This window comes from Polaromonas sp. CF318 (assembly GCF_000282655.1).
Taxonomy (GTDB): domain Bacteria; phylum Pseudomonadota; class Gammaproteobacteria; order Burkholderiales; family Burkholderiaceae_C; genus Polaromonas.
Genome location: NZ_AKIV01000071.1, coordinates 1 through 84,668 on the forward strand (window position 1 = coordinate 1; position 84,668 = coordinate 84,668).

The 84,668-nt window shown below is 64.9% G+C and carries 78 protein-coding genes and 1 other RNA gene; 29 read left to right on the forward strand and 50 right to left on the reverse strand.

What is annotated here, in order from left to right:
* Nucleotides 1-96 precede the first annotated feature (96 nt).
* The 9 genes from ntrC to PMI15_RS13065 form a co-directional block, all read right to left on the reverse strand.
* A complete protein-coding gene (ntrC, locus tag PMI15_RS13025) occupies nucleotides 97-1,608 on the reverse strand; it encodes a nitrogen regulation protein NR(I) (protein WP_007869422.1) in 1,512 nt (503 codons plus the stop codon).
* A 95-nt stretch (nucleotides 1,609-1,703) separates the two neighbouring features.
* Nucleotides 1,704-2,810, reverse strand: coding sequence for a nitrogen regulation protein NR(II) (gene glnL, locus PMI15_RS13030; protein ID WP_007869424.1), 1,107 nt, complete (start codon nucleotides 2,808-2,810; stop codon nucleotides 1,704-1,706).
* 27 nt (nucleotides 2,811-2,837) lie between these two features.
* On the reverse strand, nucleotides 2,838-3,368 hold the full coding sequence (locus PMI15_RS13035) for a hypothetical protein (protein ID WP_007869426.1): 531 nt from the start codon (nucleotides 3,366-3,368) through the stop codon (nucleotides 2,838-2,840).
* Between the two features lie 168 nt (nucleotides 3,369-3,536).
* Entirely contained in the window at nucleotides 3,537-4,952 is a 1,416-nt protein-coding gene (gene glnA, locus PMI15_RS13040) for a type I glutamate--ammonia ligase (protein WP_007869429.1), read from the reverse strand.
* A 228-nt stretch (nucleotides 4,953-5,180) separates the two neighbouring features.
* Nucleotides 5,181-6,005, reverse strand: a complete 825-nt coding sequence (locus tag PMI15_RS13045) for a molybdopterin-binding protein (RefSeq protein WP_007869432.1) — start codon at nucleotides 6,003-6,005, stop codon at nucleotides 5,181-5,183.
* A gap of 11 nt (nucleotides 6,006-6,016) precedes the next feature.
* A complete protein-coding gene (locus tag PMI15_RS13050) occupies nucleotides 6,017-6,946 on the reverse strand; it encodes an EI24 domain-containing protein (protein ID WP_036838910.1) in 930 nt (309 codons plus the stop codon).
* Between the two features lie 43 nt (nucleotides 6,947-6,989).
* Nucleotides 6,990-7,952, reverse strand: coding sequence for a sterol desaturase family protein (locus tag PMI15_RS13055; protein ID WP_007869438.1), 963 nt, complete (start codon nucleotides 7,950-7,952; stop codon nucleotides 6,990-6,992).
* Nucleotides 7,953-7,957: 5 nt separating this feature from the next.
* Entirely contained in the window at nucleotides 7,958-8,818 is an 861-nt protein-coding gene (locus PMI15_RS13060) for a polysaccharide deacetylase family protein (RefSeq protein WP_036838914.1), read from the reverse strand.
* The gene (locus tag PMI15_RS13065; protein WP_007869443.1) at nucleotides 8,784-9,797 is read right to left on the reverse strand and encodes a selenium-binding protein SBP56-related protein; all 1,014 of its coding nucleotides are present in this window, start codon (nucleotides 9,795-9,797) and stop codon (nucleotides 8,784-8,786) included. The genes PMI15_RS13060 and PMI15_RS13065 overlap by 35 nt, the downstream gene beginning before the upstream one ends.
* Nucleotides 9,798-9,927: 130 nt before the next feature.
* Between PMI15_RS13065 and PMI15_RS13070 the strand changes: the two genes are divergently transcribed.
* The gene (locus PMI15_RS13070; protein ID WP_007869445.1) at nucleotides 9,928-10,716 is read left to right on the forward strand and encodes an alpha/beta fold hydrolase; all 789 of its coding nucleotides are present in this window, start codon (nucleotides 9,928-9,930) and stop codon (nucleotides 10,714-10,716) included.
* A gap of 3 nt (nucleotides 10,717-10,719) precedes the next feature.
* Here the strand turns inward: PMI15_RS13070 and PMI15_RS13075 are convergent, their stop codons facing one another.
* A complete protein-coding gene (locus PMI15_RS13075; protein WP_007869448.1) occupies nucleotides 10,720-11,310 on the reverse strand; it encodes a hypothetical protein in 591 nt (196 codons plus the stop codon).
* Nucleotides 11,311-11,476: 166 nt separating this feature from the next.
* Between PMI15_RS13075 and PMI15_RS13080 the strand changes: the two genes are divergently transcribed.
* Complete coding sequence (locus tag PMI15_RS13080) at nucleotides 11,477-12,154, forward strand: hypothetical protein (protein WP_007869461.1); 678 nt, start codon at nucleotides 11,477-11,479, stop codon at nucleotides 12,152-12,154.
* A 27-nt stretch (nucleotides 12,155-12,181) separates the two neighbouring features.
* Here the strand turns inward: PMI15_RS13080 and PMI15_RS13085 are convergent, their stop codons facing one another.
* The 5 genes from PMI15_RS13085 to ompA all read right to left on the reverse strand — a co-directional run bounded on the left by PMI15_RS13085 (nucleotide 12,182) and on the right by ompA (nucleotide 15,524).
* Nucleotides 12,182-12,913: a pseudouridine synthase gene (locus PMI15_RS13085; protein ID WP_036838917.1), complete on the reverse strand. Its 732-nt coding sequence runs from the start codon at nucleotides 12,911-12,913 to the stop codon at nucleotides 12,182-12,184.
* Nucleotides 12,914-13,014: 101 nt separating this feature from the next.
* Nucleotides 13,015-13,401: a transfer-messenger RNA gene (gene ssrA, locus PMI15_RS24395) on the reverse strand.
* 12 nt (nucleotides 13,402-13,413) lie between these two features.
* Nucleotides 13,414-14,079: an HAD-IA family hydrolase gene (locus tag PMI15_RS13090; protein ID WP_007869467.1), complete on the reverse strand. Its 666-nt coding sequence runs from the start codon at nucleotides 14,077-14,079 to the stop codon at nucleotides 13,414-13,416.
* A gap of 32 nt (nucleotides 14,080-14,111) precedes the next feature.
* A complete protein-coding gene (gene ubiG / locus PMI15_RS13095) occupies nucleotides 14,112-14,819 on the reverse strand; it encodes a bifunctional 2-polyprenyl-6-hydroxyphenol methylase/3-demethylubiquinol 3-O-methyltransferase UbiG (protein ID WP_007869470.1) in 708 nt (235 codons plus the stop codon).
* Between the two features lie 66 nt (nucleotides 14,820-14,885).
* On the reverse strand, nucleotides 14,886-15,524 hold the full coding sequence (gene ompA, locus PMI15_RS13100) for an outer membrane protein OmpA (protein ID WP_007869473.1): 639 nt from the start codon (nucleotides 15,522-15,524) through the stop codon (nucleotides 14,886-14,888).
* A 252-nt stretch (nucleotides 15,525-15,776) separates the two neighbouring features.
* Here ompA and gyrA point away from each other — a divergent pair, with 252 nt between their 5' ends.
* The 13 genes from gyrA (at nucleotide 15,777) to PMI15_RS13165 (ending at nucleotide 30,704) form a co-directional block, all read left to right on the forward strand.
* Nucleotides 15,777-18,425: a DNA gyrase subunit A gene (gene gyrA, locus PMI15_RS13105; protein WP_007869476.1), complete on the forward strand. Its 2,649-nt coding sequence runs from the start codon at nucleotides 15,777-15,779 to the stop codon at nucleotides 18,423-18,425.
* Entirely contained in the window at nucleotides 18,425-18,994 is a 570-nt protein-coding gene (locus PMI15_RS13110) for a DUF2059 domain-containing protein (protein ID WP_007869479.1), read from the forward strand. Before gyrA ends, PMI15_RS13110 begins: the two co-directional genes overlap by 1 nt.
* Nucleotides 18,991-20,097 carry a 3-phosphoserine/phosphohydroxythreonine transaminase gene (gene serC / locus PMI15_RS13115; RefSeq protein WP_007869481.1) on the forward strand — a complete coding sequence of 369 codons (1,107 nt, stop codon included), beginning with the start codon at nucleotides 18,991-18,993 and terminating at the stop codon, nucleotides 20,095-20,097. The genes PMI15_RS13110 and serC overlap by 4 nt, the downstream gene beginning before the upstream one ends.
* Before the next feature lie 80 nt (nucleotides 20,098-20,177).
* Nucleotides 20,178-21,260, forward strand: a complete 1,083-nt coding sequence (pheA, locus tag PMI15_RS13120) for a prephenate dehydratase (protein WP_007869483.1) — start codon at nucleotides 20,178-20,180, stop codon at nucleotides 21,258-21,260.
* 33 nt (nucleotides 21,261-21,293) lie between these two features.
* Nucleotides 21,294-22,172 (forward strand): prephenate dehydrogenase/arogenate dehydrogenase family protein, encoded by an 879-nt coding sequence (locus PMI15_RS13125; RefSeq protein ID WP_007869485.1) that lies wholly within the window; start codon nucleotides 21,294-21,296, stop codon nucleotides 22,170-22,172.
* A gap of 10 nt (nucleotides 22,173-22,182) precedes the next feature.
* Complete coding sequence (locus tag PMI15_RS13130) at nucleotides 22,183-24,165, forward strand: bifunctional 3-phosphoshikimate 1-carboxyvinyltransferase/cytidylate kinase (RefSeq protein ID WP_007869487.1); 1,983 nt, start codon at nucleotides 22,183-22,185, stop codon at nucleotides 24,163-24,165.
* Nucleotides 24,166-24,317: 152 nt separating this feature from the next.
* Nucleotides 24,318-26,003: a 30S ribosomal protein S1 gene (gene rpsA / locus PMI15_RS13135; RefSeq protein ID WP_007869489.1), complete on the forward strand. Its 1,686-nt coding sequence runs from the start codon at nucleotides 24,318-24,320 to the stop codon at nucleotides 26,001-26,003.
* A gap of 66 nt (nucleotides 26,004-26,069) precedes the next feature.
* Nucleotides 26,070-26,384, forward strand: coding sequence for an integration host factor subunit beta (locus PMI15_RS13140; protein ID WP_007869491.1), 315 nt, complete (start codon nucleotides 26,070-26,072; stop codon nucleotides 26,382-26,384).
* Nucleotides 26,385-26,474: 90 nt separating this feature from the next.
* On the forward strand, nucleotides 26,475-26,756 hold the full coding sequence (locus PMI15_RS13145; RefSeq protein ID WP_036838921.1) for a lipopolysaccharide assembly LapA domain-containing protein: 282 nt from the start codon (nucleotides 26,475-26,477) through the stop codon (nucleotides 26,754-26,756).
* Nucleotides 26,746-27,891, forward strand: a complete 1,146-nt coding sequence (gene lapB, locus PMI15_RS13150) for a lipopolysaccharide assembly protein LapB (protein WP_007869496.1) — start codon at nucleotides 26,746-26,748, stop codon at nucleotides 27,889-27,891. Before PMI15_RS13145 ends, lapB begins: the two co-directional genes overlap by 11 nt.
* A 21-nt stretch (nucleotides 27,892-27,912) precedes the next feature.
* A complete protein-coding gene (gene rfaE1 / locus PMI15_RS13155) occupies nucleotides 27,913-28,848 on the forward strand; it encodes a D-glycero-beta-D-manno-heptose-7-phosphate kinase (protein ID WP_007869499.1) in 936 nt (311 codons plus the stop codon).
* 26 nt (nucleotides 28,849-28,874) lie between these two features.
* Nucleotides 28,875-29,873, forward strand: coding sequence for an ADP-glyceromanno-heptose 6-epimerase (gene rfaD / locus PMI15_RS13160; protein WP_007869502.1), 999 nt, complete (start codon nucleotides 28,875-28,877; stop codon nucleotides 29,871-29,873).
* Nucleotides 29,874-30,026: 153 nt separating this feature from the next.
* Nucleotides 30,027-30,704 (forward strand): helix-hairpin-helix domain-containing protein, encoded by a 678-nt coding sequence (locus PMI15_RS13165; RefSeq protein ID WP_007869504.1) that lies wholly within the window; start codon nucleotides 30,027-30,029, stop codon nucleotides 30,702-30,704.
* Between the two features lie 70 nt (nucleotides 30,705-30,774).
* Here PMI15_RS13165 and PMI15_RS13170 read toward each other — a convergent pair whose 3' ends face one another.
* The 13 genes from PMI15_RS13170 to PMI15_RS13230 all read right to left on the reverse strand — a co-directional run bounded on the left by PMI15_RS13170 (nucleotide 30,775) and on the right by PMI15_RS13230 (nucleotide 44,664).
* Nucleotides 30,775-31,311: a DinB family protein gene (locus PMI15_RS13170; protein ID WP_007869506.1), complete on the reverse strand. Its 537-nt coding sequence runs from the start codon at nucleotides 31,309-31,311 to the stop codon at nucleotides 30,775-30,777.
* A gap of 20 nt (nucleotides 31,312-31,331) precedes the next feature.
* Nucleotides 31,332-32,114 carry a hypothetical protein gene (locus tag PMI15_RS13175; protein ID WP_007869507.1) on the reverse strand — a complete coding sequence of 261 codons (783 nt, stop codon included), beginning with the start codon at nucleotides 32,112-32,114 and terminating at the stop codon, nucleotides 31,332-31,334.
* Nucleotides 32,115-32,723: a glutathione S-transferase family protein gene (locus PMI15_RS13180; RefSeq protein WP_007869510.1), complete on the reverse strand. Its 609-nt coding sequence runs from the start codon at nucleotides 32,721-32,723 to the stop codon at nucleotides 32,115-32,117.
* A gap of 73 nt (nucleotides 32,724-32,796) precedes the next feature.
* On the reverse strand, nucleotides 32,797-36,435 hold the full coding sequence (locus tag PMI15_RS13185; RefSeq protein ID WP_007869513.1) for a hydantoinase B/oxoprolinase family protein: 3,639 nt from the start codon (nucleotides 36,433-36,435) through the stop codon (nucleotides 32,797-32,799).
* A gap of 19 nt (nucleotides 36,436-36,454) precedes the next feature.
* Complete coding sequence (locus PMI15_RS13190) at nucleotides 36,455-37,087, reverse strand: hypothetical protein (RefSeq protein ID WP_007869515.1); 633 nt, start codon at nucleotides 37,085-37,087, stop codon at nucleotides 36,455-36,457.
* A 73-nt stretch (nucleotides 37,088-37,160) separates the two neighbouring features.
* Nucleotides 37,161-38,123, reverse strand: a complete 963-nt coding sequence (locus tag PMI15_RS13195; RefSeq protein WP_007869517.1) for a TRAP transporter substrate-binding protein — start codon at nucleotides 38,121-38,123, stop codon at nucleotides 37,161-37,163.
* Between the two features lie 50 nt (nucleotides 38,124-38,173).
* Nucleotides 38,174-38,941 (reverse strand): putative hydro-lyase, encoded by a 768-nt coding sequence (locus PMI15_RS13200; RefSeq protein ID WP_007869520.1) that lies wholly within the window; start codon nucleotides 38,939-38,941, stop codon nucleotides 38,174-38,176.
* 46 nt (nucleotides 38,942-38,987) lie between these two features.
* On the reverse strand, nucleotides 38,988-39,692 hold the full coding sequence (locus PMI15_RS13205; protein ID WP_007869522.1) for an ABC transporter ATP-binding protein: 705 nt from the start codon (nucleotides 39,690-39,692) through the stop codon (nucleotides 38,988-38,990).
* A 2-nt stretch (nucleotides 39,693-39,694) separates the two neighbouring features.
* A complete protein-coding gene (locus PMI15_RS13210; RefSeq protein ID WP_007869525.1) occupies nucleotides 39,695-40,405 on the reverse strand; it encodes an ABC transporter ATP-binding protein in 711 nt (236 codons plus the stop codon).
* Nucleotides 40,402-41,418 carry a branched-chain amino acid ABC transporter permease gene (locus tag PMI15_RS13215; protein ID WP_007869528.1) on the reverse strand — a complete coding sequence of 339 codons (1,017 nt, stop codon included), beginning with the start codon at nucleotides 41,416-41,418 and terminating at the stop codon, nucleotides 40,402-40,404. The genes PMI15_RS13210 and PMI15_RS13215 overlap by 4 nt, the downstream gene beginning before the upstream one ends.
* Nucleotides 41,419-41,423: 5 nt before the next feature.
* The gene (locus tag PMI15_RS13220) at nucleotides 41,424-42,290 is read right to left on the reverse strand and encodes a branched-chain amino acid ABC transporter permease (protein WP_007869531.1); all 867 of its coding nucleotides are present in this window, start codon (nucleotides 42,288-42,290) and stop codon (nucleotides 41,424-41,426) included.
* A gap of 36 nt (nucleotides 42,291-42,326) precedes the next feature.
* On the reverse strand, nucleotides 42,327-43,592 hold the full coding sequence (locus PMI15_RS13225; protein ID WP_007869534.1) for an ABC transporter substrate-binding protein: 1,266 nt from the start codon (nucleotides 43,590-43,592) through the stop codon (nucleotides 42,327-42,329).
* 121 nt (nucleotides 43,593-43,713) lie between these two features.
* A complete protein-coding gene (locus PMI15_RS13230; RefSeq protein ID WP_007869536.1) occupies nucleotides 43,714-44,664 on the reverse strand; it encodes a LysR family transcriptional regulator in 951 nt (316 codons plus the stop codon).
* A 121-nt stretch (nucleotides 44,665-44,785) separates the two neighbouring features.
* Here PMI15_RS13230 and PMI15_RS13235 point away from each other — a divergent pair, with 121 nt between their 5' ends.
* The 3 genes from PMI15_RS13235 to PMI15_RS13245 are packed head-to-tail and all read left to right on the forward strand — an operon-like array spanning nucleotide 44,786 to nucleotide 47,686.
* Complete coding sequence (locus PMI15_RS13235; protein ID WP_007869539.1) at nucleotides 44,786-45,769, forward strand: TRAP transporter substrate-binding protein; 984 nt, start codon at nucleotides 44,786-44,788, stop codon at nucleotides 45,767-45,769.
* A 20-nt stretch (nucleotides 45,770-45,789) separates the two neighbouring features.
* Entirely contained in the window at nucleotides 45,790-46,323 is a 534-nt protein-coding gene (locus tag PMI15_RS13240; protein ID WP_007869542.1) for a TRAP transporter small permease, read from the forward strand.
* Nucleotides 46,324-46,375: 52 nt separating this feature from the next.
* Nucleotides 46,376-47,686 (forward strand): TRAP transporter large permease, encoded by a 1,311-nt coding sequence (locus PMI15_RS13245; protein ID WP_193372150.1) that lies wholly within the window; start codon nucleotides 46,376-46,378, stop codon nucleotides 47,684-47,686.
* Nucleotides 47,687-47,844: 158 nt separating this feature from the next.
* On the opposite strand, the gene PMI15_RS13250 is transcribed toward PMI15_RS13245, so the two are convergent.
* Nucleotides 47,845-48,561, reverse strand: coding sequence for an aspartate/glutamate racemase family protein (locus tag PMI15_RS13250; protein WP_081499608.1), 717 nt, complete (start codon nucleotides 48,559-48,561; stop codon nucleotides 47,845-47,847).
* Nucleotides 48,562-48,608: 47 nt separating this feature from the next.
* On the opposite strand from PMI15_RS13250, the gene crcB reads away from it, so the two are divergent.
* Nucleotides 48,609-48,995, forward strand: a complete 387-nt coding sequence (gene crcB / locus PMI15_RS13255; protein ID WP_007869549.1) for a fluoride efflux transporter CrcB — start codon at nucleotides 48,609-48,611, stop codon at nucleotides 48,993-48,995.
* 84 nt (nucleotides 48,996-49,079) lie between these two features.
* Nucleotides 49,080-50,243 carry a helix-turn-helix domain-containing protein gene (locus PMI15_RS13260; RefSeq protein WP_007869554.1) on the forward strand — a complete coding sequence of 388 codons (1,164 nt, stop codon included), beginning with the start codon at nucleotides 49,080-49,082 and terminating at the stop codon, nucleotides 50,241-50,243.
* A gap of 18 nt (nucleotides 50,244-50,261) precedes the next feature.
* On the opposite strand, the gene PMI15_RS13265 is transcribed toward PMI15_RS13260, so the two are convergent.
* The 7 genes from PMI15_RS13265 to PMI15_RS13295 form a co-directional block, all read right to left on the reverse strand.
* Nucleotides 50,262-50,765 (reverse strand): copper chaperone PCu(A)C, encoded by a 504-nt coding sequence (locus tag PMI15_RS13265; protein ID WP_007869557.1) that lies wholly within the window; start codon nucleotides 50,763-50,765, stop codon nucleotides 50,262-50,264.
* Between the two features lie 56 nt (nucleotides 50,766-50,821).
* Complete coding sequence (locus PMI15_RS13270) at nucleotides 50,822-51,370, reverse strand: YcnI family protein (protein WP_007869561.1); 549 nt, start codon at nucleotides 51,368-51,370, stop codon at nucleotides 50,822-50,824.
* A gap of 201 nt (nucleotides 51,371-51,571) precedes the next feature.
* The gene (locus PMI15_RS13275; protein ID WP_036838928.1) at nucleotides 51,572-51,952 is read right to left on the reverse strand and encodes a DUF2946 family protein; all 381 of its coding nucleotides are present in this window, start codon (nucleotides 51,950-51,952) and stop codon (nucleotides 51,572-51,574) included.
* A 40-nt stretch (nucleotides 51,953-51,992) separates the two neighbouring features.
* Nucleotides 51,993-52,763 carry a molybdate ABC transporter substrate-binding protein gene (locus tag PMI15_RS13280; protein ID WP_007869563.1) on the reverse strand — a complete coding sequence of 257 codons (771 nt, stop codon included), beginning with the start codon at nucleotides 52,761-52,763 and terminating at the stop codon, nucleotides 51,993-51,995.
* 137 nt (nucleotides 52,764-52,900) lie between these two features.
* Nucleotides 52,901-53,728, reverse strand: a complete 828-nt coding sequence (locus PMI15_RS13285; RefSeq protein ID WP_007869566.1) for an extracellular solute-binding protein — start codon at nucleotides 53,726-53,728, stop codon at nucleotides 52,901-52,903.
* Nucleotides 53,725-54,414 (reverse strand): phosphate ABC transporter ATP-binding protein, encoded by a 690-nt coding sequence (locus tag PMI15_RS13290; protein ID WP_007869568.1) that lies wholly within the window; start codon nucleotides 54,412-54,414, stop codon nucleotides 53,725-53,727. Before PMI15_RS13290 ends, PMI15_RS13285 begins: the two co-directional genes overlap by 4 nt.
* Nucleotides 54,411-55,163: an ABC transporter permease gene (locus PMI15_RS13295; protein WP_007869583.1), complete on the reverse strand. Its 753-nt coding sequence runs from the start codon at nucleotides 55,161-55,163 to the stop codon at nucleotides 54,411-54,413. The genes PMI15_RS13290 and PMI15_RS13295 overlap by 4 nt, the downstream gene beginning before the upstream one ends.
* A 149-nt stretch (nucleotides 55,164-55,312) precedes the next feature.
* Between PMI15_RS13295 and PMI15_RS13300 the strand changes: the two genes are divergently transcribed.
* Nucleotides 55,313-56,428, forward strand: coding sequence for a substrate-binding domain-containing protein (locus tag PMI15_RS13300; RefSeq protein ID WP_007869585.1), 1,116 nt, complete (start codon nucleotides 55,313-55,315; stop codon nucleotides 56,426-56,428).
* A 30-nt stretch (nucleotides 56,429-56,458) separates the two neighbouring features.
* On the opposite strand, the gene senA is transcribed toward PMI15_RS13300, so the two are convergent.
* On the reverse strand, nucleotides 56,459-57,694 hold the full coding sequence (senA, locus tag PMI15_RS13305; protein WP_007869586.1) for a selenoneine synthase SenA: 1,236 nt from the start codon (nucleotides 57,692-57,694) through the stop codon (nucleotides 56,459-56,461).
* Between the two features lie 420 nt (nucleotides 57,695-58,114).
* Between senA and PMI15_RS13310 the strand changes: the two genes are divergently transcribed.
* The gene (locus PMI15_RS13310) at nucleotides 58,115-59,881 is read left to right on the forward strand and encodes a hypothetical protein (RefSeq protein ID WP_007869589.1); all 1,767 of its coding nucleotides are present in this window, start codon (nucleotides 58,115-58,117) and stop codon (nucleotides 59,879-59,881) included.
* Between the two features lie 26 nt (nucleotides 59,882-59,907).
* Here PMI15_RS13310 and PMI15_RS13315 read toward each other — a convergent pair whose 3' ends face one another.
* Genes PMI15_RS13315 through PMI15_RS13325 form a run of 3 tightly spaced genes read right to left on the reverse strand, consistent with a single transcriptional unit; the run spans nucleotide 59,908 to nucleotide 63,429 of the window.
* A complete protein-coding gene (locus PMI15_RS13315; protein WP_007869592.1) occupies nucleotides 59,908-62,103 on the reverse strand; it encodes a beta-1,3-glucanase family protein in 2,196 nt (731 codons plus the stop codon).
* Nucleotides 62,100-62,750 (reverse strand): glycoside hydrolase family 25 protein, encoded by a 651-nt coding sequence (locus PMI15_RS13320; RefSeq protein WP_007869595.1) that lies wholly within the window; start codon nucleotides 62,748-62,750, stop codon nucleotides 62,100-62,102. The genes PMI15_RS13315 and PMI15_RS13320 overlap by 4 nt, the downstream gene beginning before the upstream one ends.
* Before the next feature lie 10 nt (nucleotides 62,751-62,760).
* Nucleotides 62,761-63,429 (reverse strand): hypothetical protein, encoded by a 669-nt coding sequence (locus PMI15_RS13325; protein WP_007869598.1) that lies wholly within the window; start codon nucleotides 63,427-63,429, stop codon nucleotides 62,761-62,763.
* Between PMI15_RS13325 and PMI15_RS25445 the strand changes: the two genes are divergently transcribed.
* The 3 genes from PMI15_RS25445 to PMI15_RS13335 all read left to right on the forward strand — a co-directional run bounded on the left by PMI15_RS25445 (nucleotide 63,428) and on the right by PMI15_RS13335 (nucleotide 66,508).
* Nucleotides 63,428-63,559, forward strand: a complete 132-nt coding sequence (locus PMI15_RS25445; RefSeq protein ID WP_255348958.1) for a hypothetical protein — start codon at nucleotides 63,428-63,430, stop codon at nucleotides 63,557-63,559. The two genes, PMI15_RS13325 and PMI15_RS25445, sit on opposite strands and share 2 nt — an antisense overlap.
* Nucleotides 63,560-64,000: 441 nt before the next feature.
* Complete coding sequence (locus tag PMI15_RS13330) at nucleotides 64,001-64,996, forward strand: FHA domain-containing protein (RefSeq protein ID WP_007869601.1); 996 nt, start codon at nucleotides 64,001-64,003, stop codon at nucleotides 64,994-64,996.
* A gap of 12 nt (nucleotides 64,997-65,008) precedes the next feature.
* Nucleotides 65,009-66,508 carry a protein kinase gene (locus PMI15_RS13335; RefSeq protein WP_007869603.1) on the forward strand — a complete coding sequence of 500 codons (1,500 nt, stop codon included), beginning with the start codon at nucleotides 65,009-65,011 and terminating at the stop codon, nucleotides 66,506-66,508.
* Between the two features lie 22 nt (nucleotides 66,509-66,530).
* Here the strand turns inward: PMI15_RS13335 and PMI15_RS13340 are convergent, their stop codons facing one another.
* From PMI15_RS13340 to PMI15_RS13370, 7 genes are all read right to left on the reverse strand, one after another.
* Nucleotides 66,531-68,813 (reverse strand): glycosyltransferase family A protein, encoded by a 2,283-nt coding sequence (locus PMI15_RS13340; RefSeq protein WP_007869605.1) that lies wholly within the window; start codon nucleotides 68,811-68,813, stop codon nucleotides 66,531-66,533.
* On the reverse strand, nucleotides 68,814-69,686 hold the full coding sequence (locus PMI15_RS13345; RefSeq protein WP_007869607.1) for an FkbM family methyltransferase: 873 nt from the start codon (nucleotides 69,684-69,686) through the stop codon (nucleotides 68,814-68,816). It abuts the gene before it with no gap.
* A gap of 19 nt (nucleotides 69,687-69,705) precedes the next feature.
* Nucleotides 69,706-71,085 (reverse strand): hypothetical protein, encoded by a 1,380-nt coding sequence (locus PMI15_RS13350; protein WP_007869609.1) that lies wholly within the window; start codon nucleotides 71,083-71,085, stop codon nucleotides 69,706-69,708.
* Nucleotides 71,086-71,115: 30 nt separating this feature from the next.
* Nucleotides 71,116-71,736 carry a phage tail protein gene (locus tag PMI15_RS13355; RefSeq protein ID WP_238541116.1) on the reverse strand — a complete coding sequence of 207 codons (621 nt, stop codon included), beginning with the start codon at nucleotides 71,734-71,736 and terminating at the stop codon, nucleotides 71,116-71,118.
* Nucleotides 71,737-71,747: 11 nt separating this feature from the next.
* Nucleotides 71,748-74,741 (reverse strand): hypothetical protein, encoded by a 2,994-nt coding sequence (locus tag PMI15_RS13360; protein ID WP_238541119.1) that lies wholly within the window; start codon nucleotides 74,739-74,741, stop codon nucleotides 71,748-71,750.
* Nucleotides 74,742-74,828: 87 nt separating this feature from the next.
* The gene (locus PMI15_RS13365) at nucleotides 74,829-75,446 is read right to left on the reverse strand and encodes a hypothetical protein (RefSeq protein WP_007869615.1); all 618 of its coding nucleotides are present in this window, start codon (nucleotides 75,444-75,446) and stop codon (nucleotides 74,829-74,831) included.
* Nucleotides 75,447-75,559: 113 nt separating this feature from the next.
* Complete coding sequence (locus PMI15_RS13370; protein ID WP_007869617.1) at nucleotides 75,560-76,180, reverse strand: hypothetical protein; 621 nt, start codon at nucleotides 76,178-76,180, stop codon at nucleotides 75,560-75,562.
* A gap of 282 nt (nucleotides 76,181-76,462) precedes the next feature.
* Between PMI15_RS13370 and selD the strand changes: the two genes are divergently transcribed.
* The 4 genes from selD (at nucleotide 76,463) to PMI15_RS13390 (ending at nucleotide 80,443) form a co-directional block, all read left to right on the forward strand.
* Nucleotides 76,463-77,536, forward strand: a complete 1,074-nt coding sequence (gene selD / locus PMI15_RS13375) for a selenide, water dikinase SelD (protein WP_007869629.1) — start codon at nucleotides 76,463-76,465, stop codon at nucleotides 77,534-77,536.
* A 167-nt stretch (nucleotides 77,537-77,703) separates the two neighbouring features.
* Nucleotides 77,704-78,243: a TRAP transporter small permease subunit gene (locus PMI15_RS13380; RefSeq protein ID WP_007869632.1), complete on the forward strand. Its 540-nt coding sequence runs from the start codon at nucleotides 77,704-77,706 to the stop codon at nucleotides 78,241-78,243.
* Between the two features lie 47 nt (nucleotides 78,244-78,290).
* Nucleotides 78,291-79,832 (forward strand): TRAP transporter large permease subunit, encoded by a 1,542-nt coding sequence (locus PMI15_RS13385; RefSeq protein WP_007869634.1) that lies wholly within the window; start codon nucleotides 78,291-78,293, stop codon nucleotides 79,830-79,832.
* Between the two features lie 113 nt (nucleotides 79,833-79,945).
* Nucleotides 79,946-80,443, forward strand: a complete 498-nt coding sequence (locus PMI15_RS13390) for a hypothetical protein (RefSeq protein ID WP_007869636.1) — start codon at nucleotides 79,946-79,948, stop codon at nucleotides 80,441-80,443.
* Between the two features lie 268 nt (nucleotides 80,444-80,711).
* Here the strand turns inward: PMI15_RS13390 and PMI15_RS13395 are convergent, their stop codons facing one another.
* The 3 genes from PMI15_RS13395 to PMI15_RS13405 form a co-directional block, all read right to left on the reverse strand.
* On the reverse strand, nucleotides 80,712-81,791 hold the full coding sequence (locus PMI15_RS13395; protein WP_007869638.1) for a TRAP transporter substrate-binding protein: 1,080 nt from the start codon (nucleotides 81,789-81,791) through the stop codon (nucleotides 80,712-80,714).
* A 231-nt stretch (nucleotides 81,792-82,022) separates the two neighbouring features.
* Nucleotides 82,023-83,102 carry a TRAP transporter substrate-binding protein gene (locus tag PMI15_RS13400; protein ID WP_007869640.1) on the reverse strand — a complete coding sequence of 360 codons (1,080 nt, stop codon included), beginning with the start codon at nucleotides 83,100-83,102 and terminating at the stop codon, nucleotides 82,023-82,025.
* A 265-nt stretch (nucleotides 83,103-83,367) separates the two neighbouring features.
* Entirely contained in the window at nucleotides 83,368-84,447 is a 1,080-nt protein-coding gene (locus PMI15_RS13405) for a TRAP transporter substrate-binding protein (protein WP_007869643.1), read from the reverse strand.
* Nucleotides 84,448-84,668 lie beyond the last annotated feature (221 nt).

Here is an 84,668-nt window from a genome sequence, read left to right on the forward strand (position 1 = left end):
GCTTCGCCGGGCCGCAGGCGGGCGGCCCCCTCGGGGGGGCAGGGAGCTACACGAAGTGAGCGACCGTGGGGGCCACATCCACCATGGGGGCTCCACCTACTCCAGGTGCAGTTCCTGAATCTTCCGCGTGATGGTATTGCGGCCTATGCCCAGTTTCTGGGCGGCCTCGATGCGGCGCCCGCGCGTATTGGCCAGCGCAGTCTGGATCAACTTGGACTCAAAACGCCGCGTGAGCACGTCCCACACGTCGCTGCGCCCGGTGGCCAGCAGGGCCAGGGCTTCGGCTTCGAGGCCGCTTTCCCAGTTCTGCCCCACGCCGGCCACGGCCGGCAAGGCCGCCTCGGGTGCGGGCCCCGGCAAGGCCTTGTCGCTGCTTGCCGCCCATTCGGTGCGGACAGGGTCCGGTTTTTCAACCGCGGCGGGAGATTTTCCCGGCTCGGGAATCATGCCCAGCACTTCCGGCGGCAGGTCCTTGGGCTCTATCATCTGCGCCGGTGCCATGACGGTCAGCCAGTGGCAGATATTCTCGAGCTGGCGCACGTTGCCGGGAAAGCTGAAGTTGCTCAGCAGCTGCAGGGCGGTGTCGGAAATCCGTTTGGGCTCAACGCCGAGCTGTTTGGCGCTTTGCTGCAGGAAGTGGCGCGTCAACATGAAGACGTCTTCGCGTCGCTCGCGCAGCGCGGGCAGGCGCAAACGGATCACATTGAGGCGGTGGAACAGGTCCTCGCGGAAACCGCCTTCCTTGACGCGCTGCTCCAGGTCCTGGTGGGTGGCGGCGATCACGCGCACATTGGCCTTGACGGCGTTGTGCCCGCCGACACGGTAAAAATGGCCGTCGCTGAGCACGCGCAGCAGGCGCGTCTGCAGGTCAAAAGGCATGTCGCCGATTTCGTCGAGGAAGAGCGTGCCGCCCTCGGCCTGCTCGAAGCGGCCGCGCCGCATGGTCTGCGCGCCGGTGAAGGCGCCGCGCTCATGGCCGAAAAGTTCGCTTTCGAGCAGATCCTTCGGGATCGCCGCGGTGTTGATCGCGACAAAAGGCCCGCTGGCGCGCGGCGAATGTTTGTGCAGCGCGCGCGCCACCAGCTCCTTGCCGGAGCCCGACTCGCCGGTGATCATCACCGTCACCATGCTCTGGCTCAGGCGCCCAATGGCGCGGAACACGTCCTGCATGGCCGGCGCCTGGCCCAGCATTTCGGGCGCGGAAGCCATGCGCTCCTCGGCCACCTCTTCACGCTGGCTTTCTTCCACCGCGCGGCGGATCAACTCGACCGCCTTGGGCAGGTCAAACGGCTTGGGCAGGTATTCAAAAGCCCCGCCCTGGAAAGCCGAGACCGCGCTGTCCAGGTCGGAGAACGCCGTCATGATGATGACCGGCAGGCCGGGCAGTTTCTCCTTGACCTTTTCCAGCAAGTCCAGGCCCGAGCCCCCCGGCATGCGGATGTCGCTCACCAGGATTTGCGGGCCGTCTTCTTCGGTGGCGTTCTCCAGCGCGGCAAGCACTTCGCGGGGGCTGGTGAAACTGCGCGTGGGAAGGTCCTCGCGAAGCAGGGCCTTTTCCAGAACAAACCGGATGGACTGGTCATCATCAACGATCCAGATCGGTTTCATGTATGCAGTCCCTTTTGTCGTGCTTTCAGCGCGTGGCCCTTCGTCAGGCCCTGCGCGCCGATCGCGTTATGTATCAATCATGCGGCGGACAGATTTCAAGGAAGCGGTATGAGCAGCTTGAAATCTGTACGGCCCGGCACACTGTCGCACTCGATCAAACCGTGGTGTTGCTGCACAAAGGTTTGCGCCAATGTCAGCCCCAACCCCGAACCACCCTCGCGCCCCGAGACCAGGGGATAGAAGATGCGGTCTTTGATGGAGTCCGGCACGCCCGGTCCATTGTCGATAACATGCAATTCCAGTGCCAAGCGATAGCGCTGCTTGCCAAAAGTTACCTGCCTGGCGATTCTGGTCCTGAAAGTGATCTGCGCCTTGCCCGCCGCGATGAGTTCGGCGAGCGCCTGCGCGGCGTTGTGGGCGATGTTCAGCACCGCCTGGATCAGCTGCTCGCGGTCGCCACGGAAGTCGGGGATCGAGATGTCGTAATCCCGCGTGACCTTCAGGCCTTTGGGAAACTCCGCCAGGATCAGCGAGCGCACGCGCTCACACACCTCGTGGATATTCACGTCACCCACCAGGTGCGGGCGGCGGTGCGGCGCCAGCAGGCGGTCCACCAGGGTCTGCAGCCGGTCCGCCTCGTGGATGATGACCTGGGTGTATTCGGTCAAGTCCTTGCCGATTTCCATCTGCAGCAGCTGGGCCGCGCCGCGGATCCCGCCCAGCGGGTTCTTGATCTCATGGGCGAGGTTGCGTATCAGTTCCTTGTTGGCCTGCGCCTGGTCTATCAGGCGCTCCTCCCGTTCCTGCTTGGCCTGCTGCTCCAGCGGCAGCAGCTCCACGATGGCCTCGCCCGGGGTGTCGGTTTGCGCCACCACCACATGGACCGGCAGCGGTTCATGGTTCAGGCGCCGTAGCCAGGCGTCATAACGCAGGGCGGCGAATTCATTGCTGCCGGCGCCTTCCAGCGCGTTTTGCAGGATCAGCGGCTCGGTGAAACAGTCGGGAAGCTGCGAGCCCTCGATGGTTCGCCGGGAGGTGCCCAGCGCGTCTTCGAGCGCGGCATTGGCAAACACCACGGTGCCGTCGGTGCGCACGACCGCCACCAGCGTGGCCAGCAGATCGAAGGCCTGGAAACGGGGAAGCCCCGAAACCGGGACTGAGGAGGATGAGGTGCGGATGGATGGCTTGTTCAAGCCATCCATTTTCACCCAGAAGCCGGCGTTGCGCGCTTAATTAAGGGCGGGAGCGGCGCCCGAAGGAAGCCGGGATATCTCCCGCTTGAGGCCGGCGATGTCACTCTGGTTGCGGGCGATGCTGTCCTTGAGTTCGGCCACGCGGTCCAGGTAGCGCTGGTGGTTGCGGCCCTCGATGCCCTGCTTCTCGGGCTCGCCGTTGTTGTACTCTTTTTGCTGCTCGGCCAGTTTGGCTTCAGCCTTTCTCAGCTCGGCTTCCAGGATGGCGCGCGAATCGCTGTCGCGGGCACGCTGCTCGGGGCTGCCGTCGGCGCGCGGGCCGCTCACGGTTGCCACGCGGACGGCGGGCTTGGACGAAGTGCTGGGCACCGGGGTGCTGGCCACGACCGTGACATTGCCGCCCGAGACCAGCTTGCAGCTGCGCGTCTGCGCCTCTTTGGCGTTGTTGATGTATTCAGGTGTGGAGCCCCCGACGCCGGCGCAGCGGTAAACCTGCTGCGCCCACGCGAGGTTCCCCGCGCCGGCCAGCAGCAGGGACAAGGCAGAAAGCAAAAAGGTATTTTTCATGGCGAACTCCGATGCCGGTAGGGCAAGGACGGTCTATCAGTATGCGGCAAAGGGGGGAAAATACAAAGCCAGCATACCCACAAGTGCCGGGGGCAATAAAAAAGGACGGCATATGCCGTCCTTTTTTGGCCACAAACTGTGAATAAAAACAGTGGGTAGCTGCTCCGTTTACAGCGAGTAGTACATGTCGTACTCGACCGGGTGCGGTGCCATGCGGAAGCGCGTGACTTCGCCCATCTTGAGCTCGATGTAGGCATCGAGCATGGAGTCGGTGAACACGCCGCCCTTGGTCAGGAAGCCGCGGTCCTTGTCCAGGTAGTCCAGCGCCTGGTCCAGGCTGTGGCAGACGGTCGGGACCTTTGCGTCCTCTTCCGGCGGCAGGTGGTACAGGTCCTTGGTGGCGGCTTCGCCCGGATGGATCTTGTTTTCCACGCCGTCCAGGCCGGCCATCATCAGGGCCGAGAAGGCCAGGTAGGGGTTGGCCGATGGATCGGGGAAGCGCGCCTCGATGCGGCGGCCCTTCGGATTCGCCACGAACGGAATGCGGATCGAGGCCGAGCGGTTGCGCGAGCTGTAGGCCAGCTTCACCGGGGCTTCGAAGCCGGGCACCAGGCGCTTGTAGCTGTTGGTGCCGGGGTTGGTGATGGCGTTCAGGGCACGGGCGTGCTTGATGATGCCGCCGATGTAGTGCAGCGCGAAGTCGGACAGGCCTGCGTAGCCGTCGCCGGCGAACAGGTTCTTGCCGTCCTTCCAGATCGACTGGTGCACGTGCATGCCCGAGCCGTTGTCGCCGGCGTAGGGCTTGGGCATGAAGGTGGCGGTCTTGCCGTAGGCGTTGGCCACGTTCCAGACCACGTACTTCAGGACCTGCGTCCAGTCGGCGCGCTGGACCAGCGTGCTGAACTTGGTGCCGATTTCGTTCTGGCCGGCGCCCGCCACTTCGTGGTGGAACACTTCGACCGGGATGCCCAGCGATTCAAGGATCAGGGCCATCTCGGCGCGCATGTCCTGCGTGCTGTCGACCGGGGGCACGGGGAAGTAGCCGCCCTTGACGGTGGGACGGTGGCCGCGGTTGCCGCCTTCGAGCTGCTTGCCGCTGTTCCAGGGGGCTTCGTATTCGTCGATGGCGAACATGACGTTGCCGGGCTCGTTGCTCCAGCGCACGCCGTCGAAGATGAAGAATTCGGGTTCGGGACCGAAGTAGGCGGTGTCGCCCAGGCCGGAGGCCTTGAGGTAGGCTTCGGCGCGCTGCGCGATGGAGCGCGGGTCGCGGTCATAGGCCTTGCCGTCGCTGGGCTCGACCACGACGCACTGCAGGAACAGCGTGGTCTCTTCGAAGAAGGGGTCGATGTTGGCGGTGTTGGGGTCGGGCATGAGCTGCATGTCCGAAGCCTCGATGCCCTTCCAACCGGCGATGGACGATCCGTCGAAGGCGTGGCCCGACGTGAATTTGTCTTCGTCAAAGTGGGACACGGGCACGGTCACGTGCTGCTCTTTGCCCCGGGTGTCGGTGAAACGGAAGTCAACGAACTTGACTTCGTTTTCCTTGACCATTTTCATGACGTCTGCGACGGTCTTTGCCATCAAAATCTCCTGTGCTGGATGGGTGGTTGAAAAATTGTCTTCAGGCCTGTTGAATGCACTTTTTGTGCCAAAGCCATTGGCTGTTCGCTTTCCTGCCAAGCCTCGGATTGTGCCGCCATCTGGCCCCGGTTCCAGCCCCACGGAGGCCGAAAAGAGAAAAAACACCGCCTGGTAACGACGGCACCACTTAAGTGCGCCGCCATAAATGCACCGATTCAGTGCGAAAAATCAACGCACCAATTCAGGGCCGAATTTGAGGTCGAATTTGTGCAGCCCGGCCAGCATGGCCGGGTAGGCCAGGTTGACGGCTTCGGGCGCGCCTTTGACGCCCAACTCGATATGGCGGCCGTATTCGGGGTGATCCACGCTGGGCAGGCTGAAGACCTTGACACCGGCATGCGCCGCCTCAATGGCGAGCATCAGCGGCGTGAGCATGGCTTCCATGGACCCAAAAATGATCACCGATTTTTCGGTGTAAGGCGACTTTTGGTGCAACTGGGCATACAGCGTATCGAGCGCCCATTCGATCATAGGCCAGGCCATGACCGGAAACCCGGGGACGAAGTGGACCGCGCCCTGCCCCGCTCGGCAGGTAAAGCCGGGGATCTTGTTGTAGGGGTTCGGAATGATTTCCGCGCCGACCGGAAACACCCCCATGTTCAGGCGGTGGATGTTGTCGTCGCGGTCGGGTTCATAGGGCGTGCCCTGCTCTTTGGCCACGTCGGCCATGCGTTCGAGGATCAGGGTTTTGGCCGTGGGATGCAGGGCCAGTTCCACCCCCAAGGCCTTCGCCGCGCACTGCCGGGTATGGTCATCGGGCGTGGCGCCAATGCCGCCGCAGGAAAACACCACGTCGCCGTTTTCGCGGGCCGCCGCGAAAGCACGCGCCAGCGTGGCGGTAATGCGCGCCGGGTCGTCACCGACATAGTCGGCATAGGCCAGTTGCAGGCCTCGCGCGCCCAGCAGTTCTATGGTTTTGGGCAGGTGTTTGTCGGCGCGTTTGCCCGAGAGAATTTCGTCGCCGACGATGATGAGGCCGAAGTGAGGAGTCATGTTTTGGGAGTTCAAGGCAGGGGTATATCAGGCTTGCCGCCCAGCGTGCCGAAACTGGGCGCCGGCCCGGGCAGGGCTTCGGGGGCCAATTCGGCCGCCGTCGACGCGACTTCGGCCTGCGCCAGCGGGTCAGGGGCCAGGGCATTGTTTTTCTTGCGAAGCTGCTCCAGCGCGGCCAGGGTGTAGTGGGCAAACCAGAGCGAGGAAAAGGCGAACACCAGGGTATAGATCCAGATGGCCACCGGCACCAGCAGCGGCGCCATGGCCACGAACATGGCGCCTGAGGCCCAGATCAGGCTGGGCGCGGCCCCCAGGTAGCCGCTGAGCACGCCTATGGCCAGCAGCGGCATGCGATGTTCCTTGAAAATCTGCCGCCGCTCCTCGCTGCTCGCATGGTCGACCATGGCGTCATACGACATCACGCGGTAGGTCAGCCAGCCCCAGATCAGCGGCGGCAGCACCAGGATCAGGGGCGGGATCAGCCACAGCGGAATCGACACGAGCAGCGCCACGACCGCGAGCAGCGTCGAGCCCAACGACCAGAACAGGCTGGCCAGCATGGAGCCGCCCAGCTTGCGTTCCAGCTGCGGAAAGCGGCGCTCGGCCACCAGCGCCACCATAGCCGGCGTCATGAGTATGGCCACAAACAGCAGCGAGACAATCACGATCACGGGAATGGCAAGGCACAACAGCAGCGCGGGCGCCAGCACCATGCGCAAGCCGCCCAGGCCCAGTGCTTCGAGCCAGCGCACCATGCTGTTGACGAGCTCGTAGCTGCTGATCTGGGAACGGATGGCCTCGACCGCATCGCTCCAGAAAAAATACCCCAGCCCGAGCGAGATCGCCACCATGATGACCAGGGGCAGCACCGACAGGGCAATGACCCGCGGATGCAGGCAGTACATCGCAGCCCGCCAAAAAGCGTCCAGAAGTTTGCTCATAAAACCGAGGATACCCCGACTCGGCGGCGGACTGATTACAGGCTCAGGCTTTGCCGAAGAGACGCTTGAGGCCAATCCACTGCTGCGACCAGAAACCTTTTCCGTAATCACGGTTGGTTTCCACCTGGTCGCGAACACCCGTGGGGTCGTAACGCTGCTCAAAATTGGCGGTACCGAACAGCACATCCCACCACGGCAGCAGCACGCCGAAGTTATGCCCGCCCAGGACGGTGCGCTGGGCCTTCACGGTCTCATGCCCTATGCCTATGCTGTGGTGCAGCCGGTGAAAGCGCGGGCTCACCCACAGGCGCTCGCCGATGCGGCCGAACCAGATGCGCACATTGGCATGCTGGAAGCTTTCGCTGAGCTGGGTGAAGGCCACGATGGCGACGAACTGGCCGGGCGGCACGCCTATGAGCTGGGCCACCACTACCACGATGGAGTCGACGAGGATGTCGTCGAGCAGGTGGTTGCGGTTGTCGCTCCACATGGTCATCTGCCGCTGTGCATGGTGCAGCGAATGCAGGCGCCACCACCACTCGATCTGGTGCTGGCCGCGGTGCGTCCAGTAAGCCACGAAGTCGAACACCACCAGGTAAATCAGCAGGCTGACCACCGCGTGGTCGGTCACACCCGGCCAGAGCTGGTCGAGATGGAAGGTGCCGTAGCCGGCTGTGCGCAGCGCGCCGAAGGCTTCGTCGAACCACGGGTCCAGCGTGAAGAACAGCGCGATGCGGAACAGTCCCAGCCGGTGGATCAGCGTGTACAGCACGTCGGTGCGTATGGTGGCGCGGTCGGTGACCGGCTCCACCGGTCGCCAGCGCTGCAGCGGGCCGATGAGCGCCAGCAGGATCAGAACCTGGATCACGCCCACCATGAACCAGGCGGTGGCGTCGTAGCCGTCTTCCAGCAGGTTGCCCATGCCCAGCGCGAACATGGCCGGCTGCACGGCGGCTTCGAACAACCACTGCTGCGCCGCCGAAAAAAGATCGCTGAACCCGTCCATTCCGTTTATTTTGCAGGCTTGGCCGGAGCCGGGCCGGACTGCGCCTCAATCCAGTCCTTGTACTGGGGATGCTCGCGCAGGGTCTTGAAGCAGAAACCGCGCGACTGCAGGCCGGTGATCAGGGGCTCCAGCACCTTGGGCGCCCAGGGATCCTTGCGCGACCAGATGCCCAGGTGCGCCAACAGGATGTCGCCCGAGCGCACGTCGCGCAGCGCTTTCTTGAGCAAAAAGTCGTTGGGATATTTCTCGCTGGCCAGCTCGTCGCCCAGGAAGCCCGCAGGCGACCAGCCCACATGCGCGTAGCCGCAGGACTTGGCGGCGGCCAGCAGCGCGGGCGAGGTCTTGCCGCCCGGCGCCCTGAACAGCGGCAGCGTTTTTTTGCCGGTGATGGCTTCCAGGCGTTTGGCCGACTTGCCGATTTCTTCGCAGTACTGCGCGGCCGTCCAGTTCAGGTCCTTGCCTTCCGAGGGGCCCGCGGAGGGCCGCATCCTGAATCCGGGAGGCTCAGCACCCGCCACCGGCAGGTCGCCGCGCCAGTACACGTGGTCCCAGGTGTGGGAGGCGAACTCATGGCCTTCGGCGGCCCGCGCTTTCCACCAGGGAGCCCACTGCGCGCCCAGGCTGCCGTCGCCGGTTTGCGTGCGCTCGTTGGCGGCGAAAAACGTGACCTTGACCTGGTGTTTGTTCAGCACCTCGGCCATCAACGGCGCGACGGCCATGTGGCCGGTGTCCAGCGTCAGGTAGATGGGTTTGCAGGGCGCGGCCGCCTGGGCGGGGTGCATGCCGGCCGCCGCCAAGGCAGCGGCAGCCAGCGCAGCCGCCAGGGCCGGCCTACCTCGGCGAATGGTCGAGCGTCCAGACGCCATGCGGGCTCTTTCCAACATTGACCTGGCGCACCACCTTGCGGGTCGCCACATCGATCACGGTGAGCTTGCGCGCCCAGCGCGAGGTCACCAGGATCTGCTTGCCGTCACGGCTCACGTCGATGCAGTCGGGGCCGCCCGGCGCGGGGTAGCTGTCGACCACTTCCAGGGTTTGCAGGTCTATGCGGCTGATGGTGTTGGCCACGCGGTTGCTGACCAGGATATGGCGCTTGTCGCCGAAGGCGCGAAAGGCATGGGCGCCGGCCCCGGTCTTGATGGTCTTGGTGCGCACCGGCTGCGCGCCGCTCACGTCATAGACCTCAACGGCATCCCCGCCGGTCAAACCGACCAGCATGAATTTGTCGTCGGCCGTGCCGAAGACGTCGGCCGGGATGGAACCGGTCTTGGTGCGCCACTTGACGGCTTGCGTCGCCAGGTCGATGGCGATCAGCTCGTCGCTGTCCTGCATGGTGGAGTAGATCGTGGTGCTTTTGCTGTCTATCCACAAATGGCTGGGCGTCTTGCCGGTGGGCACGCGTTTGGCCAGCGTGATGTCCTTGCCGTCCCATTTGTAAATATCGATGTGGTTCAGACGGTTGGCGGCCGTGACGAACCATTTCATGTCGGGCGAAAACCGCAGCTGGTAGGGGTCCAGGATACCGCGCACCGTGCGCTGCACTTCGGCGGTCTTCGGGTCAATAAAGGTCAGCGAGTCCGACAGGGCATTGGCCACGATCACCGATTTTTCGTCGGGCGTGAGGTAAAGATGGTGCGGCTGCTTGCCGGTGGCGATGCGCCGGGTCTCGGTCCAGGTGGCCGGGTTGATCACGCTGACGGTGTCGTCCAGCGAGTTGAGCACAAAGACGGGTGTGGTGATCCCGGAAGCCGCCGGCGGCGCTGCCGTCTGGGCGGCGGCAGGGAAACTCGTCAGGGCGGCAAGGGCGCACAGCCAGGCGGCTGCAAAACGGGCGGGAACATTCACAAAAACGGTCTTTCTAGGTGCAACCGGTTAGTGTACCGGGCGCCGGCGGGGTTCCCGTCCCAAACGGCCCGCCCCAATGGGCCCAAATACCCGGAATGCCTGAATCGCCGCCATCCCTTACGATGCGGCGATGAATGTGACCGAGATGCTGGAGATCAACGGCGTGCGCCTGGAACTCAGGCGCATCGCCGGGCAGCCCGGCTTGGCCCCGATTGTTTTCCTGCACGAAGGCCTGGGCTCGGTCGCCTTGTGGACGCAGCGCGGGCTGGACTGGCCGCAGGCCGTCTGTGCGGCGACGGGCCGGGCCGGTGTCGTGTATTCGCGGCGCGGCTATGGCCATTCCACGCCCGTTCCCGACGTGCGCGGCAGCGGCCGCTTGCTGCCCGACTACATGCACGGGGAAGCCTGGGAGGTGCTGCCCGCCCTGCTGCGTGCCCTGGACATCAGCCGGCCTGTGCTGCTGGGCCACTCCGACGGTGCCACCATCGCCCTGCTCCACGCCAGCCGCCATCCTGTGTCGGCCTGCATCGCCATGGCGCCGCATGTGCTGGTGGAAGACATTGCCGTGCAGGCCATCACCGAGGCGCGTGCGGCCTTTGAGTCAGGGGGATTGCGCGATCGCCTGGCGCGCTACCACGCCGACGTCGAGGTGGCCTTCTGGCAATGGAACGACGTCTGGCTGTCCGACGCCTTTCGCCGCTTCGACATCCGCGAGGAATGCGGCCGCATCACGGCGCCGCTGTTGCTCATCCAGGGCCTGGACGACGAGTACGGCACGATGCGCCAGCTCGACGAAATCGCACGGTCGGCGCCCCATGCGCTGCAGTTGCGGCTGGCGGCCTGCGGGCATTCACCCCAGCGCGACCAGCCCGGCCGGACCGTGGAGGCGATTGCCGGCTTCCTGAAGGCCGTGGGCTGAAACTCAGGCCTCTTTGACCTCGATGTGATAGGTCGCCCAGGGGCACCAGGCAAAGCGCGCGGATACCGGCTTGGCCGCCATCTCGGGGAAACGGTCCGCGTCATACACGGCCCACAGCGGCCCCAGCCCGCCCAATGACAAAGGCTGGCCGTCCATGTGGGTGGCGACGATAAAGCGGTATTTGCCGAGTTCGGCGGCCGTCACCTGGGCCGCGTAGCCGTCCACCGCGCGTACAAACACCGTGGTCTTGTCATTGAGTTTCACGCCGCTGGCCTTGAGCACATCGGCCAGCAGCGGGCCTTTGAGCGTGTGCGGCTTGTTGTCGTATTCCAGCGTCGGCTTGATGGTGACGGCCGGCAGCGCGGCCAGCGTGGCAAAGTCAAAGGCCTGCGCCTTGTCGAACTTGATCTTCTGCTTGGCCATCATCTGGTCCAGCGCCGGATCGAGGGCACCGCGGTTGCCCGCGCCTATCAGCCCGCTGACGGTCAGCACCGTTGGGCCTTTTTGCGCCTTGGGCGCCAGCTGGGCCTGCGCCATTCCAGGCAGGGCGGCAGCGCCCAAGGCCGCCACACCCATAAATTTGCGTTTATCCATGGATTTCTCTCCCCTTTTTTGCAAGTTCTACGCACTGCCGGCGACGGAGTTTCCGTCTAAAAAATCACACTTAGTCACTAATAAAGCGAAACGCCGTGATAAATCTCAAGACAAAGTAGGCAAATAGTCGCATATTGTAAGTACCCGTAACAACCAGGAGTTCGTCATGTACAGAAACTCGGAATGGTCGCCGGCGGAGCAGCCCCACATGGAGCACATCGCCGAATGGTACAGCCTGTGGTCACGATGGGTAAACCGGGGGAAACGCCGCATTCCCCAACACTGGCCCCTGCATGCGCGGGTTCTGATGAACAGCGAAGAGCTGCGGGTCTGGCACTGGATGATCAACACCTTTGACGACCACCATGTGCTGGTCAAGATGCCGGTGACCCGCTTCACCCGGCCCAACGCCAATGAAAACAGCCTGTACTGGTATGAAATGCTCCAGAACACCACCTGCACGTTTTCGGTCTGCGCCAGCGACGGCCATGTGGTCGGCTGCGTCGACGTCCCCAAGTCCTTCGGCCTGTCCCGCAAAGCCAGAAACCTGAAAAGCAACTTGCTGGCCCAATGCGGCATTTGTTATGTGGTGCTGAACCCTTCCATGCTGCCGGACCAGGACGCACTCCGCAACGAATTCCTCGGCGAAGAAGCCACCAAAAACCGGCACCTCAAGCGTGAAGAAGCGATGCTCGAAACCGCCCGCCTCAGCCTGAAAAACACGCTGGCGCAACAGCGCCAGATTCGCACGATCCTGGACCAGGAGCACACCAGCAGCATGCCCAACCATTGGCACGACTCCTTCCTCATACAGTCCAACACCCGTCCGGCGGAACTGCGGTAAACGTAGCCGGCAATGTGCCGGCAGTGCTCAGCCTGCGATGCGCGCCAGGTCCTGCACCGTCAGCCAGCGCCACTCGCCAGCCTTGAGGTCGGCCGGCAAGTCCAGCGAGCCTATGCGCGAACGGTGCAGGCCGCCCACCTCTTCCACCCGGTTGCCCACGGCGGCGACCATGCGCTTGACCTGGTGGTATTTGCCTTCCGTCAAGGTCAGGCTCAGTTGGTTCTCGCCGGTCTTTTCGCAGGCCGCGGCCCGCACCGGCTTGGGGTCGTCATCCAGCACCACGCCCGCCAGCAGCTTGGCCACCTGCTTGTCGTCCACCGGGTGCTTGGCCCGCACCTCGTACACCTTGGGCACATGGTGCTTGGGCGAACTCATGCGGTGGATGAACTTGCCGTCATCCGACAGCAGCAAAAGGCCCGTGGTGTCCTGGTCGAGCCGCCCCACCGCCTGCACACCGGCCGCCGCACCGCCGCCGCGCTGACGAATGGGCGCCGGCAGCAGCGTATAGATGCTCGGGTACGCGCTGGGCTTTTGCGAACACTCATAGCCTGCGGGCTTGTGCAACATCAGGTAGGCTTTTTCATGGTATTCCCAGGTCGTGCCTTGAACCGTGAAGCGCAGGCCGTCGACGGCCTCGAATTCGGCGACAGGGTCGTCGCAAGGTGCGCCTGCCACCGCCACATAACCTTGTTGAACCAGCCCCGCGCACACGCGCCGCGTGCCGAAGCCCTGGGAGAAGAGAATTTCCTGGAGTTGCATGCTCGCCATGGAGGGTATTGTCGCCGCGGACGCAAAGCGGCTGGCCAGCCGCCGGGCGCCCATGAAAAAGCCCGGCGGATAAAGGCCGGGCTTTCGTGAAGTGGTGGAGCTGGGGGGATTTGAACCCCCGTCCGCAAGCCTTGTTCGGGCAGATCTACATGTTTAGCGGTCTGATTTGGGTCTCGCCACCTGTGTCGCGCAGTCGCACGCTACACAGGACGCCAGCACCCTATTTTCTCGCCCCGGGTTAAGGTACCCAGCCCGGAGCCAGCCGATGAAATTATCTTTACAGCCGGGAGCATTTAACTTGCGCTAAACACCCCTTGCCCAGCCCATCGGCCTGCTGTTGTAAAGCTCACTGGCAATTAAGCAGCGAGTGCGAAACGTTCGTCGTTTGCAGTTAGTTTGTTTGAATCTGTTTTACGAGCACACTCAGCTCGACATGCACCACACCGCGTCCGAACCCACGTCGAAACCAATGCAGCCCCAGGAGGCCTAGTTTACGCCATTCGCAACAAATTCAAGAGGGCGCCGGGTGCGGCGATGGTCGCATCGGCTTTCCAGCCTCCGGTGTCGGCGGTTTTGCCAAGGTATCCGTAGGCGGCGGCCACCGTGGGCATGCCCGCGGCCCGACCCGCGACGATGTCGCGCTCGTCGTCGCCAACATAAATACAGCGGCCGGGCGCCATGTCGAGCTGCCGCGCCGCCTCAAGCAGGGGCGCCGGGTGCGGTTTGGAATGCGGCGTGGTATCGCCGCTCACAATGGTTTGGGCGGTGTCGAACAACGGCATGGCCTTGGTCAGCGGGACGGTAAAACGGGCTGATTTGTTGGTCACCACACCCCACTTGAAGCCGGCCTGGCCGATCCGGGCGATCAGTTCGGCCACACCTTCAAACACCGTGGTGTGCTCGGTCATGCGCGCCTCGTAATTGCAGAAGAACTCTTCCTTGAGCTCGGGGAAGCGGGCATCGTCCGGTGTAAGACCAAAGGCCACAGCAATCATGCCGCGCGCGCCCGCGCCCGCCATGGGGCGGTATAGCGCCAGTGGAAGCGATGCCAGCCCCCGGTCAGTGCGCATTTTGTCGGCGGCTGCGCCCAAGTCGGGCGCGCTGTCTATCAGGGTGCCGTCCAGGTCGAACAACACGGCAGCAATGTCTTTGAACATGTCGGGTGTGAATTGAGGCGAAGCGCGGGATTTCAGCTCTTTTGGGTGGCCAGCAGGTAATTGACGCTGGTGTCGGCGCTGAGCCAATAGTGGCGCGTCAGCGGGTTGTACTCCATGCCGCGGGTCTGTAGCAGGGAGAGCCCGGAGGTCCGGCAGTAGCCGGCCAGTTCACTGGGTTTGACCAGTTTGGCGTACTCGTGGGTGCCGCGGGGCAGCATGTTCAGCACATACTCCGCGCCCACAATGGCGAACAGAAAGGCTTTGGCGTTGCGGTTGATGGTGGAGAAAAACACATGCCCGCCGGGCTTGACCAGCGCCGCGCAGGCTTTGACGATGGACGAAGGGTCGGGCACATGCTCCAGCATTTCCATGCAGGTGACGACATCAAAACTGCCCGGCCGCTCGGCCGCCAGCGCTTCGGCGCTGATTTCGCGGTATTGCACCCCTTCCGTCTGGGCTTCCAGCGCATGGAGCTGGGCGACTTTGAGCGCCTTTGTGGCCAGATCTATGCCCAGGACTTCGGAGCCCTTACGGGCCATGGAATCGGCCAGGATACCGCCGCCGCAGCCCACATCCAGCACGCGCAGCCCTTTGAGCGGAACCTGGCCGTCGATCCAGCCCAGGCGCAGGGGATTGATCTGGTGCAGGGGGCGGAACTCGCTTTCGGTGTCCCACCAGCGATGGGCCAAGTCGGAGAATTTGGCCAGCTCGGCGGGATCGAAGTTATCGCTTGTAGACATGAGGCATTATCGTTGAGGCATAAAAAAACCGCGCCTAGGCGCGGTTCTTGAAGCGATCCCGGAGGATTACTTGTTGGCGCGGGTACCAACCACTTCGATTTCGACGCGGCGGTTCTTGGCGCGGCCTTCAGCGGTCTTGTTGTCAGCAACTGGCTGTTTCTCGCCCTTGCCTTCAGTGTAGACCCGGTTTTTCTCGATGCCCTTGGACACGAGATATGCCTTGACGGCTTCCGAGCGGCGAACCGACAGCTTCTGGTTGTAAGCATCGCTACCAACGGAGTCGGTGTGACCCACGGCGATGATGACTTCCAGGTTGATGTCCTTGATCTTGCCGACCAGATCGTCCAGCTTGGCTTTGCCTTCTGGCTTGATCACAGACTTGTTGAAGTCAAAGAAAGCGTCAGCGGCGTAGGTAACCTTCGTTGCGGCGGGAGGAGCGACCGGAGCGGGACCTGGACGGGCAGGAGCAGCAGGAGTAGCGGCAACAGGAGCGGCGGGAGCCATCGCAGGGGCAATTGCGCCATCGCAACCAGGGGCTGCAGTAGCAGGCGTCCAGTTGGCATCGCGCCAGCACAGTTCGTTGGTGCCGTTTTTCCAGACCAGCTCACGATTGCCGTTCATCCAGTTGTCGATCGTTTGTGCCCCAGCGGCGGTAGCAAGCGCTGCGGAAGCAAACAACATTGCCACTTTGTTGAGTTTCTTCATGGTTCTCCTCTAGAGAAAAGCCGCAGACTTGCTGCGATTAGTAATTTACACGCCGTGAGTGACCATCACTCAAAGCGTTACATCGATTGTGCCACACCTGCCCCAACCTTCAAGCACGCTATCGGCTTCGTCTGACACAGACTTAAGATTCTTGAGCATTTGTTGCTGCCCCGCCACAAGTGGCCGCTATAAACTCAAGCCTTAAAATCGCTGGCTTTCCTCAAGAATCTCGAAATCCCAACCAGGCCGCTCATGACCCAGTTCGCTAAAGAAACCCTGCCCATCAGTCTTGAAGAGGAAATGCGGCGCAGCTATCTCGATTACGCCATGAGCGTGATCGTTGGCCGGGCCCTCCCCGATGCCAGGGACGGCCTCAAGCCGGTGCACAGGCGCGTTCTGTACGCGATGCATGAGCTGAACAACGACTGGAACCGCCCCTACAAGAAGTCGGCCCGTATCGTCGGCGACGTGATCGGTAAATACCACCCGCACGGCGACCAGTCGGTCTATGACACCATTGTTCGCATGGCCCAGGACTTCTCCCTGCGCCATCTGCTGGTCGACGGCCAGGGAAATTTCGGCTCCGTGGATGGTGACAACGCGGCCGCCATGCGGTATACGGAAATCCGCCTGTCGAAAATCGCCCACGAATTGCTGGCCGACCTGGACAAGGAAACCGTCGATTTCGGCCCCAACTACGACGGCAGCGAACAGGAGCCCCTGGTCGTGCCGACCCGGTTGCCCAACCTGCTGGTCAACGGATCGGGCGGCATCGCGGTGGGCATGGCGACCAATATCCCGCCCCACAACCTCAACGAAGTGGTCGACGCCTGCCTGCACATGCTGAAGAATCCGGAGGCCTCCATCGACGAATTGATGGAAATCGTGCCGGCGCCCGACTTCCCCACAGGCGGCATTATTTACGGCATCAACGGCGTCAAGGACGGCTACCGCACCGGCCGCGGCAAGGTGGTGATGCGCGCCAAGTGCCACTTCGAGGACATCGACAAGGGCCAGCGCCAGTCGATCATCGTCGACGAGCTGCCCTACCAGGTCAACAAGAAGACGCTGCAGGAGCGCATGGCCGAGCTGGTGCACGAGAAAAAAATCGAGGGCATCAGCCACATCCAGGACGAGAGCGACAAGTCCGGCATGCGCCTGGTCATCGAACTCAAGCGCGGCGAAGTCCCCGAAGTGGTGCTGAACAACCTGTACAAGCAGACCCAGCTGCAGGACACCTTCGGCATCAACATGGTGGCGCTGGTCAACGGCCAGCCCAAGCTGTGCAACCTGAAGGACCTGATCCAGGTCTTCCTCTCACACCGCCGCGAAGTGGTGACGCGCCGCACCGTGTACACGCTGCGCAAGGCGCGCGAACGCGGCCATGTGCTGGAAGGCCTGGCCGTGGCACTGGCCAACATCGATGACTTCATCGCCATCATCCGCAACGCCCCCACGCCGCCGGTGGCCAAGGCCGAACTGATGCTGCGCCCCTGGGACAGCAGCCTGGTGCGCGAAATGCTCACCCGCACGCGCGCCGACGGCGGCATCGTCAACGCCGACGACTACCGTCCCGACGGCCTTGAAAAAATGTTCGGCATGGGCAGCGACGGCCTGTACCGCCTGTCGGAAACCCAGGCCCAGGAAATCCTGCAGATGCGCCTGCAGCGCCTGACCGGCCTGGAGCAGGACAAGATCGTGGCCGAGTACAAGGAAGTCATGGCCGAAATCGACGACCTGCTCGACATCCTGGCCAAGCCCGAGCGCGTCTCCATCATCATCGGAGAAGAGCTGTCCGCCATCAAGCTGGAGTTCGGCCAGACCAAGCTGGGCGCACGGCGCAGCCACATCGAGCACAGCTCCTTCGACCTCAGCACCGAAGACCTGATCACGCCGACCGACATGGTGGTGACGCTCTCGCACACCGGCTACATCAAGAGCCAGCCGCTGTCGGAGTACCGGGCGCAAAAACGCGGCGGCCGCGGCAAGCAGGCCACCGCCACCAAGGACGACGACTGGGTCGACCAGCTCTTCATCGCCAATACGCACGACTACATCCTGTGCTTCTCCAACCGGGGCCGGCTCTACTGGCTCAAGGTCTGGGAGGTTCCCGCAGGGTCGCGCGGCTCGCGCGGCCGGCCGATCGTCAACATGTTCCCGCTGCAGGAAGGCGAAAAAATCACTGTGGTCCTGCCGCTGACGGGCGACAAGCGCAGCTTCCCAGCCGACCAGTACGTCTTCATGGCCACCTCCATGGGCACCGTGAAGAAGACGGCCCTCGACGAATTCAGCAACCCGCGCAAGGCCGGCATCATCGCCGTGGACCTAGACCCGGGCGACTACCTGATAGGCGCGTCCCTGACCGACGGCAAGCACGACGTGATGCTGTTCAGCGACGGCGGCAAGGCCGTGCGCTTTGATGAAAACGACGTGCGCCCCATGGGCCGCAACGCGCGCGGCGTGCGCGGCATGACGCTCGAAGACGGCCAGGGCGTGATCGCCATGCTGGTGGCCGAGGACGAGCAGCAAAGCGTGCTGACGGCCACCCAGAACGGCTTCGGCAAGCGTACCTCCATCACCGAATACACGCGCCACGGCCGCGGCACCAAGGGCATGATCGCCATCCAGCAAAGTGAGCGCAACGGCAAGGTCGTGGCCGCCACGCTGGTCCACGTCGACGACGAGATCATGCTCATCACCGACAAGGGCGTGCTGGTGCGTACACGCGTCAGTGAAATCCGCGAGATGGGCAGGGCTACACAGGGTGTTACGCTGATCGGCCTGGACGAGGGCTCACAATTGAGCGGCCTGCAGCGCATCGTCGAAAACGATGCCACGCTGGACGACCTCGACACCGAAAACGACACCGGCGCAGACGCCTCCAACACGGAAAGCAATTGATGAAAAAACTGATTACCACCCTCGCGATCGCCGGCCTGGCCTGCAGCGCAGCCGTCCACGCCCAGACCGACCCCAAAACCGAGCTGGCCAAAAAAGTGGTCGCCCTGCAGCAGGGTCCCGAGCTGGATCGCCTGGTGGGCCAGTTGGCCGGCAGCACGGCCCAGGACCTGATCAACAAATGGGGCCCCCAGCTGGAAGCCAACGTACCCAAGGCCAAGCGCCAAAAAGCCTCGGAAGACCTCAACGCCGAACTCAAGAAGTACGCCGATGACACCAGCCAGCTGATCGGCAAGCAGGTCGGCAAGGTCAGCGCCGAATCGCTGGTACCCGCCTACGCGGAGCGTTTCACGCTCGAGGAACTCCAGCAGATCGCCGCCTTCTTCGAGTCCCCCGCCATCAAAAAATACCAGGCCACCGCGCCTGAGCTCGGCAACGTCTTTGTGCAGAAACTCGTCGAGGCCTCGCGCACCGACGTGGTGGCGCGCATCAAGCAGTTCGACGAGACGGCGGTAAAGATCGTCGGCACCAGCCCTGCCCCGGGAGCAGCCAAGCCGCCCGCGAAGAAATGACCCGTCCGTTCAATTTTTCCGCCGGCCCTGCGAACCTGCCCGAGGAGGTTTTGCAGCAGGCGGCGGGTGAAATGCTGGACTGGCACGGCAGCGGCATGAGCGTGATGGAGATGAGCCATCGCGGCAAGGAGTTCATCTCCATCTATGAAGCCGCCGAGGCCGATTTTCGCGAACTCATGGCCGTTCCGGCCCACTTCAAGATCCTGTTCATGCAGGGCGGCGGGCTGGCCGAGAACGCCATCGTTCCGCTGAACCTGTCGCGCGGGCGTTCCGCTGATTTTGTGGTGACCGGCAGCTGGAGCGACAAGTCGCAAAAAGAAGCGCGCAAGTACTGCGACGCGCAGGTCGCCGCCAGCAACGCCGACAACGGGCACACGCAGCTGCCCGCGCCTTCGGGCTGGAAGCTGCGCCCGGACGCGGCCTACGTGCACCTGTGCACCAACGAAACCATCAACGGCGTGGAATTCCAGAGCCTGCCGGACCTCAAGGCCCTGGGAAGCGACGCACCCCTGGTGATTGACTTCTCGTCCCACGTGGCCTCACGGTCCGTCGACTGGTCCCGCGTTGGCCTGGCCTTCGGCGGGGCGCAGAAAAACCTCGGTCCCGCCGGCGTGACGCTGGTGGTCATCCGCGAGGACCTGCTCGGCCACGCCATGGCGGCATGCCCCAGCGCCTTCGATTACAAGACGGTGGCGGACAACCAGTCGATGTACAACACGCCGCCCACCTACGCCATCTACATCGCGGGCCTGACCTTTCAGTGGCTCAAGCGCCAGCGGGAAGGCGCGGCCGCCGGTGTCGCGGCCATGGAAAAGCGTAACCTGGCCAAGGCGCAGCTGCTTTACGACGCGATCGACAGCTCGCAGTTCTACCTGAACAAGGTCGGCAAGGACTGCCGCTCGCGCATGAACGTGCCTTTTTTCCTGCGCGACGAATCGCGCAACGAGGCTTTCCTGGCCGGCGCCAAGGCGGCGGGCCTGCTTCAGCTCAAGGGCCACAAGTCGGTAGGCGGCATGCGCGCCAGCATTTACAACGCCATGCCGCTGGCCGGCGTGCAGGCGCTGGTGGCGTACATGCGAGAATTCGAACAAAAACACGCCTAGGACGAAATACCCCATGCCCGCCACATTCACTGTCCCCAAGGGGCATCCAGTGCAGATGGCGCGGGCGGACGGCCCCTGATATGACTGCCAACCTTGCTGATTTACGCGTCCAGATCGACGCCCTGGACAGAGAATTGCTTTCCCTGTTGAACCGCCGCGCCCAGGTGGCCGAGCAGGTCGGGGAGCTCAAAAAACGTGAAGGTACGCCGTTTTTCCGTCCCGACCGGGTGGCCCAGGTGATAGAGCAGATCCAGCAGGCCAACCAGGGACCGCTCAAGAACGAGCACGTGGCGGCCGTCTGGCGCGAAATCATGTCGGCCTGCCTGGCCCTGGAATCGCCGGTGCGCGTGGCCTACCTGGGCCCCGCCGGCACCTTCAGCGAACAAGCGGCGCTGCAGTTTTTCGGTGCCAGCATCGAACACGTTCCCTGCATCAGCATCGATGAGGTCTTTCGCGCGACGGCGGCCGGCAGCGCCAGCTACGGCGTCGTGCCGGTGGAAAACTCCACCGAAGGCGTGGTTTCCCGCTCGCTCGACCTGTTCCTCAACTCCCCCCTGCACATCGTCGGCGAAATCAGCCTGATGGTGCGCCACAACCTGCTGCGGCTCTCGGAGTCGCTCGAAGGCATAGAAGCGGTCTACGCCCACCCCCAGGCGCTGGCCCAATGCCAGGGCTGGCTGACCACGCACCTGCCCCACGCCGACCGCCGCACCGCCTCCAGCAACGCCGAGGGCGCGCGCCTGGCCACCACCAACCCGGCCTGGGCCGGCATCGCAAGCGACCGGGCGGCCACCCAATTCGGCCTTTATACGGCGGCCCACGCCATCCAGGACGACGCCTTCAACCGCACACGTTTTGCCGTGGTCTGCCTGCCGCAGACACTGCCCTCCCCGCCCGCATCCGGCAAGGATTGCGTCAGCCTGGTGGTATCCGTGCCCAACCGCCCGGGCGCCGTCCACGACATCCTGATGCCGCTGAAAGCCCACGGCGTCTCCATGACCCGCTTCGAATCGCGCCCGGCACGCTCCGGCCAGTGGGAATACTATTTTTATATTGACCTGCAAGGTCACCCCTCCCAGGACCATGTCAAAGCCGCGCTGGCCGATTTGCAGCAGCTGTGCGCCTTTTACAAGGTCCTCGGAACCTATCCCATCGGCGATTAATGCAACGACTCACAACCTCCCTGGTGCCACAACATGTTTGAACAATTAGGTCTCATTGGATGCGGCCTGATGGGTGGCTCATTCGCGCTGGCGCTCAAACGTGCCGGCCTGGTCAAGCGCGTCGTCGGCTACAGCAAATCCCCCTCCACCACGGAGCGGGCGCGCCAGATGGGCGTGATCGACGTGGAGGCGCCTTCGGCGCTGCTGGCGGTCTCGGGGGCCGACATCGTTTTGCTGGCCGTTCCGGTTTCCGCGACGGAGGCCACCTTCAAAGCCATACGCCACCTGGTCGGCCCGAACACGCTGATCATGGACGTCGGCTCGACCAAGCGCGACGTGGTGGACGCCGCCCGGCGCGTGCTGCGCGACAACGTCGGCTCCTTCGTGCCCTGCCACCCGATCACCGGCAAGGAAGTCTCGGGGGTTGAGCATGCGGACGTGGACCTCTACGCCGGCAAGCAGGTCATCCTGACGCCCATAGAGCGCACCTTCACGGTACAACTGCAGAAAGCCAACGACGTCTGGACGGCCCTGGGCTGCCATGTCCTCAAGATGTCGCCCCAGGCCCATGACGCCGCCTACGCCGCCGTCAGCCACCTGCCGCACCTGATCGCTTTTGCCCTGATCAACGGCATCACCGGGCAGGACCATGGCAAGGAATACATGTCGCTGGCCGGCCCCGGCTTTCGGGACTTCACGCGCATCGCCGCCAGCGACCCGAAAATGTGGCGCGACATCCTGATCGCGAATCGCGAAGAACTGCTGGCCCAGTCCAAGATTTTCCAGGAGACCCTAAAGTCGCTCGAGGAACTGATTGCCAGCAGCAGCGGCGACGTCCTTGAAGTGCTGATCGAGCGGGCCAGCGAGACCCGGGCCAACTGGCGCATCTCCTCACAAAAATCGCACAAATAGCCCGCAGTCCATGTTCGACACCGAGTTCCTGGACGTTCCGCCCTTGCGCAGCGCGGGCGGCACCGTCCGCCTGCCCGGCTCCAAAAGCATTTCCAACCGCGTCCTCCTGCTGGCCGCCCTGAGCCACGGCGAGACCACGGTCCACGACCTGCTCGCCTCCGACGACACCGCCGTGATGCTGGCCGCGCTCAGGCAGCTCGGCTGCACAGTGCGGCAGGACGGCAACACCGCCGTCATCAGCGGGCTGGGCGGCCGGCCCGTCCAGACCCCGGCCAAGCTCTTCATGGGCAATGCCGGCACGGCCATGCGGCCGCTGACGGCCGCGTTGGCCCTGCTGGGAGGGGAATTCGAGCTGTCCGGCGTGCCGCGCATGCACGAAAGGCCCATAGGCGACCTGGTCGATGCGCTCCGGCAACTGGGCTGCACCATCGACTACCTCGGCAACGAAGGTTTTCCACCGCTGCGCCTGCGGCCCGGGCAACCCAAGCTGGAGCAGCCCATACGGGTGCGCGGCGACGTCTCCAGCCAGTTCCTGACCGCCCTGCTGATGGCCCTGCCGCTGGTCGCCGAGCGGGATATTTACATTGAAGTGGTCGGCGAGCTGATCTCCCGGCCCTACATTGAGATCACGCTCAAGCTGCTGCAGCGCTTCGGCATAGACGTCAAGCGCGAGGGCTGGGAACGCTTCACAATTCCGGCCGGCAGCCGCTACCAGTCGCCGGGCGCCATCCATGTCGAGGGCGACGCCTCCTCGGCCAGCTATTTCATCGCACTGGGTGCCATCGCGGCGGCATCCCCGGGGTACTCCGGCATCGAAATCCAGGGTGTGGGCGCCGCCTCCATCCAGGGTGACATCCGCTTCGTCGAGGCCGCCGAAATGATGGGCGCGCGGGTCGACAGCGCACCGAACTCGCTGCGCATTTCGCGCGGCACCTGGCCGCTCAAGGCCATAGACCTGGACTGCAACCACATCCCCGACGCCGCCATGACACTGGCCGTGATGGCCCTCTACGCCGACGGCACCACCACGCTGCGCAACATCGCGAGCTGGCGCGTCAAGGAAACCGACCGCATCGCCGCCATGGCCTGCGAGCTGCAAAAATTCGGCGCCGTGGTCGAGGAAGGCGCGGACTACCTCAAGATCACCCCCCCCACCGAATGGACGACGGGCGCGATTCATACCTACGACGACCACCGCGTGGCCATGTGTTTTTCGCTGGCGGCCTTCAACCCGGCACAGTTGCCGGTGCGAATCCTGGACCCCAAATGCGTCGCCAAAACCTTTCCCGATTACTTCGAAGCCCTGTTTGAAGTGGCCCAAGCCGGCACCGGCCAGGTTCCCGTCATCTGCATCGACGGCCCGACGGCCTCCGGCAAGGGCACGCTGGCGGCCCTGACGGCCCACCGGCTGGGCTACCACTACCTGGATTCGGGCGCGCTTTACCGCCTGAGCGCCCATGCCGCGGCGCTGGCCGGCGTTTCGCTGGACGACGGGCCCGGCGTGGCCCGCGTGGCGCGCACCATGCCGGTGCACTTTCAGCGCGACCGCATTTTTCTCGGGCCCCAGGACGTCTCCGAGGCCATACGCACCGAAGCCGCCGGCATGGCGGCCTCTCGCGTGTCGGCCCACCCCGAGGTTCGCGCCGCCCTGCTGGAGCTCCAGCACAGCTTTCGCAAGCTGCCGGGACTGGTCGCCGACGGCCGGGACATGGGAACCGTCATCTTCCCGGATGCCCCGCTCAAGGTTTTCCTCACGGCCAACGCCCTGCACCGCGCCGAACGCCGGCATAAGCAGTTGATTTCAAAGGGAAATTCGGCTACAATCAGCGAGATTCAGCAAGATTTAGAGGCACGTGATGCGCGCGATTCGTCGCGAAAAGCAGCCCCTTTGAAACCTGCTGATGACGCCCGCCCCCTGGATAACTCCTATCTGTCGATTGAGAAATCGGTGGAGCAGGTGCTTGAATGGTGGCAAGGCACCCGGCCCTTCTGACCCCCGACGCGCAACCTGCGCTTGGGTCAGCAGGTTCATCAACGTAACCCGCGGCCTTACCAGACGTCTGGCCGCAAAAACACCGCCGCAAGCAGCTATAAAAACAATAGCAATTCCGCTATTGGAACCCTGTTGTGTGGACTAGGAAAATCATGTCTGAATCTTTTGCCGACCTATTTAACGAATCGCTGCAACGCTCTGAAATGCGTACCGGTGAAGTCATCACCGCCGAAGTCGTTCGTATCGACCACAACCACGTTGTTGTGAATGCCGGACTCAAATCCGAGGCTTATGTCCCCCTCGAAGAATTCAAGAACGACCAGGGCGAGCTCGAAGTCCAGGTCGGCGATTTCGTCTCCGTGGCCATCGACTCCGTCGAAAACGGCTACGGCGACACCCTGCTGTCCCGCGACAAGGCCAAGCGCCTGGCTTCGTGGATGAGCCTGGAAAAAGCCCTGGAATCCGGCGAGTTCGTCACCGGCCAGACCAGCGGCAAAGTCAAGGGCGGCCTCACCGTCCTCGTCAACGGCATCCGCGCCTTCCTGCCCGGCTCGCTCATCGACACCCGCCCCATCAAGGACTTGTCTCCCTACGAGAACAAGACCATGGAATTCAAGGTCATCAAGCTCGATCGCAAACGCAACAACGTGGTGCTGAGCCGCCGCGCCGTGGTCGAAGCCAGCATGGGCGAAGAACGCGCCAAGCTGATGGAAACCCTCAAGGAAGGCACTGCCGTCAAGGGCGTCGTCAAGAACATCACCGAATACGGTGCATTCGTTGACCTCGGCGGCATCGACGGCCTGCTGCACATCACCGACATGGCATGGCGCCGCGTGCGTCACCCTAGCGAAGTGGTGACGGCTGGCCAAGAGATTGTTGCCAAGATCCTGAAGTTCGACACCGAAAAGAACCGTGTCTCGCTGGGTCTGAAGCAAATGGGCGACGACCCATGGATGGGCGTGAACCGCCGCTACCCGCAAGGCACGCGCCTGTTCGGCAAGATCACCAACATCGCCGACTACGGCGCGTTTGTGGAACTCGAACCCGGCATCGAAGGCCTGGTCCACGTGTCCGAAATGGACTGGACCAACAAGAACGTGGCCCCGAGCAAGCTCGTGGCCCTGGGCGACGAAGTCGAAGTCATGGTCCTCGAGATCGACGAAGACAAGCGCCGCATCAGCCTGGGCATGAAGCAGTGCAAGGCCAACCCATGGCAAGAGTTCGCACAGGAAACCAAGCGCGGCGACCGCGTCAAGGGCCCGATCAAGTCGATCACCGACTTCGGCGTCTTCGTGGGCCTGGCTGCCGGCATCGACGGCCTGGTGCACCTGTCCGACCTCTCGTGGAACGAACCCGGCGAAGCCGCCGTTCGCAACTACAAAAAGGGCCAGGAAGTGGAAGCCATCGTGCTGGCCGTCGACGTCGACCGCGAGCGCATCTCCTTGGGCATCAAGCAGCTGGATTCCGATCCGTTCACCACGTTCGTGTCGATCAACGACAAGGGCGCGATCGTGACCGGCAAGGTCAAGACGGTTGACGCCAAGGGCGCTGAAATCGACCTGGGCGAAGACATCATCGGCTACCTGCGCGCCAGCGAAATCAGCCGCGACCGCGTCGAAGACGCTCGCAACGTGCTGAAGGAAGGCGACGAAGTCTCCGCGGTTGTGGTGAACGTGGATCGCAAGACCCGCAACATCCAGCTGTCGGTCAAGGCCAAGGACAACGCCGACCAGCAGGAAGCCATGGCCAACCTGAGCCAGCAGTCTTCCCGCGAAAACGCCGGCACGACCAGCCTGGGCGCCCTGCTGCGCGCCAAGCTGGACAACAACGAAAAGTAAGGCAACCGCGCAGCACTGCGATGCGCCCCCAGGGGCGGGTCGCAGCGCTGTGCAGCTACTTGATCCATGACCCGAAGCGACCTCGTCGAAGAACTGGCGGCCCGATTCAGCCAGCTGACGCACCGCGACGCCGAATATGCCGTCAAGACGATTCTTGACGCCATGAGCGACGCGCTGGTGCGCGGCCATCGCATTGAAATCAGGGGTTTCGGCAGTTTCTCCATCAACCGGCGCCCGCCCCGCATGGGGCGCAACCCGCGTTCCGGCGAAAGCGTGGCCATCCCTGAAAAGCGGGTGCCGCATTTCAAACCCGGGAAGGCATTGCGCGAAGCCGTTGATGCCCGCACCCAGGAATTGTTGGCGGTCACGGAACCCAAGTAGAACCTGTTTACGGCCGTAAACAGGTCCCAGTCTTGCTGGTGTCCCTCGGTGGTCTGGCTACAATCGCCAGACCACCCGGGGGATTACCAAGTGAAATACCTCATGTGGCTGCTTAAAGCAGCCATTTTTTTTACGCTCTTCGCTTTTGCACTGAATAACCAGCAAACGGTTGCGGTGTATTTCTTTTTTGGCACCATGTGGCAAGCGCCCCTGGTGCTGGTCGTGCTGGCGACCTTCGCCTGCGGGCTGGCACTCGGCATTTTTGTCATGATGCCGCGCTGGTGGAAAAAACGCCGGTCGGCCAAATACGCCTCCACCATGGGTCCCCACACCGTCAGCGAAGACCCGTCCACGATGCACCATGGAATTTGACTTTACCTGGGTCCTGCTCGGGTTTCCGATTGCCTTCACGCTGGGCTGGCTGGCCTCACGGCTGGACTTGCGACAGCTGCGCATCGAAAACCGCCAGGCGCCCAAGGCCTATTTCAAAGGCCTGAACTTCCTGCTCAACGAGCAGCAGGACCAGGCCATAGACGCCTTCATCGAGGCGGTGCAGAGCGACCCGGACACCTCCGAGCTCCACTTCGCGCTGGGCAACCTGTTTCGCCGCCGCGGCGAATACGAGCGCGCCGTGCGCGTGCACGAGCACCTGATGTCGCGCGGCGACCTCACGCAGCCCGAGCGCGACCGCGCCCAGCATGCCCTGGCGCTCGACTTTCTCAAGGCCGGCCTGCTGGACCGCGCCGAGGCCGCCTTGCGAAAGCTCGAAGGCACGCCCTTTGAAGAAGAGGCGCGGCTGGCCTTGCTGTCGATTTACGAACGCTCGCGCGACTGGGCCAATGCCACGGAAATCGCCGCCCGGCTCGGCAGCTCCAGCCATGGCAGCTTCAGCGCCCGCCAGGCACACTACCTGTGCGAGCAGGCCGGCGCCTGCGTGGCCGCCGGCGACACCACCCGGGCCCTGGGCGCCCTGCAGGAAGCCATCGCCATGGCGCCGACCCTGGCCCGCCCCCTGATAGACCTGGCGAAGCTGCAAAACCAGCTGGGCCGCCCGCAGGACGCCCTGCAAACCCTGCTAAAGCTCGAAAAAACCGCGCCGCAAGGCCTGCCGCTGGCCGCTGGCCTGCTGGCCAACATCGCGCAGGCCGGCGGCCAGGAGGCCATGGCGCTGGAGCTGCTCAAGGCCAGCTACGCCAACATGCCGTCGATCGACGTGATCGAGGCCATCGTCAAACTCGAAAAAGACCCGGCTTCGGCGCGGCAGTGGTATGTGAAGCACCTGGAGCGCCAGGCCTCGCTGGTCGCGGCCGGCAAATGGATCGCCGGCGAGAAGCTGCAGGACGAGCAGCACCACACGCTGGTCCAGCGCGCCCTGGACCAGGCCACCAAGCCCCTGATGCGTTACCGCTGCGCGGCCTGCGGCTTTGAAGCCACCCAGCACTTCTGGCACTGCCCCGGCTGCCAGGCCTGGGACAGCTACCCGACGCGCCGAATAGAAGAGCTGTAGAAAAAGACAAGACAGATGAGCATGCAATTGACGCCTGAAAAGATTTCCTCGGCCCGCGTCCTCGTGGTGGGCGACGCCATGCTGGACCGCTACTGGTACGGCGCGGTGGACCGCATCTCGCCCGAGGCGCCGGTGCCCGTGGTGCGCGTCACACGCACAGAGGAGCGCATAGGCGCCGCGGCCAACGTGGCCTACAACATCGTCACGCTGGGCGCGCAGGCTTCGCTGCTGAGCGTGGTGGGCGAAGACGAGGCCAGCCACCAGCTCGAGGCACTGGTCGCCAAGACCGGCATCACGCCCTATTTCGGCCGCGACGCCCAGCTCAAGACCACCGTCAAGCTGCGCGTCATCGGCCGGCAGCAGCAGCTCATACGCCTGGACTTCGAGAACACGCCTGAAAACGAAGTGCTGGCCTCGCAGTCGGCCACCTTTGAAAAGCTGCACACCGAGCACGACGCGGTGCTGTTCTCCGATTACGGCAAGGGCGGCCTCGCGCACATCGTGCTGATGATTGCCCAGGCCCGCGCCGCCGGCAAGGTGGTGCTGGTCGACCCCAAGGGCTCGGACTACGCGCGCTACAAAAACGCCAGCGTCATCACCCCGAATCGCGCCGAGCTTGAGCATGTCATAGGCGCCTGGAGCAGCGAAGCCGACCTGCGCACCAAGGCCCACAACCTGCGGACGACGCTTAACCTGGAAGCCCTGCTGCTCACGCGCAGCGAAGAAGGCATGACCCTGTTCGATGCCGAGGGCGAACTCAACGTCCCCGCTGTGGCGCGCGAGGTGTTCGACGTCACCGGCGCCGGCGACACCGTGATCGCCACGCTGGCCGCCATGACCGCCACCGGAATGAGTCTGCGCGAGGCCGTGCCTATCGCCAACCGCGCCGGCGGCATCGTGGTCGGCAAGTTCGGCACCGCCACCGTCAACTACGGCGAGCTGTTCGCCGCGCAGTGAGCTTGCGCTCACCTCAAGGATCCATCATGAAAATCGTAGTCACCGGCGCCGCCGGCTTCATTGGCAGCAACATCATCAAGGGCCTCAACGCCCGCGGCATCGATGACATCATCGCCGTCGACGACCTGACCCATGGCGACAAATTCCGCAACCTGGCCGACCTGAAGATCGCCGACTATGTCGACGCCGACGACTTCTACGAGCTGTTCGCCGAAGGCGCCTACGGCCGGGTCGAGGCCGTGTTCCACGAAGGCGCCTGCAGCGACACCATGGAAGCCGACGGCAAGTACATGATGGACAACAACTACACGCTGTCCTGCGAGCTGTTCCACGCCTGCCAGGACCAGGGCACGCGCCTGCTCTACGCCTCCTCGGCCGCGACCTACGGCGGCTCCGACACCTTTACCGAGTCGCCCGAGTTCGAGCGCCCGCTCAACGTCTACGGCTACTCCAAGCTGCTGTTCGACCAGCGCATGCGGCGCGAGCTCGGCGCCCGTTTTGAAAACACCGCCACCCAGGTCGCGGGCTTTCGCTACTTCAACGTCTACGGCCCGCGTGAGCAGCACAAGGGCCGCATGGCCAGCGTCGCCTTCCACCAGTTCAACCAGTTCCAGGCCGAGGGCAAGGTCAAGCTCTTCGGCGAATACGGCGGCTACGGCGCCGGCGGCCAGATGCGCGACTTCATCTTCATCGACGACGTGGTGGCCGTGAACCTCTGGTTCTTCGACAACCCCGGCAAGTCCGGCATCTTCAACCTCGGCACCGGCCGGGCCCAGCCCTTCAACGACGTGGCCCTGGCCGTCGTGAACACCTTGCGCAAAGGCCCGGCCCTGAGCCTGGAAGAAGCCGTGCGCGGCGGCCTGATCGAATACATCGCCTTCCCGCCCGCGCTGGTCGGCAAATACCAGAGCTACACCCAGGCCGACCCGCGCGCGCTGCGCGCTGTCGGCTGCACCCATGCCTTCGCCGATGTGCAAACGGGTGTGGCCGCTTACATGCAGGCCTTGAGCGCCGCCGCGGGCTGAGTCCGCGCCAGCCTCTCACTAGGGTTTTCCTGGCCCCAAAGCCGGGGCCGGTAGTCAACGCGGTCCAGGACGGGCCGTTATGAAGAAGACCTCCTTCTTCACAAGGATGGATCACGTGCCTTCACTTCAATCCAATCTTTGAGGAGATCTCTCATGTTCAAAAAAATCCTGGCCTTCGTCGCCGCCATGTACATGGCCGTTTCGTTCGCCGCTGTTGACGTCAACAAGGCCACCGCGGCCGAGCTTGACGGCATCAAGGGCATAGGCCCCGGCATCTCGGGCAAGATCATCGATGAGCGCAAGAAAGGCAGCTTCAAGGACTGGAACGACTTCATCGAACGCGTCAAGGGCGTGGGCGAAGGCAACGCCGCCAAGTTTTCCGCCGAAGGCCTGACAGTGGGCGGTGCCAGCTTCAAGGGCGTGGCCGCGAGCCCTGCCGCCAAGAAGGATGAAAAACCCGCAGCCGCCGCGAAAAAAGATGACAAGCCCGCCGCCAAGGCCGAAGAGAAAAAAGCCGAAGCCAAACCGGCCGCGCCTGTAGCCGCCGCACCGGCCCCCGCAGCGGCCGCGGAGAAGAAAGACCCCAAGGCCGAGGCCAAAGCCAAGGCTGAGGAAGCCAAGGCCAAGAAAGAGGCCGACAAGAAGGCCAAGGCCGAAGAAAAGAAAAAGAAGGCGGATGAAGCCAAAGCCAAGGCCGACGCTGACAAGAAGGCGAAGGAAGACGCCAAGAAGGCCAAGGACGCTAAGCCTGCCGCCAAGGACGAGAAAAAAGACGCCAAGGCCGACACCGCCAAGCCAGCCGCCAGCGCTGCCAGCGCCGCCAAGAAGTAAAGCCGTTCCCGGCAGCAAAAAAGCCCGCCACTGGCGGGCTTTTTTCATTGAGAACCAGCTCGCACGCGTCTCAAATTATGGCGATCAGGTCGGTGGTTCCGGGATCGATGCCGGCCTGCATGAGCAGCGCGGTCACCTGTCCCCGATGGTGGGTCTGGTGGTTGAAGAAATGCGTCAGCGCCTGCCAGACCGGATGCTCGCGCTGCACACCCCGCGTATTGGCATAGCGCATGGTGCGCAGGGGATAGTCCGGCGGCATCCGGTTTGCGAAATCCTCGATGGCGGCATCCAGGCGGTCGCGTTGCGCGCGCAAGGCGGCCCAGTCCTCGTGCAGCACCGTCCCGTGCAGCGCGCCGGGCGGGAGGGCCAGCAGCGAGTCGGACAGCGCCTCGAACGCCACTCCCTGGACAGCGAAGCGCTTCAGCCAGGCCTGGTCGCCCCAGACCAGGTGGTTGAGCGTGTGATGGATGGAGCCGAAGAAGGCGCCGCGATCGCGCTTGCGCTCTTCGTCCGTCAGTTGCTCGCTGGCGTCAAACAAGCGCTGGTTAAACCAGCGGTTGTAGCGGGCGAGCAGGCGGTAGTTGTCGACGAAAGCGGAGGTGTCCATGGCGCCGCATTATGGCGCGATCAGGCCGTCCCCGCCGTTTCGGGGCGTCGCAAGCGCTGGCGCAGGGCCTGCATCGCCACAGCGGTGGCCAGCGCGACGGCCAGGGCGATCAGGAAGGCGGCCAGCCGGCCAGTAGCACCCAAGGCCCAATACAGCGCGATGAAGAAGGCCGCAAAACCGTGCAGCCCCTGCAGAAAGCCAGCCATCAGCGCTCGGGTCGCCGCGGCGCCGTAGCGCGGCAAGGTGAAACAGGGCAACACCGTGCCGGTGATGGGCACCGCCAGCAGCAGGCCGCTGACGGCGGGCGGCAAGACGTCGGCGCCCGCGATGATGACGGCCGCCATCGCCACCGCGGCGGCGATGCGCAGTACCAATTCCAGCCTGGGCACCGCGACAGGCGCGGCGGGTCCCGCATGATGGGCCGCGAACCACAGGCCGGTAGCCGGTGCGGCCAGCGCCAGCAGGCTGACCGGTACCGGCGCAAGCGGCAGTTGCGCGAGCACGGCCGCAGCGCAGGCATAGGCCAGTAGCGCCAGCGATACGCACACCGGGACGCCCCAGCGCCCGGCGCTGACCGAGAAGCTCACAATGTGCACGATCGCGGCCGGCAGGCACACCAGGGTGGCCAACGCGACGGCCCTCACCTGCCCGGGCTCATGGTCGAGCAGCAGGATGGCGATGATGGGCGCGGCGATCATGGGCATGCCCGCGACGGCGCCGCCCACACGATGGCCAAAGCGCCGCGCCGCCAGCGTCGACAGCAGCACCGAGAAAGCGACGAGCGCGAGCTTGAGTACCAGCATTCAGGCTTTGGGATCGTCAGGTGGCACGAATCGATCGAGCCCCCGAATACCTTGCAACCAGGAGCGCACACCGGGAAACGCCGCCAGGCTGAACTCCACGCCTTCGGTCAAAGCCACTTCCGGAAAGCAGGCAAGGTCCGCCAGCGTCGGCCCTTCACCGACCAGCCAGCCGCGCTCTCGCAGTCGCCCCTCCAAAAGTTCCAGGGCAATCTGCCCCTTGGCTTGCGCCGCCTCCAGGCCGCCGCTGTAGCCGAAGCGGGAGATGGCACGCGAGAGAAACAGGCCGGTGCGGACCTCGTTCTGGGCCAGCTCCATCCACTGCCCCACCTCCGCCGCGCCTTGTGGATCGGGTGGCAACCATCGCCGGGCGGGATCATGGCGCAGCGCGATATACGTCAGGATCGCAGTGCTGCCCCAAAGCACGAAGCCGTCATCGTCCAGCGTCGGGATCTGGCCGCGCGGATTCAACTTCAGGTACGCCGCGTCCACATCGTTGCGGCCATCGGGCAGCCGCTTGACGGCGACTGTTTCATGCGGCACCTGCAGAAGCGCCAACAGCAGCCGCACCTTGTACGAATAAAGCGAGGTATCCCGCTGATACAGCTTCATCATTCAATCCCGCATCGCCGTTCACAGGCATTGCCGCGCCTGAAGTCACTCAAAGCAGCTGGCAAGACCCTGTTCACCTGGGTTCCTTACCGTACCCCCCGCCGCCCGGCGTGTGGATTTCAAACACGTCGCCCGGCTGCATGTCGGCCTGGCCGATATGGTCCAGCGCCTCGACCTGGCCCTGGGCGCGCACCACAAGGTTGCGCCCGACCTGCCCCGGCTCGCCGCCGGCCATGCCAAACGCGCCGTGCTTGCGGCCGTTGGACAAGATGCTGGCCGTCATGGCTTCAAGGAAGCGCACGCGGCGCACGCCGCCGTTGCCGCCCCGCCACCGGCCCGCGCCCCCGGAGTTCTCGCGGATCTCATAACTCTCCAGCCGCACCGGGAAGCGGAACTCCAGCACCTCGGGATCGGTCAGCCGCGAATTGGTCATATGGGTCTGGACCACGCTGGTACCGTCGAAACCCGACACCAGCTTGCCCGCCTCGTCGAGCTTGCCGCCCGCGCCCGAGCCGCCCGAAATGGTTTCGTAGTACTGGTGGCGCGCATTGCCGAAGGTGAAGTTGTTCATGGTGCACTGGCCGGCCGCCATCACGCCCAGCGCGCCGTACAGCGCATTGGTGATGCAGGTGGAGGTCTCCACATTGCCAGCCACCACCGAGGCCGGCGGATTCGGGTTGAGCATGGAGCCCGCCGGGATGATGACCTTCAGCGGCTTGAGGCAGCCTGCGTTCAGCGGGATGTCGTCGTCCACCAGCGTGCGGAACACATACAGCACCGCCGCCATGCACACGGCCGTCGGCGCGTTGAAGTTGTTGGTCTGCTGCGGCGAGGTACCGGTGAAGTCGATCTCGGCGCTGCGGCCCTTGGCGTCGACGCGGATCGCCACCTTGATTTGCGCGCCATTGTCCAGCGGCAGCGTGAATTCGCCGTCCTTCAGGCGCGTGATCACGCGGCGCACCGATTCCTCGGCATTGTCCTGCACGTGGCGCATATAGGCCAGCACCACCTCCAGGCTGAAGCTGTCGACCATTTTTCGCAGCTCCTGAACGCCTTTTTCATTGGCGGCGATCTGCGCCTTGAGGTCGGCCATGTTCTGCTGCGGGTTGCGGCTGGGATATTTGCCGCTTTTGAGCAGCACAATCATTTCGGCTTCGCGCAGCACGCCGCGTTCCACCAGCTTGACGTTGTTGATCTGCACGCCCTCCTCCTCGATCAGCGTGGAGAACGGCGGCATGGAGCCCGGCGTGGTGCCGCCAATATCCGCATGGTGACCGCGCGAGCCCACATAAAAGGTCGGCTGCGTGGCGCTGCCCAGGTAGACCGGCGTGATCACCGTGATGTCGGGCAAATGCGTGCCGCCATGGTAGGGATCGTTCAGCACATAGACGTCGCCCGGCTGCATGCTGCCGGCGTTCTCGCGGATGACCGTCTTGATGCTTTCGCCCATGGAGCCCAGGTGCACCGGCATGTGCGGCGCGTTGGCGATCAGGTTGCCTTCGGTGTCGAAGAGCGCGCAGCTGAAGTCCAGGCGCTCCTTGATGTTGACCGAGTAGGCGGTGTTCTGCAGCTGCAGGCCCATCTGCTCGGCGATGTTCATGAAGAGGTTGTTGAAGACCTCCAGCAGCACCGGGTCCACCGTGGTGCCGGCCGCGAAGGTCACGGCGCGCTCGGCGCGGCGGTCCAGCACCAGGTGGTCCAGCGCCGTGAGCGCCGCTTCCCAGCCGGGCTCGACCACCGTGGTCGCGTTTTTCTCGGCAATGATGGCCGGGCCCGAAATGATGTCGCCCGGCCGCAAATCCTCGCGCACCACCAAGGCCGCATCGTGCCACTGGCCGCCCGAGTACATGCGCACGGTTTCGCGGCGCGGCACTTCGCGCGGCTCGTGCGTGGCATGGCGCGGTTCGGCCGGCGCGTCGCCGGCCACCACCGCCTCGACAGACACCGCCTCCACCACCAGGCCCTTGCCCTGCATCAAAAAGGCGAAGCGCTGGCGGTAGGCGGCCTCGAAGCCCGCCTCGATCTGGTCCAGCGTGCCGAAAGGAACAATCAGCGCGGAATCGCTGCCCTCATAGCGCACATGCACGCGCCGGTGCGTGGTGATGCCTCCCTTGCTGACCTGCTGGCGCTGCAGCTCGGCCTCGGCATGGGCGGCCAGCTCCTCCAGCTTGCCGGCGATCTCGGGCAGCGCGGCCTCGGAAAGCTTGAGCTCCACCGCCTGCTCGCGGATCACGTTCTGGTCGGCCAGGCCCATGCCATAAGCGCTCAGCACGCCCGCCAGCGGGTGCACAAACACCTTGGTCATGCCCAGCGCATCAGCCACCAGGCAGGCATGCTGGCCGCCCGCGCCGCCAAAGCACTGCAGGGTGTAGCGCGTCACATCGTAGCCGCGCGCCACCGAGATTTTCTTGATGGCATTGGCCATCTGCTGCACCGCGATGTTGATAAAGCCTTCCGCCACCACCTCGGCGCTGCGGCCGGTCTGGCCGGCCAGCTCGTTGAACTGGGCCTCAACCGCCTCATAGCTCAGCGGCTCGTCCGCATTCGGGCCAAACACCTTGGGGAAATAGCGCGGCTGGACCTTGCCGACCATCACATTGGCGTCCGTCACCGCCAGGCGCCCGCCGCGCCGGTAGCTGGCCGGGCCGGGGTTGGCGCCCGCACTCTGCGGGCCCACGCGAAAACGCTCGCCGTCGAACTTGAGGATGGAGCCGCCGCCGGCCGCCACCGTGTGGATGCTCATCATGGGCGCCCGCATGCGCACGCCGGCCACCTGGGTCTCGAACTCGCGCTCGAACTCCCCGGCGTAATGCGAGACATCGGTGGACGTTCCACCCATGTCGAAGCCTATGACCTTGGCATGGCCGGCAATCGCCGCCGTGCGGGCCATGCCCACAATGCCGCCGGCCGGGCCGCTCAGGATGGCGTCCTTGCCCTGGAACACATGCGCGTCGGTCAGGCCGCCCGAGGACTGCATGAAAAACAGGCGCACGCCCGGCATCTCGCTGGCGACCTGCTCCACATAGCGGCGCAGGATGGGCGACAGGTAGGCGTCGACCACGGTGGTGTCGCCGCGGCTCACGAACTTCATCATCGGGCTGGTTTCGTGCGAGGTGCTGATCTGCGTGAAACCCACTTCGGCCGCGATGCGCTTGGCGGCCTTTTCGTGCTCGGTGAAGCGGTAGCCATGCATGAACACGATGGCCAGACTGCGCAAGCCCTTCTGGTAGTGGGCCAGCAGTTCTTTTTTGAGCAGCGCCTCGTCCAGCGCTTGCAGCACCTCGCCCTGGGCGCCCACGCGCTCCTGGGCCTCGACCACGGCGCTGTACAGCAGCTCGGGCAACACGATGTGGCGGTCGAACAGGCGCGGGCGGTTCTGGTAGGCAATGCGCAGAGCATCGCGAAAACCGCGCGTGGTGACCAGCAGCGTGGGCTCGCCCTTGCGCTCCAGCAGCGCATTGGTGGCCACCGTCGTGCCCATCTTCACGCAGTCGACCACGTCGGCGCGTATCGGCTCACCGGCCTTCAGGCCCAGCAGGTGGCGTATCCCGGCCACGGCCGCGTCGCGGTACTGCTCCGGGTTTTCCGACAACAGCTTGTGCGTGACCAGCGAGCCGTCGGGCTTTTTCGCCACGATGTCGGTGAAGGTGCCGCCGCGGTCTATCCAGAATTGCCAACGGTCGCCGCCCGGTTTGGATGTGGTGTCTTGCATGATGTTTTAGATTGAAAAGTTAAGCGTGATCGTGAAAATTCTGGCGCCCGCCTTCGGCGCTTTCGATATGCTGGTTTCCGAAAGCGCTCCCTGACGCATCACCAGGCAGGCTGCGCCCTGGCCGCATCCTCCCAATGTACTCAAGTACCGGCCGCAGCAGGTCGATGGTCGGGGCGCCGCGAGCCACCGCCTCGGCGGTGCACCAGGGGTATGGCAGGCCGCACGCCCAAGGCAGAATTTCATCCTGCATTGCAGGCGGCAGTGATTGCATGGTTTCTATTGTGATGGACAAGCATTCCGCCAGCCCCGAGCACGCAAAACACCAGTCATAGCGGCCGCATCCGACACGCACCGCGCGGCTTTCCTTTTCGGTCATGATGACCAGCCAGTCGCAGCTGAACACGCCGGCATCGTTTCGCGGCGCGGAGGACAGGCAGAAGGTATAGACATTCTCGTAATTCCGGGCGAATTTGCGTACCAGCACGTCGCCGATGGCTTCCCGCCCACGCGAAGCGGGAGGAAAAGACATCGTGGCGGTTTTGACCACCATCTCAAGCAAGGCATCCGGCGTAAAAGCATCCGCCAGCAGGTAGGGCCGATTGCCGTCCTTGGCACGCAGGTAGGAAAAAATCGACTCAGCGGGTGTTGTCATGGAGCACCGGATCGGGTAAAGGGTCGTACAAGAAGATGGGCTGGGGATGGACTCGGATTGGACTGAGAAGGACTCATTGCGGCATGTAATAAGGCACAAAGATGTCATTGGCCTCGTTGCCCACGGACCGTATCCACTCGCGCGAGAACTTCTCGCCCATGCGCTTGATCTCCTGGTCCAGCTCGGGCGGGATGCGTTCTATCTTCACGCCGTTGGCGCGCAGTTCCTCGGTGGCGCTGGTGGCCAGTGCCTGGCTGGCCTGCCAGCCGCGCACTTCCGCCTCGGCGGCCGCCTTGAGCACGGCGGCGCGCGCCTCGGGCTTGAGTGCCTCGAAGGCCTTGTTGCTCACAAACACCGCATTTTTCGGGAACCAGGCATTGATCTCGTAGTAGTACTTGATCGGGCCCCACACCTTGTTCTCCACGCCGGTCAGCGCCGAAGTGATCATGTTGTCCATGCGGCCCTCGGCCAATGCCTTGCCCACGTCGACCATGGCCACATCCACCGGCTTGGCGCCCAGCATTTCGGCGATACGCAGGGTGGTCTGGTTGTAGGTGCGCATCTGGGTGCCGCGAAAGTCCGTCGGCCCCCGCACCGGCTTGTTCGAATGCAGGCCTTGCGGCGGCCAGGGCACGGCGTAGAGGAGCTTCAGGCCGCGCTCGGAAAAATGTTTTTCAAGGCCGGGCCGCTGCAGCTTCCACAAGCGGTGCGCGTCCTTGTACGAGGTGACGACGAAGGGAATGGAGTCCGCGCCGGCCAGCGGGATTTCCTTGACCATGCTGGTCATGATGGTCTCGCCGGCTTCGGCCTTTCCCTGCTGCACGGCCGCGCTGATGTCAGCCAGCTTGGCCAGCGTGTTGTTGGGGTACACCTGTATCAGCAGCTCCCCTCGCGTGGCCGTGTCCACATCGCGGCCGAACTGCAGGATGTTTTGCGTGTGGAAGGACTCCACCCGGTAGCCGGTGGCCAGCTTCCAGTTTGTCTGGGCGTGCGCTGCCCCCGCCGCGACCAGCGCGGCTATCAGAACTGCTTTCATGAGGAACTCCTTGGGAGTTGAGGATTAGCCCGGCGCAGGGTGCATGAAACTCACCCTTTCAGGTCGGTCACAAACATCTTGCCCGGCGCATGGGTGATGCACATCGACAGGCGGCTTTTCTGGGCTACCCATTGCGGCGTGACGCCGCAACCCCAGAAGACCGGGACTTCATCGTCCTTGATGTCGACCGCATCGCCGTAGTCCGGACGCGACAGGTCGGTAATGCCTATCGCCTCCGGATTGCCGATGTGAACGGGCGCACCGTGCGCCACGTCAAACCGGCCAGAAATCTCCACCACCTTCGCGACGTCGCGGCTCTTGATGGGCCGCATGGTGACCACCATTTCGCCGCTGAACACGCCGGCGGGCTGGCACTGGAGAGTGGTACGGAACATCGAAACATTGCGGCCCTGCTCCACATGCCTCAGGGGAATGCCGGCCTGCGTGACCGCGGCCTCGAAGGAAAAGCTGCAGCCGATCAGGAAGGCCACATAGTCGTCCTTCCAGATCGAGCGGATCTCGCCGCGCTCCTCGACAAACTCGCCGTCGCGGTAAACACGGTAGCCCGGAATGTCGGTCGTGATGTCCGCACCCGGCGCGCACAAAGGCTCAGTGGCCCCCGGCTTGAGCACCTCCACCAAGGGGCAGGGCTTGGGGTTGCGCTGGCAAAACAGCAGGAAGTCAAAGGCCTGCGCCTGCGGCACGATCATGAGGTTGGCCTGGATATGGCCGTTGGCGTGCCCCGCGGTGGGCAGGGAAAACTCGCCACAGCGGCTGGCCATGCGAAGGTCTGCGGGGCGATCAAAAATCTTGTTCATGGTGTGGGAAAAACGGATGGGTAAAAATGGTGGCCAGGGTTTTCGCTCAAAGACCCAGATAGGCCTTTTTGATCCGGTCGTCATTCAGCAGCTCATGGCCCTTGCCCTGCATCACAATACGGCCGGTCTGGATGACATAACCGTAATGCGCGATATTCAGGGCTTTTTGCAGGTTCTGCTCGACCAGCAATATCGACACACCGGTGGCGTTGACCTGCTGGATCACCTCCAGCACCTTGGTCACGAACTTGGGGGCGATACCCCACGAGGGTTCGTCCAGCATCAGCAGCTTGGGCCGGGCCATCAGCCCGCGGGCAATGGCCAGCATCTGCTGCTCACCGCCGCTCATGGTCCCGGCCAGCTGCGTGGCGCGTTCCTTGAGGATGGGAAACAGCTGCAGCATCTCTTCAATGCCCCGGGCCACCTCGTGCCTGTCCATGCGCGTGAAGGCGCCGAGCTCCAGGTTGCGAAGCACCGTGAGCCGGGGAAACAGGCGCCGGCCTTCCGGCACCAGCGACAGGCCCAGCGGGACCCGCTTGTGCGCCGGCATGCGGTGAACCGGCTCGCCGTTAAAGCTGATGCTGCCGGCCGCGGCGGCATTCAGGCCCGCCACGGCGCGCAAGGTGGTGGACTTGCCGTTGCCGTTGCCGCCCACCAGCGCCACGATCTTTCCGGGTTCGACCTGCAGGCTGACGTCGGAGACGGCCAGCACTTCGTCGTAGCAAACCTTGAGGTTCTTGATTTCGAGCATCTTCAGTCCCCCAGGTAGGCGGTGATCACGGCGGCGTCGCTGGACACCTGCTGCGGCGTGCCTTCGGCGATCTTCACGCCGCGGTCCAGCACGACGATCTTGTCGGCGATAGGCATGATGCCTTCGAGCACATGCTCGACGATCAGGCAGGCAATGCCCTTGTCCCGGATCTTCAGGACCACGTCGACCGCTTCACGGACTTCCGACGGGTTGAGGCCCGCCATCACCTCATCCATCAGCAGGATGCGCGGCTGCGTGGCCAGTGCGCGCGCCACGGCCAGGCGCCGCTGCTCGCTGATGGTCATGCTGGCGGCGGGCCTGTCGGCAAAGCGTTCAAGCCCGGCAAAAGCCAGCCAGTCCATGGCCGCCCTGCGCGCCCTGGCGACGTTGTGCTGCAGCAGCATGGCCGCCGTCATCACGTTCTCGCAGGCCGTCATGCTGGTGAAGGTGCGCGCGATCTGGAAGGTCCGCGCCACACCGGCACGGGCGCATGCCTCGGGCGGCAGGCCGGCGATATTGCGGCCGCCCAGCAGGATGCTGCCCGACGTGGGGGCGAAATAGCCCGCGACGCAATTGAACATGGTTGTCTTGCCGGCGCCGTTGGGGCCTATCAAACCCACCACCTGCCCGGTATCCACACCGAAGGAAACATCCTGGTTGGCGACCAGCCCGCCGAAGCGCTTGCTGACCTGCTTGACTTCCAGCAATTTCATACGGCCTCCTTGCCGGCGTTCTGCACGGCGGCGGCAGGGATCGCCATCTGCCGCGACGCATGGCCGCGCGCCAGCCGGCGCTCCCGGAAGCTGCGCAGCCAGCCGAGCAGGCCCGTGGGGTAAAAGACCGCAATCACGATGATGAGGCTCGCGTAAATGATGACGTCGGTGCCGCGGCCCGTGCCGCCGAAGGCGATGCGGGTGAGCTCCTCGATGCTGGTCAGCACCACGGCGCCCACGACCGGCCCGAACAAAGTACCCACGCCGCCGAGGATGGACACCAGCGCCATCTTGATGGAAAGCGCCGTCGACAGCACCGAGTTCGGGTCTATGTAAAGCTCCTTCTGCGCATACAGGCTGCCGCCGACCGCGGTCAGGAAGGCGCTGACCGACAGCGCGACTTGTTTGTAGCGCGCGATGTTCACGCCTATGCTGCGGGCCGCGTCAGGTTCGTCCTTGATGGCCCTGAAGTAGTAGCCCAGGTAGCTGCGCTCTATCCACCAGTTCACGCCCAGCGTGATGAGCAGCAGGCCCAGCGCCAGCCAGTAGTAAGGCAGCTTGGTGGCGAAGTTCAGCCACAACCAGCCCTGGCGGTCCATGGGCACATACAGGCCCACCGCCGCGCCGCCATACTCCCACTCGGTGAAGAAGATCTGCACCAACTCGGCCACCGCGATGGTGGCCATCGCGAAATAGTGGCCTTTAAGCCGGAAGCACGACCAGCCAAAGCCCAGGCTCAGCAAGGCCGCCAACAGTCCGCCGGCCAGTACGCCTATCCAGGGGTTGACGCCGAACTTGACCAACAGCAGCGTCGAGGCATAGGCGCCCAGGCCGTAGAAAGCCGCATGGCCTAGCGACACCTGGCCCGCATAACCGCCCACGATATTCCAGGCCACGCCCACCTGGGCCGCCATGAGGATCAGGATGGCCATGTTGAGGTGCGAGGCATCCGTGAAGGCGGGGACGGCCAGGGCAAACACCAAGGCGGCAACGGCAAAAACGAGGTTTTTCATGATGTTCACGCCTTGCCCATCAGGCCCTGGGGCCGGAACATCAACACAGCGAGGAACAGCACCAGCACGATGGCGGTCTTGTACTGCGGCCCGAGCAGCAGGCCGCCCATGACCTCGATCACCCCGACCAGGATGCCGGCCCAGAAGGCGCCCGAGACACTGCCGAAGCCGCCCAGGTTGACCACCACAAAAGCCAGCAGGATGAAGCTCGCGCCGACGTCCGGAAAGATCGGGAAAAAGGTCGACAGCAGCACGCCGGCCGCACCGGCGCAGGCCGCGCCTATGCCCCAGGCCAGCGAGAACATCTTGTGCGAATCAATGCCCATGAGGCGCGCGGCTTCCTTGTCGGAGGCGGTGGCTTCCAGGGCTGCGCCCAGCCGGGTCTTGTTCAGGAAGAAATAGATCAGGCCGGTTACCAGGACAGCTCCCACGCCGGCCACCAGCTGCGGTTTTCCCAGCTGTATGCCCAGCAGCTTGACGGTGCCACTCACGGCGGAGTTCTCGATGGAGCGGAAATCCGGCTTCCAGAGGAACTGGGCCACGCCGCGCAGCAAAATCATGATGCCGAAGGTCGTGAAGATCTGCGACAGCATGGGCGCGTTGATGATGCGCACGATCACCAGCTTGTACAGCAGCACACCGAAGCCGAACAGCATGAGGACCGTCAGCGGCAGGGTGATCATGGGGTCCAGCGCATACACGGCGAACAGCCAGAAGGCCGAGTACATGCCGAGCATGAGGAACTCGCCGTGTGCGAAATTCACGATGTCCATGACGCCGAAAATCATGGTCAGGCCGATAGCCACCAGCGCGTAAATCAGCCCGATCAGCACGCCGGAGGCCAGCGTCTGAAGCAATATTTCCGTGGTCATGGTTGTCTCTTAGGCAGGTGAGTCAAGGTCAGCGGCTTATTTCCGCTGGTCCCACTTGGGCATGGGCCAGGTCACTTCGCGCGAAGCCATGTCGAAAGGCCAGACCGTGTTGTACTTGCCGCCCATGATCTGCACCAGGATGCCCTGGCCCAGGGTGTTCTGGCCGGTGGCGTCGAATTTCACGCCCTTCCACGGCATGATGAGCTTGCTGCCGGGCATGTCGGTGGCGGCCAGCGCCTTGCGGATGGCCTCGGGCTCGGTGGAGCCCGCGCGGTTGATGGCGTCGGCCATCACCATCAGGCCGGTGAAGGTGCGCGAGGAATTGCCGGTGAAGTTGATCTTGTAGCGGCTGTTGAACAGGTCGTTGACCTGCTTGATCAGCGGGTTGCGGTTGGCCAGGTCCAGCGCCCAGACTTCACGCGTGATGATGTAGTCGGCGTCCTTGCCCAGGGTTTTGATGAAGTCGGTATCAGTAAAGCCCGCGTTGTTCGCCAGGATCATGTCCGGGGAAAAGCCCAGCTCCTTGTAGGTCTTGATCGACAGGATGGCATCGGCCGTATAGGACGACTGCAGCACCAGGTTGGGATTGGCCGCCTTGAGCGTCTGCACTTCGGAGGTCAGCTGCGTGGTCTTGGCCGGGTACATCACCTGCTTGGCCAGGTTCTGCTTGAACTCGGGCGCAAGCTTGCTTTGCAGCTTGGTGGTTTCCGTGCCCCACAAGCCGTTTTCATTGAGGCTGGCCACCACGCCCGCCTTGATGCCTTTTTTGGCTTCAAGCTCTTTCAGGAAATCAAAGGCGTTGTGCACAAACAGGTCGTCGTGCGGCGTGGTGCGGAAGAACCACTTGAAGTTGCGCTGCGTGAGCGAGGCCGAGGACGACTCCGGGTTCAGGAAGGGGATGCCGGCGCGCTCGGCGATCTGGCTGGCCGTGGCGGTAACGGCACTGTTATAGGCGCCGACCAATGCCACCACTTTTTCCTGCGTGATCAGGCGTTCGGCCTCGGTCGCGCCGGTTTGCGGGTTGGCCTGGTGGTCGGCGAAGACCAGCTTGATCTTCGCGCCCTTGAGGTTGGGCAGGCCCTTGCCGGCGGACAGCGGCAGCTCGGACACCCCGGGTGCGCCGTTGTTGATGATGTCGGCGGCGAGCTCCAGCGCGCTGCGCAGTTCGGCGCCCACCGAGGCGGCGGGGCCGGTCAGCGGATACAGCACGCCTATCCGGACTTCCTGCTGCGCATGCGCGCACAGGCTTAAACCGGCGCCGGCCAATATCGCGGCCACTCGGGCCCACCATGACTTCTTCATTTCGCACTCCTCGTAAAAACATGACAGTTGGATGACATGGGGCGAAGTGTGCGATTAGCAAATGACGAAATCAAACAAGAAATATTTTGCTTTCGTCATCGATTTTTTCGATGATTGGGATTTACCCTGATGCACCTTTTTTGACGGTTTTCAGCGCTTTCGCGGCCGGGTTGCGGGCCGTTTTGGTGCCGCCCCCACCTTCCCCGGCGAAGTCCACGGCCGACCTGACCACCGTTTCCACGATGGACGAGGTCGGGTCGGTGCGGTAGCTGGCATGGATGGGCAAGGCCTTGAGTTTCTTGTCGCAGGTCAGCAATTTGAGGCTGGCAAAGCCCGTCAGACGCTGCACCGCCGCGCGCGGCAGCAAGGCCACGCCGAAGCCGCCCTGCACCAGCTGAACCATGGCCGAGATCGACGAAATCGCATGCACCTTTTTGGGCTCCATGCGGTTCTGCTTGAAGAGGTCCAGCAGGGTGACATGCGGCTGAGAGCCCTTCTGGAAGGTCAGCAATTCCATCTCGGCCAGCTCATCGAGCCGGTAATTTCTTTTTTTATGCAGTGCCGGATTGCCCACAAAAGCCATGTCCATGGGCGGGAAAGCCTGGTTGCGCACGCCGTCGGCCGAGGCGGGCAGCGCCGCGAACACCAGGTCCAGCGTGCCGCGCTGCACCTGGTCCATCAGGATGGGCGTGGTTTCCACTGTGAGTTCCAGCTCCAGCCCCGGGTGGTCCACCCGCAGTTTTTCGAGCCAGGGAATCAGCCACGAATGCAGCACCGACTCGATGGCGCCTATGCGCATGGAGACGGCCATGGGCGCGCCCGAGCCCATCTCCTGCTTGACCTCGCGCTGCAGCTCCAGCAGCTTTTGCGCATAGACAAAAAAGCGCGCCCCGGCCACCGTAAGCTTGAACTGCTTGTCGCGCCGGTCCAGCAGCAGGATGCCGAGTTCCTCTTCCAGGGTGGCGATGCGGCTGGACATGGCCGACTGCGTGAGGAAAAGCTTGTCGGCGGCGCGCGAGATACTTTTGAGCGAGGCCACCCAGTAGAAGGCTTCAACAAAACGCAGGTTCATGGCGGGGCCCCAGGGTTGCGTAAACAGGTGGACGCAGTATTTCGGGGTATGCCCGATGAACTGGCGCGGGATTTGCGTCTATCCTATTACTACTTATCAATTCCTTGTCCTGGAGCCTCTCATGAATTTCAAGATCACCGTGGCGGCCGCCGCTCTCGCCCTGGGTGCCAACGCCTTTGCCCAGACCAAGTGGGACCTTCCCGCCGCCTACCCGGCCAGCAACTTCCACACGGAGAACCTGACGCAATTCGCGGCCGACGTCGACAAGGCCAGCGGCGGCAAGCTCAAGATCACGGTGCACGCCAACGCCTCGCTGTTCAAGGCCAACGAGATCAAGCGCGCGGTGCAGGGCGGCCAGGCCCAGATCGGCGAAGTGCTGCTGGTCAACTTCGAAAACGAAAACCCGATTTACGGCGTCGACGGCATTCCCTTCCTGGCGACCTCTTACGCCGACTCCAAAAAGCTCTACGAGGCGCAAAAGCCCGTACTCGACAAGCTGCTGGGCACGCAGGGCATGAAGCTGCTCTACACCGTGGCCTGGCCGCCGCAAGGCATTTACAGCAAGAAGGAACTGGCCTCGGTGGCCGACCTGCGCGGCATCAAATGGCGCGCCTACAGCCCCGCCACCGCCAAGATCGCCGAGCTGATTGGCGCGCAGCCTGTCACCATCCAGGCGGCCGAGCTCTCGCAGGCCCTGGCCACGGGCGTGGTGGAAAGTTATATGAGTTCGGGCTCCACCGGCTACGACTCCAAGACCTATGAAAGCATCAAGTACTGGTACGACACCCAGGCCTGGCTGCCCAAGAACGCCATCATCGTGAACAAAAAGGCCTTTGACGCGCTGGACCCGGCCACCCAGGCCGCCCTGACCAAGGCCGCCGCCGACGCCGAAACCCGCGGCTGGAAGCTCAGCGAGGAAAAGAACGAGTGGTACAAAAAAGCCCTGAGCGAAAAAGGCATGAAGATCGTCACGCCGCCGGCCAAGCTGGTGTCCGACATGAAACAGGTCGGCACCATCATGCAGGCCGACTGGGTGAAAAAAGCCGGTCCTGACGGCGAGGCCATCATCGCCAATTTCAACAAACTCAAGGCCGCGAAGAAATAAGGCAGACAACAAGGCAGGCCATGCGCAAGTTCCTCGACAAACTTTATCTGGCAGGCGGCGCCTTGGGCGCCGCTTTTATTGCCCTCATCGCCGTGCTGATGATCGGCCAAAGCATCCTGCGCGAGTTCCGCGTCAACACCGGCGCCGTCAACGACGTGGTGGCCTGGTTCTGCGCGGCTGCGGCTTTTTTTGCCATGGCCCATGCCTTCAAGCACGGCGACTTTGTGCGCGTGACCCTGCTGCTCGACTCCGTGAATGCCAAAACCCGCCGCGTGCTGGAGCTGGCGTCGCTGTTGATCGGCAGTGTGGCGGTGGCCTACCTGGCCTGGTCGGCCTGCCTGTTCACCTACGAAAGCTGGGAGTTCAACGACATCTCGCAAGGCCTGCTGCCCATGCCCATGTGGATTCCGCAGCTGAGCTTTGCGCTGGGCTCCATCCTGCTGCTGGTCGCCGTGGTCGACGAATTCATCATCGTGGTGCGCGGCGGCGTGCCGACCTTTGTGCGCGAAGTCGAGGAGCGCCACGCGCGCGGCGATTTCTCGTCGGAAGTGTGACGCCCAACCCGCGCTTATTCCGTTTTATTTTCCAGACTACAAAGACAACAACATGGATATCCTGATGGTGGGCGGCATTTTGCTGCTGCTCATGATGCTGCTGCTTTCGGGCGGCGTGTGGATCGCGATGACACTGGCCATTTGCGGCTGGGTCGGGCAGGCTTTTTTCACGAGCACGCAGCCGGGCAAAAACCTGTTCAGCGCTTTCTGGGAAAGCAATGCCAGCTGGGAGCTCGCGGCCCTGCCCCTGTTTATCTGGATGGGCGAGATCCTGTTTCGCACCAAACTCAGCGAGGAGATGTTCGAGGGCCTGCGGCCCTGGCTGAACCGCGTACCGGGCCGCCTGATGCACACCACCATCCTCGGTTGCGGCATTTTCGGCTCGGTCTCGGGCTCTTCGGCCGCCACCTGCGCGACGATTTCCAAGGTGGCGCTGCCCGAGCTGCTCAAGCGCGGCTACGACGAAAAAATCGCCCTGGGCTCGCTGGCCACCGCCGGCACGCTGGGCATCCTGATCCCGCCGTCCATCACCATGGTGGTGTATGCTGTCGCGGCCGACGCCTCCATCATCCGCATCTTCCTGGCCGGGTTTTTCCCGGGCTTTTTGCTGATGGCGCTGTTCTCGGGCTACATCATCTGGTGGAGCCTGCGCCACCCGGGCAAAGTGCCGGCTGCCGACCCGCCCTCCACCTTCATGCAGAAGATCAAGCAGTCGGGCAACCTGCTGCCCTGCGCCGCGCTGATCGTGTTCATCTGCTGGGTGCTGATCAGCGGCTACGCCACGGCCACCGAATGCGCGGCCTACGGCGTGGCGGGTTCGCTGGGCCTGGCGCTGTGGAGCCGCTCGCTGACCTGGCAGAACTTCAAGGAAGGCCTGATGGGCACGACGCGTACCAGCTGCATGATCATGTTCATCCTGGCCGGCGCCGCCTTCCTGACCAAGACCATGGCCTTCACCGGCATCCCGCGCGAGCTGGCCGAGTGGGTCAACAGCATGAACCTCTCGCCTTTCGCGCTGATAGGCGTGCTGACCATCGTCTACCTGATCCTGGGCACGGCGCTGGACGGCATCTCCATGATCGTGCTGACCAGCGCCGTGGTGCTGCCCATGATCCAGAAAGCCGGCTTCGACCTGATCTGGTTCGGCATCTTCATCATCCTGCTGGTCGAGATTGCCGAGGTCACGCCGCCCGTGGGCTTTAACCTCTTTGTGCTGCAGAACATGACCGGCAAGGACAGCAACACCATTGCCCGCGCCGCGATTCCCTTCTTCGCTTGCCTGGTGGTGTGCATCGTGCTGATCACGGTGTTCCCGCAGATCGTGACCATATTGCCCGACCTGGTGATGGGCAAAGAAAAATAGACAGCTTCATAAATCCGATTCTCGGGCGCATGGCGGCGTTGCGCGGTGCTCGGAATCCTCATGCACGAAAGTGCATTCCGGTTCCTGCGCTCCGGGCGCCTTGCCCTGCATCCCGATAATCGAATTTCTGGAAGCCGTCCAGAGCCCCCGGATAGCGCTCAGCGATGACTCCATGAAAGCAACCTCTCATCATCCGTCAGCGCCCAGGTCTTCAGGCCTGTGGCCGCCTCGACAGCCTGCCGGTAGGGCGGCAGGTTGGTGCATTCCAGCACCACCGCTTGCAGCGAAGGCTCGCGCCGCTTGAGCGCCACCGCCGCATCCACCACCTCGCGGCAAGCCCTGTCCATGTCCAGGGTGTCGCGGTTGCCCAATATGGCCGTCGCGAATTCCCCGGCGGGGTCCACGCCCTGCACCACCACGTCGGCAAGCCGGCCGGCCGGCACGCCCGCCGCCAGCAAATGCTCGGAGCCCAGCGCGGCCGCGCTGATGGTCAGCACACCGACCCTCGCCTGGCTCGCCAGCAACCCCGGCAATTGCAGCAGGCTGGAAGTCACCACAGGCACCCGCGCGGCGGCCTGCAACTCGGCCTGTAGCAGCACCAGGAAGCCGCAGCTCGTGGTGACGGCACGCGCACCCTCGGCCTCCAGCACCCGCACCGCGCGCGCAAAGGCCGGCGCCACGCCCGCGGCGCGCAAGCCGGCCGCTGTCTGCACGATCGTGCCGGGCCAGGCGCCGCGCACCACATGCCGGCGCACCGGCACGCCAAACGCGTCGGGATGGCCCACGTCGCCGGGCGGCCTGGGGAAACGGGTATCGAGCATCACGACTCCCAGGAAACCTGTCTCGCCGGATGGGGATGCTGCGGTTAAAGTCATGGCTGCATTGTCCCGCCAAAGCGTCCCCTTTACCTCCGACACACGCCATGCTCACTGTCCTTGCCATCTCCCTGGGCGCCTCGCTGGGCGCGCTGGCCCGCTGGGGCCTGAGCCTGTGGCTCACGCCGGGGGGCATCATCCCCTGGGGAACGCTGGCGGCCAACCTGATAGGCGGCTACCTGATAGGCATCTGCATCGCGGTGTTCCAGGCCATGCCCCAGCTGGACCCGGTCTGGCGCCTGGCGCTGGTGACCGGCTTCCTGGGAGGGCTGACCACTTTTTCCTCGTTTTCAGCCGAGGTGGTGATCTTCCTGATGGACGCGCGCTACGGCCTGGCGGCGCTCACGGCCACCGTGCATGTGCTGGGCTCGCTGCTGATGACGGTGGCGGGTCTGAAGTCCGCCATGCTGCTGATCGCCGCCAACGCGCGCTGATACCCTCCCAGGGCGTTTGCCGCGGCGGCGCGCCCGGGCAAAAACGCCCCCTGCGCAAACCGGCGAAATTGGCCACAATGGGCCATGGCATCGATAACCCCCTTTCATCCCGCCCAGGCCGCGGGCGGCCAGGACAGGCTGGCGCGCATAGGCCGCGCGCGCCAGGCCGTCCTGTACGGCGAAGCCCGGCCCGCCGACGCCGTGCCGGCCCTGGAAGGCTGGATAGAGCGCTCCTGGCGGCGCTGCCTGGCCAGCGGCCAGCACCCCGAACAAGCCCCTTCCTTCGATGCCGTGCCGGCCGCCGAGATGCGGCGCCACCAGGAAGCCAACCAGCAGCTGGTCCAGGCCGCCAAACCCACGCTTGAGCGGCTGGGCCGGGCGATCGCCGACACCCGCTACTTCGCCATCCTGACCAACCAGGCCGGCGTGGTGGTCGACGTCAACGGCCGCATAGACCGCAGCGACAGCCGCGCCGACGTGATCACGCGCATAGGCACCGACCTCTCGGAAGCCCGGGTCGGCACCACCGCCATAGGCGCGGCGCTGGGCGAGTTGCAGCCGGTCTGGCTGCACCGGGGTGAGCATTTTTTCGACGCAACCTCGGTCTACAGCTGCGCCGGCGCGCCGCTGTTCGGCCCCGACGGGCACTGCGCCGGCATGCTGGACCTGACGGGCATAGAAGCGGCCGAGCGGCCCGAACTCAAGCACCTGGTCACCCAGTGCGCGCGCAGCATTGAAAACGCGCTCACGCTGGGCCGGCCCCATGCCCTGCTGGTCCGGCTCAACTGGCCGGGCCGGGTGCTGGGCGATGACAGCGACGGCCTGCTCTGCGTGGACGCCGACGGCTGCGTCACCGGCGCCAACCCGGCGGCCCGGCAAATGCTCTCGCGCCTGGACGCCGCGGCCGGCGGCATGCCGCACTGCAGCGAGCTGTTCGCCATGCCTTTTGAAATGCTGTTTGACGCGGCGCAGCGCCGCGGCAACGCGCAGGGCGGCGTGCTGGAGGCGCCACTGTGGTCGGGCCTGCGCCTGCACGCGCTGCCGCTGCCGGCCGGCCGCGATGCCCCGCCCGCCGCGCTGCAGCTGCCGCCTTCAGGCGACGCGGGCCGGCCGCTCAAGGAACTTGAAACCGCGTTGATCCGCAAGGCCGTCAGCGACGCGCGCGGCAATGTGCTGCAGGCCGCCAGGGCGCTGGGCGTGAGCCGCGCCACCGTGTACCGGCGGCTGGGCCCGGGCAAACGCGGCTAAGTCGGCAAGGGCCCTGCCCTAGTGCTTGTGCTCCACCGCGGTGCCGGCCGCACCCGGCGCTGCCGTGGCCACCGGCAGTTTCAGCTCCAGCTTGCTTTCCACGCCCTTGGCGTCTTTGAACAGCAGGGTCAGGGGAACCGTGCTGTCCTTGGCCAGCGGTGCTTTCAGGTCCATCAGCATCACGTGGTAACCGCCGGGCTTGAACTCCACTTTTTTGCCGGCGGGCAGCTCCAGCGAAGGCAGCGCGCGCATTTTCATGACGTCGCCGTCCATCTTCATTTCATGCACTTCGGCCACGCCCGCAACCGGTGAGGACACGCCCACCAGCCGGGTAGCCTCACTGGCCGTGAGGCTCATAAAGGCCCCTGTGCCCTTTTGCCCCTGCACGGTGGCGCGCGCCCAGGCGCCGTCAATCTTGACGGCGGCGCCCTGCGCCAGGGCGGCCGAGCCTCCCAGCGCGAACGACAACAGCAGCGCGGCTTGTGAAAGCCTCGAGAACGTCGGAAATTTTTCGGATGTCATGCAAATGCTCCTTGAAACAATGGGTTGACTTTAAAACGAAGGGCCGCCGGTGCCGTTCAGTGATTGTGTTCGCCGCCGCCCGCGGGCATCAGCTCCAGTGCGGCAGCGGGGTTCTTGAGGTCGGAGAGTGCCTGGCCCGGCTTGGGCACTTCGTTCCAATCCACCTTGCCGTCTTCACACACCTGCATGACGGGCCAGTACAGCATGCCGGCCTTGGCCGGCAGCTTGGCCTGCAACACGAACTCGTCATACCAGTCATTCTGCAAATAGTCTGCCGGGGTTTTGGCCGTCCAGCTGATGCGGGACACCTCTTCGGTGATGGCTTTTCCGTGGTCCTGCCGCGGCTGGGCCAGTTTCTCGCGCGTGACTTCCAGCGCCCAGCCGGCCTTGGGCATGGGTTTGGCACCCTGCACGCCCGCGGGAATTGTGACCACGATCTGCTTGACGGGCGAGTTGCCGCAGCCGTGGCCGACCTTGAAGGTCCCCTTGTAATAGCTGCCCGCGTTGGCCACCTGGTACTCCAGCGTGACGTGCGCGGCGGCCGGCAGGGAGACGGCCAAAAGCAGCATGCTGGCGGCGATGGTTTGAAGGGCGATATGTTTCATGGTTCAACCTTGGTAACTTGATAACTGAGTGACTTGATAAAAAGGAAAGCGCGGATCACAGCCTGAAGTTCAGTTCAGCCATGCGCCGGGCGAGCGCACACGGTGCGCGGGAAAGTTTCGTGAAAACTCACACGTTGAAATGAACGGACGTGCAGGCCGCCAGGCCCGCGCGCGGGAATGCCTCAGGCGAGGCGGTTCACATCAAACGGAGGGAGGCCCGCGGCTGAAGGGCAGCCCGGGGACGGCGGCGCCGGCGTTTGCCGGGACATCCGCCACGGCAACAGCGGTGCCGGTGAAACAAGGAGAAGCGGCGACTGGCAAAGGCGGCAGCACCAGGCCTGGTGAAGCGCACAGGTCACAGCGCAGGCCGGTGGACCCCGCATCGCCGCCGACAGCATCACCGCCGGCGTTGGAAGAAACCGTGTTGACACTGCAAATGCCACCCAGCTTGCCGGTTTTGACATCCTGCGCCAGCATGGACACCGGCGCCCACAGCGCCGACAGCACGGCCAGGAATGCCAGCCAGGCGGCAAGGCGTTCCCATACGGGCGGGGTCAGGCGGGAGGCGAGGTGGTGGGGCACGGGACAATTATAGGTACACGGCCCATCCGCCCATCAGTCTTCAGGGCGCGCCGAAACCAAAACGGCTGAAAACCGCCTGCGCTGGCGGCGTAAGCAGGTACCGCGCAAACCGCGTGGCCGCCGGGTCACCACTGCGCGCCGTGAGACCGTAAGCCGCGCCCACCTCCAGGGCCGGCGGAATCTGCACCACCTCGAGCCGCGGCACTTCCTTGCGCGCCGACAGGGCATTGGTGCAATAAGTCAGGAAAACGTCGGCGCGGCCTTCGTCCATGTGCCAGGCGTAGGTGCCGCGCCCTTCCGGCGGTTTGGCGGCGTCGGCTGAACCGGTGAGTTTGAGCGCCTTCGCGTCCAGCGCGGCGTAGGCGCCGGGCTGCACGGCCTCCGCCTTGCGGAACAGCGCCCAGGCGTAGTCGCCCGAAGGGTCGGCCTTGGGCGTGGAGGTGGCCAGCTTGATCGCCGGGGTCAACATTTTTTCCAGCAGGTTGGCCGGCGTGATGCCGGCCGAGGGCAGCGCCAGCGCGCACAGGCTGTTGCGCACGAAGAGTGTGGGCCGCTGCCAGTTGCCGCCCGACGCGGCCAGCGTTTCGGGATGCTGGGTGTCGGCGGAGGCGAACACCTGCGCGGGCTCGCCTTTTTCGATGCGCTCGCGCAGCAGTCCGGATGCGCCAAAGGTCAACGCTGTTTTTGCGCCCGTGCCGGCCTCGTACATACCGGCAATTTCAGTGAGGGGTTCGCGCAGGCTGCCGGCCGCGTAGATGCGCAGCGGCGCCTGGCCCGCGGGAGCTGCCGCGGACGTCTGTCCGTACGCCATATTCAGACCTCCTGAGAAAACAAGCGCCGCAGCAGTCCATGCCAGCAGGGGCCGCGGGACTGGCTTTGCCATGCCGCAGGCGCCGCCCCCTCGAGGGGAGGACAGGCGACATGCAGTGAGCCTGGGCAGAGGGGAACTCATTTCGTTGCGTTCGGGAAGAACAGCTGTTCGCCGCCTATCTTGTAGCCGGCGATCACCGCCTGCCCCGCAGGCGCAATCACCCAGTCGACAAACTTCTGCGCTTCGGCCGCCTTGACCTGCGGGTGTTTGGCGGGGTTGACCACCATCACGCCGTACTGGTTGAACAGCCGCGTGTCGCCTTCGACCAGCACGGCCAGGTCGCCGCGGTTCTTGAAGGACAGCCAGGTGCCGCGGTCGGCCAGCACATAGCCGCCGCTGCTGGCCGCGATGTTGAGCGCCGGGCCCATACCGCAGCCGCAGGCCTTGTAGTTGGCAAAGGCCGGTTTGTCGCCGGGCGTGTCTATGCCGGCGTTTTTCCAGTAGCGCAACTCGGCGGCATGGGTACCGCTCTTGTCGCCGCGCGAGACGAAGTTGGCGTTCGCCGCGCTGAGTTTTTTCAGCGCATCGACAATATCCTTTCCCTTGGCCTTGGCCGGGTCGGCCGCGGGGCCAACCAGCACGAAGTCGTTGTACATAACCGGAAAACGCTTGACGGCGAAGCCTTCGGCCACGACCTTCTCTTCGGCCACCTGGTCGTGCACGAACAGCACGTCGGCGTCGCCGCGACGGCCCATGTCTATGGCCTGGCCGGTGCCGACGGCCACCACCTTGATGTCTATGCCGGTGGCCTTCTTGAATTCGGGCAGCAGGTGCGAAAACAGGCCCGACTGCTCGGTCGAGGTGGTGGACGCCATCACGATGGTGCCGGTCTGCGCCATGGCCAGCGCGGCCGACAAGGCGAGCGGGGCCACAAGCAGCGCCCTGAGGGTCTTCAAGTTGATCATGCAAGTTCTCCTTTTAAAAATGCTTCCGCCGCGGCGGGAACCAGTCCGTCAAAAAATGCCGCCGTGGGCAGGTCGGCCATCAGCCAGCCCTGCTCCAGGTAGATCACGCGCTGCGCCAGGCGCTTGACCTGGCCCAGGTTGTGGCTGCTGAAGATCAGCGTCATGCCGGCATCGGCGAACTCGGCCATCAGGCGCTCGACCTCGCGCTTGGCCGCCGGGTCCAGGCTGGCCGTGGGCTCGTCGAGCAGCAGCACCTGCGGCTTGAGCGCCCAGGCCCGCGCCAGCGCCACACGCTGTTGCTGGCCGCCCGACAGGGCCTTGGCGTTGCGCGTGGCCAAATGTCCCAGGCCCACGCGTTCCAGCGCCGCCAGCGCCTGCGCCTTGGCTTCGCGCCAGGGAACACCGGCCAGCCACAGGCCCAGCGCCACGTTGCGCAGCACGCTGGCGCGCAACATGTAAGGCCGCTGGAACAGCATGGCCTGGCGGGCCCGCGTGTCGTGTTGCAGGCTGCCCGACGCTGGACGGACCAGGCCGTTCAAGGTTCGCAGCAAGGTGCTTTTACCGCTGCCGTTGGAGCCCACCAGCGCCAGCCTTTCGCCGGCCTGGATGCGCAGCGTGCAGCCGCTGAGCGCCTGCACGCGGCCGTAGCGCACATCCACGGCTTGCAGCTTGAAGAGATCGGTCATGGCGTCCCTCCCCGCGCGGCCAGGCCGGCGGCCGGGTCGGGCAGGCGGTCGTCGAGCTGTTCGCGCCAGCGCCGCAGGCCCGCGATCAGGATGTTAAGCAGCAGCACCACGCCCAGCAGCACCATGCCCAGGGCCAGCGCCAGCGGTAAATCGCCCTTGCTGGTTTCGAGCGCAATCGCGGTGGTCATCACGCGCGTGAAGCCGTCGATGTTGCCGCCCACCACCATCACCGCGCCGACTTCCGAGACGGCGCGGCCGAACGCGGCGATCAGCACCGTGAGCAGGGCATAACGCTCGTCCCACAGCAGGATCAGGCCGCGCACGAAGCGGCCCGCGCCCAGCGACTGGAACTGCTCGCCGTGGCTGCGGTCGGCATCCTCTATCGCCTGGCGCACCAGCGCGGTGACCACAGGCAGCACCAGCACGGCCTGCGCCAGCACCATGGCCTTGAAGGAAAACAGCCAGCCCAGGAAACCCAGCGGCCCGGTGCGCGACAGCAGCAGGTAGACCACCAACCCGACCACCACCGAGGGCAGGGCCAGCGCGGTATTGAGCACGGCCAGCACCGCGCCGCGGCCGCGAAAGCGCGACACGCCCAGCCAGGCGCCCAGCAGCAGGCCGCCGCTGCAGGCGATCACGCAGGCCGAGGCGCTCACGGCCAGCGAGCGGGCGACGATGCCGGCCAGCACGGGATCAAGCGAGGTGATGAGGGAGAAGGCCGTGGCGGCGCTGTCGGAGAAGGTGTTCATTGAAGGCTTGGGGAGCACTCTAGCCTAGGGGCTAAGTCCTTGAATCACATCAGGAATCATCGCTATGAATGCATTTGCATAGGTTGCGGGGCCTGGCCGCCCTGCCCCGCGGGCCCCAGCACTCATAATCGAAGCCACCCTTCCCCACCATGCACAAAGTCGAACTCTCCTACCTGCTCACGCCGCAGCGCGGCAAAAACGCGCTGATACGCAACCCGCTGATGGACCTGCTCCATGCGGTGCGCGAGCAGGGCTCCATCTCCAAGGCCTCCAAGGCGCTGGATCTGTCCTACCGCCACGTCTGGGGTGCGCTCAAGGACTGGGAGCAGACGCTGGGGCGCGAGCTCATCGTCTGGGACAAGGGCCAGCGCGCGCGGCTCACCGAATTCGGCGAAAAGCTGCTGTGGGCCGAGCGCCAGGCGCAGGCCCGGCTGGCGCCGCAGATCGAAGCCCTGACCAGCGACATCGAGCGCGCGTTCTCCACCGCCTTCGACGACGAGGCCCATGTGCTCACGCTGTACGCCAGCCACGACGCGGCGCTGTCGGCGCTGCGCGAACAGGCCGGCGCGCGCGGCCTGCACCTGGACATCCGCTTCATGGGCAGCGTGGACGCGATCGCGGCGCTGAACGCGGGGCGCTGCATGATGGCGGGTTTCCACACGCTGGATCAGCCGGGCGGCCAGTCCGTCACCGCGCGCAGCTACCGCAACCTGCTCAAGCCCGGACTGCACAAGCTGATCGGCTTCGCCCATCGCACACAAGGCCTGATGGTGGCCAGGAACAATCCGCTGCGCATCACCGGCATCGCCGACCTGTCACGGCCCGGCCTGCGCTATATGAACCGCGCCGAGGGCACAGGCACGCGCGTGCTGCTCGATGAGTTGCTGGCCAAGGCCGGCGTGGCTTCATCCGCAATCCAGGGTTACCAAAGCCAGGAGCCTTCGCACACCGCCGTGGCCCAGGCCGTCGCCAGCGACGCGGCCGACGCGGGCCTGGGCATTGAAGCGGCGGCGCGGGAAAAAGGCCTGGGCTTTGTGCCGCTGGCGCAGGAGCGCTACCACCTGGTCTGCCTGAAGTCCGAGCTGCCCACGCCGCAGGTGCAGGCACTGCTCCAGGAACTGCAAAGCCGCGACTGGCAGGTCACCCTGGAGCAACTGCCCGGCTACAGCGGCAGGCTGGCCCAGAGCGGCAAGGTGCTGTCGCTGCGCGCCACCCTGCCCTGGTGGACCTACCGCAAGGAAAAGCCCGGCAAGGCCAAGGCTTAGGAGCCCTGGGAGCTGGGCAGCAAACTCTTTTCAGTGCGCGCAGGAACGAAAGCCGCAGAACACGTCATCGCGGCCCGGCAGGGCAAAGCCGCGGTGCCTGGGATTTTTCATGCGCGCACGCGTCGCGAAAGAAGCGCCGCGCAGCACCTTGTGCGTGCCGAATCGCGGCTGCGAATAAGCCTGCCAGGGGCCGGACGCAAAACCCGGATAGGGCCTGAAGCTGCTGCCCACCCACTCCCACACGTCGCCCCATTTAAAACCGCGCCGCGCCGCCGTGTGCGCGGCCAGTTCCCACTCCACTTCGGCCGGCAGCCGGCGCCCGGCCCAACGGCACCAGGCGTCGGCCTCCCACCAGCTCATGTGCATGGCGGGCTGGTTGCCTTGCATGCGGCGCGGCACGCCGAAGCGGTTCTGTATCACCGCGCCGCTGGAGATGCCGATCTGGTCCACATAACGCGGGCCGCGCCGGCCTTCGCCCGCGGCCTGGCCCTGCAGCCAGCGCCAGCCGTCCGGCTGCCAGAGTTCCTCGCGGTCGTAGCCGCCGTCGCCGACGAATTCCACATACTGCGCCCAGCTCACGGGCTGGGCGTCGATCTCGAACTCCGGCACGCTGACCGCATGGGCCGCCTGCTCATTGTCAAAGGCAAAACCCGCGCCACCCACGCCGCCATCGCTGCCCATCCGCCACACCGTGGCCGGAACCAGCAGGGGCTCGCGCAGCGCCATGGGCGCCGGCGTGAAAGCCTCCGCCAGGGTTTTGTCCAGCGCCAGGCCCAGGGTCTGCGCGCTGCGCACCAGGGCCTCGCCGCGCATGTCCTCGAAGAACAGGCTGAGCCGGTAGAAGTACAGCGCGTCGTCGCTGCCGGCGGGGGCGGTTTTCTCCAGCAGGTCCAGCGTGCTTTCCAGGGTGTCCAGCAAATAGGCGCGGCAGTGCGCCATGCCCGGCAGGTCCAGCGTCCAGCGCGCGCTGTGCGGCACAAGCTGCGCATTCCACCAGCGATCGGCGTTCGGTTCTATGGAGGCGAGCCGGCTGCGCGCGGGCTCGCAGCGCGTGCCCAGGGAGCGCTGCGTGTTGCGGGCTATCCACCACTCCTGGAACCAGCCCACATGGCCGAGCTCCCACAGCGGCGGGTTGACGTTGGGCAGGCAAGGCACGGCGAAATTTTCGGCCTCCAGCGCCTGCTGGTATTGCGCGAACAAATGCAGGGTGTTGTTGCGCGCATCCATCAGTGCCAGCGACAAGGGGTCACGGCCCGCGCCGCGCATCGCGGAAGAGTCCGCCAGGACGCCTGCCGCGGCAGGCGATGAGGAGGGTAATGAATTAGGTATAGCGTCTGAAGCCAAGGCTGCCGTCCTCGCATGCCCGGCCGCGCTGGACGCCACCAAGGCGCCATCACAGCCGCGCACGCGTTGAGGCCAGAATAGCAGAGACGGGGCCGGCCGGCTGGCTATAAGTCAATAGCGTGCATCAGGTGTTTTCCCTCAGCCGGCGGCTGTCCATCGCGCCCGCGCAACCGCCGGTCGGCCCGCACGGCGCATGCGTATTTTCCACTTTTGATTCGGCAAAGACGCGGATAGACTGCGGCCAGTTCTCCTTCAATTGGAGGAGGCACCCTGGGGCACAGCGTTTGCCCCGGACTCACCGCGAGCTCAAAAAAAAACGATCCCTTACCGGCCCGACCCCACATGCAATTACACGACCTCAACTCACAGCCCGCCGAACTCGACCTGACCCTGCTGGATCTCGGGCCCCTGGCCTGGGTGCTGGAGGAATTGCGTAAATCGCTGGAAGGCTCAACCAAGGCGCTCAAACGTTTCATGCGCGAGACCGAGGCCGGGCGTGACTCCGACATCGGCGCGCTGGACGCGGGCCAGTTGCGCATCGCCCGCCAGCAGCTGCACCAGGCCGTGGGCGCGCTGGAGATGGTGGGCATGAGCGCCCCGGCGCTGGTGCTGCGGGCCATGGAAACCGCGGTGCAGAAATTCATACAGTCGCCGGTGCAGTGCAACCAGGATGCCGTGGGCAAGATCGAACTGGCGGGTTTTTCCATCGTCCACTACCTCGAAGACGTGCTGGCGGGAAAACCGGCTTCGGCGGTCTCGCTCTTCCCCCAGTACCGCGACATCCAGGGCCTGGTCGGCGCCGACCGCGTCCACCCCGCGGACCTCTGGGTCTTCGAGTGGCGCTGGATAGAGCCGGTGCTGGACATCACCGTCCCTGCCTGCGAATACGGCGATGAAACCCGGCAACTGCTGGACCGCCTGATGCTGACCCTGATACGCACCGGCGATCCCGAGGCCGCGCGCAGCCTCAGCGACACCTGCCTGGGTTTTGCGTTCACGCAAACCGCCATTGAGTCCAGGACCTTCTGGAAAATAGCCGCCGGCTTTTTCGAGGCGCTGGCGCAGGGCCTGTTGAACGTCGACCTCTACGTGAAGCGGGCGACCCTGCGCGTGCTGCTGCAATACGTGTGGCTGGCCAAGGGCGCGGAGGCCTCGGCCCGGCTCGCCGAAGACCTGCTCTTCCTGTGTTCCCAGGCGAAAGTCCAGCGCTCCAGCGACTCGCCGGTGCTGTCGGCGGTGCGCTCGGCCTACGGCCTCAAACGCTTCAAGCCGGTGGACTATGAGTCGGTCCAGTTCGGCCGTTTCGCGCCGGCCCTGATCGCCCAGGCCCGCAAGCGCATCGCCTCGGCCAAGGAAACCTGGTCGGCGGCGACCGCGGGCGACCTCGGCAAATTCAAGACGCTGACCGACCAGTTCGCCCTGGTGACGGATTCGCTCGTCAAGCTACACCCGCCCAGCGAAGTGCTGGCGCGCGCCATGAGTCGCGTGATTGAAAGCACGGTCGCATCCGGCCAGCCGCCCAGAGCCGAACTGGCGCTGGAATTCGCCACCGCCGTGCTCTTCCTGGAGGCGGTGTTCGACGACTTCGATCCCAACGACCCCCAGCTGTGGGCGCGCACGGCGCGCCTGGCCGAACGGCTGCAGAGCGCGCGCGACGGCGGCCCCGCGCAGCCCCTGGAGTCGTGGATGGAGCAGCTCTACCAGCGCGTCAACGACAAGCAAACCATGGGAAGCGTGGTCGGCGAGCTGCAAACCTCCCTGGCCGCGCTGGAAAAATCGCTGGACCTGTTTTTCCGCACGCCCGAAGACACCCAGCTGCTGGCCGTGGTGCCGGGGCAGCTGGCGCAGATGCAGGGCGTGCTCTCCGTGCTGGACCTGGACCAGGCCGCGCTCGCGGTGACGCACATGCGGGAACTGGTCGAGCGCATGCTCAAGCCCGGCGCCGACGAACAAAAGGCCCACGCGGACGGCATCTTCGACAGGCTGGGCAACAACCTGGGCGCGCTGAGCTTCTTGATCGACATGCTCAACTACCAGCCCGCGCTGGCCAAGCGGCTGTTTGTCTACGATGCCGCCAAGGGCGAACTCAAGGCCGACAAGGAAGCTTAGAACCTGTTCACGCGCTCAAGAGGTTCTTATTCCCAGACCGTGTACGGCGGCGGGTTGTTGTACTGGGTGCTGAACTCGAAGGCATTGCCCTCGAAGTCAAAGCCCGGCACGTGGATGTTGCACCACAGCCCCCAGTTGTAGGGCGCGCCGACGGCCACCAGGGTCATATCAATGGTCTCCGCCGTGCCTTGCAGCGCCACCGGCGGGGTATAGCCGCTGCCGCTGAACTGGCCGCCCTGGATCGCGATCTGCATCGTGGTGTACACGCCGCTGGTGTCGTAGTACAGCAGGAAGGTGAAGCAATAGTCCTCGCTGGCCTGCCAGACCAGCCGCACCGGCAACGCGTCGCCGCCCACGACCGCCGGCCTGGCGGTCCCGGGCGCCCAGGGTCCCAGCGTGAGCAGCACGCTGGCCGGGCTGGCGACCGAGGTCGCCGCGTTCAGGTCCGAGCTGAAGCCGCCCTGGTCGTCAAAAGGCAAGGCATAGGCGCGCCCGCCTAGGGTGACGGCGGGGTCGTGCAGGAAATTGGCGAAGGCGCTCCAGGTGCCGCCCGCGGGATAAAACTGCGAAAAGGTCAGCAGGTCCGGCGTGGTGGGCAGTATGTCCAGCGGCGAGCTCACGCTGAAACGACTCACCGGCGCGCCGGCCGGCAGGGACACCGTCATCGGGATATTGGCGATCTGGAAGGAGGCCATGTCCATCTGGTCCACAAGGCCCGCCGTGGTGGCGCCCCCGCCCAGGCTGACGGTCGCGGTGGTGGCCGGGTTGCCGGGGCTGATGCCGCCCTGCAGGAACTTCCAGGTGGTCGCGTAGCCGCGCCCCAGCGCAGTGACGATCACGTTCTCGATGGCGCCCAGCACCGCACTGCTGTTGGGCGCGGTGAGCGGTTGCTGGGTGTTGTCGGCAAACACGCCGCTGGCCCCGAACACCATCATCGAAGGCGGCGCGTAATACATCAGGCCCTTGGTCGGTGTCCACCAGGCGGGCGGCTGCGGCACGGCCGCGCCGAAAGGCGTGGTCTTGCCGGCGGGGGAATTGGTGCTGAAGAAGGGATAGTAGAGGTTGTAGGTCTCGCTGTTGCCGCCGGTGAACTGCAGCACGGTGTAGGTGTTGCTGTTGCCGTCGATGTCGATGATGCCGCCCACCTGCACCACGTTGCCGGTGTAGATGTGGTTGCCGTTGTTGTTCTGCTCGACCTGCAGCAGGCCGGGGTTCTTCTTGTACCAGGCAAAAAAATTGTCGATGGCCGCGTCGAACCAGGTCGCCAGCGCTGTGGTGGGCGGCGTGATGAAGAACAGCTCCACCGGGCTGGTGCTGGCGGTGAAGGGGTTGGTGGCGGCGCTGCTCGCGCTGGCGATCACCACGGCGCTGCCCGTGGGCGTACCCGGCAGGCTGCTCACGGTGGCGCCGGCCGGCATGAAGGGGCCGCTGACCGGCATGCCCACGCTCAGGCCGCCATTGGTGGGGGCCGGGTTGCCCGGGCCGGTGATGCTGAAGGTAGCCAGCCATGCGCCTGGGGTGCCCGAGACGGCAAGGGTTCCCTGCAAGCTGGTCGCCAGCAACTGGCCGTTGATCAGGTCGTTGGGATTGAGTAGGCGGTAAGGCGTGCCCGCGTCGCTGCCCTCGGGGTACACGCAGTCGGCGAACGGCGCGAGCGGGCCCACCGCCATGGCCTTGAAGTTGCTCACCAGGGTCTGCCGGTCCAGCGTGGGCACGATGCCCGAGCCGGCGCCAAAATTCGGGTCGTGGGGCGTGACCTGCACCGTGAACGGAATGCCCAGCTGGTCCACCTGGGTGATGTCCAGGTTGAGATTGTCCGGGGGGGCATGCTTGGGCGCGTTGGCCGCGGTGCAGCTGAGCGTGACTTCCACGAAGTCATAGAAAAAATCCGCCGCGGCCGCGGTGGGCCCGCTGATCTTGTTGTTCGGCGCGGTCACCGCATCCGGCGAGTTGCTGAAGTAAAGCCGCGCCGAAGGAAACTGCTTGCCGGCATCCAGCTGGATGGCGCCGCCGGCCTTCTTCAGGTCGGCCAGCGTGAACAGGGGCGCCAGCGTCCCCGGTTCGGCCACGGGCGTGGCGACGCCGGTGGCAGGGTCCATGCTCCATGCCTGGTTCAGGGTTTCCTGCGTGAGGAACAGGTAAATCGCCTCATCGGCCAGGCCCGATGCCCCGCCGTTTTGCTGGCTGTTGTTGACGATGCTGAGGGTAACGTGGTTTGTCATGGGAGTCCTTGGCCGGAAGAGGTTGGGGGAGTGGTCAGTGCCTGAAAGGCGGCCGGCTGGAACCAGTTCTGGTCCACGTCGCCGGCCACGCCGTTGATGGGTGTTCCGCCATTGACGGCGCCGTTGCTGTATTGCCAGCAAGCCCAGTCCCGCCAGGGCGCCGGGACGGACGGCTGCGCCGCATAGTCGGCCAGCCACAGCCTGCGCTTGCCCAGTGGGTCGCAACCCGGCAGGGGCGCGAGGTTTTTCCAGAACCCGCCGTCGGTGTAAATCATGGTCTGGCGGCCGAACAGCTTGTCGGCGGTATCGGTGAAGTCCAGCACCCATTGCAGGACATACGTGGGGCGGCGCTGGTCCAGGGTCTCGATGTCCAGCACCGGCGGCAAATCATTCGTCCCCAGCGTCTTGACCATCCCGAAAAAATGCTCGGCCTGGGTGGAGGCGTCGCTGCCCGGGCGCCCGAAGTGGTAGGCGCCGCGTGTCAAACCGGCGGCCGCGCATCCCGCCCAGTTGTCCTTGAAAAAAGGATCGACGACGTACATCCCCTCGGTGGCTTTGACAAAAGAAAAAGCCACGCCGTTGCGGGCCACCTGGGGCCATTGGACTGCGCCCTGGTAGTGGCTCACGTCTATGCCGCGCACCCACATGCCCGGCCCCTCAGACGACGTTGTTGAGCATGTTGACCTGCGCCTGCAGCAGGCCGTCTATCCTGAGCACCGTCTCCAGCGGCAGGTGTTCATCCCACATCACGCCGCAGTTGTATTGCAGGGGCTCCGGGCTGGCCACGCTGCCGCTGACCTTTTGCTGAAAGGTGGTGGTCACGCCGTCCGTGGCCTGCACGCCAAGCCCCCAGTGGTCCCAGCCGTACCAGCTGCTGGACTTCATGACCATGGTGTAAACGGCCGACCCGTCCGCGCCCAGCACCGTGTGGCCGTTGAGCTGCGCGGTGATGGTCATCAGCGCCACGCGGCAGGCATCCTGCGCGGCCTCGTCGCCGTTCAGCGCGGTTGGGAGGTTTTCGGCCAGCACCTGGTGAAAGGGCACCGTCTGCGGAAAGATGATGTCGGTGGTGTTGAAGAAGTCGTCGTTCAGGCCGGTCGGCACGCGCTCGTTGTCGAACACAAAAGCGCCCTCGTCGGAGTTGTAGATGGTGGGCGCGGTGTAGGCGTTGTCGGCGCTCTCGTACTCGCCGGTCAGGGCCCAGCCCCAGCAGGCGGTATAGATAAAGGGCGCCTGGTCCGAGGTCGGCACGGTTTCACCATCGCGCGAATGGTCTTCACCGGCGGGCGCCAGCAGGTTGCGTTGAGCATTGCTGAGGTAAGGCATGGACTTCTCCGTGAATGAAATTTCCGTGAGTGGCAGCCGCCACCTCGATGAGCAAATTGTCGGCACGGATCCATGCGCTGGCGATTACAAGGCATTACAGGCGGCGGGGTTGGCGCACGGCACGCGCTAACACTTTGAGACTCAAACGGGTCCGCGCATTTTTTTCAACGCAACGTTTTGACTTAAAGGCGCAGGCGCGCTGCTGGCGGCAACCGCCGCAAGACGGCAATGCGGTGGCGTACAGGCGCAAGACCCGATTGAATTGCGCCGGGATTTACGCCATGCTGTGTGGACACAGGGCGCGCATGGCAGGCGCCCGCCCCGGCAGGGATTGCGCATCCGGGCCAGGGCTGCTTCCCGATGAACGCGCATGCCTTGTGAGATTTAAATCAAGGCAATTAATGCCCAAACGGCGCGCTTGTGTAAATACGCGCCGCGGCGCTTGACGACGATCGAACGTCTCGCAGATACTGCGGCCGACCGATACGGTTTTTCAACACGGGCAGGATGCACAGCGCCACAGAGCGATGGCTCTTCCCATGAGGCTTGATGGCAAGGAGGGAGAAGGCAAGTGGCTATTTTGAGAAACCGCGTCACGCAGCGCAAGATTTACCTGCGCACGCACCATGTCTTCGGGCGGGGCCGTTCCGCCGACACCCTGCTTGAAAACCCGGACGCCTCGCAGCTGCACGCCTCGGTGCGCTGGACCGGCAAGGCCTGGGAACTGCGCGACCACAGCCGCAACGGCACCCTGCTCGACGGCACCCGGCTCTCCAGCACCAAGGGCCTGGAACTGCGCGTGGGCGCCACCATCAGCTTCGGGCATGAAGGCGGGGCCGCCTGGCTGGTGGAAGACCTGTCGCCGCCGCGCAACCTGCTGTGGCCGCTGGGCCACGACGATCCCTACATCCCCCTGGGCCGATCCAACCTGCTGCCGCAGGGGGTGGCCGCCGAGCTGTCCATCCATCACAGCGAAAAAGGCCAGTGGGTGTGCACCACCCCCGAGGGCAGCTGGGTCCTGGAAGACGGCGACGAAGTCCGCTTTGCCGGCAAGGTCTGGTGCTTTCTGCTGGCGGCCGAAGTGGTCTCCACCATGGACTGCATGTCCGCAAACAAGGCACAGATGAGACGCTCGCAGCCGGCGCTCTTCTTCAAGGTGAGCCAGGACGAGGAACATGCCTGGCTGGAGCTGCATGACGCCGGCCTTCACCTCAACCTCGGTGAACGCTCGCACCACTACGCGCTGCTGATCCTGGCGCGCCTGCGGCTGGCCGACGCGCAGCGCCAGTTCGCTCCCCACGCGCAGGGCTGGGTCGAACTCGATCGCCTGGCCAAGATGCTGGGCCTGGACCCGGGCCACCTGAACATCCAGATCTTCCGCATGAGAAAGCAACTGGCGCTCGCGATGCCACCCGGCGCGCATGTGCCCGAACTGATAGAGCGCCGCCGCGGCTCGCTGCGTTTCGGCAACCTGCGCTTTCGCATCACGCGCGGCGCCGCGCTGGAGGCCGACTTCGATCCGCTGGCCGGCGACCGGAGCTTCCCCGAAGAGTCGCTCGTGGCCTGATCCCGTCCCTCCATGACACGGGTGCCCTCACGCGGCTTCCCCGTGGGCGTGCCGGGCTACCAGTCGCTGGGTTTGCTGGGGCAAGGCGCATCAGGCCAGGTGTTCAAGGCCAGGCAGCGCAGCACGGGCCAGTTCGTCGCCATCAAGATTCCCCATCCGGCCTCGGCGGACAATCCCGCGGCGAGGCGCCGCGTGCAGCAGCGCCTGCACCAGGAGACCCGCGTGCTGGCCATGCTGCAGCATGCCCATGTGGTGCGGCTCATCGACAAGGGCCTGGCGGAGGGCGGGTTGATCTTCGCGGTCCTTGAATTCATCCCGGGAGAAACACTGAGGGATTTTTTGCAGCGCAACGGCGGCCTGCCCCTGCCGGACACCATGGCCCTGATGGCGCAGCTGCTGGACGCCCTGACCTTTTTGCACCAGCACCAGGTGGTGCACCGCGACCTCAAGCCCGAAAACCTCATGGTCGTCTCCACCGGGACGGCCCTGCACCTCAAGCTGCTGGACTTCGGGCTGGCCAGCCACCGGGGCGAGCCGCGCTTCGTGACCGGCGCCGAAGGCACGCCCGCCTACTGCGCGCCGGAGCAGCTGCGGGGAGAGCCTTGCACACCCGCGACGGACATCTATGCATGGGCCCTGATCTTCCTCGAGTGCCTGAGCGCCAGGCCCTGCGTGCAGGGCGCGGACATGGGCGAGGTGCTGCAGCGCCAGCTCAGCGCGGAATCCATCGCCCTGCCCGAGGAACTGGCCGGACACCCGGTGGCGCCGCTGCTGCGGCAGGCACTGCACAAAGACCTGCGGCGGCGCGCGTCCGATGCGGCGGGCCTCTACCTCGACCTCGTGCAATGCCTGGCACAGCTGCGCGGCGCGCGCCAGGCCTGGATGGCGCCGGGCGCCCCCGCAGACGGCGGCGCCCGGCAGCTGACGCTGGACAGCCTGGACATCCTTCCGGCCGAGCCCCCGGACGCGGAGCATGCGCTGGGCATCCTCTGCGTGGGCCTGCGCCTGTACCCGGCCCGAAATTCCTCGCTGGCCCTGCCCTACCTGCAGGAGATGCGCGAGCAGCAGATGCGCTGGTGCGCCAACGCCGTGCAAGGCGGCCAGGGCCAGAGCGCCGGTGTGCTGGGCGACTGCATGCTGTTTCATTTTGAACAGGGCGCGAGCAGCGCGCAGAACCTGCAGCAGGCGGCGGTCGCCGCCATGGACCTGTGCACGCGCGTGCAGCGCAGAAGCCGCCTGCTGGAGGTCCAGCACGGTGTGCGCCTGGAAATATCGGGCGGCATCCACAGCGTGCGGCCGGCTTCGCGCCACGACGCCTCCAGCCGCAACCAGGGCGCCAACGTCGCGCTGCACCTGAACAGCGTGGCCGAGCCGGGTGCCATTGTGGCCAGCCAGCATGCCCGCCGCGAACTGGCGGCCAATATGCAGTTTGAGGAATACCTGGGCACGGCGGCCGCGCGGCATGCGGGGGAAGAAAGGGTGTTCCGGCTGATGGCCGACCTCCAGGGGTGAGGGCCGCCCGGCCCCCGCGGCCTCAGAGCATCAGCCGCTCGACCTGCTCGACCGGGTAGTTGCGCCAGCGCCGGTTCAGGGTCTCCTTGGGGCTGGTGTTGCGGGGGTGCACCCGGGCCACGTAGAGGTGCTGGTCGGGATTGACCACGATGCGCTTGTGCCGCGGGGCCCAGACGAAGGCGTTGTCTTCGCCCACATTGATGTCGGCAAAAGGCGCGCCGCGCCAGAATTCCCGGCGGTAGCACAGGGTCCCGCCGCAGACCCAGGGCGAGCGCCCGTCGTACACATACTGCCAGGCGCGCCGCCCCTCGGGCGCGTAGAAGAACACCTTGTCCAGGCCGCAGATGTCCGCGCCCTGCTCCAGCAAGGCCCTGACCTGGGAGCTGAGCCAGCCCGGTGCCATCCAGTCGTCGTCGTCCCAGTGCGCGATCAGCTCGCCGCGGGCCATCTCGCAGGCGACGTTGCGTTTGGCGCCCAGGCTCAGCTTGCGCTCCAGCCGCATGTAGTGAATGGCTTCGTGCGACGGGATCAGGTCGGCCACGCTGTCGCGTCCGTCGTCCAGCACGATCAACTCGCGCGGGCCGTAATCCTGCGCCAGGAAGTTGCGGATGGCCTGCGGCACGAAGTCGCGCCGGTCGGCGGTGGGCATGATGCAGGACACCAGCGGCCGCGCGGCCGCCATGGGCGCCGGCACGGTGGCGGCGGGCGGAAAATAAAAATCGCGGTCGCGCTCCAGGCAAGGCGGCTGCGGCACGCGCGCCCAGGCGGTTTGCTGCAGGTAGTGGCCTTCCCTGAATTTCCAGGTGTTGTTGTCGTGGCGCACGTAGATGTGCAGCTCGCGTCCCGGCAAGCGGCACAGGCGCGCGCCGCCGGCCAGGACCTTGAGCAGAAAATCGGCATCCTCGCGCAGCGAGGTGGCGGGATAGCGGCCGTGGGTCTCCCACAGGCTGCGCCGGAACAGCAGGGAGCCGCCGCTGACGTTTTCCACGAACATGCGGCGAAACAGCGCGCGGCTGGGCGCCCAGAACTCGGCCTGCGCCCGGGCCATGAACAGCATGTCGTTCAGCCCCGTGATGTCGGCGATGTTGTGCAGGATGGGCGCGGCCTGGCGGCTCAGGCGCTGCTCGCCGTACCAGTCATCGTCGTCCCAGTGCGCGACCAGCTCGCCCCGGGCCAGGCGCACCGCTTCGTTGCGCTTGGCGCCTATGCTGGTCCTGGGGGCCACCCGCACGCAGCGTATGCGTTCGTCGCTGATGCCGGCGGGCAGGTCGCTGTCTTCCTCGTAAACGATGATGAGTTCCAGCGCCGGGTAGTCCTGGCGCTGGAAGTAGCGTATCGATTGTTCGACGAAGGCGGGCCGGGCGCGCGTGGGCATGATGCAGCTGAGCAGCGGCGCCCCGGCAACCGGTGCCGGGTCCGGCACCGGTTGCGGCGGGGCCAGGGCCGCGGCCGGCGGCACAAAGATGCGCATGCGCTCGGGCATGGCAAAGTAGCGGCACTGCTCGCCGGCGCAGTGCGCGTGGTAAGGTGCGGGCGGGTGCTGGGCCTCGCCGCGCCAGGCGCAGAAGCGGTCCTGGTACAGCCGCTTGCTGGTGTCCAGCAGGCTGTCCTCCAGCCGGGACCGCCGCGGGCAAGGCGGCGCCCGGTGCACAAAAGCGCCCTGGGCCCAGACCCCGCGAAAGCCGGACCGCGCGGCGCGTATGTTGTAGTCCATCTCCCAGCACGGCCCCTGGGCATAGGCCGTATCGGCCACGCCTATGGCGGCCACCACTTCGTTCCTCACCACATAACAAAAATCGGACAGGCTGTGCAGCGGCTCCAGCGTGACGCAGGCATGGCCGAACCTGGCCGCCAGCGCATCGGCCTGGTTCCACAAGGCGTCCTGCGACTCCCCGCAGGCCGGCGCCACGGCCTGCTCGTTCCAGCAGCGGTTGGTCGAAGGGCCGGCCAGGCCGTGGCTGGGGTCGGCGTCCAGCGCGGCCAGCAACAGTTCCAGCCATCCCGGCGTGACCCGCGCGCCGTTTTCCAGGAACACGTAGATATCGGCCGGCACCCCCACCAGCCGGTTAAAGCATGCGGCCGCGCCTTCATGCACAGGCCCACGCAGTTGCTCCAGGCCCGGCAGGGCCTCAAAGCGCGCCTGCAGCGCGACGGCCTCGGCCTCGTCGGCCGGGTCCGGCAGCAGCCGCAGGCCGAAGGGCATGGGCGTGTTCTCGAACAGGCTGGCCAGCGTGGCCGCCAGCGCATGGTCATGCGCGGCCACATACACGCCGATCAGGATCTGGCGCTCTTGCGGGGCCGGCATCTACCACTCCTCGCGGCTGGCCAGCAGGCCCGCGCCCAGCAGCGCCTCCAGCGTGCGCCAGGGGCTGCCCGGGGTTTCGTCGCCCCAGTCGCCCACCGCGTCCAGCAACTGCTCCAGCGCCACCGCCTGGGCGTTCACCGAACGGTAAAAGCGTGGGTAGCACAGCAGCAGTTCCTCCGCGCAGGCGCGTATCAGCGCCTCGCGGCGCGCCGGTTCGGGGGCATGAAAAGAAACATACAGCGTGGGCAGGCCCATCTGCGGCAGGCGCCGCCACAGGCCGGGGATCAGCGTGTACTCGCCGCCCTCGATGTCCATCTTGATGAAGTTGCAGTCGTCTATCCCATTGAGCGCCAGGAAGCTCTCCAGGTCCAGGCCATGGACCTCGCGGCAGGGTTGGCCGACTGCGCCCGGTGCGGCCAGCATGCCCGACATGCTGTCGCCGAAGCGGCTTTGCTCGCCGAAATAAAGCCCTCCCGCGTAGAGCCGCAGCGGCCCGCTTTCAGGGCTGATGCCGTAGGGGTAGAGGCTGATTCTGGACCGCAACGCGGGATTCGCCTCGACATTGGCCGCCAGTTCGGCAAAAGCCACCGGGTCCGGCTCCAGGGCATGGGCACGGCGCGAAAGCATGGCGCCGTACAGCACCGTGGGCCCTATCCAGGCGCCCATGTCGATGTAGGACCGGTCGGGCCGCAGGAAGCGCTGGAACACCTCGAAGGTCTGCGGCTCCCACAGGCCCTCGCCCACGCGGCGCCAGAAGTCCCTGCGCGCATGGCCGGCGCAAACCCGGAAAGCGCGGTGGTGCACGAACACGCTGAGTTCCTGCAGCTCGTCGCCGGCTGGCGGGCCGGCCTGGAGGAGCTTGGCTTGTTGCATGGGCGGTCCCCCTTGCCGCTTACCAGACCGTCGCAGGGGCCGGGCCCGAGATCGTGGCGCTGAACTCGAAGGCATTGCCCTCGAAGACAAAGCCCGGCACATTGATCTTGCACCAGACGGCGCCGGCGTAGGGGCTGCTGCCGGCCGCCAGGCGCATCTGGATGCTCACGCCCTGCTTGAGCGAATCCTGGGTTTGCAGCGACAGCGGTAAATAGTAGTTGTTGCCGTAGAAGTTGGTCTTCTTGCTGCGCGGCTCGCAGACCATGGTCACATAGTTGCCGTTGTCGTCGTAGACCAGCAGGAAGACGAACTGGTAGTCGGCGCTGGCCTGCCAGAACAGCCGCACGGTGTTGCCCGGGACGGTCTGCTGCGCCGGCACGGCGCGCACCGGGTAGAAGTTCAGCACGCCGGGGCCGTGGGGATAGAGGTCGCTGACGTCAACTGTGGTTCCGTTGTTCAGCGGAATCGCGGTATCGGGGACCGGCGTGCTGGACGACATCGGCACATCCGTCAGCGGCGGCACCTGCTCGGCCAGCGTGGAGTGGCGCGCGGCGCCGGAGCCGTCGCAGTTGAACACATAACCGCCGAACTGCGTGACCACGCTGGGGGCCTGCACACCCATGCCGCAGGAGGGTACGAGCTGCAGCTGGATCAGGTTCTCCCCGGGCAGCTGCGGCGACTTCTGCAGGCGGCGCACGGTATCGCGATGGTCCAGGCAGACCTCCAGCCCCCAGGTGATGCCGGCCAGCGAAAACACGCCCGCGCCGTCGTAGTTGAGCACCTGCTGCTCGCGCCCCGGTCCGCCCGTGGTCGAGGGTGCCAGGTGGTCGACCTCACCGAGCAGCAGGCTGTTGGGGCCGGCCGCGGTGGCGAGGAAGTCCACGCCCGACATGAGTTCCTTCATCACCACAACCGCGCCCGCGTCGCCCTGTGCCGCCACGCCTCCCAACTGCACCAGCGCGAAGTTGTAGACCTCCTTGTTGGCCAGCGGGTCGATGTCGTAGGGCGGCGTCTTGAGCGTGGGCGAGGACACGCCCAGGATGGTGCCGAAAGCGAACATCCAGTCGGCCCAGTCCGCGAGGGCGGCGTAGCCCTGCAGCCTGGTGATGATCTTCTGCACGTCCTCCATCCCGTAGGCGCCGTTCGGGCCCCGGAAAAAGAACTCGGGCGCCATGAAGACATTGAGGGTGTCGCTGGGCACGGGCGGCGACGAGGGCGGCGATGCGGACTGCTGCAGCACATCGTACGCGGTGTCCATGGCGCGGAACATCAGCGAGCAGCGCGCCTCGAGGTCAAGCTCCAGGTTGTCCAGCCCGAGGTAGCTGTTCGAACCATCGGGATTCAGGCCGGGCGCCGTGTCGAGCACGTAGCCTATGAATCGGACATTGTTGTAAGCCATGCTGTTTCTCCTGTTAAAAATGCTCGGGGGTCATCGGATGAGCGGCGCCAGACCGTAGGTGAACTTGATGATGTGGTTGACGTACACGTTGATCGGACGCGTTTCGTACTGGCTCACCTGGACCGGGGGGGACTGGCCATCCTCGGTCACAGGCCCGGTGGTCGGCGTGGAGGTGCTGCTGGACGCGCCGGACGCCGTGCCGCTGGACGAAGGGGTGGCCGGCGCGGGCGCGCTGTCGTAGTCGTGCGCATGGGTTTGCAGGGCGAAGGACTGGGTCGAGCCCACGCCGCTGCTTTGCCCCTGGCCGCCGGGCGGCAGCTGGCGCGTGGCGATGTCGGGATCGTTCTGGGTGCCCGTGCCGACGCCGCGCAGGAAGTACCCGCGGTAGTCGGGAATCAGGAACTGGTTGCCGCTGCCGCCATAGACATAACCCAGCACGGCGAACAACTCGGGATAGTCATAAGTGGGCAGCGAGCGGCCGTCGCAAAACATCCAGCCCCAGGCTTCCAGCGGGTCGGTCACGTAGTCCTGCGGCGCCGCGGGACTGGCCGCACCGGCGCTCTCGGGCGCGCCCAATGTGCCGGCAAAGGCCGTGACGGAGCCGACCGGCAGCTCGCCAAAACCCGGGCGCACGAAGAAGGGAAGGTTCATGCCCGGCGCCATCATGTCGCGGCACTCCCCGGATTCTCCAAACGCCCAAAACTCTCTATGGCCGCACCGGGCACCAGCTCGGCACAGGTCTCGTCCAGCACCTGCATGGCCGTGGGCACCAGCACTTCCCAGCACGGGCCTATGGGCCGCACCGGATGGCGCGCCGGCCCCGACAGCTTGAGGTCGTTGACCAGCGGCACGTCGACCGGGTTGGCCGGCGCCAGCCGGTCAGCCGAGGCCCACAACATGCCGGACGAGTAGAAATACAGGAAAGCCATCACATGGGCGGGCTGCACCGGCAGCAGCACGCGCGCCTGGTCGGCCTGCAGAAAGCTCGCGAACAGCGCGTCGTCGTCGGCGGCCAGGCTGCCCAGCTCCACGCCACCGCCGCAGCCAGGGCCGGGGCTGGCGTAAAAGCTGTAGGCCATTTCATTCCATTCCAGCACTTCGTCGAAGAACTGCAGGTAGCGCGGCTCGTAGACGGCGAACTCCGAGGGCGGCGACTGCGCGAAACCCCGCTCGTTCATGCCGGTCAGCGTGAGCATGCGCTCCAGCAACAGGCGCAGGCAGGCGTTCCGAAGTTCGCGCTGCTCGATCTGCCGGTTCGCCAGCGGCGAGCGCGTGGCCGCGCGGCCTTGCGGGCCGCCCTCGACGCGGACCTGGTAGGCGGCCAGCCGCTCCTGGTAGGCGCGCATGACGGCGGCGTAAATACGGATGCGCCACTCGTCCATGCAGCGCTCCGAGGGCGCGCACTGGATCTCGACGTTGACCTGCACCTGCGCGTCACTGGGCGGGGAAATGCCGGGCGGGTAATCGAGCACCGACACCGGCACGCTGTCGTCCTCGCCGGACAGCGCCGTTCCGTCCGGGCTGCCGGGCGGGGTGATGGCCTGCCGCCCCACCAGCACCACGGGCGCCGGCAGGCCGGCGGGCGCGCTGACGTAAGCGACAAAGGCCTTGGTGGCGCAGTAGCCGGCGGGAACCGCGATCTGCTTTTCCTCGCCGTCGCGCAGGGTGGCCGAGGCGAAACGCTGCGCCAGCGGCGGCGGCGCCAGGTCCAGCACGCCGTAGTAGGCGCCCAGGCCGGCGTAGTTGCCCGGCTGGATGTCCTTGAAGGTGGCGATGTGCAGCCGCGGCGGCGGCACGGGCTTGACGAAGTCCTGCCCGGCCATGGCCTGCTCGCCCGCGATGAAGGCGGCGGCGGGCTTGCACACCATGAACTCCATCATGAGGCGCTGGCCGTAGTTGACGACGCAGGCCTCGTACACTTTGTTGAGCCAGCGATAGACGCCGCGCAGGCTGTGCGTGCCGGCCGTGTTGTCGACCAGGCTGACCACCGAGTCCTCGGTCTGGCTCATGGTGCTGCTGGCGCGCGTCAGGCTCACGCTGCGGCTGATGCGGTTGACAGTCTTGTTGAGGATGTCGCGCGCAAAACGTGTGGTGTCGTCCAGCCCCGGCGTGGCGCCCGGCTGCACCGTCTTGCTCCACGACCCGTCCAGTGTGGCCTGGGTGGGCGGGCCGTAGCTGCTGGTGAAATTGTTGTACTGGTTGGTTTCCACCACCCCGGCCACGGTCTTGCGCGCCTCTTCCTGCAGGTTGCTGCGTTCGTCCGCGGCGTCGTTCTGCAGCAGCTGCTTTTCGCCGCTGCTTTGGCGCAGTTCGTCGAGCTGGCGGTGGGTGCGCTTGTTGGTCACCTCGCGGCGCTCGCCGCGCATCACGTTTTCGATGCGCGCGACCTCGCCGCACTGGTAGCGCAACAGGCGCTGGCGCACCATCTGCAGCTCGCCGATGGCATAGGGCTCTATCCAGCCCGGCAGCCCCGGCGGCGGCGAGGCCGCGGCGGCGCCCTGCGCCGCCGGCAGCGGAAACACCTGCTCGCTCAGCACCGGCGTGGCATGCAGCAGTGCATTGATCTGTGCGGTCGTCAGGAAGGGAGGGTCCGCGGCGACGGGCGCTGACGCGGGATTGCCTTCAGTTGCGGCAGCGGCCGCTACCCCGGCGGCGGCACCGGCCTGCGCCATGCTTTCAAAGGGCTGCAGCGCCACCTCAATCAGGTGGGCCATGAGCAGGGCCCGGGTGAACTCATCGAGCAGCGCGGTGTCGTAGCCCAGGGTGATCACCAGGGCAAAGTAGCTCTGCCAGACGCCGTCCAGCGTTTTGGCATAGTCGGCGGAATCAAAATAGCGCCAGTCCAGCGCATAGCGCGAGAGCAGCCGCGTGACCCGCTCGCAGGCCCTGGCCAGCCAGTCCGCCGGCGCGCCCTCCAGCGGGGGCAGGCGCATAAAAAGTTCGGGGAACCGGCTGACGGGACCTGCAAGGCTGTCCATGTCGCGGATGAAGTCGCCTGGGTAAACACTGCCGTCAATGAAATCGACGGCCAATTGCTGCGCGGCCTCGCGCGCGCCCTGCGGCTGGTTGCGCGCGCTGACCAGGTCGCCGAAAAAACCGCACCATGGCGGGCTGGCGCCGGCGTAGCGGACGAAACCGTAGAGCAGGTCGTCGGCGCCAAGCTTGGGCCAGCGCCGCACATAAACATAAGGGAAGAGCTCGTCGGGATGGGTGGTGACGATGGGGAACGGCTCGACCGGGTCTATCGGGGGATCCGGCTCAATGGGCGGGCCTGGCGGGCCCGGCGGCCAGGGCGGGCCGGGCGGCGGCAGCGGCCCGCGCGCGGGACAGGCCACCATGACGCCCTCGAAATGGTGGTCGTCGTTCTGCCCCCTTATGCCGTAGTGGATATCGGCGAAGATCGCGGTGTTGGTCACGCCGTCGATGTGCACCGGCGTTCTCTGTTGCAGGTAACCCGTGACGTAGCAGCCTGAACGGAACTTGAATTCAAAAGGCCTGGCCGGCCACTGCCGTGTGATGGTGACCAGCTGGCTGTCGGCCGGGCCGGACTTGCAGGACACATTGGCAAGGGACGGGATGTCGTCGCCCGGCTCACGGTTGATGGTGAAATCGAAAACCAGGCAGCCGTCCATGGCCGACCAGCTTCTTTTGACCATTTCGTTCACTCGGACGCTCCTGTGGGATGGGCATGCGGCCCGCAACGCCGGCGCGCGGCGCTGGGGCCGGGCGCCGGCGAGGCGGGTTTAGCACATCACGATGTTTTCGAGGTTGAAGGCGAAAGGCGTCGAATTGGCGCCGGGGCCGCCACCGGTCATGACGATGTCGGCGCTGGCGATGCCCAGCAGGGACAGCTCGGTGTTGATGTTGGAGATGATCGCCGAGTCCATGACCTGGCCCTGCACGATCTGCGAAGCCACGCCGATCCAGATGGTGGGCTTGAACTCGAACACCGCTTTTTGCTGCGGTGCGATCGAGGTCTTGATCGCCAGCAGCTTGCCGGCCTTGTAGATGCTGGCGTTGATGGCGCCCACGGGCAGGCTGTTGAGCACCTGCACTTCCTTGGAGCTGGTGCCGGCGCCGGCAGGCACCAGGCGGTCTCCCGAGGTCGTCAGCGCCATCTGGAACAGCTGGCCGTTCTGCGCGTCGAGCTGCGGCGTGTAGTTGCCGTAGCTGTCGCTGGCGCCGACCTGCATGGTCATGGGGAAGGTGAAGGGATGGTTGTCACCCTGTCCGCAGTAGCGGATGACCTGCCAGGCCACCGCGAGCTCGTCGAAGTTGGTCGCGACGTTCTTCTGGAAGATCACGATCTCCGAGTTGTTCGCGTCATTCGAGTTGTTGATGAAATTCAGCGCAATATCCATGGTTTACTCCTGTTGATTAAAAAAGATGGCAGCGCACCGTGCGTTGCCCGTTTGCCATCGTTGCCCTGCTGCCCCGGCGGCGAACCCTGCGTGTCCAGTCCCGGCGGTCTCCCTCAGGCCTGGACGATGTTTTCGAGATTGAATTCGTAGGCTGTGGAGCCCTCGCCCGGCCCGCCGCCGGTCATCACGATGTCGGCGCTGGCGATGCCGATCAGCGAAAGCTCGGTATTGATGTCCGACATCACGGCGGAGCTGATCGGCTGGCCCTGGATGACCTCGGAGGTCACGCCTATCCACAGCGCCGGCTGGTACTGGAAAACCGCCTTCTGCCCGGGAGAGACCGAGGTCTTCACGCCCATCAGGCGGCCGTCCTTGAAGATGCAGACATCGACCGCGCCCTGGCTCATGTCGTTGAGCACGTCCAGCTCGGTCGACGCGCCGGCCGGCCCGGTGTACAACAGGCGCCGGCTGCCGGTGGGGGTCTGGACCAGGCTCAGCATCTGGCCGTTTTTGGCCTTCAGGCGCGGCGTGAAGTTGGCGTGCTCGTCGGTGATGGACACCTCGTAGCCGTCGGGGTAGATAAAAGGGTGGGTGCAGTCGCGCCCGCAGTAGCGGATCACCTTCCAGGCCACGGACAGCGCGGCCATGTTGGTCAGCACGTTCTTCTGGTAGATCACCACTTCGGACTTGTTGCCGTCGTTGGACTTGTTGACGAATCGCAGTTTGATATCCATGGTGCTTCCCTTGGTGGCTTGCCTGCTCGGGGCCGTCAGGCCTTTGCGTTTCAGTGGTGCTACTCTAGGGAAGGCTCATGGCCAAAGCGATTACAGGCAATTACAGAAGCGCGTGTGAAAATTTCCCTTGCGCGGCGGCCTGTGATGGGCCGTGAACGAAGCGGCGGCTCCCGCCACCGACCCATCGGGCGGCGCCGGGGCTTGCCATAAACTTGATGCACTTGTGCCGTGCAGGCGCACACGATGCGCCCGCCATGCCCCCCCCGATCCGAAAGTTACGCCATGACCCAACCAGACACGCCCCAGCCATCCGCCGCGCCCCGGCTCACCAGCCTCTCGCACGGCGGCGGCTGCGGTTGCAAGATCGCGCCCGGCGTGCTCAGCGAGATCCTGAAAAATTCGGGCAACCTGCCGGGCCTGAACATTCCGCCGCAGCTGCTGGTGGGCATAGAGACCGCGGACGACGCGGCCGTGTACCAGCTCAACGACGAGCAGGCGCTGATCGCCACCACCGACTTCTTCATGCCCATCGTGGACGACCCCTACGATTTCGGGCGCATCGCCGCGACCAATGCGATCAGCGACGTCTACGCCATGGGCGGCACGCCCATCATGGCGCTGGGGCTGGTGGGCATGCCGGTCAACGTGCTGCCGCTGGAAACCATAGGCGCCATCCTGCGCGGCGGGCAGGACGCCTGCCGCGACGCCGGCATCCCGATCGCGGGCGGCCACACCATCGATTCGGTGGAGCCTATCTACGGCCTGGTGGTGATGGGCCTGGTGCATCCTTCGCGCGTCAAGAAAAATTCCGGCGCGCGCGCCGGCGACCTGCTGGTGCTGGGCAAGCCGCTGGGCGTGGGCATACTCTCGGCGGCGCTGAAAAAAGAAAAGCTCGATGCCCAGGGCTACGCCCGCATGGTCGCGCTCACCACGCAGCTCAACAAACCGGGCATCGCACTGGCGCGCATGGAAGGCGTGCACGCATTGACCGACATCACCGGCTTCGGCCTGGCCGGCCACGGCCTGGAACTGGCGCGCGGCGCGGGCCTGCAGGTCCGCATCGACTGGCAGCGCGTCCCCCTGATCCCCGGCGCGCGCGAACTCGCGGCGCAAGGCTGCGTGACCGGCGCCTCAGGCCGCAACTGGGCCAGCTATGGGGCCGAAGTCAGTTTGCCGGCCGGCTTCACCGAAGTCGACAAGGCCCTGCTGAGCGACCCGCAGACTTCGGGCGGGCTGCTGGTGTCCTGCGGCGCGGACAGCGCGGACGAAGTGCTGGGGATTTTCCGGGCCCAGGGATTTGGGGATGCGGCCGTGGTTGGGGAAGTTGTTGCAGGCCAAGGCATGGCCGTTCGCTGAAAAAAGAGGCAGAGAGCCTGCCACAGGCGCAATACCCCTAGGGTAAACCCGGAAATTTTTTGTCAGTCTTTATTCAGTGCGGCGGCGGGCATCCGTCGTACCATTCATGCCTCGGCGTACCCGGTGGGTACTTTCTCATTCAAAAAAACTGATCGGAGACATCCCCCGTGTCCGCACTCCTCAAATTCGCACTGGCCTATGACTGGCTGACCACGCGGCTGGGCAAGATCGCCGCCTGGGCGGTGTTGTTTGCAGCGCTGATTTCAGCCGGCAACGCCTTCGTACGCTACGGCCTGGACATCAGCTCCAACGGCTGGCTGGAAATCCAGTGGTATCTGTTCGCCGGCACCGTGATGCTCGGCGCGCCCGTGGTGCTCAAGCTCAACGAGCACGTGCGGGTCGACATCATCTACGGCAAGCTCAAGGGCAACGGGCCGGTCTATGTGGACATTTTCGGCCTAGTCTTCTTCCTGCTGCCGGTGATGGGCCTGATGGCTTACCTGAGCTGGCCGCTGTTCATGAGCATGTACCTCTCCGGGGAAGTTTCGGGCAACGCCGGCGGCCTGATCCGCTGGCCCGCGATGCTGCTGCTGCCGCTGGGCTTCGGCCTGATGTTCGTGCAGGGCATCTCGGAAATCATCAAGCGCATCTGCTACCTCCAGGGCAAGTTCGAGATGGACACGCACTACGAAAAGCCGGTTCAGTGATCCGTTTGCATCGCTCGTTCCCATAAAAATACTTTCAGGACTACCCCATGCAAATGGAAAACTTCGCCCCGATCATGTTCGCGGGCCTCGTGCTGATCATGCTGATCGGCTTCCCCGTCGCCTTCTCGTTGGCCGCCCTCGGGCTGGGTTCGGGCTTTCTGGCCATCGAGATGGGCTGGTTCCCGGCCAGCTTCATGTCCAACCTGCCGCTCAATATGTTCGGCATCCTGTCGAACGAGCTGCTGCTGGCGATTCCCTTCTTCACCTTCATGGGCGCCATCCTTGAGAAGTGCGGCCTGGCCGAGGACATGCTGGACTCCATGGGCCAGCTCTTCGGTCCCGCCAAGGGCGGCCTGGGCTACTCGGTCATCATCGTCGGCTTCATCCTGGGCGCCATCACCGGCACGGTGGCCGGCCAGGTGATCGCCATGGCGCTGATCTCTCTGCCCGTGATGATCCGCTATGGCTACAACATGCGCTACGCCACCGGCGTGCTGGCGGCCTCGGGCACCATCACGCAACTGGTGCCGCCCTCGCTGGTGCTGATCGTCATGGCCGACCAGCTGGGCCGCTCGGTGGGCGACATGTACAAGGGCGCCTGGGGCCCTTCCATCCTGCAGGTGCTGATTTTCGCGGGCTACACCTTCATGCTCGGCGTGTTCAAGCCGCACCATGTGCCCGGCGTTCCCAAAACCGCGCGCACGCTCAACGGCTGGGCGCTGTGGGCCAAATGCCTGCGCGGCATCATTCCCTCGGCCATCCTGATCTTCGCGGTGCTGGGCTCCATGGGCGGCCTGCCCGGTATCGACAAGGCCATCGCCACGCCGACCGAAGCCGGCGCCATGGGTGTGGTGGGCGCGCTGGTGCTGGCCGCCATGCACAAACGCCTGACCCCCGCGCTGATCTGGGAAGCCATGATAGGCACCATGCGCCTGACGGCCATGGTGGTGTTCATCCTGATAGGCGCGCGCGTCTTCTCGATGGTGTTCCAGGGCGTGGACGGTGCCAAGTGGGTCGAGCACATGCTCAGCGGCCTGCCCGGCGGCCAGACAGGCTTCCTGATCGCCGTCAACCTGTTCATCTTCTTCCTGGCCTTCTTCCTCGACTTCTTCGAGATCGCCTTCATCATCCTGCCCATGCTGGGCCCGGTCGCCGACAAGCTGGGCATAGACCTGATCTGGTTCGGCGTGCTGCTGTGCGTGAACATGCAGACCAGCTTCATGCACCCGCCTTTCGGCTTCGCGCTGTTCTACCTGCGCGGCATCGCCGACACGCTGTTCAAGGAAGGGCGCATCCCCAAACCCATCAAGTCCAACGACATCTACCTGGGCGCGATTCCCTGGGTGGCGATGCAGCTGCTCCTGGTGGCGATCGTGATCTTCGTGCCGCAGACGGTGACCGTCTTCCTCGACAAGCCCGAGGTGATAGACCTGGACAAGGTCAAGATTGAAGTGCCGGTCGACGACAGCGCCACCCCGCCCGCGGGCGCGGCCAGCGGCGCGGCAGGCAGCGACCCGCTGGCGCCGCCGGCCGAGCCCAGCTCCGAGGACGAACAGAAAAAGGTCGACGAGCTGTTCAAGACCAAATAAGCCGCCCGCATCACAGGCTGCCAGCGCCCCTTTCGCGAGGGGCGTTTTTTTTGCTACCCTGGGCCGCAAGCCCACGCCAAATCCCTGCCCGCAGATCATCATCCCGCCCCGCCATGGACCCCACGCCCACACCCAGCCCCTACTTCGGCCCGCCGCCCTTCAAGTTCACGCCCACGGGCGGGAGCATCTCGGGGCCGGCGTTTTCCGTGACCTTCAAGATCCTGGCCACCCTCATCGTGGCGGGACTGGCCGCGGCCTTTGTGCAGGCCTGGCTGGCCGGCAGGGCCTCGGGCACATCGGCCGCCGGCGGCTGGTTTATCGCGGGCCTGCTGCTGGTGGGCTGCACCTGGTGGTACATCCTGCGCAGCGTCACGCGCCTCGACGAGCAGGGCTTGCACCAGAGCTGGGTCTGGGACAAACACATGGAGCTGCGCGAGCTGGCCTACGGCAAGCTGATCCGCGTGCGCGGGCTCGAATGGCTGATCGCGCCGCGCCTGTATGTGCGCACGCTGATGGGCAAGTTCGCGGTGTTTTATGCCGCCTCACCCGAGATGGTGGCGGAGTTTGAGCGGCTGGTGAGCGAATTAAAAACTTTCCGAAGCCAAAGGTAGTTGGCACACCCCCGTCGAGGCTCACTGCGTGTAGCCTCCTCCCCCCTTGCAGGGGGCGGTGCCTGCGGTCTGGCAAAGCCAGTCCCGCGGTAGATATTGGCACACCCCCGTTGAGGCTCACTTCGTGTAGCCTCCTCCCCTCTTGCAGGGGGCGGCGCCTGCGGTCTGGCAAAGCCAGTCCCGCGGCCCCTGCTTGACCTGACTCCAACGTCTACTTCAGGCGAAAAAAAACCGCGACGTGTCGCGGTTTTTCTATGCACCGGCGTGCTTACAAGGTGACCCCTTGCATATACGTGTCGAAGCGCGACTCGGCGAAGCGGAACCAGAGGATCTGGTCCTTCTGGAAAGCGCGGTAGTCGCTGTAGATCTTCTTCCAGTCGGGGTTCTTCTCGGCCAGTTCGCCGTACAGGTCCATCGCGGCCTTGAACGACGCGTCGAGAACGGGCTTGGGGAAAGGCAGGATCTTGGTCTTGGCGCCCACCAGTTGCTTGAGCGCGGTCGGGTTGCGGGCGTCATACTTGGCCTGCATGTCGATGTGCGCGTGCGAGGCGGCGCTTTCGACAATCGCCCTGTACTCCGCGGGCAGGGCTTCAAGAGCCTTGTTGTTGATGAAGAAGTCCACTTCGGGACCGCCTTCCCACCAGCCGGGGTAGTAATAAAACGGCGCGACCTTGTTAAAACCCAGCTTCTGGTCGTCGTAAGGGCCCACCCACTCGGCGGCGTCCAGCGTGCCTTTTTCGAGCGCCTGGTAGATTTCGCCGCCGGGCAGGTTTTGCGGCACCACGCCGAGGCGCTCCACCACCTTGCCGGCAAAGCCGCCGATACGGAACTTCAGGCCCTTCAGATCGGCCACGGTCTTGATTTCCTTGCGGAACCAGCCACCCATCTGGGTGCCGGTGTTGCCGCCGGGGAAGCTCACGAGGTTGTACTTGGCGTAGAACTCGTTCATGAGCTTGCGGCCGTTGCCCTCGTACATCCAGGCCGACATCTGGCGCGAGTTCATGCCGAAAGGAATGGCCGCGCCGATGGCGAAGGCTTCGTTCTTGCCGAAGTAGTAGTAAGGCACGGTGTGGCACATTTCCACGGAACCCTGGCCCACGCCGTCGACCACGCCGAAAGCGGGCATCAGTTCACCTGCCGCATGCACGCTGATCTGGAACTTGCCGCCGGTCATCTCGCTGACCTTCTTGGCGAACACTTCGGCGCCGCCGTAAATCGTGTCCAGCGGCTTGGGGAAGCTGGAAGCCAGGCGCCAGCGTATGGTGGCCTGCGCGTGAACCGCGGGGGCGATGCCGGCCGCGAGAACGCCGGCAATGCCGGCGTTTTTGATAAGGGAGCGACGATCCAAAATGCTATCTCCTGAAAGTTTGTCAAACGTGCGGGGCCTGAATGGCGCCCGCCGGACCTCTCGAGCCGGAACGGCCGGTAAAGGCAGCGTCCTCCAGCGAAGGCCAACCGGGATTTTGTCAGCTTTTTACTTCGAGATCACACCGTTTTGCCCACCTGTTTCAGGAATAAAAAAGCCGCCTCTGGGAGGCGGCTTGCAAATTCCTGACGGGGCGCGAAGGCCCCGCGGAAATCAGAGCTTCTGGGCTTGCATGAAGCGGTCGAAGGTGGCCTCGGTGAAACGGAACCACAGGTTCTGGTCGGCGCGGAACTTGGAGTAGTCGGCGTAGATCTTTTTCCAGTTCTCGTTCTTGGCGCTGAGCTCCTCATACAGGGCCATGGCTTCCTTGAAGGCGGCATTCATCACGTCGGTGGGGAAAGGCCGCAACTTGGTGCCCGCGCCCACCAGCTGCTTGAGAGCGGCCGGGTTCTTGGCATCGTATTTGGCCTGCATCTCGCCGTGGGCCTGGGCCGCGGCGGCCTCCACGATGGCCTTGTACTCGGGCGAGAGCGCCTCGAAGGCCTTGTTGTTGATGAAGAAGTCCAGCTCGGGGCCACCCTCCCACCAGCCGGGGTAGTAATAAAAGGGCGCGACCTTGTTGAAGCCGAGCTTCTGGTCGTCATACGGACCCACCCATTCGGCGGCATCGATGGTGCCTTTTTCCAGCGCCTGGTAGATCTCGCCGCCGGGGATGTTCTGCGGCACGCCGCCAATGCGCTCGAGCACCTTGCCGGCGAAGCCGCCAATGCGCATCTTCAAGCCCTTGATGTCCTTGACGGACTTGATTTCCTTGCGGTACCAGCCGCCCATCTGGGCGCCGGTGTTGCCGCCCGGGAAGTTGACGATGTTGTACTTGGTGTAGAACTCGCGCATCAGCTTCAGGCCGTTGCCTTCGTACATCCAGGCGCTCATCTGCCGGCTGTTCAGGCCGAAGGGAATGGCGCAGCCCAGCGCGAAGCATTCGTCCTTGCCGAAGAAATAATAAGGCGCGGTATGGGCCGCCTCGATGGAACCTTGTTGCACGCCGTCGACCACGCCGAAGGCGGGCATCAGTTCGCCGGCCGCATGGACCGATATTTCGAACTTGCCGCCGGACATGTTCTTGACGGCCTTGGCGAACACCTCGGCCGCGCCGAAGATGGTGTCCAGCGATTTCGGAAAGCTCGATGCCAGGCGCCATCGAACGGTGGCCTGGGCATGAACGGCAGGCGCCACGCCGGCAGCCAGCACGCCGGCGATGCCGGCATTTTTGATTAATGAGCGACGATCCATAAAACTCTCTCCTGAAGTTATTGAAGTTGTCCGTAGGGGGTCCGCCACACGGCCGGGTACTGCAATAGTTGCAGCGTCCCGGACGCGCCGGCGGAGCATGGACACTTTGTCACTCTTTTTCAGAAAGTTACCCCGTTCTTACCCGTAGATCAGCACAGATTTTTCCAAAAAAAAGCCGCCCCATGGGCGGCTTTTTCCGGCACGGGCCTGCGCGGCAGGCGTGCTCGGGGCTTGGCGTCCGGGCAAACGGCCCGGCAAGGTCTGCTTACAGTTTCTGGCTTTGCATGAAGCGGTCGAAAGTGGCTTCGGTGAAACGGAACCACAGGTTCTGGTCGCCGCGGAATTTCGAATAATCGGCGTAGACCTTGCGCCAGCTTTCGTTCCTGGCCGACAGCTCTTCGTAGAGCTTCATGGACTCCTTGAAAGCCGCGCTCATGACGTCCGCGGGGAAGGGACGCAGCTTGGCGCCTGCGCCCACCAGCTGTTTGAGGGCCGTGGGGTTCTTGGCGTCGTATTTGGCCTGCATGTCGACGTGGGCCGCCGCACTGGCGACTTCGACGATGGCCTTGTACTCGGGCGTGAGCGCGTCGTAGGCCTTCTGGTTGATGTAGAGGTCCAGTTGCAGGCCGCCTTCCCACCAGCCGGGGTAGTAGTAATTGGGCGCCACCTTGTTAAAGCCCAGCTTCTGGTCGTCGTAGGGGCCTATCCATTCGGCCGCGTCTATGGTGCCTTTTTCCAGGGCCTGGTAGATCTCGCCGCCGGGAATGTTTTGCGGCACGCCGCCCAGGCGCTCAATGACCTTGCCGGCAAAGCCGCCGACGCGGAACTTCAGGCCCTTCATGTCGGCCAGCGACTTGATCTCCTTGCGAAACCAGCCGCCCATCTGCGCGCCGGTGTTGCCGCAGGGGAAGCTGATGATGTTGTATTTGGCGTAAAACTCGCGCATCAGCTTCAGGCCGTTGCCCTCGAAGGTCCAGGCGCTCATCTGGCGGCTGTTCAGGCCGAAGGGTATCGCCCCGCCTATGGCGAAAGTCTCGTCCTTGCCGAAGAAGTAGTAGGGCGCCGTATGGGCCGCTTCGATGGAGCCCTGCTGCACGCCGTCGACCACACCGAAGGCGGGCATCAGTTCGCCGGCCGCATGGACCGAGATTTCAAACTTGCCGCCCGAGATCGCCTTGACGTGTTTGGCGAAGGTCTCCGCGCCGCCGTAAATCGTGTCCAGCGACTTGGGGAAGCTGGATGCCAGGCGCCAGCGAACGGCGACCTGCGCATGAACGGCGGGCGCGACGCCCGCGGCCAGCACGCCGGCAACGCCCGCGTGCTTGATGAGTGAACGACGATCCATCAACTTGACTCCGAAGTATGAAAAATAAAATTCCTTGGGGCCTGCGCATGCGCCGGCCAGACTGCCTGCGCAGGTCCTGGGGAATTCTAAAAATCAGGGGAGTGTGGGCCGGGCGGGTAAACCCTTGAAGAGCTGACAAGAACCTGTCGGCCCCCACGTTCGTTCACTGCGTGTAACTCCCGAGGCCTTGCAGGCCGCGGCTCGCGAGACGCTTCGCCTCT

Excerpts from the sequence above, each read along its gene's own strand:
- PMI15_RS13350 (WP_007869609.1), bottom strand. The coding sequence starts at position 71,085 with ATGGCTTACAACAATGTCCGATTCATAGGCTACGTGCTCGACACGGCG.
- PMI15_RS13140 (WP_007869491.1), top strand. The coding sequence starts at position 26,070 with ATGACCCGAAGCGACCTCGTCGAAGAACTGGCGGCCCGATTCAGCCAG.
- PMI15_RS13235 (WP_007869539.1), top strand. The coding sequence starts at position 44,786 with ATGAATTTCAAGATCACCGTGGCGGCCGCCGCTCTCGCCCTGGGTGCC.
- PMI15_RS13110 (WP_007869479.1), top strand. The coding sequence starts at position 18,425 with ATGAAAAAACTGATTACCACCCTCGCGATCGCCGGCCTGGCCTGCAGC.
- senA (WP_007869586.1), bottom strand. The coding sequence starts at position 57,694 with ATGCGCGGCGCGGGCCGTGACCCCTTGTCGCTGGCACTGATGGATGCG.
- PMI15_RS13385 (WP_007869634.1), top strand. The coding sequence starts at position 78,291 with ATGCAAATGGAAAACTTCGCCCCGATCATGTTCGCGGGCCTCGTGCTG.
- rfaE1 (WP_007869499.1), top strand. The coding sequence starts at position 27,913 with ATGCAATTGACGCCTGAAAAGATTTCCTCGGCCCGCGTCCTCGTGGTG.
- PMI15_RS13320 (WP_007869595.1), bottom strand. The coding sequence starts at position 62,750 with ATGTGGGTGCGCGGCATAGACGTGAGCCACTACCAGGGCGCAGTCCAA.
- glnL (WP_007869424.1), bottom strand. The coding sequence starts at position 2,810 with ATGGATGGCTTGAACAAGCCATCCATCCGCACCTCATCCTCCTCAGTC.
- PMI15_RS25445 (WP_255348958.1), top strand. The coding sequence starts at position 63,428 with ATGGACTTCTCCGTGAATGAAATTTCCGTGAGTGGCAGCCGCCACCTC.
- PMI15_RS13290 (WP_007869568.1), bottom strand. The coding sequence starts at position 54,414 with ATGACCGATCTCTTCAAGCTGCAAGCCGTGGATGTGCGCTACGGCCGC.
- PMI15_RS13225 (WP_007869534.1), bottom strand. The coding sequence starts at position 43,592 with ATGAAGAAGTCATGGTGGGCCCGAGTGGCCGCGATATTGGCCGGCGCC.
- PMI15_RS13130 (WP_007869487.1), top strand. The coding sequence starts at position 22,183 with ATGTTCGACACCGAGTTCCTGGACGTTCCGCCCTTGCGCAGCGCGGGC.
- PMI15_RS13175 (WP_007869507.1), bottom strand. The coding sequence starts at position 32,114 with ATGCTGGTACTCAAGCTCGCGCTCGTCGCTTTCTCGGTGCTGCTGTCG.
- PMI15_RS13190 (WP_007869515.1), bottom strand. The coding sequence starts at position 37,087 with ATGACAACACCCGCTGAGTCGATTTTTTCCTACCTGCGTGCCAAGGAC.
- PMI15_RS13405 (WP_007869643.1), bottom strand. The coding sequence starts at position 84,447 with ATGGATCGTCGTTCACTCATCAAGCACGCGGGCGTTGCCGGCGTGCTG.
- PMI15_RS13240 (WP_007869542.1), top strand. The coding sequence starts at position 45,790 with ATGCGCAAGTTCCTCGACAAACTTTATCTGGCAGGCGGCGCCTTGGGC.
- selD (WP_007869629.1), top strand. The coding sequence starts at position 76,463 with ATGACCCAACCAGACACGCCCCAGCCATCCGCCGCGCCCCGGCTCACC.
- PMI15_RS13090 (WP_007869467.1), bottom strand. The coding sequence starts at position 14,079 with ATGTTCAAAGACATTGCTGCCGTGTTGTTCGACCTGGACGGCACCCTG.
- serC (WP_007869481.1), top strand. The coding sequence starts at position 18,991 with ATGACCCGTCCGTTCAATTTTTCCGCCGGCCCTGCGAACCTGCCCGAG.
- PMI15_RS13250 (WP_081499608.1), bottom strand. The coding sequence starts at position 48,561 with ATGACTTTAACCGCAGCATCCCCATCCGGCGAGACAGGTTTCCTGGGA.
- PMI15_RS13265 (WP_007869557.1), bottom strand. The coding sequence starts at position 50,765 with ATGACATCCGAAAAATTTCCGACGTTCTCGAGGCTTTCACAAGCCGCG.
- PMI15_RS13200 (WP_007869520.1), bottom strand. The coding sequence starts at position 38,941 with ATGAACAAGATTTTTGATCGCCCCGCAGACCTTCGCATGGCCAGCCGC.
- PMI15_RS13085 (WP_036838917.1), bottom strand. The coding sequence starts at position 12,913 with ATGCAACTCCAGGAAATTCTCTTCTCCCAGGGCTTCGGCACGCGGCGC.
- PMI15_RS13270 (WP_007869561.1), bottom strand. The coding sequence starts at position 51,370 with ATGAAACATATCGCCCTTCAAACCATCGCCGCCAGCATGCTGCTTTTG.
- PMI15_RS13205 (WP_007869522.1), bottom strand. The coding sequence starts at position 39,692 with ATGCTCGAAATCAAGAACCTCAAGGTTTGCTACGACGAAGTGCTGGCC.
- pheA (WP_007869483.1), top strand. The coding sequence starts at position 20,178 with ATGACTGCCAACCTTGCTGATTTACGCGTCCAGATCGACGCCCTGGAC.
- PMI15_RS13345 (WP_007869607.1), bottom strand. The coding sequence starts at position 69,686 with ATGCAACAAGCCAAGCTCCTCCAGGCCGGCCCGCCAGCCGGCGACGAG.
- glnA (WP_007869429.1), bottom strand. The coding sequence starts at position 4,952 with ATGGCAAAGACCGTCGCAGACGTCATGAAAATGGTCAAGGAAAACGAA.
- PMI15_RS13195 (WP_007869517.1), bottom strand. The coding sequence starts at position 38,123 with ATGAAAGCAGTTCTGATAGCCGCGCTGGTCGCGGCGGGGGCAGCGCAC.
- PMI15_RS13360 (WP_238541119.1), bottom strand. The coding sequence starts at position 74,741 with ATGGTCAAAAGAAGCTGGTCGGCCATGGACGGCTGCCTGGTTTTCGAT.
- PMI15_RS13035 (WP_007869426.1), bottom strand. The coding sequence starts at position 3,368 with ATGAAAAATACCTTTTTGCTTTCTGCCTTGTCCCTGCTGCTGGCCGGC.
- PMI15_RS13230 (WP_007869536.1), bottom strand. The coding sequence starts at position 44,664 with ATGAACCTGCGTTTTGTTGAAGCCTTCTACTGGGTGGCCTCGCTCAAA.
- PMI15_RS13340 (WP_007869605.1), bottom strand. The coding sequence starts at position 68,813 with ATGCCGGCCCCGCAAGAGCGCCAGATCCTGATCGGCGTGTATGTGGCC.
- ntrC (WP_007869422.1), bottom strand. The coding sequence starts at position 1,608 with ATGAAACCGATCTGGATCGTTGATGATGACCAGTCCATCCGGTTTGTT.
- PMI15_RS13170 (WP_007869506.1), bottom strand. The coding sequence starts at position 31,311 with ATGGACACCTCCGCTTTCGTCGACAACTACCGCCTGCTCGCCCGCTAC.
- PMI15_RS13365 (WP_007869615.1), bottom strand. The coding sequence starts at position 75,446 with ATGGATATTGCGCTGAATTTCATCAACAACTCGAATGACGCGAACAAC.
- PMI15_RS13075 (WP_007869448.1), bottom strand. The coding sequence starts at position 11,310 with ATGGATAAACGCAAATTTATGGGTGTGGCGGCCTTGGGCGCTGCCGCC.
- gyrA (WP_007869476.1), top strand. The coding sequence starts at position 15,777 with ATGACCCAGTTCGCTAAAGAAACCCTGCCCATCAGTCTTGAAGAGGAA.
- PMI15_RS13280 (WP_007869563.1), bottom strand. The coding sequence starts at position 52,763 with ATGGCGTACGGACAGACGTCCGCGGCAGCTCCCGCGGGCCAGGCGCCG.
- PMI15_RS13335 (WP_007869603.1), top strand. The coding sequence starts at position 65,009 with ATGACACGGGTGCCCTCACGCGGCTTCCCCGTGGGCGTGCCGGGCTAC.
- PMI15_RS13080 (WP_007869461.1), top strand. The coding sequence starts at position 11,477 with ATGTACAGAAACTCGGAATGGTCGCCGGCGGAGCAGCCCCACATGGAG.
- PMI15_RS13325 (WP_007869598.1), bottom strand. The coding sequence starts at position 63,429 with ATGCCTTACCTCAGCAATGCTCAACGCAACCTGCTGGCGCCCGCCGGT.
- ubiG (WP_007869470.1), bottom strand. The coding sequence starts at position 14,819 with ATGTCTACAAGCGATAACTTCGATCCCGCCGAGCTGGCCAAATTCTCC.
- PMI15_RS13315 (WP_007869592.1), bottom strand. The coding sequence starts at position 62,103 with ATGACAAACCACGTTACCCTCAGCATCGTCAACAACAGCCAGCAAAAC.
- PMI15_RS13125 (WP_007869485.1), top strand. The coding sequence starts at position 21,294 with ATGTTTGAACAATTAGGTCTCATTGGATGCGGCCTGATGGGTGGCTCA.
- PMI15_RS13285 (WP_007869566.1), bottom strand. The coding sequence starts at position 53,728 with ATGATCAACTTGAAGACCCTCAGGGCGCTGCTTGTGGCCCCGCTCGCC.
- PMI15_RS13210 (WP_007869525.1), bottom strand. The coding sequence starts at position 40,405 with ATGAAATTGCTGGAAGTCAAGCAGGTCAGCAAGCGCTTCGGCGGGCTG.
- PMI15_RS13165 (WP_007869504.1), top strand. The coding sequence starts at position 30,027 with ATGTTCAAAAAAATCCTGGCCTTCGTCGCCGCCATGTACATGGCCGTT.
- PMI15_RS13370 (WP_007869617.1), bottom strand. The coding sequence starts at position 76,180 with ATGGATATCAAACTGCGATTCGTCAACAAGTCCAACGACGGCAACAAG.
- PMI15_RS13180 (WP_007869510.1), bottom strand. The coding sequence starts at position 32,723 with ATGAAGCTGTATCAGCGGGATACCTCGCTTTATTCGTACAAGGTGCGG.
- PMI15_RS13310 (WP_007869589.1), top strand. The coding sequence starts at position 58,115 with ATGCAATTACACGACCTCAACTCACAGCCCGCCGAACTCGACCTGACC.
- PMI15_RS13220 (WP_007869531.1), bottom strand. The coding sequence starts at position 42,290 with ATGACCACGGAAATATTGCTTCAGACGCTGGCCTCCGGCGTGCTGATC.
- PMI15_RS13070 (WP_007869445.1), top strand. The coding sequence starts at position 9,928 with ATGAATGTGACCGAGATGCTGGAGATCAACGGCGTGCGCCTGGAACTC.
- PMI15_RS13245 (WP_193372150.1), top strand. The coding sequence starts at position 46,376 with ATGGATATCCTGATGGTGGGCGGCATTTTGCTGCTGCTCATGATGCTG.
- PMI15_RS13185 (WP_007869513.1), bottom strand. The coding sequence starts at position 36,435 with ATGCAAGACACCACATCCAAACCGGGCGGCGACCGTTGGCAATTCTGG.
- PMI15_RS13060 (WP_036838914.1), bottom strand. The coding sequence starts at position 8,818 with ATGGCGTCTGGACGCTCGACCATTCGCCGAGGTAGGCCGGCCCTGGCG.
- ompA (WP_007869473.1), bottom strand. The coding sequence starts at position 15,524 with ATGAAGAAACTCAACAAAGTGGCAATGTTGTTTGCTTCCGCAGCGCTT.
- PMI15_RS13055 (WP_007869438.1), bottom strand. The coding sequence starts at position 7,952 with ATGGACGGGTTCAGCGATCTTTTTTCGGCGGCGCAGCAGTGGTTGTTC.
- rpsA (WP_007869489.1), top strand. The coding sequence starts at position 24,318 with ATGTCTGAATCTTTTGCCGACCTATTTAACGAATCGCTGCAACGCTCT.
- PMI15_RS13045 (WP_007869432.1), bottom strand. The coding sequence starts at position 6,005 with ATGACTCCTCACTTCGGCCTCATCATCGTCGGCGACGAAATTCTCTCG.
- PMI15_RS13215 (WP_007869528.1), bottom strand. The coding sequence starts at position 41,418 with ATGAAAAACCTCGTTTTTGCCGTTGCCGCCTTGGTGTTTGCCCTGGCC.
- PMI15_RS13295 (WP_007869583.1), bottom strand. The coding sequence starts at position 55,163 with ATGAACACCTTCTCCGACAGCGCCGCCACGGCCTTCTCCCTCATCACC.
- PMI15_RS13400 (WP_007869640.1), bottom strand. The coding sequence starts at position 83,102 with ATGGATCGTCGCTCATTAATCAAAAATGCCGGCATCGCCGGCGTGCTG.
- crcB (WP_007869549.1), top strand. The coding sequence starts at position 48,609 with ATGCTCACTGTCCTTGCCATCTCCCTGGGCGCCTCGCTGGGCGCGCTG.
- PMI15_RS13355 (WP_238541116.1), bottom strand. The coding sequence starts at position 71,736 with ATGAACCTTCCCTTCTTCGTGCGCCCGGGTTTTGGCGAGCTGCCGGTC.
- PMI15_RS13300 (WP_007869585.1), top strand. The coding sequence starts at position 55,313 with ATGCACAAAGTCGAACTCTCCTACCTGCTCACGCCGCAGCGCGGCAAA.
- lapB (WP_007869496.1), top strand. The coding sequence starts at position 26,746 with ATGGAATTTGACTTTACCTGGGTCCTGCTCGGGTTTCCGATTGCCTTC.
- PMI15_RS13390 (WP_007869636.1), top strand. The coding sequence starts at position 79,946 with ATGGACCCCACGCCCACACCCAGCCCCTACTTCGGCCCGCCGCCCTTC.
- rfaD (WP_007869502.1), top strand. The coding sequence starts at position 28,875 with ATGAAAATCGTAGTCACCGGCGCCGCCGGCTTCATTGGCAGCAACATC.
- PMI15_RS13050 (WP_036838910.1), bottom strand. The coding sequence starts at position 6,946 with ATGAGCAAACTTCTGGACGCTTTTTGGCGGGCTGCGATGTACTGCCTG.
- PMI15_RS13260 (WP_007869554.1), top strand. The coding sequence starts at position 49,080 with ATGGCATCGATAACCCCCTTTCATCCCGCCCAGGCCGCGGGCGGCCAG.